This window comes from Paenibacillus shunpengii (genome assembly GCF_042684905.1).
GTDB lineage: Bacteria > Bacillota > Bacilli > Paenibacillales > Paenibacillaceae > Paenibacillus > Paenibacillus shunpengii.
The window spans coordinates 230,686-346,028 of record NZ_JBHUMJ010000002.1 but is presented as its reverse complement, the minus strand read 5'-3'; the positions used below and the strand labels follow the sequence as shown (position 1 = coordinate 346,028).

Genomic DNA, 115,343 nt, shown 5'->3' with positions numbered 1-115,343 from the left:
AAATTATTATTACATAGGGTTTACGAATCATCCATTATGGGGCTCAAAATTAATTAAGATTGAACCTTCTCTCTAACCTAATAGGCGATGACATCGTTTCCTATCTATTAATTTAAAAAGTCAGCTGATCGGTATGATCAGCTGACTTCTTTTTATAATGACAATTAGAGCTCCAATACGGTAACCTGTTCCCCTTCCACGACTTCACCGTTATCGCGGAAGCCGGCCCTTTCGTAGAGCTTTTTCGCTGCCGTGTTCTCCGCCTTATAAGAGATCCAGCAATATCGTGCAGGTCCTGCCGGGCGGGTACGGATAAATGCAAGAATTCGACTCATCGCTTCACGGCCATAACCTTGGTTCTGATATCGCGTGTCCATCATCAATCTCAGGATACAGTAGCTGTCATCTGCAATACTCGGGAGCTCGTACCCCGTTATCTGATAAGTGATCAATACAAAACCAACCGGCAGTTCATCCGCGTAAATGGCAAAAGGAAATGGATGCCCTCCATTCGTAGCCAGCACATAACACGAAGCCACACTAGACAGGTTGGAGGCTACATAGCGGCGCTGATCCTCTGTTACCTCCAGATTGAAGATTTCACGTCGGTTTTCCAGTGTAATTTTTCTGAGCGTAATCATGTAATAACTCTTCCTTCCATTCGGTAAATTTGCTGCGCCGCGGTCGCATGAATAAATATACAAAATCTTCAAAAAAAGTAATAGACTTATATATTATTTTTTTGTATCCTATTATGTATCCGTGTCATTTTTGGAGTAGAAAAAAGCAGCCGATGCAATTGAACTGAAGTTCATTGCATCGGCTGCTTATTTTTTCATGTAACCCATCGTTACCGATTATTCGTTTGTTGTTGCTCCTGTATCTTCAGTGGAATCCGTAGCCGCATCTGCATCTGTACTTTCCTCTGCTGGCGTAAGTGTATTTGAAATTTCGGCATTGGAACGCAGGTCAGTCATCCAAGTGGAGCTAAGCTCACCAATTTGTTGATCCACCAATATTTTGCGAATTTCTTCTTTCTTGTCCTCCAGTGTTGGATTCGTCGCTTCTTTATGATCTGTCTTCATGATGATGTGGTAACCATAATCCGACTTCACCGGATCACTGATTTCATCAATCTCCATGGAAAAAGCTGCTTTCGAGAATGGCTCTACCATATCTGCTTCACCAAAGAACCCGAGATCGCCGCCATTTGCTGCGGAAGCCGTATCTGTGGATTTCTCCTTTGCCAGTGTTGCAAAGTCTGCTCCACCATCCAGCTCTTTCTTGATCGCATCTGCTTCTTCTTTAGTTTTAACGAGAATATGAGAAGCTTTCACTTGCTCTGGTGTAGCAAAGGACGCCTTGTTCTCCTCATAGTAAGTGCTGATCTGCTCATCGGTTACTTCGGTTTGCGGCTCTAGAATTTTACGCATTTTCACTTGAAGATCCATATTTTTCTTAAGAGCGTCAAGTGTCATTCCAGATTGAGCAAGTGCCGAGTTAAATGCTTCTTCACCGCCATATTGCGTCTTCAACGTTTCAAGCTCGGCATTCACGTCCTCTTCTGTTACCGTCACGTTAGCCTCAGACGCTGCCTGATCCACAAGCTCCATCGTAATCATATTCTCCAACGTGGATTGTCCGCCAAGTGTCACAAGTTCGTTATACAGCTCGTCCTTGGAAATGTCTGTCCCATTCACAGATGCAACAGCTTCCTTACCGCCTCCAAACGGAGGATATATAAGGACGATAATGAGCGCAGCTGCAAGAACTCCAGATATCACCATCCAGACTACACTATTCTTCCCTTTGGCTGCTGGCTGCTCTTCGTTCTCTGCCTGATCCTTTTGCATCTCTGGGGCTGTAGCTGCTTCCGGCTGTCCTTCCACCTCTGTTACCGGCTGTGCCTCAGACGATTCCAGCTGTGATTCGGATTCCCCAGCAGGCTCACTTCCTTGCTGTATTTCTTTCTCTTCTTGCAAAGAATTCTGTTTCTCTTCCTCGTTGTCGAAACGCGATGGTTTGTTGTTATCCATTAAACTAAAACTCCCTTCGTGTCTTTCCATATCATGACCTTTTATTAAATATAAAGGATTTCAAAAATAAAACATTAAAATAACATAAAAAATCTATAGATTCGACTCTGATACCATAATATGTACTATTTTCACGCCAAAATTTCCTTTAGTCTCAATCTGTTTTTCTCATTTAAAGCATAGTCAACTAATTGTTCGTTATAACCCTCCGTTTGAAATATACTAATAATTTTGTTGATTCTTTCCTCTATATTTCGGCTCATATTGGTTTCTAGCTGGATCTCCAATGGAATGACGGGCAGCATCATATCCTTATAAGGGAGTGAAACGATGTGTTCCCATACATGCGGTCCATTTTCCCAGAAGCCTGAGCCATGGATGTACTCAATATGTTCTGGTGGCTGAATGCATGCAGCTTCAAACACAATTCCATGCACGACAAGGCGGGCAAAGGTCCAATGGTTTTTCGAAAAATCGGTAAACGTCCTAGTAGGAGTAGAAGCCGATGAGTACCAGTCCTCCATTGATGTGTTTAATTCATCTAAGCTCTCATCCTTAGTAAGAAACTCTTCAAAAATCTTTCCAATGTTATGGACATCTTCTGGCTTGGATACAAGAATATCAATATCTCCAGGCGTAATTTTGCATCCTTGGATAAAAGAGCTGAGTGAACCCGCAAATACATATCGGACACCCTCCTCATTTAATGCTCTAGCGATCAATTCAATAACGTTCATAAGCTGTGCTGGCGCAGTCATCGAATATACACCTTCCCTTTCTTGAGTTAAGAATCATGAGCATTCTATATAGAACTTGGTACAAGCTTATACATTTTATGCAATAAACATATCAGAAGGTTCAGTAAATTTGTAGTTCCATATATCATGATAAGGAAATTTTGCACTGACGAAAAAGCAAATCTCTATAGTAATACTCAGTAGCGCCTGTACTCCATTAATGCTCTCTTGTTAGAAAAACCGATATATCCCTTCTTGAAAATACGCGTATTCTTCCTCCGTTATCCTTAACCTGCCATAGGACTCCAAAAAGATTTCCTTATCCCTCGCTTGATCAAATACTCCCTGCTTCGGACGAATCGCGAGTGCCATATCAAATCGTGGATCACCATAGCCTGCTCTGGGCCAATCGATAATGCCGCATACCTTATTGTTTTTAATTAATACATTATTCGTATGGAAGTCACCATGAATCAGCGTATTCTTTATCGGTAGTGGTCTGTTCCTATCTAGTCGCATGAGCAGTTCTTCTGTTCCATCTATATTATAATTAGCTAGATTGTATCTGGCTTTCATAAGCATCGAATCGATCCAGGGCGGATCATTCTTATGTAATGGTCCAGGACATGGACATTCATGAATTCTCCTTAGGCATGCACCATATTGAGACACCACTTCTTCTCGATCCCTGTGGTTAGGTTGATCGCTCAAGAAATGTCTCAAGCTTATTCCATCTATGTAATCCATGAGCAGCCATCTTGAATTGCCTTCCACATGGAAAGCATACGTGCTTGGAACAAGCAGACCCGTAGTCGAAAGATATTGCATCGCTGCATATTCATCTGATAACCATTCGTTAAATAAGTCATGCTCTGTCTTCTTAATCACGAACTGGTGATCACGCGTTTCGATCTTCACGACAAGTGAAGTATGACCCTGCTTTGGATATGAGATGCTGCGAATCTCACCGATTAGATCTACAAGCTGAGCAGGAATATCCTCTATATTCATGGGTTATCTCCTTTTGCTTATTTGACATGGCTTCGGACTTGTTCAGCTAATTATACAATATTATAATTTGATATGTATCTAATTTATTACCGAAATATAATACTGTAAAGCTCTTTGTAGAATTATAAGTCCTCTTTTCAATCTACAATGTAATGAAAAAGGAGCAGCTGCCCATCGGCTAGCTACTCCATGCTAAGTTGAATTTACGTTCCCATTAGCCATTCAATTTCTCTCACGTAATCGGAAGAATATATACAGCACTAAATTTTTACCCTCAAGCCTTCTTTTTGTTTCGCGAAAGACCCAGGATACAAAAGCTAATGATAATGAATAAAATATTGGCATACATTTCGAGGTTATCCTGCAAATTTGTATAAAGTAAAAATGAATCTGCTGCACCGTGAACAAGACCCGTAATAATTCCACGAACTCCTAAACCGAAAAAAACAACAGCAAGGATTAATTGAAATGTTTTCAAGAGATCAACTCCATAATTTTATACTTTTTTTACCTAGGAATGAGTCTGACGTGTTGTGGATTCAAATAATTGGATCAGCTCTTTAGAATATTCAGTGATATCAAAATCAGGGTTCGTTACGAGCTGCTGACTTGCGAGATCAATTGCACTTCTAATCGTCATAGCTAACACTCTAGTGCCTGTAGACGTAAAAGTCCGGAAACTTCCGTCCTCTTGGCCCCATTGTAGAATTTCAATAAGTGGCTCATATATCGCATTATCTCCTGGTTTATGAAAAAACAGCTTCCCTTCTTCATCTCTAACATTCATCACAATTTCAGCGACAGCAGCCACCTGTTCCTTATGCGCATGAATAAATTCTAGATTTGTTTCGATATAGCACTTCAGCATAGAAGACGGAGTGGATTCATTTTCGATTTTTGACAAAAACGAGGCTCCCTTCATGTATAAATCCACTACAATATTTTGCATTAGTTCATCCTTGCTGGAAAAATGATACGTAACGACCCCCTTACTAATCCCAGCCCGTTTAGCAATTTGTCCGATCGAAGCCTGTGCATACCCTAGATCCCATATCGTCTCAATAGCGATATCCATGATTTGCGCTCTTCGCGCTTTTTCAATAAACGTCTTTTCATTAGATTTAGTACTCATGATCAAATATTAGCACGATCGTACTAATTGATCAATAGCTATTTGCTTCAGCCCTGTTACAGCTGTTTTCAATTGGCAGGTACGTATTTTGAAAGAGTCGTAATCAATCCACTTGTCCAATTCAACATTTCGTCCGTAAACTGTTCAAACTGATCTTCGCTGAAGCTGCCGGATTTAAACTGTTCTGAAATCTGAAGGATACGACGATCCTGATCGACAAGCACGTCATACATCTCTGTTCTCTGCTTAATGTAACTCCCTGTTTCATAATAATGCTTTGCCTGTAGTGTAAAAACAGCTGCTTTGTAAAGCCCGGCAAGTGCCTGCATATCTGCGCTATGCAAATAATTGTGGCTGCACATATGATAGAGATTGCAGGCACCGTTTAAAACCGCATGCCGGATATCAGTATGCTCAATTGGAGGAATCATTTTATTCAAGTTGCCGTGATAAGAGATCGTATCGTGATAGAACTGAAACAAATCGTATTTTGCCCATCCAGCAATTTCATTTACACCGGATACGAAGCCGCAAATTTTCTCTCGATTAGACAAACTCTGGATAGCTGAATTGTACTGTTTCAAATCCTCCAGCTTTACCCTATCCAAAATCAGAACCACGTCTATATCGCTGTTCTCATTGGCTTCTCCTCGTCCATAGCTGCCTTGCAGACCAATAAATATTACTCTATCACGAAACACCCTCCTAACCGTATTCGAATATAACTCCATCCAGTTTTCAATATGAATCATCGTTATTATATCCCCTTTCAAGTTGTTTACTGTGTAAAACCATTCGCTGCGTCGGATAACCGAATTCGGTCAACAATTCAGCTTCTGCAAATCCTAGCTCTTTCAATGCTTTCCGATAACCGGTATCTGCTTTATCTCCTTCTCGGAATGTAGTTATGCTAATACTATTGATCTTTAACCATTCACTAATAACCACTTCCATAAATAATTTGGCAATCCCCTGCTTGCGGTATAAAGGATGAACTCCCAAGAAATCGATGCTTTCCCTCGCGTAAGAAATCATCATATTTCCAATAACAGTATCGCCCTCTGTCATGATAAAGGCTCGTCCTTCTGCAATGCACTTACGCAACACCTTCATATGCTCTTCCTCATAAAGGTAAGGGTAACCATCAATAACAAGGCGGACCAAGTTCATCCAAGCATCAACATCTTTCTCAGATGCAAATCTAATTTTCTTTCCGAATTCCGCTTCTTTTTTGCTTTCTTCCCGAAAATATTCATCATCGAATCTGAATCTTAACTGTAGCGCATAATATTGTTCGTCTTCTCTAAATTGAAGCGGCGTTTTCTTATACATCGCTTTAAAAATAGTAGTGAAAGCCTGCTGACTATCGTAGCCCGCTAGTATTGCAATATCCAGAATGGGTTTATTCGAAAAGGCAAGTAACTTTGCCGCTTCCGTTAATTGTCGTCGCTGCACATATTCATGGATAGTCATACCAACCCTCTTTGAAAATATCCGATGCAAATAGTATTTCGAATAATGCAAGGCGTTTGCAATTACATCCAAATTCAATTTTTCAGTCAAGTGATCTTCTATATAATTAATCGTAGTTATAATAAGATTCGATGTGTTCAAAGCCTCACTCTCCCTCCTAAAATAGTAGCAAGCATCCGTTCCGCAGTTTTAATTATTCTTGCGCTATGTTCACCAAAAAGAGCTGTTAAATCTAGTTAGCATCTATCAGGAGGTTTTAGTCTAGTATATTAATTAGTATTTCCCGTTAGAGTGACGTTATAACGTCATTTCACTTGCTCATTCCATAAGTAAATGCAATATTCTTTATTTGTACTAAGCGATTGTTTATTACGGATCTCAGAATAGATGATCTTTACTTCTCTTTGTATAAGAGAACCATATGTACAGCTGTATGCCTTTCCTACTACATTAAAAAAGGGAACAGCTGCCGCGGCAGTCTGCTCCCAGATCATCTTTTCTCTGTTACATGTATATATAAAAAGGGTAACCTGATACCACCCCAAAATTCAAAGTTAAAAATTTTACTGTTAGCCTTCCTCATCATCAATACATGCTCTTGATATATCAAGAATGCTGTTGCCATTTGTCTGACTTCCACAAGTTTCCCTCCACAGATGTTTTTAATTGGAGCTCATTTTGTGCCTGATGATGAGTTACAACTAACTGATTCTCAATAAATTTGATGCATGACTAATGTTTGGAACAATACTTTTCACCAGAATCAACTCAATTCCTCTATAAAAACGATCGTGCAAATCTGTAATGCATTCATATTTCACTTTATTGTGGATTTGAAGACCTTTCCCAAAAAGAATTGTCCATTCATTATCAGCAAAGTTTATAAATCCATTATGTATTTCGATGTGATCCTTGATCATATTTTCGCTTTCTAGTGATATACCTATCCAGTCGTTAACTTCATCTAACAATAAGTAGCACTCTTTATATGACTCTCCTCCATTATTAAGCATGTATCCTTCTTGCTCATAGAAATAGATATAAACGAGTAACAGTTCTTCCGCTTCTTGCATTCTAATTTTCAAGAGATATTCCTCCTAGTGATTACAACATTAGCAAAAAGAAAAGAGAAAAAATAAAGCTTAGGACTGCGATGAAAATATGAAGCCAAATCAATATCGTTTTTTTTAGAAGATTTCTTTGCTTTTTTTGAATAAAATAGGAGTATACGAACACAGCAATCACAAGGGGCAAATATTGATGAAGATCAGGTCCAGCTTGACTCGGTAATGCTTGGTTTATATATCCACGTGTAGTCTCATCATTTATCATAAAACCGTATATAACTCCGATGATCACTGGGATCAAAACTGATAATGATGACTGAACGAGACTCTTCTTAAAAAAAGAAGGAGCAGATTTTTGGTATATGTCATTGACCATGATATATTTGCCTCCTTATTCATAGTTAAAAGTTTCCTCTTATAGAAGTTCACTTGTTAACATGGATATGCTGACGTTCTTTCCACTCGAACTCATTCCCCAAATGAAATGTGGATAGATCGATCACGAGATCGAGTTCTTTTTTTGGAGCATCCGCAAACCTCTTCTGTCCGTGCGCCCAGCAGCAATACAGCTCTACGTCCTCACCAATTTCCATATTGGAGCTTAAATATTTGAAAAGCTCTACCACGCACTTTTTGTTTACATGATATAACATGGGGGAGCATGTTTAATTTCGTCATTGATCTCAAAGGAACCTTCTTCTGGATACACTTGATAAACAAATGGATGTCGGAAAGGATGCGATGATTCTTCTCTGGTTATGGGACCCGTTATATATAATCCTGCTGCATCCTCTTCTGTATCATAGATATCCATAAGTTTATCTCCTCTTGGGTATTTCTCCAGCAGTAATTGCATACCGCGTTGCTCCTTAGCGGCAGGGTTTCACATTCGTTATGTAATCATGAATCGTCATCACTGTTTTTTCTGTCCGAACGAGCCTATAGGAAGCTCATGGCTTGCTGCAACATAATAGAATAGGGTCACCGTGTCAATCTCATCTCCTATCTGAAACTTTAGTTTGAAATATCAAATTTATGCCTTAGGATTCTCCATCTGCAAATGACCAATGAGCAGGGTGTTTTAAATAACGAGGTAATTGGGTATGTTGATTACCTTTGGCTGAATTGACCTGTGCTTGAGCAAGAAAAATACATCCCGTAAGATCCGCTCCTGATAAGTCAGGGTGAAAAATATATCGATGATTGAACAACACTGGATCGCACCTATACATCCGAATTCTAGATAAATCCGTTACCGTAATGGTTTATATCTTGTCCAATCTGGTACAATAGCGACTAAGAGGTGAAACCATGCTAGATTCAATTGATAACCATATCTTGCAGCGCCTAGCCCAGAACAGCAGGATCTCTTACACCGATTTGGCCAAGGAGGTTGGACTGTCAGGGGTTGCGGTGAAGGAACGAATTGACAAGCTTGTTAACCAAGGCATCATTGAACAGTTCTCAATCGTCGTAAACGCTGAAAAATTGGGCAAGAAAATATCTGCCTATCTGGAGCTAGAAGTGGAGCCCGCCCATTTGAATACGATTGTCGAAGAACTGAAAGCGAATGAACAAGTTGCTGTATTATATGAAATGACAGGCGCCTGTTTGCTTCATGTTCATATTTTGGTCGAGGATATGGAGCAGATGGAGCGGTTTATGCATAAATCGATTTATGCGCTGACAGGGATTCTACGAGTAGAGAACCAAATACTGCTGAAGCGCCACAAAAATCAGGACGGCTTAAATATATAAGATATCGTCCAATGGACAAGAGAGAGAACCTAGAGACCTAGCAAGGTCCTGAGATTCTCTCTTTTCTGCTAGCAGGCTATGATTTAATGATTGGTCTTGGATAACTTAGACTTGTAGAACTCGGCAAAATATTCGCTAACCACCGCTGTATGGCTATCTGACAGCTCTACCTTCGCCGTTAATTTAAGCTTCTTGCCATTGTACGTTCCGGTTGGCTCCCCCACTCTCAAGGATAGCGTGTTGCCATGATATTGAATCGTGATCGTTTCTGTCCCTGGCTCCCAGCCTACCTTTGCGCCGAAGCTCTCGAAGCTGTTTCTTAGCCCCACTGTCTTTTGCTCCGCATCACCGAACTGTCCTTTGTTAATGACTGCGTGCACGCCCCAATTGCCGTCAACCACTTGAGTGATTCCAAAATCGGAGGAAATGGACATTAGGGAATAGGCTTCATCCTCCGTTAGATTCATGCCCTTCATTAAGAAGGATTTTGTCTTGAATGCGGCATCTTTCATCGCTTTATCAAGGGACGATTGGTTATAAATATCCTCCTGGGCATTTGCTCCAAGCTCTTCTAAATAGTTTGCATAGCTGAAGCCATGAACAACCCATTCGTTTTCATTTTCGAGAAGTGGGTAGTTAAGCTCGCTGAGCTTAGGACTAAGCTGATCTTTCTTATGAAGGATAAGCTGAATATCCCCTGTCACCGATGTCTCAATTGCCGTGCCGTTAAGCTCTGAATCGCCCTGACCCGCATGCGGATCGCCTACCGTTAACAGTGCGCCTTCAACGGAAACCGGATAATACATCGTTGCCCCTTCGGTTACACGCCAGTCATCAATGTTACCACCATAGTAGGAAGGCGGAACCGAGTCCACGATATCTGCTTCCTTCGGAGCAACAGCCATGGTACCAAAATGCAGCCTAACCGGAACCTGTACGCCTTCAAGTACATTGAAGTTCTTCTCGATGGTATCATGATCCACAACGATTCCTGGATACTTAATGATTGGATGCACTTTACCATCCGGATCCGTCTGAGGCGTCCACATATAGTTGTATAAAGCAGTAGCGTAATCCGTTACACCGTCCGAACTCATCTCATAAATCGTTACAACCTCTCGTTTCTTCGGCTCTTCTATCATCTCCCCATACAGATAACCCCAGTTCGCAGCCACATTAACACCATAGGTTTGACCTGCATATTTCTCATTCCCGTTAGGGCGCAGCTGCATATCTAGTATACGAACCTCCAGCACATCTCCGGGCTCTGCGCCCTTTACTTCAATAGGTCCAGTCATGATATGTACGCCAGGGCCTCGATCTGCCATGTGTTTATGTTCGCTGTCCCAGTGAAAAATGTCCTCCACTCCCGCATCGCCCTCGATCATCCGCTCATAATCATCACCGGAGTGATGAGTAATGGCTTCGACCGTGACGATATCTCCAGAGTTCACTGTAAGAACGGGGTCGCCTTTCCCGATATTCCCCCACCGAACGTTATCCGCATTTGCTGCTAAATAGTGTGTTTCCGATTTAGATGAAGCTTCTGAAATGTTAGAATACCCTACATAATTGACTGAACTCAGCACAAGAAAAGCTGAAACAGCCAGACAAACCTTACGTGAAGTACGTTCCCCCATGATAAACTCCCCTTAATATTCGATTTAGCGTTAGTTTTACTAACATGTTAGTGAGATTGAGTTTAGCATAAGGATTAAAGATTAACAATATAAACTTTACAGAAAAAAAACTTAATTTAATTAACCGATGTACAACGAAATCTTAAAAAAGTAAGAAGGCATGAGTATCTTTCGCCGTTTTAACCCTCTTCAAATTGATGACTTTACGATGCTTAATGCAAAAAAGCAGCTGCCTTTTCAGCAGCTGCTTCATGTTAATTTATATTCAATTTCATACTATTTACTAAGTAAGAGTTTCAAACCTTCGTGGCTCGCAACAAATCCGAGTCGTTCGTAGAATCTAAGAGCCCCTTTACGTTCTTTGTCCGTTGTCAGTTGAACCATGTCACAACCCATTGCTTCAGCCTCATGAATCGCATACCGAATGAAAGACTCTCCGAAGCCTTTCCCCCGATAATTACGGTCGATACGAACTCCCTCGATCTGACCACGTGTCATCCCTAGTCTTGCAATTCCAGGAATAATGATCAGCTGAAGACAACCGATCACTTGGTTGTCTTCCAGAGCAACGATAATGAAATTGCCTGTCTGCTGCTCCATTCTTGTAAATGCTTGGACGTAGGCTTCTGGCAATGGATCTTCAGCTCTTTCTCGAGTCGCTCCCAACTCATCATCTGCTAACAAACGAACGATGGCAGGAAGGTGCTCCACAGCTGCTCTTGTAAATTCCATAGAACCTCCTATTGGATAAAAATATGTTGTGTTCCGATCTATAATAACGTATTTCCGTTCATGACCTCTCTAAGTACCATTTCATCGCATTCTTGTATAGCACCTTATCTGCCTGCTCTTCATCCAGTGTATGATATATCAGTTCGATATCAGCATGATTATAGGGCCTCTTCGTTCTCGTTGATGGTAAATCTGTCCCGAACATAAGCGCATCGGGGTAGTCCCTGACTTTTTACTTTAACTAAAGCTAGTTTCACCTGTCGAAACCGAGTTTCGTTTATATAATTAATATAATTCATAACCATCACAATGAACAGCATCAATCATCTCTCCTGGATTTTTTACATTCCGATACGATGAATTTACACATCCCTGCAGTCGATTTTACAAAAGTACGATTTTCTCTATTTTTCGAGTCATAAAACATCCAAATCGTACGATTTTGATATAATGCGGAAATTGTTCTATAGCTGTCGGAGTCCCCAAAATGCTAAAGTTACGGCGTAACAGGCATCTGAAATGGAGACTTTCTCATCATTTGCTGGTGCATGTAGAACAATTTCAACGATCAAGAATAGGGGCGTGTAGTTGCAGGCTATGAAAAAACAATCAAAAAAATCACTCGCATTTCTTCTCATGTTATCTATGGCAAGCTCGTCGTTAGCAGGTCAAAGTTTCGCAGCGAGCCCGGAGGTTCAGCTCTCCGATATTAAAGGACACTGGGCAGAAGCCAAAATTCAAGCTTGGATCGATCAAGGATTGGTTCGAGGATATTTGGACCGCACCTTTAAACCGAACAAATCCATCACTAGAGCCGAGTTTATAAATTTAGTCAATGCTGCTTTTGGATATTCTGGACAAACCAAGATTAACTTCAAAGATGTTTCTGTGGATGCCTGGTACTATGACGCCGTGGCTGCAGCCAGCGCCGCTGGATATATAAGCGGGTACTCGAATCAAACGATGAAGCCGCAGAATTCCTTATCCCGTCAAGAAGCAGCAGTGATCATCGCGGGAATTCTGAATTTGGAGGATAACGAGGATGCCGCGGATGCCTTTAGCGATTCATCCACCATTGCAGCTTGGAGCAAAGGAGCTGTAGGTGCAGCGGCAGCGGCGGGAATGATATCCGGTTACGAAGATGGCAGCTTTAAACCTCTTCATTCGATCACGCGTGCCGAAGCCGTCGAAATACTGGTTAACGCTGTAGATACGAATACCCAAGTGGGTGCCAAACCATCTAAACCCGTTGGAACGACAAACCAGCTGAATGTTGCCCCTCCTGCGGATGAAGCCTCTTTATCTGCCGTGCGACATGGTGAAAATGCAGCCGACGACACACTCAAAAACACGGCTGCAACAAATCCTTTTATTCAGATTCTGGATGGTTTTGATGCAGTATGGTCCTTGAACCAACCGGCCTGGAGAAATGGAACAGCCTTAACTGTCCCTGGGGTCAACGGCAAGGTTGCGAATTATGGTGACGGGCCGACTATTTATTTTGACGGCTATAAAAATGATGCAGCCGCTGTCGTTGCAGATAAGAAAACATATGCAAATGCCGAAATAAGAAACAAGGCAACCTGGGTTGCCAATATTAAATATGTAGAAGAAGTCACGCAAAATCGTACCAAAGAAGAAGCGCTCGCAGCCTACTATGATGACCAAAGAGATAAGATCTATAGTATGATCGATGGTTTCGGACCGCTGGCTAACACTTATGTGGATATCATCAAGCCAACGACAAGCGTTGAACGAAGCATCGATGAAATGGATGTCGTCTTGACAGAAACCACGGTAGAAGACGAGAGCCAGGGAATCGGAAGCTGGGAAAATAACGAGCTTGAAGATATGATCGCTTTAGTAGACGCCGTTCGTTTCAAAATCCCTGCTTCATCTAATCCTTCTAAATACTTCTTCTCTTCACCAAGACCGTGGAGAATGAATTCAAACGGAGAGGTTAAAGAAATCGTCGATCAGAATGGTCTTCCTGTTTGGGAAACCCTCGGCGAAGGTGAACCAACAGATGAACCCTTACCTTCAGGAGGTACAAAATCAACCGGAGAAAGACATTTCCAAACGTATGAATCCGATGTTGAGGTTATCCCTGCATTGAGCTATGTCAGAAGAGAAGCAGAGGATGGACAAGGCAAAGATGGTGCTTTCCCAAGCGGACATACAAGCGCGTCGTACCTATCCGTTCTGCCTTTTGCCTACGCTACACCAGAACGATACGCTGAATTTTTGACCCGAGCGGCTCAAATGGGGGAGAATCGGATCGTAACCGGAATGCACTCACCGCTTGATGTAATCGGTGCAAGAATTCAAGCTACAGCCATGGCTGCCTATGCATTCAATAAAGAAGAGTATAAAGAATTATTAGAGAAGGGCTATGAAAATGCAGGAGAAGTATTTGGAGCGAAAGCAGCAGCAAAAGGCATGAGTCTGTATGACTATGCACATACGGTGACAGAGGACTATAACTTCAAGAGTGCATACGATGAGACAAAATGGACAGATCATGACGCCAACAAAGCCTTCTACAGAGAGAAGCTTACTTATGGCCTGCCTCAAACCGGAATCAAAGGCCTCGCTCCTGAAGTACCAGAAGGTGCAGAAGCTTTACTCGAAACGCGTCAGCCTTATTTAACCGATGAACAGCGCAGAGAAGTATTGTATACGACGTCCATTGACTCCGGTTATCCTGTACTGGACGAATCAAACGGCTGGGGCAGACTGGATCTCGTCACAGCTGCGGATGGGTACGGCGCGTTCCTGGAGAATGTAACCGTGAATATGGACGCTTCCAAAGGACGCTTTAACGCACAAGACTGGTGGAGAAATAATATCAGTGGCGCGGGCATGCTTACGAAGAAGGGATCGGGAACCCTTACTATGACGGGAAACAATACCTACACCGGCGGAACATTACTGCAAGCAGGAACACTCGAAGCTGAATCGGCAACTGCCTTTGGTAAAGGCGATCTGTACGTGGAGAATGGAACGGTCAAGGTTAACGCCGATGGATCATTGAAAGTGAACGGAAACCTCACGATGGACAACGGAACCTTAGAAATGGTGATGGATGATGACAGCAGTCAGATCCATGTCAACAAAATGCTGTATCTGGCTGGCGGAAGTCTGAATCTGGATCTATCTAGCTATAAGATTGAGGGTTCTAAAGATATTACATTAATTACTGCAGGTGGAGTTAAAGGTCAATTTGATCGTGTAACTGCGGATGGTTATGACGTGACTGTCACTTACACTGAGGATCGTGTCATTGCTCATGTTGCAGCAAAATAATAAATAGAAAGGTTAAGGGCTGAACTAGTTTCTAGTTTCAGCCCTTTTCGTATTCGCCTTTATTCGATGCTTACGGAAAACACCTTCCTTGATCGCTCCGATTCGTAAAATTGACCGTTGTGATCAGATATTTTGTCCACTCACGTAGAACTGGACGCGCATTAGATGCAGCTCCTCAAAGCAGTGTCGCAGCAGAAGAAATTTGCACTCCGTATTGACACCCGTCCTCCAATAGTCAGGCGATAGCCATGTCCATCCAATCTCAGCATTTCTATTCGCCATATCCAGATCCCCTGCTCGGGTGGTTCCGATGATCTTCCCTGACGCTTGATCCAATATGGTGAAGGGAATCTGGGATCCATTATTTTTATTTGCCAATGCATCAGTCAGTACCTGATCCAGTTCTTCCGTTGTATGGATCGTTCTCCAGGTGTATTCCCATACCTTTGGAGACAACAAGACGCTGATTAATTCTGCCTTGTGGCAATCTTCCATCGGAACAAGAGTTACTATTTTTCCTTCTAGAATGCAATTCATCTGATCTTGTTTAATAATTACTCTCCTCCGTCCATGTGGGCCAATTCAAATACTCGATTCCATTGTCTCGTTAAATAAGGTGACACGGCGCCAATGTTAGAAGTTTCGACTAACAAAGAAAAGGTATGTCCTCCCCAAGGGCCCTGTGGATCAAAGATTTGTCTACCGATTCGCACGCCTTCTGCTGTTAATGATGTACTCAAGCGTTTCATACCTTCGTTTAAAACTTCAAGAGGCAGCGGTTTATTTCTACGCTCGGACCATTCTGCCAAGAAGAACATACCCCGTAAAATATCATATTCAAAAAACCTCGGAAAGCAAGGCTTCAGCCACTCCACATCGATAATGTCCCCTTTTTGCTTAGAACACACAAGACGATGCTCGATTAAATACCGTGCACCTTCGTCTAAGAAAACAGCCTCCTGCACCGTAAATTCGCGGTTGGTATGTAATAATATAGCTTCCAGGGGAGGTAACGTAGAGACGATAGAACTTTTCCTAGAATGCGTATAAGCTTCAGGATCACAGTTCAGTCCGCCATCAGGTAATTGATGTTTTAACAGCCATTCCCGGATCCAAGGCAGTTCCTTGTCCAAATCACAGCCATAAGCGGTCAGAATCATATAAAAAACAGCGAGTTCACAGTGACAGCAATCCATCTTCAGCTTATCCCTTTCACTTGATGGACCGTCGTCCTCAGATATAATAAAAGTTGGCCAGACCTGAGTTTTGAGGAGATATTTAGCTCTTTCAATAGAGGATTGTGGGATTCTCCTCACCTCTCCCATTTCATAGAGAGCAGCCATATGCCACCAAGCCCCATCCCATTTTCGACGAGTGCATTCACCGTGATCCATCGTAAAATGGGGGGCATATTCAAGAAACTGTATAGATTTTTCGATTTCCAAACGCAGAGTTTGAGTCGTCTCCATTTGTTATCTCCTCTGTTATGTCTAAAACTGATTTGATTACTGTCATATTTTCCTAATTATATCACCAGATAGCTGTTACCTTCTAAACTAATCTACCCTAAATGAAAAAAAAGAGCAGCTGCCAACTGGCAACAGCTCCATACAATCTCAATCTTACGTATTACTAATGAAATATTTGATAATTTTAGGTCTGCTTCTTATTCCAACTTTTATTCATCTTGAATACTTGTACCAATTTATTTGCGATGGTTATAACGATTAAGATGGTAACGAGGATTAAGGTAATGGTTGCTCCCGGTGGAGTACCATACTCATAAGAAGTTACTAATCCGCTTAACATACCCGTTAATGTAATAGGAATCCCTATCAATATTGTGCTTGAAAAGCTTCTGCTCAATCGCATAGATATCGCTGCAGGTAATATTAAAATCGCAGATACTAAGAGTGCGCCTACGATTGGCATGATGATAGCAATGGTTATTCCCGTTAAAGCATTGAATAGGATAGACATCGTCTTTATGGGTAAGCCAGCAGTAAAAGCCGTTTCTTCATCAAAAACCATTACGTACATCGCCTTCCGAAACACTAGGTATAAGCACAAAATTATACCCGCCAATATATAAAGTATCCACACCTGCTCCATACTAATGGTTACGATTGATCCAAATAAAAATTTTTCGATATTTAGTGTGGAACCACCCTGACTCAAACTAATTAGAAACAAGGCTAAAGCCATCCCAGCTGACATTAAAATGGCGATAGACACTTCAGAATACGTTCGATATAGCATACGCATGTACTCCAGTAAAACAGCAATAACTACGACCATCAAGATATTGGTCCAGGTTGGGTTAACGCTGACTAATAGTCCTAATGCGACTCCAGCTAATGAAACGTGGGATAAAGTATCTGCCATAAGGGATTGCCTGCGTAATATGAGAAACAATCCTAGCATGGGTGCAATTAATGAGATGACAAGGGAGGCCTGGAAAGCTCTTTGCATGAATCCATAGAGAAACATCTCCAAGGTAAGCCCACCTTTCGTATAAGTTCAATATGTTTGTTACAGTATTTTCGAAGCTCATCATGATCGTGTGTGACCATCAAAATTCCCTTGCCATGTGCCTCACTGTAATGCTTTAACAATTTGTAAAATTCCTCGCGTGATTTTGTATCCATTCCTGTGGTAGGTTCATCCAATACAAACAGATCAGGGTCTGTAGCAAAAACACGTGCGATAGAGATCCTCTGTTTTTGTCCTCCGGACAGTTCTCCAATCTTTTTATAGCGCATATCCCACATTCCAACGGATTCAAGGGCACGCTTGACCTGTTCTTTGTCCTCTTTATTTAATTTCTTAAACCATTTGCCTCTCTGATAACGACCAGACTGAACTAATTCCAATACTGTACTGGGAAAACCGACATTAAACGAAGCAACTTGTTGAGGGACATATCCAACCACTAGCTTCTCTCCGAGACGATTATTGGGGGATAAGCTAACTTTACCGGTTGTAGGCTTAAGTAAACCTAATATATTCCGAATTAAAGTGGTTTTCGCCGCTCCATTCTCCCCTGTCAGCATGATAAAGTCCCCTGGATTTAATTCAAAGGATATATTCGTAAGAACAGGCTCCTGTTCATAATGAAATGCCAGTTCATCGACTTTAATATAGTACATGAGATTATATACCTCTCTATTTACTCTGTTCCTCTTAATTACTTATTTAATGCTGGCTTGCAACGCTTTGAGGTTGTGACGCATCGCTTCCAAGTACCCTAAATCATTCTCTATTAATTCCTCTGAAAGCACCTCTAAATCATATAAGACAGCTGTCTCTGTCCCTGTTTCTGCAGCAACCGTTTGAGCGATAGAGGAGCTGGCCCCTTGTTGATAATAAATAACGGGAACATTGTATTCTTGAACTAAATCAGCAATTTCTGCAATTCGAGAAGGGCTTGGTTCTACTTCAGTAGATAGTCCACCAATCGCAATTTGTTCTAAATCATAACGATCTGCAAGGTAGCCGAAAGCTTGATGCTGTACGACAAAGGCTCTATGTGCTGCATCTTTTAATGTAGTCTGGTATTCTTTATCCAGCGCCTTAAGCTCTTCTATAAATGCTTCCGCATTGTCCTCATAAACTGCTTCTCCATCGGGGTCTGCCTCGATTAAGGCATTGCGAATAGCCAGGACCTGATCTTGTGCCAATACCGGATCAAGCCAGATATGAGGGTCTTGATTCTCATGATCATCAATGATTACAGAGATTATTTGTGATTCTGCATGAACATTCTTGTCATGATCATACAGTACAGCCTTCGCTTCGAAGCTTTCTCCTGTTGTTTTATATTCAAAACGCTCCGTCTCTTGATCAGGTACTGCTTCCCATTCATGATCTGCGTTTTCTCTTATGAACCAATTCCAGCTTTTAAATTCTGTCTCTTCATTCATTTCGGCAGCAAGTGTAACCACATCGCCTGTGTGATAATGATCTGCTAAGCCCACAATCGATATTTCTTCTCGTGCTTGTGCACCGCTGTGTTCTTCATGTTCATGTCCTGCGTGGTCTTCATCTTCGTGAGCATGGGAATCATGATTATCAATCACAAGCTCTACCGGCTCGGATTCCGCATAAACATTATGATTATGATCATATATAACGGCTCTAACTTCAAAGCTATCTTCCGGGGCTTCTATGGTGAATGCTGCTGTCCCTTGTCCAGAGACAACTGCCCATTCTTCATCTGCACTTGCTCGTTGATACCAATGCCAGTGATCATAATCGACATCGCCTGTTAATTTCGCCGTTAGCTTAATCTCACCACCCGTATGATAGTGATCGGCCACACCTTCAACTTGAACACTTACTGTGTCCGATTTCTCAGGTCCATCGGCTGCTCGTACAATGATAAGGTTGTCATTTTCTACGGTATTCAATAAACTCTTTGTCCAATACTCCATCTCATCGCTACTATAGACAAATACATCCGCTTCGTTTACAGCCGCGACATCTTGTGCACTAGGTTCAAATTGATGGGCATCCTGTCCTTCAGAGACCATAAGCTGGACATCCGCCCGATCTCCAGCAATATATTTAGTGAATTCATACATAGGTAAAAAAGAAGCTATCACAGAAATCTTGGATCCATCGTTGTTAGTCGTATTTTCTGTGTTTTGTGACTCACATCCAAAAAGAACTAAGGTTACAGTTAAAAAAACGAAAAGGGTTTGAAGCATTTTTCGATTCATGTATTATAAATCTCCTTTGCTAGATATAGTTAAAACAAGTAAAACGAAAGCAGGAAGAAGAGAAGCGGTATGCTTCTCTTCTCCTCTGTGGATTTAATGCGCTAATTGGTCACGAACGATATCCTCTGCATCTAAATCAGAAGGGTAATAAGTTGGCCAATTGGTAACCTCTTCTAATAAAGCTTCACGATCATCTCCCCAATATAAATGGTAGTGATGTGAGTCCGTTGGGAATATGAGGTGATCACTGAATTGAATATATTGCGGCATATCTGCATTTTCATCTACGAGCTTATAAATAAATCGCACGCCTCGATTACCTGCTTCGTAAGTAAGAATCTCGTAACCATCGTATTCGTAGTCACCTGAAGATTCTTTTCCATCACGGAAGAACGTTACATTGCCATTCTCAATAATGATGCGTTCTACATCTGTTTCATACCCAGTTGTGTAGTATTCTTTATATTCTTCAGCAGTCATATCGCCCTCTTCTGCTTTGTGTTCAAACACTTCGTCTAAATCACCAGCTAAAAGGTAGGGGTATACAGACTGCCAATCACCTTCCCAGTCCGATAATTCACGATCTTTGACTTGTTCATCTTCAAAGATTCCTGCATTAATGTTTTTGCTCTCTTCATCATGACCATGGTGGTCGTCGATAACGATGGTAACCGGCTCGGACTCTGAGTACACTTCATGATTACCATCGTACAGTGTAGCTTTAATTTCTAAACCATCCGTCGTTGCCTCCCCTGTAAAGGTGTCCCCCTCTTGACCAGAAGCCGCTTCCCATTCCGTTTGATCGCTTTCTTTTATGTACCAATGCCAGTGATCATAATCGACATTCTCACTGAGTACAGCAGATAATTCGATGGTATCTCCGGTATGATAATGGTCACCTAAGCCTTCTATTGTAATTGTTCCTGACTCTTGTACATCGGTCTCTTGTACATCAGTTTCTTGTACTCCTGTCTCTTCTGTTTCTGCTGCGTTATGATTAGCAGTTTCCCCTTCTTTTGCATCTTGGCAAGCGGCTAACATTACGCTTAATGCCAATAAACTAATAAGTAAAGATAATTTCTTCAAGTGTGTCTTCCCCTCTCGTCGCGCTTAATCGTAATCGTAATTATTACGTTTTAAAGGTTACACGGCTCTATACTAATTGTCAAGCTTAAATAATTGTTTTTATTTAATATTTCTAAATTGAACAGCGGTGGGGAGTCCTGCATTGGGAGGAGCTGTAATAGGGAATTCACTTAGGCTAAAAGAAAAGGAGCAGCTGGCCAAAAGGCAAACTACTCCTTGCTATTTTGAATTAATTTAAGTCGTTTCTCTCAAGTATATACACTCAGGATATTCTCCTGACTGCAAACCATAGCTCTACAAAATTAAGACCATCATCCTTACTTCCTGTAATCTCAAATTCCATCCCGTCGATCTGTTCATATCCGGCCGTAGGCAGCCACTCAGAAAAGAACCGCCTATATAGCGTTTCAATCGTTTCATTAAATTTATCCCATGTAAAAGGATCGGATGAGAAGATCGCCCACATGTGTGCGGGTATCGTTATACTTGTGTACCCATCGGTTTTACTGGCTTCATCCTTAAATGCGCACAGCATGTAGGGGAAGGTATCCTCTTCCGTTTTTTTATAGCTACAAACAGCATGTACTTTATGATAGTCCTGATTGATAGAGGCAGGCAGGTCACCCGCATTCGCAGCAAGCCTTTCTACCTCGCCATTAGCATGGCTTTGTTTCCATAAGTCTGCTGGCGTATCCACTCCGTTTAATCGAAACACTTTTTCAATTCCGAATACTTGAAAGGATTCTTTTGTCTCCATACGGTAATTCATAGCCTCTTCCCCTTTGATTGAAATAAGGAAGGAGATCCGTGGATAGGCTTTGAGGGCAGTCCCTTCTTCCCGGGCCATTGCTGGATTTACGCCATGTAATAATTGAAAAGCCCTTGCGAATGAAACTGGAGATTCATAACCATACTTTATGGCGATATCAACAACTCTCATGTCACTATTCTGCAATTCAATAGCAGCGAGAGTAAGCCGTCTTCTCCTGATATATTCTGCCAAAGGCACATTTGTAATGAATGAAAACATTCTCTGGAACTGATGTGATGAACAACAAGCGCATTGAGCTACTTCCTTTAAGTCAATCTCGCCGGTTAGATTCAATTCGATATGATCTAATGCCCGGTTCATTCTCATAAGCCAATCCATCTGATCCCTCCCTCTTATCCAAAGTATAGTTATGCCATGGCTTCGTATCGCAACTATTTGTGCTCAATTAAGTTTCATATCCGGGGGGAGTGGGTGCTTTTCTTCATTCAGATAATATGAGGTCAAGCCAGGACTTAGCCTCATGGTACAGAACAGGATTGTTGTCCGGCGTGTAGTATGCAAGAGCTGATACCGCTTGGGATACGACCCATCCCTTTGCTCTTGCCCACGTAGCATCATCTGTCGGGAGATGTTCGCGGAATGCATCACGGGCTGCTGCGGAATGCAGCTTCCATGCAACCATGATGTCGCACGCTGGATCTCCAATACCCATTGTATCCCAATCGATCACACCCGTAATGCGTCCGTTTCGCACAAGCCAGTTACGCACATCGAGGTCGCCGTGATGCCAAACGGGTGGGCCGTTCCAGGGAGGCGCAGCAAGCGCAGATTCCCACACTGCGGACACGGCAGGATCGCCATCGAACCGTGCCAGCCAGTATTGAAACTCTTCATTCCGCTGAGCCAGAGGAATACCGCGTCCTGACGGTCCCCCCGATGGATTGATTTGTTGCAGTGCTCCAACGAAATCTGCAAGATCACGTGCTGCCTGAATTACGTCCATCTCTTCTATTGGCACCGTCTTCCCCTCAACCCATGTATGTATTTCCCAAAACCACGGATATTCGTTATTCGGTTGCCCTTGTGCAATAGGAAGAGGCGTCTCCAGCGGAAGTAAGGGTGCGAGCTTGGGCAGCCAGATCCATTCACGACTTTCTGGTATCGCAGGTCCCTCGCGCCGTGCAAGACGAACAGAATATTCGTCGCCGAGCCGAAAGATGGCGTTCACTGTGCCCGCCGGCTCGATCCGCTCCAGGGTTAGCTCTGCCCACTGGGGGAACTGCTCCAGAATGAGACGGCGTACAAGCGCTTCGTCAATTTCCATTTCGTCAGCATGCATCTTTCCTGCTCCCATGTTAACACCTCTTCGTTAGATTTATTAAGTCAGCACAATATGACTCTTCTTATCTAACAGCGTATCAATATAATAAGGAGCTGTGCTGGTAATATTCAATTATAGGTGAAAACACGCCTCCCCATCTACTTATAGCATCAAGTTAATCGGTGTGGGCGACGGCTCGGATCTCAATTAGTTGATGTGGAAACGCTAGACTCGATACACCGACGGAAGTAACAGCCGGTCTATGGTCTCCTATGTACGCTTTGTACAATTGGACGCACTGCTCAAAATGCTCTTCCGGTTGGGTCATATAAATTTCTAACTCAGCAAGATTAGACCTTGTGACACCAAACCCTGTAAGCACACGATCGAGGTTCTCGAACGTCTGCAGTGTCTGTACTTCGAAATTGTCTTCACCAACGAACTCGCCTTGCATGTTGTGGGAAAATTGCCCAGAAATATAGATTGTGCCATTCACACTATATCCTTGGGTAACACCAAAGGCTTCTTCCCAAGCAACACCATGATTGTAAGTTTTAATATTCTTCATTTTATTCTCTCCTTCAATTCAAAGTAAGGTTAGTATAAAATGAGCAATGATAAAAATGTAGTACGCACTTCTTTGATAGCTACTACCCGAAAGGATAGTGTAATGATGAGTATGGCTGAATATAAAGGCAAAGTTCGTAATATTCAAGATACCCCATTTGGTTATACGATGTCAGTGATCGGCGGCAAATGGAAGATGGTTATCATCTATCTGTTAGCAGAGAATCAACCTGTCAGGTTTAATGATCTTAAGAGACAAATAGGAGCAATTACTTATAAAATATTGAGTTCACAGCTCAAAGAATTGGAAGCAGATGGTCTTGTCGTGCGGAAGGAATATCCACAAGTCCCTCCTAAGGTAGAGTACAGTCTCACAGACAAAGCGGAGACGCTCTTACCTTTATTAGAAGAATTATGTGAGTGGGGAGTAAAAAATCGAGGCGTGTAAACTGGGTTTTTGGAACCGTTGGCAACTATAGTAAAGCAGCTGTATCACATTGACGCAGCTGCTAATTGTGCATAATGGAGTTTCGTATTCACTTATGAATAGCCTAAAGCAGTCTTTAAAGAGCTTACCATTATATTATAGAGCACCTGGGTTTCGTCATCAATTCATCCTTTATCAATACATTTCAATACTAGATCCCCGAATTTTCGAATGTCTTGGATATAATCATATCCTGGGGGATTGGGTCCGAGCTGATTTAACATTCTGACGACCACGACGTGATACTCAGGAATAACTAGAACCGCATTTCCAAAGAAACCGAATAATTGATAAGAGCCCCGAGGAAGGTCATACCCTAGCTCAGATACAGGCCGGTTCATATCTTTTACCCACCAAAAGAACCCATTTCGAGGTAAAGCTTCATCGAGCTGACTTGGAGTCACGATGGAAACGGCTTGTTCGAAGACTAAACGAGGCAGTATTTGTTCCCCCTTATACTTTCCCTTATTCAGAAACAAGTTTCCCCATTTAGCTATATCTCGTGTATTTACAAATAGATTCGCCTCACTGCCGTCATTGCTTGAGTATTCTTCATTAACCCATACCAATTTGTCATTTTTCTTATGTTTCCAGTCTGTGTTCATGAATCCATAAGAGGCAAACACTCGATCCCTTAACACTTGTGCAAGAGATTGGTTAAATACATTCTGTACCATCCTAATAAGCAAATTAACCCCCGCATTATTGTATTTCCAGTCTGTCCCTGGTGGGAATAGCCTTTCGTTTGGTCCTTGCAGGCCATGAGTATGTGTCAGGATATGCCGTATGGTTGTATTGTGTATAACCTTCACGTTTGTATCTTCTAAATAGTCTACGATGTAATCGTCAATACTTCTTATTTTCCCTTCATAGAGCGCAAGGCTGATTGCCAGACCAAGATAGGTTTTGCGAATGGATGCTACATTGAACTGTGAATCTTCATCTATTGATCGACTGTTAGGGGACTTATCATGGTAGCCAGAATAACATTCATTTACGATCCGATTATTTTGCATGACCAGGACTGATGATCCGGATGCAGAAATTTGATTCCTGATCTCCTCCACATGATCATTAAGCTCATCAAAAGTGTGAATTGATTGATTAAGATTCATGGTACCCTCCGTTAATGGAACTTCTAAATCAAATATTCGACAGTTCACTACATTAACCTGCCCGTTCATTAGGTTGATAACTGTTCGTTCTCTCCATTGTTTCAAGCAGGCATCTGAACTTTATATTGATTATTTTTCCAATAAAGGATATTTTATATTTAGCTTAGTGATAAGCAAGTTCCTGACACGAAGGGAGATGGTTTTAATGGCTGCGACTTATATGGTGGTTCTGTCTTAGAAACTGAATAGCAGGCATACGCAATTAGAAACGGAAAATGCCCGTATTATTTGGTATGCCATCCAAAGTAACCTTTCGTGAATATTGCTGTTTGCAGATACGATGGAGGTCGTATCTTTTTTGCGTCTAACAAACAATATTAAAGGAGCTAAAAATAAATATTAAAATTGATGCACTGATCCATGCCTTAAGCCAGCAGTTCAAGACCCATATTATCTCCACTGACTTTCAAACGATATCGCTACAAGGCGGCACTGTGGGTAATGTGTACCTCGTTACTGGAAACGCCGATAGCATGGATGGTGACCAATTGCCATACCATATCGTGCTTAAAATCCAGAAGAAATGGGACCGATACGGCGATCCGGGTTCTTGGCGCCGGGAATATGATCTCTATGCATCTGATCTGGGAGCGACGTTCTCGGATGCCTTACGCTGGCCGACATGTTATTACGCGGAGATGAATGCCGAAGAAGATGAATTCCAGTTATGGCTGGAATATATCGATGGCGTATCAGGTTTAGACTTGACTGGTGATATGTATGAGCACGCCGCGCTGGAGTTAGGCCGCTATCAAGGCAAGCTGTACGCAGAGCAGCCCGCTGTACTGCAGAGTCTGACCAACCTGAGCCCTGCGGATCTCATGAAGAATACGTATCTCCACTACCGATCATGGCCGGTAGTGTATGACTATATACGCTCGGAGGACTGTGCTTTCCCGCAGCATGCGCGGCAAATGCTTATCGATATCGATGAGCACTCAGATGAGATATTTGCCCGCATCGAGAAATTGCCCCTCGTGCTGTGCCACCGGGACTTCTGGGTCACCAACCTGATCTATTCCGAGGATAAAATCGCGCTCATCGACTGGGATACATCCGGATGGGGCTACCTGGGCGAGGATCTCGCAAGCCTGATTGCGGATGAAGCGGATATTCATCACATGATCGAATATTACCAGCGATGTGTCCCTGCGTATTACAAAGGATTTTCGGAATATGCGAATGTACCCCCTATCGCCGAGCATTGTGTACACGAGATGATCCTTCTCGCATTCGGGTACAGGCTCGTGGAGTGGTATCTCCACACTGAGGATGATGAAGAGAAGACCATGCATGTCGATACACTCCAAAAAATCTATGAAATGAAGAGCATTCCTGTATAGGATTAACTCTTAAAAAAAGAGCTCCGAAAACCCTTGATTGCAGTGGGTTTTCGGAGCTTTTACTTTTTAGATACTAAATTAAGGATTATCAATCTGGGAATTTCTACTTAAGAGATTTCAGGGTATACGGTCAAATTTGATCCTTACGACTTACTTCCACCATTCATCCTGCGGAGTAACCGGAAGCTCTCTTTTATGCTGTGAAGCCTTGTAACGCGCTTCGATCTTCGCCGCAGATGTCGAATCAACCTCATGTCCAGTAAGATAGCTGTCCAGTGTCTCATATGTGATTCCTAGCTCGGTCTCGTCTGCTTGCTGAGGCTTATTGTCCAATAGATCCGCTGTCGGAGTCTTCAAATACAGACGTTCCGAGGCACCAAGCTCCTTCAGCAGCTCCCGGCCCTGGCTCTTCGATAGTCCAGAGAGAGGAATGAGGTCTGCACCGCCGTCTCCAAACTTGGTGAAAAATCCCGTAATCGCTTCTGCAGCGTGATCTGTACCGATGACGAGGGCTCCGCGTTCGCCTGCAACCGCATATTGCACGATCATACGCATTCTGGCTTTGACGTTCCCTTTGTGATAATCCGCCAATGCTTGCCCTGCGGCTGAATTATACTCACTTGTGAAGGCATTTACCGAGTCTTCGATATTAAATACGACCGTATCGTCTGGTTGAATGAACTCAAGGGCTGCCATCGCATCCGCCTCATCGAGCTGAGTTCCGTAAGGCAGGCGAATCGCAGTAAAGCGAGCTTCATATCCTTCCTCACGCAGCGATTCCACGGCCAGCTGAGCCAGTCTCCCGGCTAATGTGGAATCCTGTCCGCCGCTGATGCCGAGCACGTATCCTTTGGCTCCTGTCTTTTTGCAATAATCCTTCAGGAAATTCACTCTTGCGCTGATCTCTTCACTTGCGACAATACTAGGCTTTACATTCAGTTCTTCTATGATTTGTTTTTGAGTATTCATTTCTTGGTTCCTCCCTATTTTTGATGTAAAAATCATTTATATAATTGATGCTTTTTAATATAGTCATAGCATGGATCAGGGACTAAATAGCGGGGTTCGCCTCCCATTCTCAACTCATCCCTGATATAGCTTGAGCTGATCTCCATGGCCAGACCCTTATCAATCAAGTGAAACGTGTATCCATCATCCGAGTTCCTTAGAATCGGCGATTTGCTGATTGCAGACAACATATTAATTCCGTCCCGTGCCATAACGATAAATTTGTTCTCGCGAATAAGCTCCTCTGCCCGGCTCCATTTGCCCTCTCCGATATCCACAAGCAGATCGGCACCCATGATAAAGTAGATTTCATCATCCGGGAACTTCTCTCTGTAATGTCTAAGGGTGAGGTAGGTCGCGATTTCCCAGCCAAGCTGCTGCATTTCGTAAGGGTCTGCTTCAAACTTGGGATTGTTCTGAATCGCCATGTTAATCATGTTCATTCGATGCTCGTCGCTGACATTCATCGTTTTGTCCTGGCGCTTGCTTGAGCAAGGCAGGAAGATCACTTTATCCAGCTTGGCACGGTGAGCCACTGTACTGGCCGTCCATAAATGTACGTTCGTAATAGGATCGAAGGACGATCCGTAGATACCTATTTTCGCCACCGACGCTCCCTCCTTACTCTTTCATGGCTGCGGCCACTCTCTGCCTCACTTCATCAATCCGCTTCATTTTATTGTCCCAGCACGCTTTACTCAGATTAACCGGGTATTCTGCCGGATTCAGTGTCCGCTTATATTCATCCCATAATAGACTAAGATTACGGTTAAGAAAATCTCGACTTTCTTGGAGTGTCGGAAGCTTATACACCAATTCTCCGTCTGCAAAAATCGTATGATAAAGCGCTCTGGCTTCAAACTCAGTAACGAATTTACCTATATACGTATGCACTGGATGGAACATATGGAGACGTTCCTCCTTGGACGGCTCCTCATGATCGAGTGCAATATAGTCGCCTTCCGACTTGCCATTCGTTTTATTGATAATGCGGTACACCTTTTTCCGGCCAGGGGTCGATATTTTTTCCGGATTAGAGCTAATCTTGATCGTATCAGCCATCTGTCCATTCTCATCCTCAATCGCAATCAGCTTATATACCGCGCCAAGCGCAGGCTGATCGTAGGCCGTGATAAGCTTGGTTCCTACACCCCAGACATCAATCCGTGCACCTTGCGACTTCAGATTCATGATCGTTTGTTCATCCAGATCGTTGGATGCGTAAATCTGAGCTTCGGTATATCCCGCTTCATCCAGCATCCTGCGAGCTTCCTTGGACAGATAAGCCAGGTCCCCGCTGTCTAAACGAATTCCCTTGAAGTTAATCCGGTCACCCAGTTCCTTCGCAACCTGAATCGCCGTAGGAACACCTGACCTCAGTGTGTCATAAGTATCAACCAAAAATACACAGTCCTGATGAGTCTCTCCATATTTTCGGAAGGCGATATATTCATCTCGATACGCTTGAACCATGGAATGGGCATGTGTTCCTGCGACAGGTATGCCGAACAGCTTCCCTGCTCTCACATTGGAGGTGGCATCGAATCCTGCAAGATAAGCGGCCCGGGTTCCCCATATGGCTGCATCCATCTCCTGTGCTCTTCGTGTCCCGAATTCAACACATGAATCGGTGCCAGCGGTCTGCTTGATGCGAGATGCCTTCGTTGCAATCAGGGTTTGGAAGTTAACAATGTTCAGAATCGCCGTCTCCACGAGCTGTGCTTCTGCCAGTGGTGCCTCAATGCGCATTAACGGTTCATTTGCAAATACGAGCTCCCCTTCCTGCATCGAATATACCGTACCCGTGAATCTTAGCCCATGCAAATATTGAAGATATGCCTCTTCGTAACCTTCCTCACGCAGATACGCAAGATCGCTCTCTGTAAAGGAAAAACCCTTCAAATAACGTATTACCCGTTCTAAGCCGGCAAAAACAGCATATCCGTTCTGAAAAGGAAGCTTGCGAAAATATACCTCAAAGACGGCTTTGCGCTCATGCATGTTATCCCGCCAATAAGCCTCTGCCATATTAATCTGATATTTATCCGTATGCAGTGCCATACTGTCATCCTGATGCTGTAACTGTGTAAGCTCGATTTTGTTCATCGTATAATTCCTCCATTTCTATAGATCGCTGCGCCGAGAGTTCCTGCAAAATGTCCGATGGCCCAGCGATGCCCCTCTGTGTTGAAGCTGGCTACTGCATCCTCATGAACAACGATTTGATAACCTTTATTGTAAGCATCTACTGCGGTATGCAGAACGCATATATCGGTACAGACGCCTACAAGGTGCAGCTCCTCTACTCTGCGTTCCCGGAGTCTCAGTTCCAGATCTGTTCCTTGAAATGCACTATATCTTGTCTTGTCGATCCAAAATACATTCTCGCTCTTCTTATTATGCTGATAGATGTTCTCGAGTTCACCATAGAGCATACGACCGCTTGTGCCCTTGATGTTGTGTGGTGGATAGAGCTTTGTTTCAGGATGATAAGGGTCACTAGCTTGATGCACATCTACTGTAAAAAAGACAAGCTCTCCTTGCTGAATGAATTCTTCGGTTAGATCTGCAATTCTGCGTTCAATTCGCTGTCCGGGTTCACCACAGGTCAGTGCACCATCACTAGCTACAAAATCTTGCGTATAGTCAATATGAATTAACGCTTTCTTATTGTTCATCATTAACCAATAACAGCTCCTTTAATTTAATCTAACTATTACATAATTGTTAATTAATAAGACACAAGAGAATGATGCTTGTGTGGATTCATTTCATATTTTGTTATCTCGAATTTATTCTGACAGCACTTCATCATCGTTATTGCAAAGTGCTGTCAGACAAAGGATTACAGCTTCGCATGATAGATCGACTTATTCAAGGACACATCAACAAATCGGTATAGCTGTGTCGGCCTTTTTGACGTTCTCGTCGTCTTCTGCCCCGTTACTTCCTGAATAAAAGGCAGTGTTTTGATCTTTCTTGCGAAGGCAGCCTCTAACGTTATCGCTGAATCATCTGTAACAGTAAGCAGAACGGCCTGGAGCTCAGAGTACGTGAATTCTGCCGGTAAGAATTGTTTGGCAATGGTTGTTTCGAGCAGCTTCTGCTTAATGACCTGAATAGCGTCCTTGATAATGACTGCATGGTCAAACGCCAGATCAAGCTCAAGCACCTCGCTGACCGAGAACAGCTGCACATCCGCTGCATCGTCGTTGGCTTCTCTTGCGGATAGCTCATGCTCTGGAACAATCGCAAAATGGGCATTCGTGATAATCCAGCCTCTCGGATCACGCCCCGGCTTATCATATACTCCAAAGTGCTCCAAATGAATATTCTGTACCCCTGTTTCCTCGTGAAGCTCGCGCTCCGCGCTCTGGAATGCTGTTTCCTTCGGATCTACAAACCCGCCAGGAAGCGCCCATTTACCCGCCTCGATATTTGGCTTACCTTCACTATTTACCATGCTTCTCTGGATCAGCATAATTCTCAAATCCATCACGGGAGGCCTGAATTCTTCATTTCGAACGGGAACAATCGTGAACACAGCAATGTCTGAGGTATAACCATCCGGTGTTCTATACTTTTTGATATCGTAGTGTTCCATTGCTTCTGTGTTAGACATTGCCATGATCTCCTCAAGTAACTTATTAACAATTATCAATTTGTTAATTATATTATATGCAAGACAGCATTCTTTGTCAACCAAATATTTGAAATAAATAAATCCCCCGGCTAGGATCACAACAGCCGGGGGATTTACTAATACAACTTTATTGTCACTGAGAAACAACTTATGGATTCATGATATTTGCTAAGTTGAACATCATTTTTGCACTTTCGGCACGAGTACCGACGCCAAATGGTCTGAACTCATCTGCCGAGAATCCGTTAACCACGCCTAACTTATGAGCGACCTTAATTGCTTGTACTGCCCAATGAGGAGAATCCGCCAGATCCGTATATTCAGCATCGCCTGCTTCTGGCTTCTCACCTGTTTTGAAGGTATATGCACGAACGATCATAGCAGCCATCTCCTGACGAGTGATCCTCTGTGCAGGAGCAAATGAACCATCTGTGTAGCCCTGTACGATTCCTGCATCCGCTGCCAACCCTACCTCATTTGCAAACCACTGTTCTGAGGAGACATCTGTAAAATCTGCTTGCGCTTCTCCTTCAAGATCTAGCAGTCTTGCCAGCATGGCGGCAAATTCCGCTCTCGTAACGGTACGATTCGGCTCGAAGCGTTCCGTGGTCGTGCCTTCAACAATCTGCCTTGCCGCAAGCTGTTTCACAGCCGATTCTGCCCAATGGCCCACAGACAAGTCAGTAAACGATTTATTATATTCCATCGCTGCGTAGAAGCTAAAATGATTCAGCTCTGCTGTAACCCAGCCATTCCGAACCGTTCCGCTCATATAGGTTACAGAGCCATCACTTTCGCCGTAGTATATTCCAGTTAAAGCGGGATTAGCTCCTTCCGGAATAGGAAGTGAAATAACGATAGGTTCTTCAAATTCATTGAGTGTTATTACTTTACCGTTACTTGGCTCTAGAGACAGCGTGAGGTCATATACTCCTCCCATTTGAAGATTTGCTCCGTACCGGTCTTCTGCCTGACTTAGCCAGGAGGAGACTTCCGCCTCATCAGCAGCCTTGGCTCTCAGTACAATCGTGCTGTCTGCCAGCTGCTCATCTGATGCCAGATCAGCAAATTTCCGCAATACCTCCGATGGAATTACAAGCCTAATATTATTGGCCTGAACCGTGATGGTCTTTCCTTCGGCAAGTTCGGCTGCCTTGCCCGGCATCACAAGCTCGGTGAATGAATTACTGCCCATTGAGAATTGAATCTGTTCCTCTGAGCCAAGTGCATTCAGGTCTTCCTCTGAAACAATCAGCTGACCCGGTGTATTACTTGCTTCTTCTTCACCATTGCCATTATTGCTTCCGTTATCTTCGTTGCTTCCATTGCCGCTCTCGCTGTTATCCTCATCAGGGCCTGTAGTGTCGGAAGACGGTTCTACACGTAAAGCTTGAGACGCAGACTCTTCTCCGTATACCGCTGTAATCACAGTCTCGCCCTTGCGATGTGTACGGATCAGACCATTCGTATCAATTGAAGCCACATTATCGTTGCTGCTGCTGAATCTCACGCCTTCGGTGATCTCCGATACAGTAGCATCACTGTAATAACCATTGACGAGTGCCTTTGCTGTGTCATTCACTTCAAGCTTCGATGGAATGCCTGTGAGCTCAATTCGTTCTAATTGAACTGCGGGCTGTTCCTCGTCAAGAACCGTAAGGGTGAATGCATTGCTAAACTCCCCATATACAGCTGAAATAACGGCTACTCCTTCACGGAGTGCAGTAATAGTGCCTTCGGAATCGATGGCTGCCACCGTTTCCTCGCTGCTCGTATATTGCACGCCTTCAGTCAGAGGATGCAAGCTGTTATCCGTATACACAGCCTGCGTCACTGTCGCCGAAGCTTCGCCAACTTGGAGCTGTTCCGGTCCGGAGATTTGGATGTAGGCAAGCTCAGGCTCCAGATGCTCTTCTATGACCTGCAGATCATAATCATCAGTCAGCCCGGCATACTTAGCCGTAATCTTGACCGTGCCTTCGGTAAGTGCTGTTACCACTCCGAGCTCGTCCACCTCCGCAATGGCTGGATCCGCGCTTTGGTACTGAATGCCTTCCGTTATCGGCATGCGCTCACCCGAAGCGTAGACAGCTTCCACTACCGTCGTATCTGTTTCTCCCGGCTTCAGCCATGGTTTCCCTTTAAGCTCGATAGCCACCGGCGCTTCCGCATCGGTAATATGAAGTTTAATATCTCCGAATCGGTTTGGCGAGGACTTGCTTGTGGCACGAATCACAACATCCCCGCTCTTTATTGCTTTTACTACGCCGCTTTCGGAGACCTCGACTAATCCTTCCAAACCTTCTTCCGACTGTTCTTCAGATGGTTTTGTTACGGACCATTCCATATCTTCAGGCAGCATGCCGCTGACACTGAGCTGTAATTCTTCGCCTACTTGAATTTCGCTTGTTGGAGCTACTACGGTATACGTAGGATTCTCAAGTACGGCTACATCCACTAATTCGCCATCAACCGTTTTGGTCGTTACCGTCAGCGTATCTCCATCCACTTCGACGGAGGAGTACATTTGTATATCCTCATCTTCGACAACATCTTGGAAATACCGTTCGGTTCGCTCATAAAACTTCGGACCGGTGGAACCCGGAATGATATACGTCGTGCCCTCACGCTCACCTACAATCTCATGGTTATAGAGCGGATAAGTACGCAAGTAAATATGATCATGGCCATTCATGACCAGGTCTACATTATATTCGTCAAACACCGGAGTCCATGCGGTACGCACATTCTCTGTATCGTAAATGCTCGCATACGGCCCGCGGTGGAAGAAGACCAGCTTCCATTGCTTATCCGTATTCTCCAGATCGGTCTCAAGCCATGCCTTCTGCTCTTCAATATCGTATTCACTGTTCAGAACAGAGATATGCATATTTTTATAGTCGAAGGAGTAGTTCGTTCCTTTCTGATTCTCGGTACCATTCTGCGGATGGTTGAAATGTGCCAGGAAATACCCGTTCTCCTTCGTCCCTGTCACTTCATGGTTACCTACCAACGTAACTGCGGTCAGATTCATCAGCTCTTCCTGGACTTCAGAGAACCACCAATTCCATTCCTGCTCCTTGAAGCCATTATCGACCATATCCCCTACATGAACCATAAATTCGGCATCCGGGTGCTCCGCAATTGCGGCATCCATCGTGCGGCCCCACAGCTCAAAGCCTGCAAGATTAGCAGCCTGGGAATCCCCGAACACAAGGAACTTTGAATAATCGCCTGTCTCCGGTGCTGTTGTAAAGGAGCCTTGCTCGCTGTAATGCTCTGTACCATCGCCTACACGATATACGTAAGCCGTTCCCGGCTTAAGCACGTCCGCGTTTGCTTTGTGAACACGAATGGTCCCAGTGTCCGGTGTATTAAACAGATGGCTGTCACCGCTTAAGCGGATAACATCCGGCTGATCAAAGCCTGCAAAGCCTTCCTCTTCCACAATTTCTACAACGGTCCCGATTGCATTCGGATGTGTGTGCCAGTTAAAGCTGCGCGAGGTGACCGGGTCCTCGCCCATGCCGACCGTAATATTGTAAGGCGTTTCTGTACCTGCAAGCACAGAAGTCGTAAATTCCGAAACCAGGCTGTGCTGCTGATCTTTAATCGCCTGCACATCATAGCTCTTTATTACTTCCGTAAGCTGACCTGTACGAAGCTGACCTGATGCATCCGTAACCAGCGTCCCGTCGCCAATCTCAGCTCCATCTGCAAACAGCTTAGCGCCTTCTACCGGTTGGCCATTCTCATCGGTCACTGTAAAAGTGGTAACATAATTTTGCGCTATATTTTCGTCCCACTGGAGCAGAAGCTCATGCTTGATCTCGGACTTCAGGGATGCACCTCGATAAGATTTCGGTTCATTCGAACCTACCATATCAAGCTCCGATGAACGGAAAGCAATAGCATTCGATCCGGAAGCTGTGCCATTCACTGTATACGAAATTTGAGCGATGATATCTTCATCCGTAAGAGACGCCGACTCCAAACCGCTGAACTGCATACGAGTGACGCCTGTCTCAGCGTCAACGGACCCCGTAAACTGTGATTCCGTCAGCTTATCTCCTTTTATTACAGAGATGTCTTTAACGAAGGCTGTATTGAATCCCAGCTCTAGGTGACCGCCGGTAAGCATATCCATCTGGTCGGCCGAAATATCAACCATGTAAGTATGTCCCGCATATACCTGCTCTGGCGTAGTATAACGGAACTTTGGAGTTCCTGTATCTACAGTGAAGCTCCATTCCTTGATCGTCTGATTGCCGGACAGATCGCGGACCGCAAGCTTCACCGTATGATATCCGTCCTCCAGCGGAAGCCCAGGCGTGTAGCTGATACGACCTTCCGGCGGATACAGCGTATGCGCTACTTGTTCCCCGTCGATATACATCCGGATTTTGGCAGGATCAATAAGGGTCGTTCCCGGATGAACCTCAGCATTCCAGCCGGCGTCAGCCGCATGCGCGTGAATGACCGGTGTGCCTGTCGTTACTGCTGTATCTTCAGAAGGCGTCACATCCGTAATGACTGGAGGCTCGTGATCCTCGTCAAGCGGCCCATAGACGGCCCGGATTTGGTCGATATAGATCGCACCTGCCGTCTTTTTGTTATTGTTGGTCTCCATGTAGCGAACCGGCAAGTCCATGGTGAGAGGTGTTGCTTTCCCTGCCGGTATATTGGCCTCAACATACTTCCAGCCTGTCCAATCCACACCAGGATCGGCACCTGTAAAATCGATCGCAAAGGCTGCATTGTTGCCGTCACGTACTTGTGCCCGCAGCCAGTGCTTTTGCCCGTCGCCGTATACCCACATTCCAATCTTCTGCGGATACCCGGGAATTTGGATATTCTCTGCACTGCTGTTCGAGGATACATAGGCTCCCGATGTACCTATCTTACCGATAAAATCATAGGAGAGCTTAATCGAACCGTCCCCCGAACGGACATAATCCGGATCGGTATTCAAGTCAACCTTGACCGTATTGTATGCCGCACCACTGGATTTATAGTTCTCAATACTCTCGAACTCTTCCAGCACAACCGGGGGTACCCCTACATTAACCTCCATTGAGGTCTCGATGCCTTTGTAGCTGACAAAAATAGTACCTGATTGGCCGCCCTCATTCGTCGAATGAAACACGCCATTATCATCAATTGTGCCAATATCACCTTCTACCCGCCATTCAAATACATCATTGCTCGATTGAATGACTTGACCATCCCGCAATGCCTTCACCGTCAGGGTCTCATTAACGCCGGTATTATAGGTCTTAATATCATCCGGGAACTCAAGCTCCGTAATTTGATCCACAACCTCAACTTCAGCCGTGCCTTCAAGACCTCCTGCAGATGCTGCAACTTGACCGGTCGCGGCATTTTGTCCGGCGGTGAGTACCCCATCCTCCGAAATAGTTCCCAAGTCAGGAGATACCGACCAAGTCACAGCACCTTCATATTCAGCAGGATGACCTGTCTGATCAATCGCTGCTGCTTGATATTGATAAGAAGAGCCTGTCAGGATACGCTCTTCGCTTGGTGATACAGCAAGCCTTGATGCAGCCCCCTCCTGCGCAGTGTTCACAAGCAGCAGGCCGTTGCCCGTTGCACGCTCACCGCCGTCAGAACCCCGGTTCAGCATCTGCACATCCGATGTGCCCGGCATCCGGGCTACGAATGTGGAAGAACCGCCTCCGTCCAGATTCATGGCGTCCACAACGCCGATATCGGCCATAATTTTGGCAAGCTCCTCTGTTGTCACACCTTCGCTGAAGCCCGGTGCACGTCCGTCAATCTCAAACAGCACGATGGAGCCGTCAGCCTTTGTCCCAATGGCCGTACGCGGGTGTACACCCTCTGGACCCACGCCGGTTTGTACTACACCGTCTTCCACCAGAGGTCCCTGACCGCTGATTACCATGCTTGCGTCCTGCCATTCACCATCCAGCTGGAAGCTGGCCGTCAGTTCATCCCCTGCTGCCAGGGAGCTGACAACCGGCAGCTTCGTTCCGGATGCAGACAAGACAACGGTGCCTTCGGCAAGTGGTGCGTCACCTTGATTCGCCCGAACCTCCAGCACCTTCAGCTTCATTGTTTCTCCGCTCTTCACATCACCTTCCAGCACTTGCAGCACAACCTCGGTGCCGGATGCGTTTGTCTTCGTAGATGCATAAAAGTCCGGCGTATATAACGTCAGATGATTGTTCTCTCTGTAACGATTTATGCTCGTCAGATTGGTCTGAGTGCCGTCAATGGTCACCGACATCGTCAGCTTGGGCTTACCATAAACCGACGTCCCGTCTTCCATAAGCCCAAAAGCAAAAGAACTGGAACCGCTGTTCAAGATGCGGCCCTGATCAACAAATAGGCCATTCGGTACACCTGTTCCGTAGCCTGACAGGTCATAGAAGTCACCGTTAATGCCCGCGATTACGCGGTTTCCTGGAGCATCTGTATGCTCCGCCATTTCCGACACGCCTTCCATGCCATATACGTATCCGCCTTTTGTGCCTGCACGCAGGTCCAAATGAGGTGAATCCGGATTAAACTCGACGAAATGCATTTTTTCGAGCCCACGCTCGATCTCCATGTCATACCAAGTATAATCTGCGCCTGGAGCGAGCTCTGTTTTTCTTACATCCAAAACACGGCCAAATGCCGTATCCGGTGCTTCTGACATGGCCGCATAAACGCTGCCCAGCGGCTGCAGCATGAAGAGTAATGCCAGCAGAAAGGCAAGGAAAGCTTGTCCTGATCTGCGATACCAACGAATCATCATTTCTTTATCCTCTCCCGGGTGTTGTATATTATTTTTACGCTCTACCAAATTGTAGTAATGAATTGTTAACTTAACTAAAGGGTTTTGTAACCAAAGCCCCTTAGAAATATAAAAGGTATTCAGAAAGTCGCCTTAGACGACAATCAGAATACCTAGTCTGCTAAACAGATAACGAATGATTCTCGGCAATCAGTGAGCTCTCGTTGACATTCTTAGAATTGGGCAGGCCCCGGGTCGTTCTATCATAGAACCAATAGATCCCGACCAAGAGCACAATAATCCCGCTTATCATAATCACTTGTGCTGGACTGATGAATTGGCCCAGAATTCCTCCTGCCAATGACCCAAGCGGCATGGCTACTCCACTTAAACTATAAGAGGCAGAGAACACACGACCCAGCAGATGCTGCGGGATTCCTTTTTGAAGATACGTATTGATTAGAATATTCGTTATGCCCCCAGGAAACCAGGCCAGCCCATAGACAGCGATCGCCAACCCTAGATTCGTAGTGAACATGGACAGCGACCACAGCACTCCACTGACTACAAATGCGGCAGCATAAATTTTGCCCATGCCGTATTGTTCAAGCTTTAGATAAGGAGCAAGAAGAGCACCGAGCATACTGCCGACAGCCTGCGCCATAAGCAGGAATCCATAAACCTCAGCTCCACCATGCATCCTGCCGAACTCCGGCAGTACAACGAACGTAGCTCCGCCGACACAATTGATTACGATCACGCCCATCAGCAGACGAGAAACGGATTTACTTAACAATATTCTGACACCTTCAACAAGCTCAACTTTGTAATTACTGAAGAACGTGCGCAGATGGAAAGTGTCTTCAGATTCCTTCTTAGGAATCTTCGGCAGGCGAATCATGGAGAAGATAATAGTTCCCATGACGAACATGACAGAATCCAGCAAGTAGATGGATACTGCACCGAAAGCGACAATGATAACACCAGAAACGGCGTTACATGCTGTATCAATACCTTGATTGGCAAAGGTGAATAAAGAGTTGGCTTTGGATAAGTCTTTGGATTCAACAAATTTGGGTAGTGCGGATACTTGTGCAGGATATACGAACATATTCAGGGAGGATAGAATTGGGAAGATCATCAAGACAAGACCTACGGTCAGAAAGCCCATATAATCCGCTAAGGGAATGAGCAGCAGGATCACCGCCTGTGAGAGCTGTGTCACTATTAATAATCTGCGAATCGATATTCGATCAATGATCGGACCGGAGATGAATTGGATAAACCTTGGAAATATGGATAGAAAGCCCGCGAGCCCTGTATATAAAGTAGATCCTCCGAGCTCCGATACAAGCCACATGGCTGCCACAGCGTACAGAGAGTCACCGATGTTCGTGATGACCCTTCCCAGAAACATAAACCAGAAGTTCCTATTCGTCCACAGACTCATTCCTTTGTCTCCTTCTCCACAGGCTGATCATCCTGTGACTCAACAGATTTGATCATCACACCGATACTGAACTCTTCATATTCGCCATTCTCTTGTTTACCCGATGTTTTCTGAACCCATTGCTCAAGAAAGACCTTAAATTCCTCTGTCAGCTCTGCTTCCTGCTCTTTAGTCAACATGAGCCGAAGATTGATCGTCGTTGATTTTTTGGATGAATAGCCTGCACTGATTACGGGATCGAGGGCCTCTGGAGATGACGAATTAAACCATTTTGATCTGGATTGGTAGTACTTCTCTGTAACACCGCCGATCTTCTTCTCCTCCACGAGGTCGAGTAATCCCCCTTCGTACAGCTTCGTGATGTGATAATGCACGTTCCCGCCCGACTCACCCAACAGGTCTGCTACTTGCTTTGCCGTTCTGGGGGTCGTGGTCAATTGCCCTATAATCTTCACTCGGAGTGCATTGCCAAGCAGCTTAGACTGTTCTATAGAGACATTCAGCATATTGTTATCACTCATTAGGTCTACCTCCTATTTATAACGATCTAATTATTTAGATTATCAATCTGTAAAGTTAGATTATCAGAACAGGAAAAGTTTGTAAATAGGCATTTTAGAAAATATAGACTTATCCCCCATTAATCAGTTTATCCCCCTCTTTTATTATAAGAGAATTCAAACTATTATAGAGGTTAGGGCTTAATAGAATATAGAGAATCTATGCAAAAGTACTCGATTAGGAGGAATCAGGCAGTCATGTTAAAAACAGAGTACATTGATGTTCTCTCAGTGATCTCACATAAGCTGTATGATTCTGCTGCGAATGTGATGAATACAGCCAGTAAGCTCATACCCGCTAACACGTTTTGTATAGCGAACCTGGATCACCTATCTACGAAAGTGCTCAAATCTTTTAATCGAGACAAGCTTATTCTTGAAGAAGGGCTGGTCGTCGATAATGCAGAGTCGTATTGTGCTCTCGTTACCGAACATGCTCAGGGACCGCTCATCATTGATAATAATCTGACCCATCCTTTAACCAAGGATATGGATGCCACTCGATTCGTTGGGGGCTGCTCGTTCATCGGGGTGCCTATAAGGAATGAGAAGGGGGAATTTTATGGGTCCCTCTGTTCCTTTGATCCTGGATTCTACCGCTATCAGCAGCGAGATGTTGATCTTCTTCTCTCCCTGTCTTCCTTCTATACAGATCTTCTTGAGCTTGAGTCCACCCTTGACCGGTTACAGACCGCCGAGCAAGCTGCCGAGCAGGTTCTCGATAATAAAAAAAATCTGCTGGCCGTGCTTAGTCATGAAATCCGTACACCGATGAATGGGGTGCTGGGTATGGCCGACTTGCTCAAATCAACCGATTTGAATGAGGATCAAGCTCTATACGTCAATGTTATAGAAGAGAGCGGCAATCATCTGCTGAACATGATGGACCAGATATTGGAGTATTCCAAGATGGAAGCCGGCGCCATTTCAATTGAAAATCATCCTTTTCAATTAACTGAAGTCATTGAGCATGTTATACAGCTGTTCACTCCCGAAGCGCAGAAAAAGGGAATTCGATTATATGCTGAATACCATGTAAGTCAGGATTTAGTACTGCATGGAGACAGTCAGAAGACACGTCAAATCTTGATTAACCTGCTTGGAAACGCCATCAAGTTCACCGAGCAGGGTGAAGTCGGTATCTCTGTCCGATTTGAGGATGGGGCAGAGAATGCCTCGAATATTTGTTTTGAAGTAAGAGATACAGGGGTTGGTATCCCTGCGGATCGGATCGATCTTCTCTTCAAATCCTTCTCCCAAATTCATACCAACCAAGGTAAATTTGGAGGAGCAGGACTTGGGCTGTCCATTTGCAAGCACCTGGCTGAATTAATGGGCGGATCGGTGTGGCTTGAAGAAACGAGCGAGCGCGGAAGCCGGTTTATATTTAAATTTTGCAGCTGCGCAGCCTCATAAGTTATTCAATAAATAAGGAGCAGCCGTCTTAGCGAGCTGCTCCTTTGACATTCGTATGAGTTTATATACCGCCGGATCGGTTCAACCCTTGTTCTTTCTTTAGAATAGTTTCCTCATATTTTAATATTTACCTTAGCGGGAGAGCGCACCGACCACCGGATGTGGAACATACGGCTCTTCCAGTGCAGTAATCTCTTCAGGAGTCAATTTAATCGACAATGCGGCAGCCGCATTCTCAAGGTGAGATATTTTTGTTGCACCAATGATCGGTGCGGTGACAGGTTCTTTTTGCAGCAGCCAGGCAAGTGCTATTTGCGCACGAGGGACCCCGCGTTTCTCTGCGATCGCCGCAAGCTGATCCACAATCAAGCGATCTTTGTCCGCCATCGGATCATATTTGGACTTCGCCGTTTGATCCGTCTCGGAACGATGGGTTGTCTCCTCCCAATCTCGTGTCAATCTGCCACCGGCAAGCGGACTGTACGGGATCACGCCGATCTTCTCTTCCCGGCACAGCGGCAGCATCTCACGCTCCTCTTCCCGATAGATCAAGTTCAAATGATTCTGCATGGACACAAAACGAGTCCAGCCATTACGCTCTGCTACATTCAGCGCTTTCAAGAACTGCCATGCATACATCGCCGAAGCACCAATGTACCTTGCTTTGCCGGCCTTCACCACGTCATGCAGTGCCTCCATGGTTTCCTCGATTGGCGTTTCATAGTCCCAGCGGTGAATTTGGTACAGATCTACATAATCGGTCCCCAGCCTTTTTAAGCTTTTATCAATTTCACTCATAATGGCCTTACGAGAAAGACCTGCGCCATTGGGACCCTGGTGCATGCGAAAATGCACCTTTGTCGCCAAGACAATTTCGTCGCGATTGGCGTAATCCTTCAGCGCTCTGCCTACGATCTCCTCGCTTGTCCCATCCGAGTATACATTCGCTGTATCAAAGAAATTGATACCCAGCTCAAGCGCTTTTTTAATTACCGGACGGCTGTTCTCTTCATTAAGTACCCAGGGGTGAATCCAGCGGTCTGCTTCTCCAAAGCCCATGCAGCCAAGACAAAGCCGGGATACATCCAAACCGGTATTTCCAAGCTTTACGTATTCCATTTCCATTCTGTAAGCACCTCAGTTTCCATTAATGTCATCAGCTCGGCTGATCCCCGTTATTATCACACTTGGAGTTAACTCCAAGTCAATACCTATTTAGAAGATTAGCTCATTAATGAGGGTACTCTTTGAGGGTAATCTTATATAATCATGTGCTTATGCGCCTGTACCGAATCTTTTGCGATAACCGCATTTACGACACAGCTCCTCCACCGCTTCCCGCCGCGAGAAGCCATAGAACAGGTTATTTGCCCGCTCACCCTCCACAATCTCGGAGAACGGAGTGCTGTTTATATTTCCTAGATTAATAACACCCTCGCCGTCCAGACAGCACGGAATGACAGTGCCATCCACCAATACCCCGGCTTGTGTTCTAAGCCCATGACAGAAGCCTTTGCCATCATCCTCCTGAGCTGCTAAAGACGGCCATTCAAACTCATGATCCTGATTCAAGTAAATGTTCTTCGCGATCTTAACTCCGCTGCCGGGTGTCACCTTCTCCTCAATCTTGAAGTCCAGTTGAAATTCTCTCTCCAGCACTTCAAGCGTTTCCCGATTACGCTGCTTCTCCAGATTGGTCATGTTGTCCTGTGTCAAATTCCACAATCGGAAGGATACAATGATATCTTGTTTGACCGCTTCACGGACAAACGAAATAATACTCGTAAGATATCCTTCCCGATTCGTCGAACCCTCATGACCGTCAAAGCTGTGCAGCGAAAAATTCATCTGTCTTACTGCAGGCTTACCAAGAATCCGATGCTTCGCCTTCTCGATCAGCGTTCCGTTCGTCGTCATGTTCACTTTGAACCCCTTGGTATATGCAGCATCCAGCAGCTGATCCAGCTTCGGGTGCAGCAGCGGCTCGCCTTTGACATGCAAATAGATGTGGTTCGTATGCGGTTTGATCTGATCCAGAATATGGTCAAAAGTATCCAACTGCATAAATTTAGCCTGACGGCTGGTCTGCGGACAGAAGCTGCAGGCAAGATTACAGATGCTCGTAATTTCAACGTATACCTTCTTGAATGTCTTCAACTCGAACGTTCTCCATTCTTTGTAAGATCTGTTCTACCAGTTTACAACATTGCCTTGATCTCTGCTACAACAGCCTCGTGCTTATCATTGAATGCCTTCGTCGCCTCATTAAACTCATTCTTTATCTCGCTCAGTGATTGAGAGAAGGATGTGCTGTTCTTCGATCTCTTCTCAAACGGTGTCACTTCTTTCAAGATGTGGTTTTATAAACATTGATTCGTCTTTCTATTACTTAGGTTAAAATAAATAGCCTCGAGTCGAATGACAACCAGGTAACAATCGAATAAAATAATCTTAATAAAACAATATTCCTAATATATCCAAAGGAGCGATGCTCCACTTGAGTCCCTTTCTATCACTAACTATTCAAAATTTCATAGACTCTTGTCTGGAAAGCTACTATGCCAAGCACAAAGAGGCCGTGCTCGTGATCGGCACTGTCTATCGTAATGAAAGACGCGTATATGGAATCGGTGATTTAAGTCCCTATCCAACGTCTGAATATAGCAGACTGATCTACGAGATCGGCTCGATTACCAAGCTGTTCACGGTGTCTTTACTGGCCCAGCTGCATTATGACGGCTTCCTGACGATCGACGAATCACTTGGACAATATGTCCCCCTGCTCCCGCCCGACTCGCCGGTCACATTTAAGCATCTGGCGACCCACACCTCGGGTCTGCCGTCACGAAGCCTTTTACGGGAAACCAGAAATTTATTCGATACCAGGAACAGCCGTGATCCTTATTCTGCATTCAGCTTATCCGAAGCCGCGTTCTATTTGCGCAAAATTTCAGCTAAGGAGGCTGGGATTAAATATCAATATTCCAACGCAGGGATGGGACTGCTGGGACATGTTCTGGCCACAGAGCTTCAGACGACATATGAGCTGGCCGTACAGGATGGAATTACCATTCCCCTGCAAATGCAGGACACCGCAATCCACCTCTCCTCCGAAGCACGTGAGAGACTTGTACCCGGGTATACCGGCCGACGGAGAGCCGCTAAGCTTGTACTTCAGGATTTTCCTGGCACCGGTGCATTCCGCTCCAGCATCAGCGATCTGTTAACGTTTCTATCCGTACATATGGGCCTACACCCGGACAAGGAAATGACCAGCATCTATTCTATTACCCAGCAATTACACTTTCAAAAAAATGACACGTTTGGCGTTGGGCTCGGCTGGTTTCACCAGCTTAAAGATAACCTCATTTGGCATAATGGCGGTACTCATGGCTATATGAGCTTTATGGGCTTCCTTCCTGAACAGGAGATCGGGGTTGTCGTGCTGTCTAACAAGCGCACCTCCTCCTTCGCAATGAATCCAACCCACATCGGAATGGAGCTGCTAAGGAGGGTAAAATAATTAAGCGAGTGCCTCTCTGCAAAAATGGAGAGAGGACACGTCTGAAACAATGATGCAGTACACATTTTTCCAGTATACTCTAATCCGTTCCATGATGAAGAGGACAGCACGAATCGCGCTGTCCTCTCCTTTATTATAATGGATAGGTATTAATTTTGATTATAGACCAGAAGATCGAGCATCCGGTCAATTACAGCCGCACTTTCCGCTCTGGTTGCTGATCTGGATGGGTCAAAGCGACCTGTTCGATCACCGTATAATACACCGAGTCTGCTCAGTTCATCAACGGCTTCCTTGGCCCAGTCATCAATTCTCGTGTCGTCCAAATAGGTTATTGTACGATTAGAGCTAGTCGGTTCATAGGCTGCGAACTGCATTGCACGATAAGTCATTACGGCGATCTCTTCACGGGTAATACGCTGATTCGGCTTATAGCTGCCATCCGAGTAGCCGGTTATAAGCCCTGCACTCCCTGCTGCCTGTATGCTATGTGCATACCATGCACTGTTCGGTACATCACTGTAGACCACCGCTTCCGGTGTAGCAGTTAACCCGAGTACCCGAACCAGCATTGCCGCGTATTCTGCTCGAGTAATGGCTGTATTCGGGTCGAAGATGCCTTCCGCTGTACCGGTAACAATCATCCTGCCGGCCAGCTCCTCCACATTCGAACGTGCCCAGTGACCGTTCATATCTCCGAAGGTCACCGGATGCTCCAGCAGCAGATAGGTACTATTCGAACGGCTGAATATTTCTACTTCATTCCCATTCAATTGGAACGGCACAGGCTGCAGCCGATCTGCATTGACTTCGTCCTCTGCACGTACAGCTGCCATATGCTGTAATCTATCAAGCTCATAAGGGGTTAGGTTTATCGTTCTTTTTATATAGCGATCAAACTCGATCAATTCATAGACCTGCCCCTCTGCTGAGAATGCAGCTACCGAATAATTGACAGCCGCCAGTGGGGAATATCCCTTCAAGCTTGCCAGCTGGATTGCAGCCCGATCCTTCGTTAAGGCGAACTTCAGCTCAAACTCACCGGCTCCGGCACCAAGCTCAGCTCTGATCTGTGACAGATCGATCTCTTCCATCGGAAGCTCATAGCTTCCAAAAGACACGCCGATCTGAATCGTCAGCTTCGCTCTGTGCTGCAGCAACAAGTCCATGGCTTCCGGTAATAACGAGATTTGTGCAGAATCATAGTCCTTGTCATCCATATCAAGCTTTATACGCAGCACTCCATCCTGCACACTGGATAGTGTTGCTGCAATTTGCTCTCCGGTAACTTCACTTTCAGCAATGTTCATCTCACTATTCGTATTCATCACGCCTTCTACCGTTATCGTTCCTGTTTCTGTCTCAGGCGGATCGACGGGCTCAGGATTCCCAGCAGGCGGTTTCGTGCCAGTGCTAGGCGGAGTCACTGGATCCGTGTCTGGATTCGTACCCGGATTCGGATTTGGATTTGGATTCTCCGGCGCTTCTTCACTTCCTGCTCCCACAATATCAATCTGAGCCAAGACAGGATCATGATCAGACACTCTTCCGCTTGCTTCTGTAAAATCAGCATTCAAATGAACCACATCAGTCTGTGTGTACTCCGTTAAATTTTTGCTAACAAGTATATGATCAAGCACCTGTGAATTCCCATCATATGTGTAGGTGTATCGTTCTCCGGCAGGCAGGGTATCGATCAGATTATCCAGCTCATCTCCTCTTAGGATCTCTGCCGTCTCCGTGAACTGAAAATCATTCAAGTCCCCTAGCACAATGACGTTCGCTTCTTTATTTAATGCTTCATTCCCCTGTATGATGTTCTTTACAAAACCGTTCACGACCGCTGCAATTTCGTGCCGCTGTGTTTCACTAGTCAGAACCGGGGGCTGAACATTACCGAAAGGACCGTTGTCACCTGATTTAGAGTTGAAATGATTAGCAATCACGATGACCTTCTCCCCATGAAATTCAAACTGGGCCGCAAGCGGCTTCCGTGATTCCAGAAAAGCAGCATGCTGAGGCTCGATTCGGCCGGGATTTACACTAAGCTGATCCTGATTCGCATCATAAGTTACTGCCTCAGTGGAGCCTCCCTTTCGCTCTTCTATACTCTCCGCCAAGGTCACTCGCTCCGGATTATAGAGAAAGCCTACCCGAATATTTCCACCTGGAGCTCCACCGTCCTCATTGTTCACCGGAGCAATGTCGGTAAATGCATATTCCGGTCCACCATTTGCGATAATGGCGTCAATCAGTGCCCGATAGCTGTCGTCCGCTTCAACGATGCCGTTGTCTGTCTGACCGTTAGCATCCTGCACTTCTACCAGTCCAATAATATCTGGCTGCTTCATGTTCGAAGTGATGGATGCTGCAAGCTTCGTCATCTTGCTGCTGCCGACACCCGGATAGAAGTTCTCAATATTATAACTGGCTACGATCAGCTGCTCCGGATCAGGCTCAATATCCGTTATCTCTTGCTCATAAGTTGATGGCAGGAGCGCAGGTAATGCATCCTTCGCAGGAATCACCTTGAAGTTGCCTGCATTATATCCGATGACACCCGTTACATCTCCCGCAAACTGACTCCCCGTTCGGATATCTTGATTCGCAGCCATTGAAGCAATCAGAATCCGCTGCGGATTCAGGTTACCCTCCTGCTTCAGAACAAGACCGCCAGCCGGCGTAAGCACTTCCTCTTCTCCATTATCAATACGAGTTGGAATGTTCAAGATCTGGCTGCTTGTCCATGCTGGGCTGATAACCGCCGGGGACTCTAATCGAACTCTCATGCCTTCCAGCGATTCGTAGAAGTCAATTCCATCCTCTTCCGGATCAAAGACAGTGAACCCGTCATTATCAATCACCTCGGAAGGTATGATTCGGCCATTCTTGCCAAGTAGGATTGGAGCAGGCAGTTCCTCAGCCTCTCCCATTTTTATAATGGAGGTCGGTACAATTTGTGTCGTTGTTAGATTACTACTGCTTCCTTCGTTGTACTCTGCGACTGTACCGCTGATCTTTACCATATCCCCAGTAGCTGGCTTCAAGTCGAGATTAGTACTATAAATATAAATACTCTCCGAAGTATTCGGATCTTCATCCGGCTCCAAGTCCTGGATGTAGAACCCTTGATAGCTTCCATCACTGAATCGGTATCCTAATTGAGTGACAACGCCCTCAATATGACTTACCTGCTGATCAAGATAAGGAGAGCTATGCCCTGCTCCCTGGATATCATGAATGCGCGGCTGTTCGGTTGCTTCATAGGAGAAGGTATACACTTCACTGGTGTCACTGCCTGATACAGCCATAGCTTTAATTACCGTATTCACATTAATTGTAATTGGGTCTTCATAGAGCGTGCTTGATGTCGTCGGATCACTACCGTCCAGCGTGTAATACAGGTCCGCACCAGCTGTAGGTGAAGTCAGTACAACCTGCTGCCCCCTAACGATCTTGCCCGCTGCCGGACTGGCATTCACCGACAAGAGATCCTCAATCAAGGACTCCTCATTCAGTGGTATAAGCTGATAAACGTCTCTGTACTGCTCGATGACACCAACGATCTTATCAAAGGACTTGCCCGCTGCAATCCCTGGCAGATTCGAATAAATAGTAAATTCGCTTCCGCCCTGTTCAGCAATCCAGCTGCTGCCTGACTTCTCGCGTATATTCACGTTATCCATGTATACAAGCTTCGCCTCATGCTGCTCACCTGAATCTGCAGCGAGATCTGCCCCTGTCAGCTGAACTGGGGAAGGCACTCCTGCATTGTTCTCTATCAAAGTATAAGGGAGTCCGTCTGAAGTAGTTATCTCCTGCAGGTTGTTATAGATATCCATGACTCCGCTGACACGAACCCGATCTCCTGCTTGTGCAAAGCTGGGGAAGCCATACAAGACAATGGCAGCTGTTTCATCCTGCACGTACATCTTGCTGCCGCTCACATGAGTAACGATTCCGGATACCATGACCTGCTCACCTTGAGCGGCAAGTCTTGCTTCTGCTATGGTCATATGCGGAAGCAGATCATAAGTATAAATAGAAGTTTCACTACGTTCCAGTCCATCCTTCTCTGCGTAAGTATGGATCGTCACAGGTTCGTTAAGCACAATCGGTCCATTAACCAGCTCGTAACCGCTGCTGACTCCACCCAGACCGTATACATCTGCGTATACAGAAGCCCCTGCCGTTGCAGAGCTCAAGTGAATCTCCGTTCCCTGTGGATAAGCGCCCTGTTCAGGACTCACGGTCACCGCTGCGGTCTTCGTTTCAGGCTGTCCATAGGAGGAGTTTCGTGGATCCGGGGATACAGCAGCAAAGTCCATCGCATTGTTGTTCGTATCCAGCCCCCTGCTGCCGGGATCTGCTCCAGGTGCTGTCAGACGAACAGCTGCGGTTGAATTGCCCAAGCCTGGGGCAGCGGCACTTCCCTCATATTCATTGGCACTTCCATAACCGATGAGGTCTATGACTTGTTCACCATGAAACAAACCTGCCTTGCCATTCGTACCGCTCAGGTTGATGCTTCCTGTCTGATCAGGTGCTGGAAGAGCAGCTGTCCCGCCGCTTCCTTTGGCCTGCTGGATCAGATAATACGAGTTGGGAGGAATAGCTCCATTCAGCTCGGTCGTATTACTTGTCCCAAAAACGCCTGTTGCACTGGCATACTTTACGGTATACCCTGTAAGATCTACAGCTTCTTCAGTCGGATTATAGAGCTCAATGAAGTCATGTATGTAGGCTGCACCCGCGTTGCCTCCCCCTCCATAGACCTGACTGATGACGATCTGATCCCCCTCTGGGGATGCATACGCCGTACGGCTAGACATGGATGGAGTCCAAAGACCCGCTAAGATCGTTATAACGAGTACCAAGCTCCATCGTTGCAGCGGACAACTTGTCCGTTTGCTCATTGGCCATCTCTCCTATCTTGTTAAAATATGTAGTATATATGAATAGCTATGGATCAAGTGTCAGGGATCATTCTAAATGTAGAATGTGTGGAGAAATGTGGAGATATTGCGGAATCTTGTAAAATGGTACAAAAAAGGCGGGATCTCATACGTAACGTACGTTCCCACCTTGATGTGAATCGATCCTATTCGTTTTGCTGCAGCTCCATAACTTCCCCAAGCCGCTTCGCTGCTTCCATCATATACCTCACCAATTCCGGCAGATCACGCATATGATTTTCATTGATTTTACGGTTGAAATTAATCTCTACGGTATTTGTCATCATTGATTCCGAGCCATATATATAGCTGATCTGCTGCACGGTTTTTTGCTCAGGCCACATCTCTGCCATAATCCGCTCTACCTCACTGCACAAGACCGTATCCTTCATCTGCATGATATACCGCAGACACAGCACACAGCCAGGATTCTCACCGGACAACTCCAAAATTTCAGCAGCCAGCTCCTGCATAGATGCCGTAAGCTCAATCTCGGCAGATATCCGCTTCTCACCTGTCAGCTCAAACCGAAGCATGAACACACGCGACATCGTCGACATCTCCAGCCGATCGATTCGATTCGTAATGTGAATGGCTTGATCCAGATTGTCCAGATCATACAGCTCATTCTCGAGCGCTACTTTTAAATTATCAAATATAGTGGGATCGAACATATCCTATTTACCCTTTCATTCGCTGGTCAGCGTTATATATCTTAGATTCTCTTCAGTAAAATACAAATTAAACTTAAGATCATCATTTATAGTATAGCTCCACTTGTTACCCTGCGAAAGATTAGGGCTGCCCAGCATGCTGAGCACCTCCTTCTCACTCATCCCTATGCTGATGCCATCTGGGGACGAGACGTTGTTCTTCGTAAAAAGAATCGTTGATGGCGTTGACAAGATACCCTCTTCCTCATGAATACGAACGGTCTTCATGTTATCATCACTGACAGAATAGTAACGGTAAGCTTCTTTATAATCGGAGTTGCTGCTGATATAACGGCTCCATTCTGCGAAATTTTTCTCCTGGATCTTGAACCGTTCCGGGTCATAAACCCGTGTCATATCTTCCTGAGGTGCAGGAGCATCCTCGGCATTTACATCGATCCCTCTCATTTCACCGAACATACCGAGCAGCGTGCCCGGTCTGCAAAATAAATGAAGATAGCTCATCAGATTACGAGAAGCATAGAAATGCTGACCATTCAGTTCTACTGTATTGGAATCCAGATTGTACTTGATAAAATACATCTCATTATCGAGATGGAAGCGAATATACACGTCGGAAGCGAGAGCCGAGGAATTCATCTCTGTCTTCGTTGTCGATAAATTGAGGCTTGTCAGCCCCTGCACCAGAACGCGATAGCTCTGCGGCGAAACGGTGTATCCTCTAACCCCGTTATCCAAGCTGACCATAATACTGATTCTCTTCACTGACATCTTGTCCAGCGGGAATTGATCCCCGAGATTACCTTCTGTCTTCTCAATGGGGAAAGGCAGGTCTTCAGGAAAATGGGGATTCACGGATTGAAGATGAGCTTCACTCTTAGAAGCATCAGCACTTTCCTCTTGCTTCGTCAGTTCTTCTACTGGCTCCAGAACCATACCTGAGTCTTCTTCGCTCTGTGCTGCAGGCAGACTCTGATCTTCAGCAGCATTCTGCTGCTCGGAGCCCCATATATTAATCAGTATCATCATCAAGGCTATGATCAGCATCAGGATGATGGAGATAAACCATATTTCTTTTTTCTCCAAACGCATTAACGTTTGAGCCCCTCTCTCTTGAATCTTCAAGATACATGTAGATACATATAGATGAACACAGATGCGCAATTCTGCAAAAATTAACTTTCATACCAATATAACAGATGATCAGGCAAATGATTGTCGAAAATTGTTCTATCCTCCTGCATATTCACATTGTAATTTTTTACAGTTTGATCATGTATCCTTAATCATAATAAAAAACCTCCTTCGCCACTACAGCGAAAGAGGTTTTGCGTATAGTTTCTCCTAAAAAAAGAGGATGCTGCCGTATTACAATTTAATAATCTGTGCCGAGTACAGGAATACGAACAACACCAGAATTGGTGCGATATAGCGAAGCATGAACAGCCATATACGGAACCATTTCTGCGTGAGCCCTGCTTCTTCGGCAACGTTCTTCCAGAAGTAACCTGCGAACAGAGTTACAACAAGTCCACTCAGCGGCAGGAACCAGTTAGAGGCTACAAAATCAACAAAGTCAAACACTGGCATATTGTTTATCATAAGATCTGGCATAAGCCCCATGGATACAGCGGACGGAATACTCAGCAGAAACACCAGTCCAGATATGATCCATACCGCTGTACTGCGGCGCAAGTTCCATTTCTCCATTGCATATGAAACGGGAACTTGAAGCAGGGATACTAATGAAGTCAGCGCTGCAATTCCGAGAAGGATGAAGAACAACCCCCCAAAGAACCAGCCAAGCGGCATCGCGGAGAATGCAGCGGGAAGAGCAACAAAGACAAGACCTGGTCCCGAATCCGCAGGAATATTAAAGGCAAATGTCGTTGGGAAGATGATCAAACCGGCAATGAGTGCATACAGCATATCCCCTGCGCCGACAGCCATTGTTGCTGATCCAAGCGACTGTTGACGGTTAACAAAGGCACCGTAGGTAATCATCGTCCCCATCCCGAGCGAGAGGGAGAAGAAGGCATGTCCAAGCGCAACAAGCGCTGATTCCGGTGTCAGCTTCGAGAAATCCGGTGACAGGAAGAAGGATACACCCTCCATACCACCCGGCAGCGTAATGGAACGAATCATTAGGATGACGAGCAGAACCAGCATACCTGGAATGAGGATCTTGTTAAATTTCTCAATCCCGCCGGAGATTCCTTTGACGACTACGAAGCCCGTAATTACAGCAACGATTGCTCCCCATACGATAGGCATATAACCACCGGTAAATGAACCAAATTGTGCACCAAAGTCCGTATTGTTAAACAGTTGTCCACTAAAGGACAGCACTGCGTAGTGAAGTGTCCAGCCTGCTACGAGGGAATAGAATGTCATAATAACGAATGGCGCAATGACGGATAACAATCCGAATACGCCCCAAATTTTTCCTCCTCCAGCTTTGACAAAGGAAGAGGATGCGCTGCCGCGTCCTGCACGTCCAATCGCAAGCTCTGCCAGCAATACAGGCAAGCCTACAATGAGCAAGCAAACAATAAAGAGCAGGAAGAAGGCTCCCCCTCCATACTGACCTGTAATATAAGGAAACTTCCACATATTACCCAGCCCTACTGCACTGCCGATTGCGGCCAAAATAAAGCCTGTTGAAGAAAATCGTTCTTTTGTACCCGGTGTATCCAATTGATTCGTTTGTTTTGGTACCATGATGTCCTCCATCTCTGTTGAAGAAAGCCTTACATATTAAGACTCTTTTTTTCTAAATTTTTTTGATATTATACAAGATAGATGAACATCCGTATACATAAAAATGTTTGTAATAGCAAGTTATAATTCTATAGACCTATGTTAATATCTAATGAAAATTCACAAATATCCATTAAAATCATGCATTACTATCAAAAAGATGGCCAAAGCCACCTTTTATTTGTTTTATATTTATTAATGCACAAGTTCCCTGACCTATATTCAAGCATCGTTAACAAAACCATCTATTGCTGCTTCCTTCTGGAAGCTTGAATGATTTGTTCTACTTCTTTCAGAATACTGTCCAAAGAAGCCGGATCATGCACATCGTATTCGTCAATGTTCAGCTTAAGTACCGGACAAGCGGTAAAGCCGCCAATCCATTTGGCATAGCGCTCATGCATCTCTTCCCAATATGCCGGATCGGTCTGAATTTCCATCTCCCGACCACGCTCTTGAATACGATTCAATATGGAAGGCAGACTGCCCTCCAGATAGATGAGAATGTCCGGATGAGGGAAATAAGGTGTCATGACCATCGCCTCAAACAGGCTGGAATACGTCTCAAAATCCGTCTCGCTCATTGTGCCTTTGTCCGCATGCATCTGCGCAAATATTCCGGTGTCCTCATAAATGGAACGGTCCTGAACATACCCGCCTCCTGCTTCAAATATACTTTTCTGCTCTTTGAAACGTTCAGCCAGAAAATAAATCTGAAGATGGAAGCTCCATCTCTCAAAGTCATGGTAGAACTTCTCCAGATAGGGATTGTGGTCCACCTTCTCCAGGGATGTCTTAAATGCTAGCCGCTCAGCAAGCGCAGCGGTAAGCGTCGATTTGCCTACACCTACTGTTCCTGCAACCGTAATTAAGGCGTTAGCCGGAATTTGTAATTCACTCATTTCATATACTCCTTTACTTCGGACACAATCAGGTCAAATTGCTCGCGATGCGTTACAAAATCAATCTGATTCCCGTCGATCGTAATAATTTTGGTATCAGGCTCACTCTCAGCAAGGGATGCCATTGCATGATCATAGTCGATAATCAGCTGCTCTAAATAGGCCGTATCCATATTTTGCTCAAACGACCGTCCCCGCATTTTAATACGCTTCAAGAGGGTCTGAAGATCAGCCCTAATATATATAATCAAATCCGGTTTCGGAAGATCACCTGTAAGAATGTGATAAATTTGACGATACTTTTCCCATTTCACGCCGGAGAGCGTACGCTGGGCAAAGATCAGATTTTTGTAGATATGGTAGTCGGAAATGACCTGCCGACCATGCTGAATATATTTCGTTGTTGTATCTTCCAGCTGCTTATAACGATTGCATAAGAAGAACATTTCCAGCTGAAAGCTCCACTCTTCAATGTTGTCATAGAACTTGCCGAGAAACGGATTCTCCTCCACAATCTCCTTCAGCAGCGGAATATTCAGCTTCTGTGACAGCATTGTGGACAGCGTCGTTTTACCAGCCCCGATCGGGCCCTCAACAGCGATAAAGGAACCTGTGCTCATGTGAATCCTCCTGTAGTTATCATGCCGATTAATCATTTATAGACAGTTTATTGTATCACAAGTTGAGGTCCGCGTGAGAGCACTAAAATCAGGAACAATTCACGAAGCAAAAATATCTCTCTTCGGTCATGAAGTTCATGAACCAAAGAGAGATACGATCATTCAAACGGCAGATTTATTTTTATTCAGCTTCACTCTTACCTTCGTAACGACTGCTCCACTCGGCAAGCACTTCATCCCGCTGACTCGCGGCTTCTTCAAGGTTATATTCGATCAATTGATTCATCGGATCTTGTGTATATCCTTCCGGAATGGCTCCGGATTCGTTCTTAACCGCCGTAATGGGATAATTCTTTGCATATTCCGTCATAGCTTCATCCGCAATAGCCCAGTCCAGGAAGTCCTTGGCTGTCTGCTTCACATGCTCCTTCTGTATAAGTGCATTCGCTTCGACATCCCAGCCAGAGCCCTCGCTTGGGAATACCACTTCAACTGGAGACCCTTCATTCTTCTCTACAATACCGCGGTATCCAAAGGAAATTCCGATCGGATATTCTCCCGTACCTGCCATCTTGGCCGGCTTGGATCCAGAGTGAGTGTAGACTCCAACATTGTCATGCAGCTTGTCCATATAGCTCCATGCCTCTTCCTCCCCGAGCAGCTGAGTGAGACCGGATACCGTTAGGAAGCCTGTCCCAGAGGAGGCCGGGTTCGGCATTGTGATCATTCCCTTGTATTCTGGCTTCAAGAGGTCCTCGTAAGTTTGCGGTACGGCGAGTCCACGGTTCTCCATCTCAATTGTATTTACAATAAATGCCGTCTCCCAAGCATCAATACCTACCCAACGCGCCGGTTCAGCCTCATCCTTGAATTCAGGCTGGATTCGCTCGATTCCTGCCGGAGAATAAGGAGCAAGCATGCCTTGCTCATCAAGGACAAGCAGACTTGTAGCTGCTACACCCCACACCACGTCGGCTTGAGGATTGTCCTTCTCAGCCAGCAGCTTGGCTGTAATGACGCCTGTAGAGTCGCGTACGATATTCAGCTTCACATTTGGATATTTCTCTCGGTAGGATGCTAAATATGCCTCTATTAAATCATCCTCCAGCGCAGTGTATACCGTGAGTTCTTCCTCTCCCGAGCCAGATCCGGCTTGCGCACTAGAGCCTTCACCGGCGCCGCTGCCGTTGGTTCCGCAGGCAGCCAGAAGTGCAGATATTAATAACAGGCATATGAGCAGCATTGCATCTTTTTTCATAAGTTGTCCCTCTCCCTATTCAGGTTGTGTTACTCAGTACTCCTCTACTATAGAGTACATACGTTAACGGCCTGTTAAACACAAGTAAAACATGTGTTTTTACACCATTTTCTATTGTTTTGTTGTGTGTTATAGATAATAAAATAACCATGACATGCACATTTTTCACACATCATGGTTATATGAAATGCAAGTCTGCGATTCGGGCATTTAATCGGCTACGACCCAATGCACATCCTCATCGGTTAATTTGCTCTCCCAGGCCGCAGGAGGCGGAACATCGCTCACGATCATGTCCACTTCTCTGAAGTCAGCAAATTTATAGAAGTGAGAGGTTCCGATCTTGGTGTGATCCGCCAGCACAATGGTCTGTTTCGCCTGCTTCATGAAGGTTCGTGCCAACAATCCTCTGTCATCCTCATAGCTCGTGATTCCGGTATCCAGCTGAAGGCCGTCCGCAACCACAAACGCTTTGTCGACATGGAAACCGGACATGAACTCTACAGCAAGTGTGCCTGATGCACGATAATGCTTGGAATTGATTCTTCCGCCGATAAGTACAATCTCTCCGTCGAACGCGCCTTTATTCTTATAATTGATTAACAAGTTCAAGGTATAGATTGAAGACACCAATATTGTCAGATGCTTTTTAAGAACGAGTGAATCGATCATCTGCAGTGTTGTCGTCCCTTCATCAATAACAACGATGTCGTGGTCCTGTACGAGAGAAGCTGCCGTCCTGCCGATTCGCTTTTTCTCCTCTGCCTGAAGCACTTCACGTTTGCCGTAGGCAGGCTCTTCCCGCTCCACGTTGAGTTTTACAGCACCTCCGTACACTCTCTTCAGCTTGTTCTCATTCTCTAGTTCCTCAAGGTATCTGCGAATGGTTTCCGAAGAGACATCCAATGCCCTTACCAGCTCAGGCGTTCTGATCTTACCCTGCATCTGGAGCATATCTAATATGGTCTGCTTTCGTTCCTCTCCAGCGAGTGACATCTATTCATTCTCCTTTGTAACCAGCTGTATTGTATAAATCTCAGTAAGACATTGATCACATCATAGTGATTATTTTGAGCTTATTCTAAGATATAGGACATTGAAAAACTATAGCTCGCTCTTTATTCCCGGCTCTCATCGCAGTTTACTTCTCTCCATTTGCAGCCTTTAGTCGCTTCACAATGCCGATCAGCTCCTCCATATCCGAAGCATGCACATCTCCAATCGTTCCAATCCGGAACGTAGGCACACTTGTCAGCTTACCTGGGTATAGAACGAAGCCTTCCGCCTTCAACCGGCTGTAAAATTCGGAGAAAGAGAAGTCATCCTCCGGATACCGGAACGAGGTAATGATCGGAGAATGCCATTCTTCCGGCAGTAATGTAGAGAAGCCCGCTTCCTTCATTCCCTGAACCAGCTGCTGCTGATTTCCACGGTATCTATGGTAGCGTGAATTCACACCACCCTCTTCCTCAAGCTCTATTAATGCCTGATCAAATGCTCGAACGACATGGGTTGGAGATGTGTAACGCCATTTTCCATTCATTCGTTCCATGATATCCCATTGATCATAGAGGTCCAGTGACAGTGAGCGTGCGTTGCCTTTACAAGCGGCGAGACAGCTGATTCGAGCAAGTACAAATCCGAAGCCGGGAACGCCCTGAATGCATTTGTTGCTGCTACTGATCAAATAGTCAATTCCTAGCTCATGCATATCCAGCGGAACCCCGCCGAAGCTGCTCATGGCATCCACGATTAGTGTTTTGCCCTGGTGTCTTACCGCATCACTCAGTCCCTGGAGTGGATTCAGTATCCCTGTTGTCGTCTCGCAGTGAACGATTGCCGCGTGAGTAATGGAAGGATCCTTCATCAGTGCCTCCTCAAAAACAGCCGGGCAAACCGCTTCTCTCTCATCAAAACGGACAGCGGTCACCGGGATGCCAAGCACCTTCGCCATTTCAACCATGCGTTCACCATATGCTCCGTTTACCGCTACTGCAAGCTTCCCCCCCTGCCTCGGCAGAGCTGTGCCAAGCACCGCTTCAACACTGAAGCTGCCACTTCCCTGCATAAGCACGGCGGTATATTCTTCTGTGTGCTCAGGTGCAGCCAGTCGAACCAGCCTGTGCCTAATAGAATTCACCAGTGCATTGTATTCATCGTCCCATGTACACCAATCCTTTAGCATGGCCTGCTTCACAGTGTCCGTCGTGGTTAACGGTCCGGGGGTCAACAGCAGATACGGATTATTGCTTGTCTTTTTTACAGTCAGCATGGAAGCTCTCCCTTCACCATACGAAGATTAATATCTTCAATGATTCGATCCAGCTCGCCAATCTCGGATATGATGTAGTGTGCACCTGCCTTTTTCAATCGTTCAGCAATCACGTCAAATCTCTTCTGCTTCTCTCCCTCAGGCAGCTTTCGTACCTCCTCCTCAGTAAGCCCCAGCTCATTGCCGCCAAATACAACACCCACAGCCCATACTCCAGCGTTACGTCCTTCTCTCATATCTGCTTCTGTATCCCCGCACTTGACGATATCCTTCATCTGAATCGTGCCCAGAGCTTCCGCATTGCGGAAGATCATCCAAGGATAAGGTCTGCCCGCGGCCGTCTCATCCGGTGCAATTACACTGTCCGGCTTATAGCCGTGCTTGGCCGCTTCAGGTACGATGACATCAAGCATCGCACGTGTATATCCCGTCGTTGTACCGATCGTAATACCTTTTGCATGCAGTCTGTCTGCCATCGCTACAGCACCCGGTACTGGAACTGCGAATTGATCGAGCAACGAGAACAGCATCGGTTCAAAGGCTTCATACATCGTAAGGACATCCTGTACATTCGGAAGACGGCCATATCGTTCCTGCCATGCTGCGGAAACTCCAGGATCTTCACAAATATCGCGCAGGTGATCGATCTTCATTCGTCCCATCGGCTTACGAATGACCTCAGAGCTGACCGCGATGCCGTGCTCTGCAAACAATCTCCGAAATGCCTCTACTGGAGCGAAGCTCCCGTAATCTACCATCGTACCTGCCCAATCCAAAATTACTGTTCTAATCATGTGATTACCTCCGATATCGTTATTTTGTTTAATTCCGCTACAGAATTTATCTCTTTTGCCACGCAGCGGTTTTGCGGCGAAGCCTAGCGGTAAGTGCCTCATATCCTCCGCGCACAGCTATATTCAGCAGGACGATAAGCACGGACATGGCTGCCGCCTGCGCTGTGTCCCCTGCATCATCCATATTTACAATCATGATGGACGCCAGCTTGAGGTCAGCACCATACAGGAACACGACGGCCGAGATCGTTACCATGCTGTTAACGAACAGGTAGACGAACATCTCGAGTATGGCCGACATGGACAATGGAACCGTAACCCGGAAGAAAGTTCGTCCTCTCCCTACGTTCATGGATTCCGACACCTGATCAAACTCCTTATCCATCATCTTGAGAGTCGTTGTGGCCGTCATGAAAGGAACCGAGTAAAAGTGCAGAATATTGGCCAGAACAAGAATCGCCATCGTACCATACATAAATCCAAGTGGATTGCCCGGGTGATTAAAGAAATAGATAAAGGCTAGGCCAATAACCAGGCCAGGCAGCGCCATCGGCAAAATAGATAAGAAGTAAGCCGCTTGTCTCAAGCCCCGGAATCCCTTCGTATTCTCAATGAGATAGGCAATAGCAAAGATCAGCACCGTACCGAGCACCGCCGTCATGATGGACATTTGCACACTGTTCCAAAATGGATCAAAGCCCCCTGCTGCCGCCTTGCTGAAATTAAAGTTATCCATTGTAAGCGACAGATTGTATGGCCACTTCTTAACAAATGCAGCGAATACGACAGCTCCCATCACCGTTACAATGACGAGTGAAAATATACCGGCATAGAGATAAGCAAACGTGTTGCGCAGCCTATTTCTTTTTATAGCGTATGGCACAGATTTAGATGTAACGTAAGCCTGCTGTTTGCGTGTAACGATGCGATCCAGAATAAAAGCGAGCACAGCGGGAACGGTCAGCATGATTCCGACGACAGCGCCCATGGACATGTTCTGCTGTCCGACTACCTGCTTATAGACATCTGTGGCCAGCACGCTGTATTGTCCGCCCACAACCTTGGGTGCTCCATAATCCGTAAAGCTGAGCGTAAAGCATACGGTAGCCGCGCTTAGTAACGCGTACTTAACCGAAGGCAGTGTGATGGACCACAGCTTTTTGAAATGTGATGCCCCCATGGAATCAGCAGCTTCGTACAAGCGGTAATCACTAATCATCAGCCCTGCCATCATGATCAAGAACGCCTGCGGAAAGGTGTAGATCACTTCAGCAATCAGAATGCCGACGGGCCCATAGAGCGGAATTCTCCATTCAAAGGGAAGTGCGCCAAAGAATCCGGTTGTGAACAGTCCCTGATTGCCAAAAAGATAAGTCAATGCCAATCCATGCATCATCGTTGGCGCGAACAAAGGAAGCATTGCCAGCCCTTTGATGATGCCCTTACCTTTGATATCCGTTCTCGTCAGCACATAAGCAAGTCCGAATGCGAGCGGTATGACGATCACTGTCGTCAGCACGGATACCGTAAGTGAATGCTGCAGGGATTGCAATAAAGCGGGAGACTCTCCATACTTCGCAAAGTTGGCCAGACCGACAAACACTCCATTCTGATCCATAAAAGCTTGTCTGAACAGAAAGATAAGCGGGAGGATAACCACAGTTACCAGTCCAAGCAGCACGATTAGAAGTGTCCACAAGGAGGAGCCTCTGCCACGGATTCTTAGCTGCTTCCATTTCCCTAATGTGATATGGCTTGAGGTTTGCTTCATCATTACTATCGTTCACCTCCTTATCTAGCCCCTTCAGCTTCAAATTCCAGAATATGCTCAGGATTCAGCCGGAAGCTCATCAGCGAAGGAGAAGTCCAGTCCTTACGCCGTGCAGCTTCCGATGCAATATCAATCGCAATTCGGTAGTCTGTCGGCCTGCCCTGAACATCAGCCAGCTGCAGGTCAATGCGGTAGGAGGTCCCCCTGAACTCGACATGCTGTACATAACCGCTAATTAATCCTTCCTCCGGCACCGCAGCTGTTGTATCCAGCGAGATATGCTCAGGACGGATAGCCAACTGTTTATTGTCTTTGTTCTGCTTTATAACCTCAGCCGGAATAAAATTGATAGCCCCGATAAAATCTGCCACAAAAGGAGACGATGGCTGATCATACACGTTCTGCGGCGTTCCGCACTGCATGATACGGCCATGATCCATCACGACAATCTGGTCTGCCATCGTTAGTGCCTCCTCCTGATCATGGGTAACCATGATCATCGTAATTCCCAGCTTCTGCTGCAGCTCACGCAGCTGATGTCTGAGCTTGTCGCGTACCTTCGCATCCAGTGCCGACAACGGCTCGTCCAGCAGAAGCACATCAGGCGACAGTGCAATAGCCCTTGCCAGTGCCACTCGCTGCTGCTGCCCGCCGGATAGCTGTGCCGGATATCTGGCTTCCGTTCCTGCAAGTCCAACCAGCTCCAGCATTTCTCTTACTCGTTCCTGAATCTGCTTTCTTGGCATTTTCCCTTTCAACCCGTAAGCGATGTTGTCTTTGACGGTCAGGTTGGGAAATAACGCATAAGATTGAAACACAATACCAAAGTTCCGTTTAGCTGGTCGCAGCCCGGTTATATCCTGTCCTTCATGGATAATCCTTCCTTGATCCGATTGCTCGAGCCCTGCCACAATCCGCAGCAATGTCGTCTTGCCGCAGCCGCTGGGACCCAATAGACATGTGAACTTTCCCTTGGGTATCGTTACATTGATATGTTGTAGTGCTGTATAGGTTCCAAACGACTTGCTAATGCTCTCAATCACCAAGCCCCCACTGTTCATTTGCATTCTCCTAACTTACTTTCTTTGAATTACCTGCTAGCGTAACAGCCAGTTTGTCTTAATTGCCTTAGCTGTACCTACAGTCTACGGAACCATTGTTAACAGAGTGTCAATCACACGTTAATTTTGTGTTTTTACTTGTTTTTAGTTTGTTTTGGCTATACAAACACAAAAAAAGCTGTTTCTGACCCCTTTATAGGAGTCAGAGCAGCTTTTTACTTCTTTTTATATTTGTTTCATTAGACCATCCATTTTATTTACGTTTTGGTATTTGGTTAACGATAGAAGCGGTCTATTCTCAATTCAAGCGATCGCAGTAAATGATCATCGCTTCTCTAAGGAATGCAGCGTATCCTGGAGTTCTCCCTTTTTCTATATTTTTCGTAAATCTTGAATCCTCCACATACAGGTCGGCCAGGCCACGAAAAATCTCGGGTGTACAGTCGTAGTAGTTGTTTGTAATCTCCTGACGAAGCTCAGCAACCCCCTCCTGTACCAGCGCATTTGCCGGCCCCAGATCCATCGCGCCTTCAATCTTGTCGTTAATCTCTTTATTTCTGGCGTGAATTCTCGCCCAGTCCTGCTCCGTGTAGGCATCTGTTCTGCGCTCAGTCTGCGTGACCATCTCAGCTCCGTACTTCTCCTTCGCTTCCTGTGAATACTTCGCCTTATGCTCTTCAATAGATTTCATATCAAAGCCGTTAAACATCTCTTCCTTTGACATTGTCATTCCCCCATTCTCCTCTTCTAACGTTCGATCGACGGTATCAATCAATTCCTCAAGCCGTCTCTTTTGTTCCAAGAGCAGCTCTTTATGCGCGGCAAGCGCTCCCCTTCGGTCGAAATCCGGCCTATCCAGAATCGGTCCGATCTCCTGCAGCGAGAACCCGATCTCGCGAAAAAACAGCACCTGCTGCAGACGTTTCAAATTGTCGTCTGAATACAGCCGGTGACCGGACTCGGTAACTTCATCCGGCTTAACCAGTCCAATCTCGTCGTAGTGATGCAGCGTTCTTATCGTGACTCCCGTGAATTTTGCCACTTCTTTCACTTTGTACAGCATTTCTTCACCTCCCTGAACTGATCATAATCCATCACGTTGCGTTAGGTTCAAGCGTTTCAGTCGTTCCATTTTTGGCTGCCTCTCTCCGGTTGCTATCACAAAAGTCATTCGTCATCCAAAAATTCCACTTGGGTGGTTTTGTAGGTATCTCGAGGATGCATCAAAGCGGACGTTCCATTTTTGACTGCCTCTCTCTCCGGTTGCTATCGCAAAAGTCGTTCGTCATTCAAAAATTCCACTGGAGTTTATGTAAGTATCTCAATGGAGAAGATCTGTTCTGAATTCACGCGTTCCATTTTTCGCTGCCTCTCTACGGTTGCTGTCGCAAAAGTCGTTCGTCATCCAAAAATTCCACTTGGAGGTTTTGTAGGTATCTCAAGGAAGCAGATTTGATCTGAATTCATACGTTCCATTTTGGGCTGTCTCTCTCCGGTTGCTCCGCAAAAGTCGTTCGTCATTCAAAAATTCCACTCAGGGAGTAAAAAACCGAAATAATGTGACAAAATCCAAAAAATGCGACCTGTCCTTCCCCGAATGTTATTAGATAAAATAAAGTCGCCCCCATTTGGAAGCGTTTACCAAATCTATTTTTTGCTGGGGAGCATCTACTCTTTTGAGGGAGGTTATTTATGAAGCATCGTCACGCTACAGGAAAAAGTATTTTGCACGCCGCATTCAGCTTATTCTTAACCGCAATTCTGATCACCACCTTCAGCCTGCTGCCCGCAACGAATGTTCATGCAGCTGAAGAAGCAGCCCCATCCATTACCTCTATGACCTACTTCTCAGCTGCCGACGGGCCTGTTATTACAAACTCGGGTGTTGGGCAGGCCAGCTATGGTTTTGTCATGCCGGTATTTAACGGAGGCGCTGTTACATGGAATGAAGTTGCTCAAGATTTGGGAGTTAAGGTAAAGCTCAATGGCAGCTGGGTTGATATTGATAGTATCGACAGCTTTACTTACAACCAAAACTGGGGGCACTGGAGCGATGGCGGCTTCAATGGCTATTGGTTTACCCTTTCCTCTACAACGGAGCTTCAGCTGTACTCCAAAACAACAGGAGCTACGCTGGAGTATACGCTCGTATTCAATAACATCAACAAAACAACCATCACCGCGATGACCCCGACTCAAGGACCGCAGATTACAGCAGGATATACAGGCGGTGCAGGCTTTACCTATCCTACTTTTAATAATGATCCAGCTGTAACGTATCAAGCCGTAGCAGATGATCTGAAGGTTTACGTCAAGCCAGTCAATGACACAAATTGGATTGATATTGACAACAATGCAGCCAGCGGCTGGATCTATGATCAGAACTTTGGTCAATTTACCGATGGCGGCGGCGGATTCTGGTTCAATTTAACCGAGTCAATCAACGTCAAATTAGAATCTAAAACGTCGGGTGCTAACGTTATTTACACGATTACTTTTAATGAACCGGTAAGAAACTCTTATGTAATAACACCGTATGAGGGGACAACATTTACAGCAGATGAGAGCGGCGCCATTGGCATTCCTCTTCCCAAGATCGATGGGGGAGCTGCTATAGGTAATGAGCTCGGTAATTTTGTATACCAGATCAACGTTGGCGGAGTATGGATAGACCTGGATCAATCTAACCAGAGCGGATTTACTTACGCCTCGAACGGATATAACAACATGTCGGATGCCAATCAGTGGGGTTATTGGGCGGATCACATCTATGGTCTCTGGTTTCAACCCATCCAAGAAGATATGCAGATTCGAATCGGCTATCCGCTGAATGGTCAGAAAGGCGGCAATATCGGCAATAATTACGTGGTCTATACCTTTATTGGCAATCCAGATGCCCCGCGTCCAGATGTAACTGATCAAGAAGATATTGCAATTGGCACGCCAAGTAATCCTGACATTCAAGGCATGAATCTCATCTGGCGGGATGAATTTAATGGATCCGCACTTGATACAAGCAAGTGGAGCTATGAAACAGGATATTATCTTAATGATGACCCGAACACCTGGGGCTGGGGTAACTCCGAGCTGCAGCATTACACGAATAGTACACAGAATGTCTTTGTACAAGATGGGAATCTAAACATCAAAGCCTTGAACGAGCCCAAATCCTTCCCGCAAGACCCAAGTCGGTATGCACAATACTCGTCCGGTAAGATTAATACAAAGAATAAGTTCTCTCTCGAATATGGCAGAGTGGATTTCCGTGCGAAGCTGCCGACGGGCAACGGAATCTGGCCAGCCTTGTGGATGCTCCCAGAGAACAGTCCTTATGGGGTATGGGCATCATCCGGTGAGATTGATGTTATGGAAGCCAGAGGACGCCTGCCGGGCTCAACCAGCGGCGCTGTGCATTTTGGCGGACAATGGCCAGCTAACCGGCATCTCTCAGGAGAGTATCACTTCCCGGCAGGACAGACCTTCGCAAATGATTATCACGTGTATTCTGTCGTATGGGAAGAAGATAATATTAAATGGTATGTGGACGGCAAATTCTTCTTCAAAGTGACCAGAGAGCAGTGGTACTCCACTGCAGCACCGAACAATCCGAATGCCCCATTCGATGAGCCTTTCTATCTCATTATGAATCTTGCGGTTGGAGGAAGCTTTGACGGTGGACAGACACCGAATCCCGGCGATATTCCTGCCTCCATGCAGGTAGACTATGTCCGTGTCTACAAGGAAGGCAGCTCGAATCCTGACCCTACGGACCCTACCGATCCTACAGATCCTACCGACCCTACTGAACCCGAACCGATCTCTGTCGTTGGAGATGAGGTTAAGGGGCTAAAAATCCTAGGAGATGATTTGCAGTTCTATGTGAATGGTGCAACTTTTGCGGATTTACACTATAAGGTGAATAACGGTGGTCAATTGAACGTCGCCATGAACACCACAGGGAATGGCAATTACACCTACAGCGTCAATAACCTTCAGCAAGGCGATACTATTGAGTACTTCTTCACCTATAATCCCGGTGGAGGGGCGTTAGATACTCCTTGGCTCACTTACACCCATGGCGTTACCCAAGGTGTGCCAGAATAACATATCGATTCTAAGCAGGTACAGCATCCGTCATCATCATTTCAGGTCAAAGCACCTCTATAAGCTCAAAAGAAAGAAGCAGGCTCAATTCACACTGGCCTGCTTCTTTCTGTATAGTCGATCTCCGTAATCAACCGTTCTTAATTCAATGTGCTCGGCTCATCTAAGGAAACGCCGTAAACTTCCTTGTACAGCTGTACCTTATACGAATGGAACTCCGTTTCTGTCAATCGCTGAGGATAGCTCATGATACACAGGGGCAGATCCGGCTGGCCTTCACGCAGTGGCGGCTGCATATATTTGTGATCCCCTAGCTGAAAACCGAGCCGTTCGTAGAATCCGATTCTTCTTCGCTTCAGCTCATCTTCGGGAGGCTCGACTTCTAGAATTACCGGCAGAGCCGATTCCTTCATGAATTGTTCCATTAACAGCCGTCCTCTTCCTCCCCCTCGAATGACCGGTGTTACGGCGATATGCTCCACAAATCGAAAGCTCTCGAATTCCCACCCTGCGAGAAAAGCAATGACCTTCCCTTGCTCATCCTGTTGTGTCAGCAGGCGATAATACGGATTAGACAATAGCCTCTTCTGCCCTTCATAGCTCCGAAACTCAATAATTGGAAAAGAATCCTCCATAATGCTATATATTTGATCAAACTTTTCTGGGTGAATCATTCTCTCACTTCCTCATGCCTCAATCTGCTTGATTTTGTAAGCTGCAGCCAATGTGCTGCCTTGTTCAGTCTAGCACTGATCTTCAAATAAACTCAAACATACAGCTCACCCTTGATGCAATGATCAATGATGCCCCGTTACGTACAATCTATCTTATCCAACTCTTCCCATAATGATGTGGACACAACAGAAAAGCCCAGGCCTTCTGGCCTGGACTTTTCCCTTCATATGAAGTATTGAATAAATGACAGCTGAGTGACTGTCAAGCAGGTATGCCTGCTGATAAGTGAGTGGGTAGGCTGTAGCCTATTTCAAATCCACACGCGGTACTTTTTTGCCTCCATGTGATGATCGCGAGCTTCTCATCATACTGGAAACGGATGTAAACAGCTTATCCCTCGCTTTTTTATTCCTCATCAAGTAAGTGACTCCAGCGCCAATCGCTGTCATAATAATTCCTCTTTTTTTAGACATGGTAACTTCCTCCTTATAGGATAGATTTCATCGTGTCTTGCTTGAAATTTACCCTCTGCGGCGAAAACGAAACGCTAACGCTGACGATTAACTGTAATTTGCATCGTTAACCTGCTCTAATTCATATCTGCCGAGGATACCGATGTCTGTGTTTTCCAAATTATAAATTTCTGGTCATCCTTGGACTGTTCCCAGGCCGTATCATACACCACTTGCACATCGGGATGCGCTGTGAAATACTCCTCTTTCACTTCAAACCTCACTTCATAAGTGCTTGTCTCTTCATTGCTGGTGGCCATACTAACCTCAGGTTCAGTGAAGACCTTCTCTGCCTCGTCAGGTAATACGAACTGGACTTGATAATCCGGATTATTCGTAATTTCTGCAGTAATCCGAACTTCGCGTCCTGCGTCATTGTAGTGGGAATATTCCATATGCATCTGATCTGGTTCTGGTATCTCTTCGTATTGGGGAGTGTCTGCTCCGTCCAGAAGATAATAAACTTTCTCTAATTTCGGCGCAGCTTCTTCGACCACGGCTGGTTCTGAGCAGCCTGCTGCCAGCAAGCCTGTTAAAACGGTAAATAGCATAAGTTTTGTTAGACGATTCATAGATAAAAATACTCCATTTCTTAAATGATATTTTTTTCTTATGCGAAGGAATTACATATCGATTCAGCAATAGTAACTGCTCTTAACTACCCCCATCAAAAGGAGGAGTGAAATTACCCGCCCTCTTTGTCCCGATCTGTCTTGATTGCTTGACTGTTCGTCGCTGCTTTGGCTTCGGCATCCAAATCCCGAACCGTCTTTGTCAGCCGGGTTATGGAATTGTCCAGCTTATCTAAACGCGTCCCAATCGTGCTCAGAATATACCGGAGCAAAATGACACAAACCGCCATAGGAAAGCCGATATTCGTCACTAGATAAATGATCTCTTCCAAATTAATTAACTCCATTGTAAATCCCTCCCTTATATATGGAAAGGTAATGGAATCGGACATTTTACAACCACGATCCGTATTTTCGTGAAAAACGGTTCTTAACCGAACTCATCGCAACGCAAAGAACCGCCCGGAATTCCTGCCGGACGGTCTAAGTTCACTTCACTGAAAAGTGAATTCTCTATATCCTGTTACATTGATGTCGCTTTATTTCTGACCTTCGGAAGCCGTATCCGAAGACTTCTTAGTGCCTTTACTCTTATAAGGCTTGGGTGCACTCTTGGCGCGTCGCTCACTGGCTTGCCAGCGATTCCAGCCTTTTTTGCCTGTCCCTCTGCCTGTTCCGCCTTTACCTTTTGCCATGCTATCCTTCACCACTTTATATTCATTTCCATACTTATGGGTTAGCCTATCACTATACAGGAATGAGAGCTCAATGTACAGTATCCGCGGCTTAGGAAGAAGCTTTAAGATGCTCCTCCATGTACCTGTTTATCGAATTTTGGATAGAATCCGCATTCGTCGTAAACAAAATATATGCCGCATCCTGGGTACGAATAACGATTCGATCCGTGGTTCCCTGCGGTGTGCCGATCCGAATTGCATCCTTGATCTCACCTGCATAGGTTTCATCATGTGTAACGGAGACTATGGTATCCATAGAAATTGCAATCCTTGTTAACTGCCAGCGAATGACGAGCTGATCCCCTTTTCTTGCAACGGATATACCCAGCATAATGATCTCCCCTTAAATATAGTGGCATTCACCGATGTTAAATCAGTAGCTTGCTTAAGAGAGCAACTGCTCCATGACATGTGCTGCTGTCTTCTCCCCGTTCAGCATACAATCAGGAATCCCTACTCCATAGTAGGAGCAGCCCGCCAGCCAAATTCCCGGGAAATAAAGTGCCATATTATGCTCCAGCGACTGAACCAGCTCATGATGCTTCATATGGTAATTCGGCATTTGCTCATGCCATTTGCGGACGTGATGTGTGATCGGCTTCGCCGAAATTCCCATTGCCTCGCGAATGTCCGTCAGCGCAACTTCGATGAGCTCCTCCTCGGATAACGGAAGAAGAGAGTCATATACCGGCTTCGTGCTTTTATAAAAAAGTCTGACCAGCAGACGGCTATGATCCGAGGTATGCTTCCACTTTCGGCTTGTCCATGTGCAAGCATTGCACTTCAGGTCACTCGCATCCGTCGTGATGAACCCCGTCCCGTTAGCCGGCAGCTCACTGTCCGGCACATCAAAGCCCAAATAGACGCTGATCAAGGAGCTGCTCTTCAGCTGGTCAAAATCCTCCGTAAGCTCAGGCTTAGCCAGCATGCTTCCCGCTGCGGTATGAGGAACGCTGAGCACGACATAATCGGCTTCTAATACATCATCGGTCGACAGACTCAGCGCATACTTTCCATTCACAGGCTCAATGCGGGTAACGGATGTAGCTGTGCGAATATCCACCTCCGAGAGCTCCCTCTCAAACGCCTCAATGAGATCCGACATCCCTCCGGCAAAGGAGAGGAATTTCTTCTCTCCAGAGGACTTCAGCTTGGCTCGCTGCTCAGACAGTCCACGAATCAGACTTCCATATTCGTTTTTGTAGTCCAAGAGATAGGACAGTGTCGATGCCAGCGTAAGGTCATATATATTCCCCGAATATACTCCGGATATAACAGGTGCAATCTGCTTCTCTACAAATTCCTTGCCGAGAAAGGCCTCCAGAAATTCACCCAGGGAATCATTTTGGGTAAACCGGTCATTCGGTGTATAAAAATCCTTAAGTGCCTCGACCTTTCCTTCAGCTGACACAAGCGTCGTGCTGGCCAGAGATTCGATACTCATCGGTATCCCGAACATGGAATCATCCGGTATCTGCTTCAGCGCCCCATCACTGTGGACAAAAGAAGTCCCTGTCTCGTTGTAAACGACTCGATCGGTCAGCCCAAGCTGCTCAATGTATTGGAACGTATTCTTCTTGCGCGTCACAATGGAATCGGCTCCCGTCTCCATCGTAAACTCTCCATCATGCATGGTGCTGATCTTCCCGCCCAGCACAGACTCCGCCTCTAACAGGACAATCCGCACCTCTTGACCGCTTGTTCTTATTTCTTTTTGCAAATGATAGGCACAGGACAGACCTGTAATGCCTCCGCCGACGATGGCCACTGTCTTCAATGGAATCACACCTTCTATATCTTTAAGTTGTTATTCTTCTTTGTGCCATACAAAATATGATACTCAAAAGTAATATTCTGCTGCCTGATAACTTCCTTCAGCTTATGTTCTGCAATCCCCCAGGTCAGGGGTGTCATATGAACCAAATGAGCCATTTCCTCCGCGTCAAGCTGAAGTGTGTAGCTCACCTTCTCCTCACGAATGATGTGGTAATGATGGGAAAAATGCTCGATTGTGTGCTTATTATCGTACGACTGCTGCGCCGTATGCTCATAGAATCGGCTTCTCAGCTCCTGCAAATACCCGCTGCCCGGAATAACCTTAATGATGATGCCATCATCTGTAAGCAGTCTGTGAAACTCTTCATAATTGGAGGGGGACAGGATATTCAGAATATAAGGAAAGCTGCTGCTCCTAAACGGCATTCTGGCCAAATCTCCGACGCACCAGAGGTTATCTGCTTCTTGCTTGGCCGCAAGCAGAATTCCTTCCTTGGAAATATCGAGCCCAGCACCGAACCATTCATGTCTCGTCAGGGAGACAAGCTTCTGCTGAATCTGAATTAATAATGATCCTTCGCCGCATCCGGCATCCAGCAGCATATTCGGTGTGGAGGTATTATTGTACCGAAATTGATCCGGTAAATGCTTCATTATTCCTACCGCGATTGCCTCAATCAGTGGTTCAAGCTTACCAGCGGAGATCAGCTGCTTGCGTGCACGGAATAATGTGCGACCATATGGGGTTTTAACCGCACGCAGCAGCAAATTAATGTAACCAAATTTCGATATATCAAAAGTATGTCCTTGTGGACAAAACAGGCTTTTTCCAGACCTTGAATCCATTACTCCGTGACACATGGGACAACGAAGCAAATGCAACATATGAGAATTCAACACGTAGTACACCCCGTTCATTCATTTATCGTAAGAATGAAAAAGGCACAGAAAAATAAACCCCTGGCTTGTAGTTTTAAAAAAAACGCCTGGGCTTACTTATAATCTGTACCTCTCATTAACGATAGCGAATGAACTGAATTATCATACGTCGTTCTCCTTAAAATAGAAAAGTGAGAACAGAAACCTCTGTTCTCACTTTATTTTACCGTGGCATGAAGCTGTAGTAAACCTTACGCCATGATTTTGCAAATATCATTCGTGAACGCGACGGGATCTTCCACCTGAAGTCCTTCAATCAGCAGCGCCTGGTTGTATAGAACACTGGTGTACACCGCGAATTTATCTTGATCGTTCTCAAACGCCTGCTTCAATGCACTGAACACATCATGATTCGCATTAATCTCCAGCACTTTGTCGGCTTTGACCTGCTGGCCGTCTGCATTCGGCATCGCATTCAGCACTTTCTCCATCTCGATGGTGATTTCACCGTCGGCGGATAGGCAGACCGGATGGGATTTGAGACGCTTGGAAGCCTTGACACTCTTCACTTTACCGCCCAAGAGCTCCTGCATTTTCTCAAACAATTCCTTGTTCTCGGATTCCTTCGCTTCCGCTTCCTCTTCGCTGCTATCTGCTTCAAATCCAAGATCACCGCTCGATACAGAACGGAATTCTTTCTCCTGGTAGCTCATCAGCATCTTGATGGCGAACTCATCCACATCGTCAGTGAAATAGAGAATTTCATAGCCTTTATCCGCCACGAGCTCGGTTTGCGGCAGACGTTCAATACGCTGCACGGACTCACCTGTTGCATAGTAAATATATTTCTGATCTTCCGGCATACGGGAGACGTATTCAGCCAGGCTGACCAGCTTCTGCTCCTTGGAGGAATAGAACAGCAGGAGATCCTGAAGATCGCCCTTGTTCATGCCATAATCGTTGTATACTCCAAATTTAAGCTGTCTGCCAAACGATTCGTAGAATTTCTCATAATTCTCACGCTCATCCTTCATCATGGATTGCAGCGCAGATTTGATCTTGTTCTTGATGTTCTTCGCGATCAGCTTCAATTGACGATCATGCTGCAGCAGCTCGCGGGAAATGTTCAAGGACAGATCCTCGGAATCGACCATCCCTTTGACAAAGCTGAAGTAATCCGGCAGCAGGTCTCCGCATTTATCCATGATCAATACGCCGTTAGAGTAGAGCTCAAGGCCTTTCTCATATTCCTTGGTGTAATAGTCGAACGGCGTTTTCTCCGGAATAAACAGAATGGCATTGTACACAACAGCACCGTCAGCACTGATATGTACGTGCTTCAGCGGCTTGTCGAAGCCGTAGCGTTTCTCGAAATAGAAGTTCTCATAGTCTTCATCTGTCAGCTCACTCTTGTTCTTGCGCCAGATCGGAACCATGCTGTTTACGGTCTGCTCTTCGGTAACTTCCTCAAACTCGTTCTCCGCATCTTCCTTCGGCTTCTGCGTCTTCACGTCCATCTTGATCGGATAACGAATGAAATCGGAATATTTCTTAATAATCGTTCTAAGACGATACTCCTCCAGGAATTCATCGTAAGAATCTTCTTCTGTATTCTCTCTAATGTGAAGAATGATATCAGTTCCTACGCTGTCTTTGTCAGCTGGATCAATCGTGTATCCATCTGCGCCATGAGACTGCCATTTATAGGCCTGCTCGCTGCCCCAAGCCTTCGTAATCACCGTAATCTCATCTGCAACCATGAACGCAGAATAGAAGCCCACCCCGAATTGTCCAATAATGTTATGGCCGTCCTTCAGCTCATTCTCGTTCTTGAACGCAAAAGATCCGCTGTTCGCGATGATCCCCAGGTTGTTCTCCAGCTCCTCCTGCGTCATCCCGATCCCTGTGTCTGAAATGGTGAGTGTGCGGTTTTCTTTATCTGCGGTAATCTTAATGAAATAATCTTCGTTATTAAAAGTCAGCTGATCCTCAACCAATGCCTTATAGTACATCTTGTCAATCGCATCGCTGGCGTTGGAGATAAGCTCTCTTAGAAAAATTTCCTTTTGCGTGTAAATAGAGTTAACCATCATCTCCAGCAAGCGCTTGGATTCGGCCTTAAACTGCTTTGTTGCCATGATTAGTCTCCCTTCTATTCTATGAGCGTCCTTGCTCAAAATTTTAGCACTCTAAACCTTAGAGTGCTAACTCTTCTACTTATATATCATATTGGAAAAATTGATGTCAAGTTTGGATTTGAAATCAACCCAATTCGCTATAACTTCGATTAAAATAGGCTCGATCCTTCATGTAGGAGGTAAATTCATGAGAGCAATATTGAACTTGTCCTCTTATATATTTCAGAAAGTGGGTGCTGTATCCTCTAGGAACGAGTCGACTGCCGAAGGTAACAAGCCAGCTGCAAGTGAAGAAGATGCTCCTGATTATTAAAAGACATGCCTAAGATCTCTTCAATCTTATGAATGCGCTGATACAGTGTATTGATATGAATATGAAGCTCGCTCGCTGCTTGTGCCGCAGATCCGCCGCAGGCCATATAAGTAATCAGTGTCTCCTCAAGCCCACCGGCTTGTCCTTTGGCTGTTCTAAGCGGCTCAAACACCTCTGCTATAAAAGCATTCAGATCCTCAGCAGGCTGCCGGATAAACAATCGATTTACTCCGATATCCATGTAACGTATCGTCTCTTGCACACCACGAGCCTTCTGATAGGCCAGCGCCTTATCTGCCTCCTGATAGCTCGTATTAATGGCATCCAGCCCTAGGCGCATTGAACCTAAGCCCCCGAACAGCTTTGTATTATTTTTGCTCTCCCATTTCGGCAAGGAGGCAATAAACTTCTCTTCAATTTCTCCAGGCCTATGGGCTTCCGATGGAACAAGCATGACGGTGATACGTCTTTCACTGCCAAATGCGATGGGCAGGTTCCCCGAGGGCAGCTTCTCCCGCAAATAGGACACAAGCTGAAGTGAAAGAGTGCTGAGCATAACCGGACTTACCATGTCCGTGAATTCAAGCAAGGCAACAATAATTTGTGTATTGGGAGTAATACCAATCTCTGCGGATTTCACCCAGTATTCCTCCGAATCTTTGCTGAGCCTGAGATCATTAAAAAACTGCTGTGTTCTTTTGAAATAAAATTCAGCGAGAGACTGCTTTCTCATCAGCTCCAGCGCGAGTACAGAGCTCCCCTGCTCAAGTGCAACCAGCTGCAAAGGTGAGAGTCTTTCATTCATACGGATAATCAGATAGCCAAGGCATTGATTTGCGGAAGCGATGGGATATAGATACTGATTCATCTCCCCTTCTGCTCCTGCAACAAAGGTCAAGTAATCAGAAGGATTCAATGATCGATATCGCTCTCTCAGACTCTCAATGCTCCATTTACTTATCGTCTTTCCCCGTTTAGGAAACCATTCATTATCAATAAAGTCCACAAAGGTCAGCGGTATGCCGATAATACGTGTCAGCTCACTGACGATGGACACCGCACCTTTATTTTGCAGCGATAAACGCATCAAAGAAGAATGGATCTCATCCCGTCTGACAAGTGTTTCGTTCTGTCTGCTTAAGTTGTCATATAACCTCGCATTCGTCAGTGCGATAGACACCTGATCCGCGAAGCTCTGCAGAAGCCTCACATCTGAGTCCGTAAACAGCGGCACATTTCCCCTTTGATAGACAATGAGCACACATTCCGTTTGACCTTCAACCTTGATGGGAACGGAAATAATACCGCAAATATCTTCAAAATCATAAGCCGTATTCAAATGACGCCTATTTTCGAGCGTCATATTGCCGAAATCATCCTCCAGCATCAGCATATTGCTATACAATTTAGGTGTGCCTCTGCTGAATGTATGCCCAATGATTCCTTCTCCTGGCTTCAGCTTCATTTGAAGCATCCCCTCGCCAAGCCCCCCTGCTCTTGCCTTAACCGTCAAGGCATCGATTTCAGGATCATATTGCCACAGAACACCAATGCATTCATAAGGAATAACAGACAGCGCACTTACAAGAATTCGGCTGAGCAGTTCATTCAGATCGAGCAGCTGAGTCACGTCCCGAATGCTGTTCATGACTTCATTCAACGCACGCTCATGCTTTGCAGCTACCGCTTCTGCATAATACGGATACAAGAGAGATGAAATCTCCACCAGTTCTTCTGCAGAAAAATCACATTTTGAAAACAGTCGGACAGATATACACACGTTGTTGTTATATGGAAGAAAAGCTAACGTAATATTTTCTTCTTCCAGCCGATACTCCGGATGATGAAGAGGGGAATTGCATCGGAATTCAGGAGCAGCTGTCTTCCTATCCCCAATCGAAGTAATTAGCCGCCAATCCGACCAATTCTCACTCATCCAGATCTCATAATCCCAATTACCTAAACGTTCATGTAAGATTTCATGCAGCACTCCGTTCAATAGCTCCGCCCCCATGTCAATGTAGGTTTTCACATAATAATAGAGCTAATTATACAAAGATATACATTGTATTAAAACCCCTTCATCCTGTAACTTTAATATAACAAACGCATAAATATAACAATTGATAAGAAAGAAGGTAACACAATGTCGAAGGTCGTACAAAGCAAAAACTTTAAGTACATTGTACTCGCTCTTTTATTTCTCGGCTGGTGTCTAGGCAATCTCGATCGGTTTGTGATGAACTATGCCATTGTAGGGATCACACAAGATCTGGGTCTCAGCGCGTCCGCCCAAGGAATCATTCTGAGCAGTTTTTTCCTCGGCTACGCTATTATGCAAATTCCGGGCGGGGCACTCGCTGACCGTTTCGGCTATCGGAAAGTCATTCTCGTCTCTGTCTTCGCCTGGTCCATCTTCACCATCTTGACCGGCTCAGCCTGGTCTCTGTTCTCACTCATCTTCGTCCGCTTCCTGTTCGGGATTGGAGAAGGCAGCTTTTTTCCATCTGGATCAAAGGCCATTGCTACCACTTTCCCGATAAATCAAAGAAGCAGTGCGATGTCAATTATGCTCGCCTCCGGTGCAATTATGGGTGTTGTAACTCCGATCCTTACGAGTCAGGCGCTTGAAACCATCGGCTGGCGGCCCCTGTTCTATATCATCGGTGCTGTAGGAATTCTCGTTACAATCCTTATGTTCTTCCTATTAAGAGAACCGGCTCAGCCTCTGCAATCCGCGGCAGTTCCTGCGCCTAAAGAAAAGGTGCCATTTAAGGTTGTTCTTAAAACCCCTATGATCTGGAACCTGTTTATCGGTTACTTCAGCATTTATGCCGTGAACTGGGGGCTGCAGTCCTGGATGCCTACTTATATGGTCAATGTGAGAGGGCTGGATATGACGCAAATGGGTCTACTTTCTGCTATTCCGGCTGTCATCAGCATTTTCACCATGCTGCTCAGCGGCTATATACTTGACCGCATTCCCGCAGGTAAAGATCGGATTATTGCTTCCGTATTCGGCATATGCGTTGCCCTTTTCCTGTACTTGATGAGCACTGCCGGCAGTATCGCCATGTTCATTACCCATCAAACTATTGTTACAGCACTCGCTGGTTTCATTTCAACACTCATTATTTCAAAGTCCCTTAAAACGATGCCGGAAACGGTAGTAGCAACTGCAAATGGATTCATCAATACCGGTGCTCAGCTTGCCGGCTTCCTTACGCCAATGCTTATAGGCTTCCTGGTTGAAGCTTCAGGCGGATCGTATACTGCAGCCTTCGTGATGCTGATCGCATTTGCTGTAATCTGCTCCGCTTCACTTATGCTGTCACGCCGTTCTGACAAGATCAAACCAACCGATATTCAGCCAACCACTGTGTAAGTTGAATCAAGCGGTTATGATTCAATAACCTGCTTACAATAATCAATTACTGCCAATAGAGAGGTGTATTCCTATGACAACAACGATCGATTTAAGCAAGTATGTATCTGACGCCATCGAAGGAAAAAGCGAGCTGTTCACTAATGCAAGCGACCAGGTATGGTCTTTTGCAGAAACCAGATTCGATGAATTCCAATCAGCCAAGCTTCTCATCGATGTTCTAGAAGCTGAAGATTTCTCTGTGGAGAAAGAAGTCGCTGGACTTGAAACCGGATTTATCGCCTCCTATGGGACAGGCAGCCCGGTCATCGCCTTGTTAGGTGAATATGATGCACTGGCTGATTTGAGCCAAAAGGCAGGGACTGCTGCGTATAGTCCTGTCACTGCTCGCGGAAATGGTCATGGATGCGGGCACAATCTGCTTGGCGTCGGGGCACTTGCAGCAGCTGTCGCTGTGAAAGATTACCTTAAGGATCATCCCGGTACAAGCGGAACGATCCGCTTCTACGGCTGTCCCGCCGAGGAAAGCGGCTATGGCAAAACCTATCTTGCCCGTGAAGGTTACTTCAAGGATGTGGATGCCGCACTCTCCTGGCATCCCCACTCCATGAACGCGGTTATGCATGGCAGCTCGAATGCTGTTATTCATGGCACTTTTACTTTCAAGGGGATCAGTGCCCATGCAGCTGCAGCCCCTCATCAAGGACGAAGCGCCTTGGATGCTGTTGAGCTCATGAACATCGGGGCGAACTATATGCGCGAGCATATGATTGACCAGGCGAGACTGCACTACGCAATAACAAATTCAGGCGGATTTTCACCAAATGTGGTACAGGCAGAGGCCGAGGTGACCTACCTGGTCCGCGCTCCTAAGACACATCAAGTACGCAGCCTGTTCGAACGACTTATTAAGATTGCTGAAGGTGCTTCTCTCATGACCGAAACACAAATGGAATTTAAATATGAAGGTGCCTGTGCCAACCTCATTCCGAATAGTACACTCGAAAAAGTATTGTATAAGAATTTGACTCAGTTTGGAGTCCCTCAATATGAAGAGGAAGAATATGCCTACGCCAAGGCTATATATGAAACCTTGCCCCTTCAAAATAAACAGGAAGCAGAAGCTATGGTTGGGCCCCAGCTTGCAGGTGTGCTAACCGAGCGGCCGCTCCCCGGCTTTATCGCACCATTCTCTGACGATAAAGAAACGTTTATGAGCGGGTCAACGGATGTGGCTGATGTCAGCTGGAACGTACCGACCGCACAGTGTGTAACAACAACAATGGCGTTCGGAACCCCCCTTCATGCATGGCAGACCGTAGCGCAGGGCAAGAGCACTTATGCTCACAAAGGAATGCTGCTCGCGGCTAAAGCGATGGCGGCAACAGCGATTGAATCCATACTTGATCCAAGTATCGTCGCCGAAGCAAATAAGGAATTTAAAGAAAGATTGGGCGGCGAAGTGTACGACTGTCTTGTTCCACAAGATGTGCAGCCCCCAAAACGAGGAGCTTGATCGAATTGAGATTTAAAGACGTTTTTTCCATCATAGGTCCGGCCATGGTCGGACCGTCCAGCTCCCATACTGCGGGTGCGGCACGTATCGGACGTACAGCAAGACTACTGTTCGGAGAATGCCCGGCACATGCTGAGATCAAGATGTTCGGCTCGTTTGCGGCAACATACCGCGGGCACGGGACGGATACAGCTATCGTTGGAGGACTACTGGACATGAATACGGATGATCCAAGACTTCCTGATGCCTTTGTTCATGCAGAAGCGGCTGGAATGGACACTACCATTGGCCCCGGAACCGGACTCTATCCTCATCCCAATACAGCTGAGATTATCCTGACAAATAAAGGGGGAGACCGCCTGCTTAACTTGGTGGGCACTTCGATCGGAGGCGGGAATATCGAAATCGTTCGGATCAACGGCTATCACCTAAAGATGACGGGGCTGTATCCAACACTGATCCTTCGCCATATTGACGAGCCAGGCGTTATCGCCGTAGTTACCAGAATGCTGGTTGATGCCGGCATTAATATTGGTCATATGTCTGTCGATCGAAAAAACCGCCGCGGTGAAGCCATGATGGTCATGGAATGCGACGGTAAGATCCATTCACCCTTGGTTGAACGAATAAAGACTTTACCTGAGATTCAGGAAGTTAATCTTCTCATCTTGTAAGCAAGCCCCATTTTTCTGTATCTCATGTATAAAGGAGTCTTACGCTTATGAACTTTCGAACATTAAAACAACTGGCAGAGCTGGCGGAATCCAGAGAGCTCTCCCTTGGCAGACTCATGCTGGAGGAACAATGTCTGGAATCAGGCGAGGACCAGGATGCCGTATTTGCTCAAATGAAGGAATACTACGAAATTATGAAAAAAGCGGTCCATCAGGGACTGCATACCGATACAACCTCCAAGAGCGGGCTAACCGGAGGAGACGCTAGAAAAATGCTAAGTTATCGTGAGAACGGACAATCCATGCTCGGAGATCATGCAAGCTTGTCGATGACTTACGCTCTTGCGGTATCCGAGGTCAACGCTTCCATGGGACGGATCATTGCGACACCGACGGCCGGCTCCTGCGGCATTATTCCCGGCGTGTTCATCAGCAGCCAGGAAAGGTTCGGGTGGACGGATGAACAAATGGTTTACGGCTTGTTCGCTTCCGGAGCCATAGGTTATGTGATCGCAAATAACTCCTTTATCTCTGGAGCAGAAGGCGGTTGCCAGGCGGAAGTGGGATCCGCCATCGGTATGGCAGCAGGTGCCCTCGTCGATATTCGAGGAGGATCACCTGCTCAGGCGATTCATGCTGTAGGACTTGCCTTGAAAAATACGCTTGGCTTGATCTGCGATCCAGTGGCAGGCCTGGTCGAGATCCCATGCATCGTTCGCAACGGATTCGGCGCCATTACGGCACTCGGAGCAGCCGACATGGCACTGGCCGGGGTTCGAAGTATCATCCCTTCGGACGAAGTGGTTCAGGTCATGCTCGAAGTGGGATCGGCCATGCCTGAATCGCTGCGGGAAACAGCTGGCGGCGGCTTGGCTCAGACCCCGACAGGTCGTAAGATAACAAGAGATTTGCAGCATAACCCATATTAATTCTCACAGCTCAAGTATTAGTTTCTTGAATAATGAAATGAATAATCAACAAGTAAATGAAATTCCTTTGCATAAAAGAGGCATCTTTCCCAAGGTCTATAGACCTGAGAAGGATGCCTTTTGTTCATGATCTTTTGTTATAATCTTCCTGCGGCCTTCACCTTAACCAGCAGTGCATTCCCTGGCAGGTAAGCGAGTGGAATATCCTCGGTAAAGACGATTTGGACAGTCTCCCGGTCTGCTCCTGCCCGAACCGCCTGCTCTACCGCATAACTGCGGGCATCTTCCTTTACTTCATCATAGGTCAGTTCATCGAGTGAATAGATGCGTTCCGTTTCCCCGCTCACTTCGCCAAGAGCTGCACCAATTGCATTCGCCGCACCATAATATTCTGGGCGAATAATGCGGGCCACACCCTCAAGCTCCTCCGGCACCAATATACTTCCACCGCCAACCAGAATGACATCGACTGGCGCACTACTCGACTTCATTCGGTCAATAGCATCCTCAATATCGGTCTTCATGATTTCATCTGCTTGGATACAGATTGCCTCGTCAATCCCCTCGATTTGAGCGCCTTCCCACTGTGTCCTGCCGAGCTTCACCACGACATCCGTCGCCGTCAGCGTATCTCCACCGAAGAGGGTACCCCGCTTCGTCAGCTCATAACCGACACTGTCAGGCCCTACGGTAACAATGAGCCCACTCTCGCTATCGCTTGATTTCTCCGTACGGACAATCGTTCCTCCCCCAATACCAATGGATAGAATATCCGGCATTCGGAAGTTCGTTCTTACACCACCCAGTGTTACAGCAGCAGAGGACTGCCGTGGGAAGCCTTGGCTGAGAACGCCAATGTCCGTTGTCGTACCGCCGATATCCACGACCAGTGCGTCACTCAGTCCAGATAAATGTGCAGCTCCACGGATCGAGTTGGTCGGTCCGCACGCAATCGTCAATATGGGATAACGAAGTGCATAATCACTGCGCATCAGCGTTCCGTCATTTTGACAGATATAGACACCGGCTTGAATGCCGAAGCTCTCAAGCGCTGCTTCGAATCCCTGGACTACACCCGAAATGACACCAAGAAGAGCGCCGTTCAATATAGAGGCATTCTCCCGTTCCAGGAGACCGATGCTGCCAATTTCGTGGGAGAGGGTTACTACCATGTCCTCACCGAGCACTTCTCGAACAATCTCCGCGGCCCGCTTCTCCTGTGAAGTGTTCACTGGAGAGAAGATACCGCAAATAGCAACGGATGCTACCTCACCCTTCATTCGCTCACACAGATTTCGAATTTCCTCCTCATCCATATCAACAATGGTGCGCCCGTCATATTCATAACCACCTCTGGCCATATAGGCATGATTGCCGATCACAGAGGCAAGAGTTTCATCCCAGCCCGTTAGTGGAGGAATGGTCGTTGCCGCAGGTGCTCCGATCCGGATGAGTCCGACTTTGCCCAGATTCTTTCTTTCCACGATCGCATTCGTACAGTGTGTCGTTCCCAGCATGGCATACTTGATGAATGCAGGGTTCACCGTGCTTTCTTCCAGCAGCTTGCGAACGGCTTCAACTATACCCTCATTCACATCCTTCGTGGTATGCACCTTCACCGTATGAATCGTATTCAGCCTGGAATCAAGCAGTGCCGCATCGGTATTCGTACCGCCTACATCAATACCTATGCGATATAATTCCGCACCAGTCAGCTGCACTTCTCTCTTTAAATTCATAGCTGATCCGCTCCTTTCTTCGCTGCCAGCTCTTCAATTGGCACATAAGGAACGTCATAGCCGAAATACTTCGGTCCAACGGTATCAAGGCCCTTTGGCGTTCGCCACTTCGGATCGCAAGGGAAACCGACAGCCGTGATCCGGGCACCATACTTCAGGTTCTCTGTCGTAATTGGCATACCCGTATCTTGGTCTAATAGAGATATCAAATCTGGGGTTACAGCAAGAGATTGCTCTCCTTCTACCGCCAGCAGGAATTCATTCTGGAAAAACAGCTTCATCGTCCGGCCTTTATGCTCGCCAGTACCTTCAAAGGTCGCTTCACCACGCGTGAAGCCTCCCTCCATCCGGCGGCGGATATCTGACGCCTTGCCATGGAACAAGGCATACCCGTTCAACTGCTTAAGCAGTGCTTCGATGGGATGCTGCTTCTGCTCCTTCGATTCAAACAACGTTTTGCCAATCTCATATGCAAGAGATAACGTATGTGGAATCACACTTTTCTTCATCTGTGCACCGGTTGCCGGGTAATCGCAGATCGATGCGGAGCCGCCCATCTGGATCGTGACCGCCCGGGCCATCCGTTCCTCCCATATGCCGTCAATTGCATGCATCAGCACCGCATTTCCCCGTTCATCCGCCATCGTAATCGGACTCGGGTCCATACCATCGAGATAAAAGGTAACCATTTGTGATTCCGGGAAAGCCCGGCCCATCGCATCCGCATCGAGCACAGGAATGCCCCGCTCTGCTGCCGCAATGACCGGAATAAGTGAATTGCCTCCTCCAACCTCAATCGGCATAAGAGCGGTAATCTTTCTGCCAAGCTCTTTTTCAATCAGATCTAATGGCTTACTCATCTGCTCGTGCGCCGGAATTTTCTCATTCATCACCGTTGGCGCACCAATCATAGAGAACGGCACTACTAGATCATCATCTCCGAGATCCTCAGGAGAGACCACTGTTACCGGCCCGTATTTCTTAATGGCTCCTATAGCCATCAGTTTGCCGATATGCGGATCGCCGCCGCCCCCTGTACCGAGGACAGCTGCACCTACTGCAATATATTCAATCGCTTCTTCTGTAAGCTCTGTAAGTCTATTCATACGATTTATGCTTGTCATGTTGTCATCCTTTCTTGCTGAACACCTTAGCGACCAGCCACTGCACTACAAAAGCGAAGAGGAAGCCGTCAAGTGCAGGAACCTGCGTAAGCTGGAATAGGCCGAGCCCGTCCGGCGCTGCTGTCGTCATGTATGCAAACAGGCTGGATACGGCCCATACAATGAGTGATCGCACCATCCAATTCTTGTTCTTATCCAGACCCTCAAACGTAAATTTTGATCTGTCCACGAGTAAATATTCCGCTGTGTAAATACCGCCGATCGGGGCGATCAGCATCGTAATCAAAGTGAGAAACGAGAGAAAGCTGTCATAAATGCCGAACACCCCGAGCAGGGTTGCAACCAGACCTGCCACAATGGTAATAACGAATTTGGGTACTTTGGAGAACACAACCGAGAATCCAAGCGAAGCCGAATACAGGTTGTTCGTGTTCGTCGTCCACTGGGCCAGTGTCAGCACAATAATGGCGGGAAGTCCAAGACCGATCGTAAGGAATATCCCTGTAAGATCACTTGAATCCATCACTCGGGAGAGGAAGATTGCAATGACGGTCATGAAGCTGTTCCCTACAAAAAAACCGACAAATGCGGCCATTATCGCATGCTTTGGCGTTCTTGCCCAGCGCGCAATATCCGGTGAGAGCACCGTTCCCAGCATAAATATACCGATAACGAGTGAGATCGCTGTACCCATAGGTATTGGCTGTGCGCTGATCGGCGCCCAGATGGCAGTTGTTCCATTCATATGAAACGCCATATACAAGGCAATTAAAATAAAAATCACCAGCAGTGGCACGGACCACACGCTGAGCTTCTCAATCGCACGGTAGCCCCAGATCGCCGTAGACATCATCAGCATGCCGCCGATGAAGGACAACAGGCCAAGTGACAGGTTGACTCCCCATATTTCATGAAGTGCTGTTTGCATATTGCTGGCAAAAAATCCGGTCTGAACACCAAACCAGCCGAGCGAGGAAATACCAAGCACTACAGATATAATCCGTGCTCCCCTATTTCCAAACAAGAACCGGCTTATCATGGCTGTGGAGAGCCCCGTCTTTGCCCCTACATAAGCACACAGCGCGCCGATGAGACCCAAAATTAAGGACCCTATAAAGGTTGCGGTCAGCGAGCTGGACAATTTCATCCCTGCTCCGAGCTCTGCACCTAGAAACATAGCAGACAGGTCGATTCCAATCGCAATCCATACGAAGGCCATGGTCAGCCATTTCTTACGCAGATGCTGCGGCACCGGCTCCCGTTCAAAGTCTTCTAATATTTTTGCTTCGTTGCTGTTCTCAATTACGCTTTTTGCCTCATTCATGTCAAGATCCCCCTTGGTTGAACCGGCTCTTAAGTTGTCGTCACGTACTCTGCACTTCTCCAGAACACGTCAAAGGCATGTTCCAGCTTACGTTCAAAAACTTCCTTGGAGCCGTAATAGAAATACTGCATAGCAAGTCCGTCCATCAAAGTTAAGAAAGCATCCACCAGCGGCTGTATCTTCTGATCCGGAATGAGATTCTCCTCCATACCCTGTACCATAATGCTCTCCAGTACCTGAGATAGCAGCTGATCTGAGTCCGCAAATGCCGCCTCCACTTCCTGTTTGAGAAATAAAGGAGGAAACAGGAGTGTCCGAATGACGAATAGATTGGTTTCCGTGCTCTCCACGTAGAACTCATACTGTCTTGCAAGTACGTTACGAAGGGTGGTCTTGGCATCCGCCCGTACCTTCGAAGTATGCAGTTCCTGAATAAACTGGTTATATGCCTGCATAGCCTCCTTAAAGGCCGTGATGAACAGATCCTCTTTATTGGCATAAAAAGCATAAATGGCCGGTGTTTTCACTCCGACTGCCTTTGCGATTTCAGATAGTGCTGTTCCGTCGTAGCCCTTCTCTCCGAACAGCCTGATGGCGGTATCTCTCAACTTATTTCTGGTCGTCAACAATGTCACATCCTAGTTTTAATTAACGTTAATTAAGTGAATTATACGTCTACGTGTATAAAAATACAACAGGTATTATTTTTATTGTATTCTCTATACCCCTTTGCGCATTTTACGTCCCAATCCTTATATTGAAGTGTTAAATCTCGAAGAAATTTGAATTTCATTTGAAAATAACGGTAATATTAGCCCTAGCAAGACATGATACTTAATATGAAATGAATGGAGAAAGAAGGAGATAACATGAAGGGTTGGGAATTTACGACGACAAATGTGCCGCTAAAATTGGTTGAGAAGCCAGATCCCGTAGCAACTGAGGGCCGTGTTGTTATTGAAGTTAAGGCAGCAGGTCTATGTCACTCCGATGTGGGTGCATTACGTGATGAGAAGTGGCTTAATATCATTGAAAAGAAACCCATCATTATGGGCCATGAAGTGGCAGGCATTATCACTGAGGTTGGTGAAGGGGTTACGGATTTCAAGGTGGGTGATCGCGTCGGCGTCTGTCCAGTGAGTCTTGTAGGCATGGGTCCTGGATACGGATATGACGGCGGTTATGCAGATAAAGTATCCGCACCGGCAATTGACCTTGTTCCTATTCCTGACGGAGTAACCTTTGCACAAGCAGCGGCAGGAACCGACGCTGGCATGACATCCTATCATGCGATGTTTAAACGTGGCGGAGCGAAGCCAGGCATGAAAGTAGCTGTGATCGGGATCGGCGGACTTGGACAGATTGCAGCACGTGCAGCTGTTGTAGCCGGCATTGAGGTACATGCCGTAGATGTAAGTCCTAAAGCACGTGAATTGGCTGAATCCATCGGCGTGAAGGCCGTTTATCAGGATATTAAAGAGCTGGCTGACATTGCTCCTGATTTAATCGTAGACTACGCTGGTTTCGGCACAACTACAGCTGGAGCCATTGATGTGGTAGCCCCTGGTGGCACCGTTGTTCTTGTCGGTATGGGCAAACTGGAATCCACGATTAACACGGACCCATTGATTCTGAAAGCAGCGAGCCTATTAGGCAGCGTGGGCGGCGATAAGTATGATATTGCTGAAGTGTATAAGCTGATGGCATCTGGAGACATCTCTCCTGCAATTACCGAAATTACCTTTGATGAGATTGGCGAAGGACTCGGCCGTCTGGAACGTCATGAAGTAACAGGGCGTCTCGTTGCCATTATGTAATAGTCAATATATAAATAGGCCTCCAAGCGTAAGGCTGAGAGGTCTATTTATATTTATATTGATATCTCATTTTCATCGGCTGGCCATAAGCCTATCCCCCTTTAAGTGAAGCACTCCGATATTCGGAAGGTGACATGCCAACCATCTTCTTGAAGACACGGCTAAAGTAATTCGGGTCCCTGTATCCGATCCTCTGACTAATATCCTTCAAAATATGGCGGGGATCACTGAGCAGCTCCCGAGCTCTTTCGATTCGAATTCCTGTCAAATAATCAATGAAGGTTATACCGCATCTCTCATGAAAAATCTTACTGAAATAATGAGGATTCAGTCCCGCATAATCAGCAACTTCCTCCAGTGACAGCTCCGTTCCGTAGTGTTCAGCAATATATACCTTTGCTTTTTCGATACTGCCTCTGTATTCATCCGCATACCATGTGTCCAGTGCATCCAGCACAAGATCCAATTGAAATAGAGCATGCCTGCGTATATCTTCGGCGTCATTCAGATCGTGAAATCCACCAAGCTTAGGAAGAGATATCCCCTTCTCCTTCAACTTGCTCAGCATTTGAGCAAACAGCTTGTTCAGATCATGCTGAACCCTTGCCGCCTGATATCTTGTCATCTCAAGCAGCTCGTTCATGTACTGGGAAAACACGACCCTTGCCTCCTCCACGTTCCCGCGTCCCACCATAAGCAGCAGCCGCTGCTCACAAGCATGAGGATAAGGGTATGATTCCTCCGTCCCAGCGGGCAGATCCTCATAGAAACAGCTGCAGAAGGCACGCGGTTCACCAGATGCGAGCACAGCCTCTTGATAAGATCTCATCCAGCCTGCCCTGCTGAGCCTCAGCATTCCGATTCCTGCCGTCATCCCGCTGGAAGGAAACATACGCTGCGCTTCCTGCAGCAGGCTTCTCGTTAGATGAGCTGCTCTTGCACGAACAGAGAGGCCGCTTCCATTATTCATCCGATCAGGAAACATCAGCAGCGGAAGATGCTGTCCGATGAACGGTCCTGCAAGACAGAAGCCATATGCCGACGTGCGTTTACGTATCCAATCCTGAATTTGAAATAAACCTTCCTGCCCCTGCTCCTGATTCAAAACAACCCTCAGTACACAGGCATATCCGGCTGAATCTGCTGAAATACCTGCTTCTTGCTGCCAACTCATAAGTTCTGCACCGAGCGTTCGTGATTGACAGATGGAGGATACCCAATCGGTTTCGAGCAGTGCCTTTGTCTGTTCCGCCTGATGTCTTAGCGCATTGATGTGTGAAAGCTCTCGTCTGTCTTCATCAATATCCTTCATCACCGCTTGAATTGCGCTCACAATTTGATCTTTCTTACAAGGCTTTAGCAGGTATTCCTTCACCCCGTACTTCATCACGCTCCGCGCATACTCAAATTCATCAAATGCCGAAACCATGATCACCTTCGTGTTAGGCAGACTGCTGTACAGAACGGATACAGCTTCAATACCATCTGTCCCTGGCATTTTAATGTCCATCGTAACCAGATCAGGCAGCAGCCTTTCCGCCATCTCGATGGCCATTCTCCCATTCTCCGCTTCGCCCACGACCTCAACATCGGGCAGATTTCTCTCTACTATCATTCGGAGAGCACTGCGTTCAATCAGTTCGTCATCCACGATAAGCATCTTAAACATAGGCGGCTTTCTCCTCCTTCGTGCAGGGCAGCTTCAATCGAATAATCGTCCCCTGTCCCGGGGACGATTCAATATCCATGATGTCTTCACGCTGGTAGTACAGCCTGAGACGCTTCAGCACATTTGTAAGTCCAATACCGTTTGCAGAAGGCGGCGAGGGTACGTTCTCCGTCCACCGCTGCTCTTCCCTTCCTGCACTATATCCTTCAGTCGTTTCATGCCCAAGGGTTACTGCGGTTGTTCCATCAGGGGGCACAGATTGTCTGAGCAGCTTCGATATTTGTTCTTCTTTCATACCTATACCATTATCACGAATTTCAACAATGACAAGGTCATCCTGTCTATAGATATGCAGTGACAGCTCACCACCATCCTCATAAGACTCAATTCCATGCACAAAGCTGTTTTCGATGAGCGGCTGAATGGTCAGTGAAGGTACTACATAGCTAAGACAGGACTCATCAATCGTCTCGGAGAAGTGAATCCGCTCACCGAATCGCATTTGTTGAATGTAAAAATACTCCCTTACAATGGCGATCTCGTCCCGCAGCACAACGTCGTTATGCATTTTCTTCAAGTTATACCTCAGCAGCGCCGAAATAGAGTCCACCAGATCACTTGTCTTCTCTGCCCCTTCTACATAGGCCATCTTGGATACCATATTGAGCGTATTAAACAGAAAGTGAGGGTTGATCTGATTTTGCAGACTCCGAATCTCCATTTTCTTGACAAGGGCATCCAGCTCTGATTTCTGCTTCATTTCTGCCACGAGCTGGCGGATATTCGCACACATTCCATTAAACGTCTCCGCCAGAAACTGCAGCTCATCCCGGCTGTTCACCTTCACTTCGCTTACCGCCAGATTCCCGCGCGAGATTTGCCTTGCTGCCGCCGATAACCGGCGAATGGGATTCGTTATCCCTTCCGAGAACCAGAACGTAAACAGGGTGCATAATAGGGCAGCAGCCAAAAAAGCATACACGGCCATATTTTGCAGATGCTCATTCTTCGCGTTCATCAGGTCATAAAAGGTCTGGTAATTGGACAGCTCGCTGTTAATCAGCTTCAGCGTCGTATCCTGGATGAACCCGGCAGTCCGATCTGTTTGTGTCATTCGTTCATAGTAAGCCGCCAGATCAGTACCTCTTGCCTGATCGATGGTCTGTCTGCCCTGTTCTAAAAAGCTCGAGATCATATTGCTGTAATTCTTAACGAGCACGTAATTCATGTCATTTTCAATTTCGGGCAGTATTGTGGAGTTCAGCTGCCCCAGCTCATCTGCCTGGCGTTCATAATTCTCAAGCAGCTCAGGGTCAGAAGCAGAGCTTTGAACAAAAGCCTGAATGGAGCCGCTGACCTGCACCGTACGCTGATTGATTTCGTTGAGCAGAAAAAAGCGTTTCAATATCTGGTCATACTGAGTGAGAGAGTTGCTGTTATTTTGATACAAATACAAGGCAAGGGCGGAAATAAGAACGATCAGCACGGTGAAGAACAGCATCAGCTTTGTTTTGATGTGGATCATAGACCTCCGTCCCCTCCCTTGTACATCGGCAGATCGTCCTTTCGAATAATGCGGGCATCCGTGTTATACACACTGACAATCCGCTTGCCGCCAAGATAATCCAGCATCAGCTCCACGCCCTCCGCTCCCATTTGATAGGGCTTCTGTACAATGGATGCAGTAACAATGCCCTGGTTAATGAGCTCTATCGTTTCCGGAAGGTCATCAAATCCGAATACTCGAATATTCATTTGCTCGCTGGCTTGGGAATCCTGACTCCTGTCACTGAGCATTTGAGCGATCCCCATCGCATCCAGGGCACTGGTACCAAAAAAAGTATCCAGCGCTTCATGCTCCCTGGACATCGTATAAGCGGCGGACGCGGAACCGATCCGGTCGATATTCGATTCTTTCATGTCGAGGATACGAATGCCATCCTCCCGCTTCACCGCATCCAGAAATCCACGGACACGATCTTTTAGATTAGCCGCATGGAAGCTTCCGGTTACGATGCCGACGTTCGCATTACCGCCAGTATCCTGAATCAGTGCTTTTCCAGCCATGAACCCTGCTGCGTAATTATCAGTCCCCACATAAGCAAGACGACGGCTGTCCGGGGCATCGGAATCAATGGTGATCACCGGAATCCCCATATCCATGGCCTGACTTACAATGGAAATAAACTGCTCATCATCAAGCCCTTGGGTCAGGATGCCGTCGATTTTGGAGGCTACCGCCATTTCAATCAGTCGGATCTGCTCACTGACGCTGGCTTCCACAGGACCAATATATTCAAGTGTGGCGTTGTTTTGCTCTGCTGCGCTTCTTGCTCCATGCTCAATCAGGCGCCAATAGGGATTATCGAGCTCCTGCGAAATCAGAACCAGATGGACCTCAGGATCATGTGAATGAGTGATGGAAGACATGCCGGACTCATAATGAAGCGCTTTCAATAGATGAAACAAAGATATCGACACCGTCAATAGAAGCAGCAAGACAATCAGTATATAATGCGGCCGTATCCGTGGCTTGAACAAGCGGGAGCCTCCCTCTTAACCTGGCTAGGTATGGAATGATAAATGTAAAAAAGCCCTTATAGAGAGCCGGTTTGAGGCGGCTCCCTATGCTGAGCTTAATCATTTCCATCACAAATCGCAATCCTTGTTTTATATGAGCAAACTAACCTTTGACAGAACCAGCAAGCAGTCCCCTGATAAAATATCTTCCGAGCAAAATATAGACGATCAGCGTCGGCAATGCCGCCAGAACCGCTCCTGCCATCTGTACATTCCAGTGGACAACCTGACTACCGGACAGATTCTGCAGTGCCACCATGATCGGCTGCTGGCTCTGCGTCGTCAGCGTAACGGCAAACAGGAATTCATTCCAGATGTTCGTGAACTGCCAGATGCCGACGACGACAAAGCTCGTCACTGACAGAGGAAGAATAATATGCCTGTAAATGCCTAGGAACCCGGTTCCGTCAATCTGTGCCGATTCCATAATTTCATTCGGAATGCTTACATAGAAGTTGCGGAAGATCAGCGTGGAGATCGGCAAGCCATAAATGACATGCACCAGAATCAGTCCCGGAAGAGTGTTGTACAAATGGATCTGCTGCATGAATTGAATCAGTGGAATCAGAATGCTCTGGTAAGGAATAAACATACCGAACAGAATCAGCGTAAAGATCATTTCCGAGCCTTTGAACCGCCATTTGGCGAATACATAACCGTTTAGCGACCCAAGAAGAGCGGACAGTATCGTTGCCGGAATGACGAGCAGCATACTGTTCCACAAATGCGGAGCCAGTCTTTCAAAAGCTTGGCTGTAGCCGGACAAGTCGATTCTTTTGGGAAAAGACCACATTTGATTCAGTGTGATCGCATCAATGGATTTGAAGCTCGTGATAAGTACGACATAAACCGGAACCAGAAACAGGACGGCAAACACAGCGAGCAGCGCATATACGAAAAAGCGGGAAAGTCTTCTCTGTGCCACGCTCTAATCCCCCTTTCGGCTGGAAATGAGGTAAGGTACGATGAGGAACGAGACGAACAGCAGCAGCAGAATGGCAATCGCGGACCCATTTCCGTAGAAGTTGCCGCGGAATGTCGTTTCAAACATATAAACGCCTGGCATATCGGTGACAAACATCGCTCCAGGGCCCGTCATCGAATAGACAAGGTCAAAGATTTTCAAGGAAATATGTCCAAGAATGATAACAGCACTGACGATAACAGGCTTCAACAGCGGCAAAATAATGGAGGTGAAAATCTTGCGCTCTGTAGCTCCATCTACGCGTGCAGCTTCGAATAAATCCTCCCCGATTGCCCGAAGACCGGCGAGCAGCATCGCCATGGTATAACCCGCCATCTGCCATACAGCTGCAATAATGACTGCAACCAATGCGACAGGAAAACCGAATTCAATCTGTCCCATTTTGAAAAAAGATATAATCTCTGTACTGACATACCATTTGGGAGGACTGGCTACACCAAGATTTTGCAGCAAAATATTGATTCCCGAGGAAGGATTCAGCAGCCACTGCCAGACCACCCCGGTTACGATAAAGGAAACGGCCATTGGAAAAATGAAAATGTTGCGAAAAAAGCCTTCACCTTTAATTTTCGAATTCACCAGCATCGCGAGCAGCAGCCCGATCGCCAAGCACGCGAAGATGAAGAGCACGGTAAACATGATCGTATTGCGGATGTCGGATTGAAACCGGAAATCCTGGAATAGAAAAGCGAAGTTCTTGAGTCCGGCAAAGGATAAATCCTTCACAAGACTGTTCCAGTTACTAAGTGATACATATCCCGTCCAGCTGATGAAACCGTATACAAAGATGCCGATTGCAATCAGAGAGGGCATGAGCAGCAAGATCGCCCATACGGTATCAGGTATTCTTTTTTTGCGAAGAGTCGATGGTGTTCCCATTGTATTCGCTCCTTTCTATCCTGATTATAGAATCAGGGAGCTGACTGCAAAGCTGGACTATCTTCAGATGATCTGGACATTTATGAGCTTACGCGATTGGCCAGATGATACAGATGGGTAGCTCCATTTGAAAAAAACAGCCTCCCCGGATCATATGGCCGGGAGGCTGCCTGGTAGTCAATTACAATCCTTGGGAGGCTGCTGACTTCAATCCCTGCACTGCCTGCTCTACGTCTCCGCCGGTAACGAAAATATTGATGACCTGATTCGCCTGTGTCAGGAATCCTTCAGAAGCTGCAGATCCGTGCGCAAGACTTGGTGTAAGCGCACTGTTCTTGAAATCCTCTATCGTTTCCTTGCCGTACACGTCGTACTTCTCTACATCAGCATCAATACGGGCAGGAATGGATCCTTTCTCCGGATTAAATGCATCCTGTCCTTCCACAGAGCCCAGCACTTTCAGAAATTCCTTCACCGACTCGGGATCCTTCACTCCAGTTGGTAATCCGAACGTATCCGTGATTACCATGAAGCTGCCGTCTGTACCCGGTGTAGGCGCGTATCCAAAATCAACACCTACCTCAAGCTTCAGGTCCCCCGTGAAATAACCCTTTGCCCAGTCTCCCATCACGTTCATGGCAGCCTCTCCGCTGGATACGAGCTGAGAAGCGTCCTGCCAGTTGCGGGCAGCATGGTCTTCGTTGACATATGTCAGCATTCTCTTGAAGGTTTCGAGCGCTTCCTTCACCTTCGGATCGTCAAAGCTGAGGTCTCCTGTCCACAGCTGTCTGTAACCGTCGGCACCGAGTGTACCGAGAAGCACCGTCTCAAATAAATGCGTTGCCGCCCAAGGCTCCTTGTCTCCAAGTGCCAGCGGTGTAATGCCTTTTGCCTTCAATGCATCCGCTGCCGCAAAGAACTCATCGAACGTTGTCGGCACGGTTAGTCCGTTATCATCGAACACTTTCTTGTTATACCACAGCACATTGCCCCGATGGATATTAACCGGTACAGACCAGATGCTGCCATCACTGCTGACGAGATCGATCAAATCCTGAGGGAACTTATCGTTCCACCCTTCCGCTTCATACAGCTCATTCAGCGGCTCCATCTTGCCAGCCGCCACCCAGCCCGAATTGAGCTCCGAACCGCCGTGAACCTGGAATGTCCCCGGAGGATCTCCCCCTTGCATCCGGCTGGCCAGCACGGCCTTCGCATTCGTTCCTGCCCCGCCGGCAACAGCAGCATTAATAACCTCAATGCTCGGTTGTTTATCCTTAAATACTTGAATCAGTGCTTTGAGGCCTGCTTCTTCTCCGGCACCCGTCCACCAGCTGAATATTTCAACCTGCTTACTGTCCGTCGAAGCAGGCGGTGCCGTTCCTTCTCCTCCGGTGGCTTCGTCCCCGGCAGGCGCCGAGGTTGAACCCGAACTGCATGCGGATAAAGCCAGTGAACCTAGTAGTGTCAGCGTTAGCCATACTGGTGATTTCTTCACATCAACACTTCCTTTTCATTTCGTTAGGATAGATGGTTATACTTACACTCACTTGCTTGCACCTCAGATTATAAGCCTCAAAATGTAAGCGCTATACTGGATTATGTTCAGGTCATCTGGACTTTATTTAGGGGGATATCCTTGATTGCTCAATAGCTGCCACAGAAGGCAGGCCTACGATCTGCAGCCCAGTTAATCGCTAATAATAAAAAAAAGAAGCTCCAGGCATGGGTGATCATGCATGAAGCTTCTCTAATTACGAACGACCTCTTATTCATTTAGAGAGACAGAGAGACTATTATGTTACTCAAGCTGCAAAGAACCTCACAATCTCTGGACAAGTCCCTCCAGCTTGACGGTCCAGCTGCCATCCTGCGGGAAGCCGGGAGCATCACCGTAAGGTCCGTCAATCCAGCCTGCCGCCATCAGGGCGACGGCTGCAAGGAGTCCTCCATTGCCCGGTAAATAGGCCAGCAGATCATCCCGCTGATAATTGTGCCCATTTTTCAAATACGTATTTTTCACCTGATCCATGAGCAGCATGTCTACGGCGAGGTCACCTTCGCCCAGTCTCGCCGCTGTCATCGCGGCCGTTGGGAAATCCCATCCCCATGTAGTTTCCCACCGCCACGCTTCTCTAACTCGGTGCAGAGTAGAGAGCATAACCGACCGGTCGATCAGCTTGCCGGGCAGCACACCAAGCGCTGCCAGCATGGACGGGTGATCTATATTCGCCCTTGTATACGTATCGGTGCATAACTCATGCGCCTCATATACTCCATTCACCGGCTCAGGTACCGATAAATGCTCCAAGACATGACGCCACTTGGGCTCGTCTGGCAGCCCAAGTCTCTCCCGCCACAAGAGTGCAATCTCAAGACCATGCCGCCAATATTCTAGTTCATATACGGGATTCATCGTCTCGCTGCCCCTGTGGTTCTCTTGTGCCGGGATAACGGGCGGACCGAGCACGTAACGCTGCCCCGGCTCATCCCATACCGCGAAGGAAGCCATAAATTCTGCAGTTTCCATTACCATTTCCTTGTACCGTTCGAGCACCGTTTCACTCGGATCTGCCTGATAGCAGAGATAAGCGAGATCAATCGGATGCGGCTGCTGCCAGATCAGCAGCGTAGCGACGCTGGACGGGCTCTGATTCCCTTCCGGTCCCACCATCTTCGGCCATCGGGCACCGGTATATCCTTGTGACCCTGCCAGTTCTCGTGCCTTAGGCAGAATCCTCTGGTACCAGGACAGGCTGCGCTCCAGCAGATGAATTCTTCCCCACTGGGCAAAGTGTGCGGCATGCCACCAGTGCATTTCGAGGTGGGGCTTACCAAACCAGCTGTTGTACATCAGTCCGGTCTCCTGTGGGGGAATTGTGCCTGCGGAATGCAGCGCAGTCTGATATTGGGACAAGATGATTCTGCGCTCCAGCTCGGCAGCCCGCGGATCACGGCTGTCCGCGAGCTCAATGGCCCCGCCGCTCTTCCAGAATTGCTCCCAATGTACGGTAGAGGAAGAACGGATAGCTTCGGCGTTAGCCAGTTCCTTGACCTCGTCTGCTGAAAGTGCATAACAGAACGTCAAATCGAGCTTCGATAAGGAGCTGTTCGGAACCAGGCGATAGGCATGCCGGCCAAGCTGAACAAGTTCGCCGTCAGTCCATGCGAGCTTCACTACATACTTGTCTTCGTCCATGATTCTCCGGATCTCAGCTCCATGCTGATCTGCATGATGCAGCTCGCTCTTATGCCCTTCTTCGATCTCCCAGTTCAGGCCTATACTGCTGCCCCAGCCGCGGGACTGCGGGTGGGGAGCAGGAAACCGGACGGATACAAACAACCTGCCTTGCTCGATGAGCTCTGACTCTACGGTCAACCCGATCTGATCCAGCCGGTCATGGCAGCTGGTGAGAACGGTAACAGGTACTCCCTCTACACGGAACCGGCTCGTGATGATTCCGGTCCACAAATCAAGCTCTTGTTCAATGTCGCCAATGTCCTGGAGCCGGATTCGGCTCCCTTCCGAGGATAGCAGTTCAAGCCCGATGACACCGAGCTGGACTCGGTGCGGATTCTGTCTCAGCCAGTGGAACACCTCCTCCTGACCGGCAGCATCGGTTGCATATCCCACTTGACGTCCGTGCGTTTCAAATGAAGTGAGCAACACGTCCTCGTACCGATACAGATCATGCCCGCCCGTACTGTGCCATCCCCAGTTGGACTGGGTTCCTAACGGAAACTTATACTCTTCAGGGAAGCTTTGCATACCGGTAACATCTACAGTGTAGGCAAACTCTCCATTCCCTACAGACAGGGGTGATAGGGTCTCGGCCTGCCGCAGCACCGGATTATGCCGGGTGACAAGCGATTTGCGATCAATTTTTTGCATAGGGCTAAAAGTCCTCCTGCTATTTTTTTGATGCCCAGCATGTTTTGCGAACCAATCAATGAGGCGGTACCTTCTCGAATCATATTAAGCGGTAAGTACTGTGCTTATGGCGGACGGCCTCATTGAATGTGAACCTGGTTGCTCCGTTATTGCTGGTAGCTCTGTACCTTCTCATACCATTCCTGTGCCCGCTTCGTGACCTCTGCTCCGCCGGAGCTGTTCCAGCGCTCCACGAACTCATCGAATTTCTCCAGCGGCCATTCACCGATTACGATCTTGGACAAATATTCCTGGAACAGCTTATGAGACTGAATATCCGGATATCCTTGGTATACAGACGAAGGCAATCCGTCTCCCGCAATACGGCGGGCATCGGCTGTTGCCACTTCGAAGATGTCCTTGACCATCTGAACCTGATCCTCCGGGAAGGTCTGTTCAATACGAACATCCATGGTCTCCTTCGTATTGTAATTCAGCATACCCAGCCCAATCGGCGTATTGTCATCCGCAGGGAGCAGCTGTTTCTTGCCGTCTACCACTTCATGGTGCACGCCTTCAATACCGAAGCGAATAAAATCCTCGTTCGCCGGATCGTAGAAGAAGTCAAGCAGCTTCAGTGATGCCTCTGCCTTGTCCTCGGATACCTTCGGAATCATCCACTCCGGCTCGCCTACACTTTTTTGGGTGACATAGCCTTCGTATCCTTCCACGGTCGGGATCGGCATTCCTTTGACGACGGCTTCTGGGGCAAGCGTCTGGATCGCGGCCAGCCGCTCCTTCAAGTTCCCGGGCAGATGATACCAGCTGCCGACCAGATTGTTGTTAATCTTCGCTGTCCAGATTTCACCTTTGTTCAGGAAGGTCTCATTATCGAGCAGCTTCTGTTCGTACAGATCACGTACAAAGACAATGGCATCCTTCATGTTCTGTGTAACACCTGCATACTGCAGCTTGCCGTCGTAAATATCCCATTCCGGCTTCCCTTCCCACATTGCCACGCCGTACATGGCGAACAGATGATCCATCCAGGTTCCGAACTCCCGGCCTGTCGTTGGAATCTCATCAGCCTGACCATTGCCGTTAGGATCCTCGTTCAGAAAAGCCTTCAATACTTCGACGTATTCTTCCTGTGTTGTCGGCATTTCGAGCCCTACAGCGTCCAGCCAGTCCTGCCGAATCATCGGTGCACGCTCTGGAATCATATAGATCTTGGGAACATAATAAATCTTACCGTCCGGTGAAGCTGAACGTACAATATCCCAAGCTTCCTGAGGAATGCGCTTCCATAAGTTCGGAGCATGCTTCGGCAGCAAATCGTCGAGCGCAAGAGCTCCATTCTGCGAGATCAGCGTCTGCTCTACGCCACCCACCGGTCTCATAATATCCGGCAGATCACCGGAAGCGATCATCACGTTCATGCTTTCCACCGGATCACCGCCTGACGAGGTTGTCTGCAGATTATACTGCACTCCCGTCCTCTCTGCGATATACTGCACATGCGCATCATCCGGCGTTGGCAGCTTGCCCTTGCTCAGGTGTGTCTTATAGACATCCACTACTACATAATCCGGATTGGTCGGCGCAGCCGAGCTGCCTGTGTCCGTATTGCCGCTGCAGCCAGCCAGCACCGTCGTCATCCCTAGCGTCAATGCCAGAACAGACCGAGTCCATCCTTTATGAGTCCACTGATTACGATTCCACAAGTGAGATCTCCCCTTTATTAATAGGTTATATGACCCGCCATTTACACCATTCGCGTAGTTCCAAATCATAAATTCATCACATGCAGTGATTCGGCCGGATGGGCTAGCCCTTTAATGAACCCAGCATCGCTCCTTTGACAAAATATTTTTGCAGGAAGGGATATACCAGAATGATCGGTGTCGCCGCAAATATAATGGTGGCTGCCTTCAGCGTTGTAATGTTGTAATCGAAGCTGCCGAGCATATCTGTCACACTCAGCATTTCCGGCGATACAATATATTCCCTCAGCTTCACCTGAAGCGGATGGAGATTCGGATCTCGGATGAACAGAATGGCCCGCTGGAATGTGTTCCAATACCCTACGGCATAGAATAAGCTGACCGTCGCAAGTACGGGCTTCGATAACGGCAGGAAGATCTGGAACAATACTCTGAAATCATGGCAGCCGTCGATCTGTGCCGAGTCAGACAATTCAGCAGGTATACCCATGAAGAAGGTACGAATAATGACCATGTTGAACGTGCCGATCAGTCCCGGAATAATCAGCGCCCAGATGGAATCCAGCATTCCGAGCGATTTGACTGTCAGATAGAACGGGATGAGCGGTGCATTGAATATCATCGTGATTACAATCCCGAACATGACATGTCTCTTGATCATGAACTTCGGATGCGCCAGCGGATAGGCGGTGAGCACGGAGAATAGGACACTAAGCAGCGTACCCACCACGGTAATGAAGATCGTGACGGCAAACGAATTCCATAAATCCTGCCGGTTCAGAATGTACTCCCACGCTCCGAATGTAAATTCGACCGGGAACAAGAATACTTTCTTAGAATCCGCCGCAATCGGCGAACTGAAGGACATGGCCAGCATTTGCACGAGCGGTGCGAGCATCGTAAAAGCAGCCAACGTCAAGAAGGTGTAATTGACGACCTTGAACACTTTTTCTCCAAATGTACTTTTCATCACCACAACCCCTGCTCTGTTTTTCTCGCAAGCCGATTAAAGATATAGAGCAAAACAAACCCAATGACGGACTGGAACAGACCAATGGCTGTTGTCATGCTGTACTGCCCCTGAAGCACCCCTGCCCTATACACATAAGTCTCGATAATATCTCCCACCGAATACGTCATGGGTGTCAGCAGGTTAAATATTTGATCAAATCCAAGCTCCAGGAAGTTACCGATATTCAGCAGGAACAGTACTGTAATGGTCGGCAGCAGAGACGGCAGCGTAATATAGATGGCCTGCTTCCATTTGCCGGCACCGTCGACGACGGCTGCTTCGTATAGATTAGGATTAATCGCCGTGAGTGCTGCAAGATAAATAATCGTTCCCCAGCCCACTTCTTTCCAAATCCCCGACAGGATGACGATTGTGCGGAAAGCTCCTTCCTGCTGCATAAACAGAACAGGCTCATACCCGAACCAGCCACGGATTACGTTCACAAGTCCGCCAGTAGCCAGCAGCTCGAATACAATACCGCCCACAACAACCCAGGACAAGAAATGCGGAAGATAAAAAATACTCTGATACGTGCGCTTCATGATTCTCCCAGCAACCTCATTGAATAACAGGGCGAGAATAATGGGCGCCGGGAAGCTGAACACAAGCTGGTAGAGCGCAATGAGCGCCGTATTACGGAGCACGTTCCAGAAATCCGGATACGTAAAGATGAACTTGAAATTATCGAAGCCGACCCAGGGACTGCCCCAGATCCCATTCATAATCTGATAATCCTGAAAGGTAATGATGCTGCCAGCCAACGGAACATATTTAAATAAGATGTAATACACAATTCCCGGCAGGATCATGAGGTAGAGCATCCAGTACTTGCGGACATTATGCAGGTAAGGACGAATGGATCCTCGTTTTGGTGTGGAATGAGACACCTCCGGTTTCGCTGTGATGTCAGTCATGTGTGTGTTCGCCCGCCTTTCCTCTTCTATAGTCGTAATGCCACGAGGGACACCCTCAATTTACGACTGAAGGGACAGATCGGCAATCGACCATTCCGCCAAAATATGGACATAAAGAGAAAAAGCCACCCTTCTGCAGTATTTGCTCATAGGGTGGAGCTTCGGTTCATCATGTTTTGATCAAACAGAATATTTTTTGTATTTCATATGCTCTCTGTATTTACCGGGCGTAATATCCTTCAGCTTGCGGAATACACGGATGAAGCTGTTCTCATGCTGATAGCCGACCATTCTTGCAATCTCCGCCAGCTTGTAGTCGGTCTCGATTAGCAGCTCGCCGGCTTTTTCCACACGCAGCTTGGTAAAATAATCGTGAATCGTCTCTCCCGTCTCTTGCTTAAACAGCTGGCTCGCCAGACTGACACTGATATGCACAGAGGAAGCAATCTCCTGTACCCCTACATTCCCGTCCAAATGCCGTGTCATAAAATCAATCATCTGCTGCACCATCACAGCTTCCCTGCTGACAGCGAGCGATGCAAAATGATCAGCCAGCCTGCTCGTATATTCATAGAGAAGCTCCATCATATCCGGCAGATCAAGCGTATTCAGCTGGCGGATCTGAATGACTTCCTCCGGATCGGCCCCTTCCTTGGACACCTCCAGCTTCATCAATCGCTGACGAATATGAGTGAACAGGCCCATCACCTCCGAAGGATACCATCCTTCTGTCCTCATCTGTTCCTCAAGCTTACTTAACATTCGAGTGGCCTGCTCCTTCGAGCCGGACTCTACCGCCTGGAGTAATCCCGAAATGATGGATTCATCCTCTACGGAATCGGTCCGCTCATGGGAGGCTACTTCTTCAAAGGTAATGACCGTCCCATACCCTTTATATAAACGGTAGCTTAGTGCATTCTCTGCTTCATAATACGCACGCTGCAGCTTCATGACGTTTTCTGCCTGATGGCTGATCCCGATCGACACTTTGGTCTGCAGAATATCCTGCAGTATCGGAAGAATCTGGCCGAGCTCTGATTCGATCGGCTCCTCCTTATCCACACTGGACTGGAGCACGAGGGCCAGCTTATCCTTGCCTAGATCCACACTGACACTGCGGTAGGATGGAGCAAGCAGCTCCTCTGCGATATTATTCATTGCATATTTATATAGAAACTGATCATTGTCACTCCATTTATCCGCCCATTCCGAATATCGATCAATGGATATCAGCACGACACGAAGCGGTCTGTTCGTCCATTCCTTAAAATATTGACTCCACCTTGCTTCCATCTCTCTCCGCCCGGACAAATTACCCATGAAAATATCCTGTACGAACTTCGATGAGGCTTCTGCCTTCGTATGACGGATCTGCTGAGACAGGTCTTCATGTGCCCGCAGCAGTCGGACGGTAATATTCTCAAGCTTGCCTAGATCGAGACTGTTCTCTTCACGTTCATAATTTTTGAGAAGGGAATGCAGCCGGCGAATGGGCTTGAAGGTCACCGCATGAAGCTGAATGATCAGCCAGGCTCCAAGCACCAGCATAATGAGGGAGACCAGCAGCACGACGCTGCGGATCTTCTTGGAATTTGCCAATATATCGTCCTGAGAAGCAACGGAAACATATCTCCAGTCGGTCAGAGGAGAAGGATTGTAGGTCAGCAGCAATGACTCCCCGTTCAGCTCAACATCATCGTATCTTTGATCTCCCAGCTGCTGTGTGTGCACATAGATATCGGAGGGCTCAGCATGGGCATCCCCGATCTGGTACACCAAATTCCCTTCGCTGTCTAGAATATATTGGGCACTCTCAATCTTCGAAACGGCACTTGGTCTCATCTGCGCGAACAGCTCTGACTTGTTAAAATTCAGAGCAAGTATGCCCTTCATCTCACCTTGGACGACAATTTTTCGAAAATAGGTAATTTCGTTCGTTCCGTTCTTGCCGCTCCCGCCTGCTGCCGTTCTCGATTTGACAAGCATGGTCTTCTCCTCAAGCTCGCTCCCTACGCTCACCCAGTCCGAATCTGGAAATGTGCTGAACCGGGAGCTGTAGCCCATAGGATAAGATACAAAGCTTTCTTCATCTGCATTAAAAATGTATGCGCTTTCTATTATAGGCGAATTAATGACCACGTATTTCAAATACTCAATGAGCTGCCGGATTTCCGTTTGTGTGATCTGCTCCCCCTTGGAGAGGTAGCCATATACGCCCGAATGGAGCGCCATCTTGATGGCCGTGCTGTCCGTATCCTTGATATAATCCTCGATAAAATTCATCTTATCGCTGAGCAGCTGGTGATGCATCTCGCTCAGCTCACTTTGGAGCACCGACTTGGATGTGTAATAGGAAGTCAGACTGACCGCCAGTATAATGACGAACACCGCAATGGTCAGCGCAAAAACAAGCCTTGTCTGAGTCGTTGAGAGCAATGCGCGGAGTGAGTTTGACACTTTGGACATGATTCGCCTTCCCCCATCCTTTATTCGCTTCGGATATACATATCGTTCTAATTCACATTTTCTTTCCATATGTTATCACAACTTGTATGGATGTCGTTCACAAAAATTTAAATTTTTACCTATTTGAATCCATTTCATCATACCTTTAGCTGCTTCAATTGAATCCATCTTTTAATGATTTATGAAATGGATTCGTGTGAAAAAGAAATAACCGGACTTCATAGCCCGGTTATTTAGCGAATTCGTATAGGCGGCTCCAGCATACCTCCCGTTATTGGCTGTGGACCACCGATGATTTTGCCCAATCTGTACGACGCCCCTTCAAATATTCGCGCAGCCTTAAGGACTCGATCCCCGCTAACAGCACAATACCGATGCCGTGGGTGTCATTCAGCAGCCAAGACAAACGCTCCTTGTAGTAATTCGGAGAGAAGGAGTACCCCGAGCCTCGGCAGACCCCATATACATTCCCGTCCCGATCAATACAATGGCGTATAATGCCCTCGTAGCCACGGAAGACCGCATCGGCATATAGGTGATGGGTTTCCTCTGGAAGCCAGCCATACCTTATCCCGCGGGAAAAAGCATAAATAAACATGGAGGAGCAGGACGTCTCGCTGTAGGATTCGTGATCGGTCAGCACCTGATGCCACAAGCCCTGCTCATCCTGAACCGCAAGATAGCCCTTACACAGCTCCCTGTAGAAATGCAGCAGCTCGTCATAATTCGAATGCGACTTCGGAAGAACAGCCAGCAGCTCCGTTAGAGAAAATAATACCCAGCCATTCCCCCGTCCCCAGGGCACGGTACAGCCTTTATCAAAATTCACATTGTACACATGATGCATCATTTTCTGCTCAGGCATATACAATCTTTTCTTATACAGCAGAAACTGGGCAGCGGCATCGTCCAAATACCGGGTCTCTCCGGTAAGCTTGTAATACTGGCTAAGAAACGGGGTGCTCATGTACAGGTCGTCGCACCATATCGTATTGACCATCAGCTCGCTGAAGCTGCGGTAGCGGTATAACGTTCCATCGGGCAGACGATCCTGCTCACGTGTAATATAGTCCGCAATACGATGCGCAGCCGCCTCGGCTCCTCTCAGTTCTCTCAGCTCATGAGCTCTAAGCATGGTCGCGCCGAAAGAACCGCAGTCATCCAGACTATCAATCAGCGCAAGCTGATGATTTATCCCTGGGGCACCATGCCGCTTGCTATCCCACATGACCAGCTCATCCAGAGACGTACACTGTTCAATATGATCCGCAGCATATTCAATATAATCCGGGCGGGACAGCTCTCTTCCCGTCTCCAGAATGCCATACAGCGTCACACCTAGAGGATAATTCCATTTGCCAAATAAACGCGATTCCAGATAAGGACGAATCCGGGCGGCCGGCTGGTCAGCTCTATAATAAGTCCGTTCTTCTCCTTCTCCAAACAGGCGGTCCATATGAGGGACGTCTTGAGGCGGAGGCACATGATCCTTAGAAAAAGGACCCAGATACAGCCAGTGTCCTGTTAAACCTTCAACCGGGTATGGCCTGGCCCAGGTTAGAGCTTCACCTGTTTCATCTTCGGTCAGTACTTCCAGATCAAAGCCCCAGGCTTTACGGGTACGCGCTGACACAATGACAATATCATGTACACCGTAGTCCAGCTCCGTCTCCACCTCGAAATAGCCCTGCTCCTGATCACTGGTGTACAGCAAATTCCCGTCCACATATAGCTTGAATGTTCCTTCGTGAAGCCCTTTCCATGTCACTTTCCGTTCGCTTGCGGTGCTCCGGTGATCCAGCTTGGACCATGCCAGCGCAACGGCCCCAAAGGGACATCGTACTCCATATCCATCGGATGTGACGACTGTTTCGGCACTTGCATTGGTGCGGGCATTGGCTCTGTCATTTTCATCTTCAATCACGTTCGCATCCACACTTACGCTGGCATCGGCATCGTCACTTCTCTTGGCATTGGCGTTAACCGTCGCTTTCTCTCCAATCCCTGTCCCTGGATCAAACACTCGCGCGAAGGCACCAAGCTGCTGCTCCTCCTCGCTCCATTCCCTTCGGGGATACCAAGTCATATCTGTAGCTTCCTCTGATGCCGATATTTCCGTCACAAAAACACGTGCCAGCTTGGAGCCGATCTCATGAGAGACCACCTCCTTGGCATTGCCTGGTATCCAGCGTGTATGCTGAGGTTCGCTGTACACCCAGCCTTCCTGCCCATCACGCTCCATGGTTGGAGCAAGAAAATGGACGGGCGCGCCTTTAACAGAACCTGTGCCGAATTTGGCACCGCAGCCAGTGGGTGTTTTTTCAAACTCCAGAACAAAGAAGTTCCAGCCCTGACGCAGCTTGCCACGCAGTCCAGCCTTGCTCTCCGGCATGACGTCATCCCGATGATTCGACTCAAAGGCCAGCTGCCCGTTAATAAACACCCGTGTATGACTGTAGCAGCTGATCCGGTAGGCCTGTGTCGTTTCTTCATCAGCCCAAATTTTGGCCCAGGCATAGACGAACTGTCCATCCTGCAGCTGAGGAAGCTTCTCCACAAGGTTCATATCGTAACGGTATTCGTGATCTCTAATAAAGCCTTCCACATTAAGCACCCGGTACGTCGGCAAGGTCTTCGGGTTCGCACCGATATATCGGTTTACTACAGCCCTGAGCACATCCTCTGTTCTGTCCAGTGAAGCTCCAAAAGAACGTTCTTTGGTTACATATGGCATCGCCTGCAGCGCCTCCTAACGACGAAATGATAGGGTTAGAATAAATTCCAGTCCATGGGCAGAACAATGGCGCAAATCTCCAAACCGTATCCCAAAGCATCACATTCCTGCAAAAACGATTCGGTTTGTTCCGTGTACATTTGGTTGATTGAACCCTTATACAGCTTGTGGGCCGCCTACGGGTCTTTGAGAAAAAGAGAATTACACTGAAATAAACTGCAGCTCATTAGCTTAGTTAGTGTGTAACAAATGGGATGCAGCTCAGTGCGGATGTTTTTTTATTCATGGCAAATGTGTACAATAAAAGAGATAAAGCCGAAAGAATGGGCAGGTGCTATATATGGAAGAATTAATACATAAACTTCAGCATAGGGTTGTTGAATTAACTCAGGCACAGAGAAGAATTGCAGATTATATTGTACAAAATCCGATGGAGGTCGCTTTTTTAACCGTTGATAAATTGGCTTCAAAAGTAGGTACAAGTACGGCTACCATTATGAGATTCTCGGCTGCTGTTGGATATTCAGGTTTCTCTGAGCTTCAAAAAGAGCTTCAATTAAATATGAAGCATAAGGCTGCACCACAAACCAGACTGGAAGCGAACTTGAAGCATTCAAATAAGAGTAAGCTCCTGCATAATCATGTAGAGCTACAATTCAATAATATCCAGTATTCACTGGACAATATCACAGAGGAAACCTTTCAGCACATTGTTGAGAAAATAGCGAATTCCAGGCAGGTTCTCTGTACAAGTGTCCGAAGCGGGAGGGCTGTTGGAGAGTATCTATCACTAGGAATCAATCGGCTACTCGGGAACTGTCAATATATTGATGCGGATCAGAGTGATTGGGTGGATGAATTGGTTCACTTGAACTCATCTGACCTCATTATAGCGGTCAGCTATCCACGCTATGCAAAACGTATTAAAGACATGCTGGAGGTAGCTAAGTCCTATGATGTTGAGGTTCTCTTGATTACGGATAGCTACAGCTCTCCATTAACCAAATATGCAAATTATGTATTGCCATGTTCCTCAGCGAGTATCGGCTCTCATAACTCCATCGTAGCAGCTATCTTTATTGTAGATTTCATTTTAAGTGCTTTAGCGATTAATGATCCTGAAAGGACCAAACCACGTTTAGATAAAATAAATAATATCCTAACTAAAATGAGTTATCACACGACACATTAGTGGTGTGGTCACTCATTTTTTTATTTTATATTTCATGAAAGCGATTTACTAAGTATTGGTGAGGTGATATGATCGTATAAAAGTAATAAATGTTACTTTTATATATTTAAATGTAACAAACATAACCTAAAGGGATGGTGGAGACGATGAATGCAGTTCATATATTGCCAAATGATCTAATGGATCGGGCGAAAAAATTAAACTCTTCATTATTGGCAGACGTGATGGGTGGGACTGGTGCTATGGATCATCAGATCAAACCTGTTGCAAAGGACATGAATGTGGTAGGCACTGCTTATACCGTTAGCTTACGTCCAGGGGATAATTTATTCCTTCATCAAGCCATTTATTCTGCTAAAGAAGGAGATGTCCTCATCGTTGATGGGAAAGATTATAAGAGTCATGCCTATTTAGGGATATTGATGGCTAGCGCAGCTAAGGCTGCTGGAATAGCAGGTATCGTTATTGACGGGCTTGTTCGAGATAAGGTCGATTTAGAGGAGTTAGGCTTTCCGGTATATAGTAAGGGCTTTACCCCAAATGGACCTTTTAAGGATGGACCTGGTGATTTGAATCAGATCATTTCATGCGGGGGCGTCACAGTCACACCTGGAGATCTCGTCATTGCGGATGAGGACGGAGTGGTGATCGTTCCAAAGGAGAAGGCAAATACCATGCTGACACTAGCTGAAGAGAAATTAGAGTATGAAAAACAAAGACTACAAACCATTCAAGATTACATGAGAGAAGGAAAAAAAGACATTAGTCTGATCGCACCTGCTTGGTTGGAGAGCAAAATCAAAAAATTTCAAGGATAGGAGAATGTAATATGAAGCTAGGTTTTATCGGATATGGAGAAGCGGCATATGAGTTGTCGACAGGCTTGAAAATGGAAGGTTTAGATCATTTTTATGCGTATGATGTGCTCTTGCAGAATGAGAAATTTGCTGGAATTATTAGAGACAAAGCAGCCAATACAGGAGTGGAATTGACAGGTAGTGCCAATGAAGTCATTGAGAAATCTGATATTGTGATTGCAGCTGTACCCGCCAGTAGAACGCTAGAAGTGGCCCAATCATTGCTCGGAAGTTTGCGAAAGAATCAAGTGTACGTTGATGTATCTGCATCAACCCCAGAGATCAAAAAACAAGTAGCACAAGAAATTGCTAAGCAAGATGCTCTTTTTGTGGATGCAGCCATGCTAGGATCTCTACCCGTAAACAAACATAAGGTACCGATTACGGCAAGCGGTAGTGGAACAGATCGGTTCATTGAAGATATGAAAAAGTATGGGATGAATATCACAAAAATTAGTGACCAGCCAGGAGATGCATCCGCCTTAAAACTGATCAGAAGCATTTATATGAAAGGAATCGTTGGTTTACTGATTGAATTTTTGGAAGCTTCCAAAATATATGGAGTCGAGGATCAGGCAATATCTTCTCTAAGCGCAACATTGGATAGCAAGAGCTTTGAAGAAACCATGAATCGTCTTGTAACAGGTAGTGCACTCCATGCCAAAAGACGAGCGAACGAGCTTCTTGGCTCTATTGAGATGCTTGATTCAGCTCATATTGATGCCAGTATGTCTCGGGCAGCACAACAGAAGCTAGAGAAGCTGGCTGATCTCAATTTCTTCGAACGATTTGACGGAACAAAACCAGCCAGTTGGAAAGAGGTTATTGAAGTGATGCATCAAGGTTGAGTTATTTGTAAGCGTTTTACTTCATCATGAGGAGGCCAAGATATCCATGGGTTTTATTGCGTTGATTGTATTCATTGCTGTCATCATTATATGGAATGTCGTAGTGAAACGTAATATGGGAGAAGCCATGCTATTAGGTTTTATTGCAACCACATTGTTTGGCGGAGCGGAAGCATTAACACTGTTCTGGGATGGTTTATTATTTGCTTTCAATTACGAGGTGCTCTACGCAGCGGTTGCATTTGTTTTTATGGCCTATCTAATCGAGAAGCTTGAATTGATTCATGCACTCTTGCGAATCTTGAACTCCCTTGTAGGAAAGCTTCCTGGTGGAGCTGCTTATATGAGTACGTTAGGTTCCACCGTTTTAGGTGCCCTTTCAGGTTCGAACTCTGCAAATACAGCCGCTACTGGTTCCATTACTGCCTCTTGGATGATTAAATCAGGCTGGAGTCCAACACATACAGCGACAATTCTGGCAGGTAATGGCGGGCTTGGAGCCGCAATGCCTCCAAACGCTTCGATGTTTATCATGCTGGGATTTGCACCCGTTGCAGCGCTTGTGTCTGAGGGTGATTTATATATTGCACTTTTAATAGGGGGACTTTATCAGGTGGTCTATCGCTTTATTCTTATTTTTCTTCTCGTGAAGAAAAATAAGATTCAAGCTATGCCGCCAGATGATATTATCTCCTTTAAACAAGCTGTAAAAGAAGGATGGAAATCGATTTTCATTTTCTTCGGTGCCTTAATCCCTATCCTTGTTACGATCGGTCCACTCGCCAACTACTTACAGAGCAATCCAAACATTGGACCAGAAGCAATGGATCAAATTTCATTAATAACATGGATTCCGATTCTCATGATCTTAATTAGTTTAGCCATTGGAAGAAAGAAGGCGTCTGCCTTAGATTGGTCCAAGTTTTTCAAATCAGCTATTCCTAAGTTTACGACAATCGGCGCATTGATGCTGTTTGCTGTTGCTTCTAGTCAGGTGCTGGCTGATTTAGGCTTAGCAGAAGATTTAACACAAATAACATCAGCGCTTACAATTCCCAAGTGGCTCATGGTCCTCATTGTCGGGGTGCTAGTAACATTGGTTGCTGGACCATTATCTTCAACAGCTACGTTAACAGCTGTTGGACTTGTCTCCTTTTCCGCCTTAATTTCAGTCGGAGTTGATCCCGTTGTGGCTGTTGTCGCCATTCTTGCATTCTCCTCCACAGAAGGCGCTTCTCCACCGGCATCAGGTTCTATCTTTATTGCTTCTGGTCTTGCAGGGGCCAAACCGGAACAGACATTTATACCGCTGATCATTTATTATATGATTCCAATTGTAATGATTGGCTGGCTAATAGGGATGGAGCTACTTCCCGTATAGAAAGGAGAAACTTATGAGAACATTCTTGGAATTTCTATTTAAAGTGCTACTTGTCCTATTCTTAACGGCAGGAACCTTGTTGGTATTTGGTCAGATCTTAGGTATCCTTCTTCAAAAGTGGGACATCATCATTGCAAGTACGAACCTGTTCAAAACACCGACACTCGTGCTCAGCGCTTTGTTTAGTCTTGTCGGTTTCTCCCTATATTATATACCTGAGAAGAAAGACACCTCATTTGTCGATCATAATATCAGCACCAGTGGCTGATTCGCTAAAATAAGCTTTTGAAGCTAGTTTCAGTATACGGATCCAGCCGGTCCTCCTCGTCACAGAATATCCGGCAGATCATCGGAGGCGATTATCAGGTCGCTTCTATTTTCTATGCTAAATAGACCTGTTCATCCTTAATGAACCACTGATTATGATTCGAGTGCAATTTATAAAACATATCTACAAAAAAGGTATATTGCAAAAAATAATTTTGTGATACAATGCGGAGAAGCTTTAATACATTAAACTCATTTTACGAGAGAAAAAGGAGAAATCACCGTGTCCATTACTGATGTTATTGATGCACAGCTAGCCGCGTACAATGCGCGAAATATTGAAGATCTGCTCGCTACCTATCACGAGGACTGCGTCATTGAAGATGCTGTCGGCAACATTCAGAACTCTGGCAAAGAAGAAATCCGCGAGCGCTATACGGCTTTGTTCGAGATCAGCCCTGAGCTGAACGCAACCATTACGAACCGCATTGTGCACAATAACTATGTCATTGACCATGAATCCGTCACAGGACATCGCGGCAGAACAGACATACTGCTGGCTGTGCCAGTGTATCGTGTCGAGAATGGTCTGATTACACACGTAAGATTCATTGGATAATGAGGCAATATCCAAGGATTACAATTCGGAGTTATCCTATACAATAGAAGGTCTGTACCTCATAACTAGAGGGCAGGCCTTTTTTCATATTTTCGATCGATTTAGAGCTTTGACTTATCGTAAGCTTTTTTTGCGCTGTGCTTGAGAGAAAATCCATTATATACTAATATTCAGCTCGGAAAAGTAACATGCAGTGGCAGAAACATATCGTGGCAAAGCCATATTGCCCCTGTCTTGATGGAATGAGGAAGGAGAAAATTAAATGTCTATCCGCTTTCGGCTGCTGCTCTCCTTTACATCTGTTGTTGTCGTCTCCGTCATTCTGTTTGTTTCGGCCGCCTATTTATTGTCTGTAGCGGTTACGGGCGATTTTCGGAGCATCAGCAGCTTCTATAATATCCATTACTCACTCCATCCCTTGTCTGAGGAAGAAGAGAACTTGTTTCTGGATATGAAATATTTAGCTAAGCACGATCCCAAGCTGCTACTGGATAAAGAAAGACTTGAGGAATACGATCTGCAGCTGAAGATGGTCCAGGCACAGCTTGCAGTTCGACATAACGATGCCATCATCTATTCAACGCCTACCTTGAATTCCAGAGAACTCAATCAGGTACTGCCGGATTACGAGATGGGCAATTACGCCATTCGCAGCACGCTCAATTCAGGGAACCAATTTTTCTCTTATGCCAAATTTGATTTCTACTTCGATGAAGCGAAGCAGGACATGGGAAGCATCTTTGTTCTCCGTGAGCGCAGCCCATTCGCCGAAATCGTTCGGACCCTGCTGCCGATTCTCATCATCGTATTCGTCTGTGTCCTGCTTCTGACCGGCTTTCTGCTGTACAGATACGTGACGCGCAAGATCATCTTTCCGCTGGATCGGCTTAGACAATCGGCAGAACAGATCAAGGGCGGTGATTTGAGCCAGGAGCTGAGTACGAATGCCGGCGATGAGGTGGGTCAGCTGGTTATGGCCTTTGAGGATATGCGAAGGAAACTTCACGACTCCATTCAGCTTCAGCTTCATTATGAGGACAATCGCAAGCAGCTGCTCTCGAACATATCTCATGATCTGAGGACACCCATCACGACCATCAAGGGCTATGCCGAAGGGATTCGGGACGGTGTAACGAATACGCCGGAGAAGCTTGAGCGCTATGTAGATGCTATTCATACCCGGGCTGCAGATATGGAGCATCTCGTTGACGAGCTCCTCTTCTACTCCAAGCTGGATATGAACAAAGAGCCTTTTTCATTTGAACAGGTAGACCTGAACGGCTGTGTTCGGCAGGTTGTAAACGAGCTCACTCTTGAATTCGATAACCACGGAGTTGAGATTGTCTGGAATAACACCTTATCTGAGGAACAGCTGTATGTGCTTGCCGACCGCGAAAAGCTGAAGCGCGTCCTGCTCAATTTGTTCGACAATTGCTTGAAATATATGGTGCAATCCCCGAAACAAATCACCCTTCGCATAGACAAGCAGAATGAATTCGCTGTTGTGCGAATTTCCGATAACGGGCCGGGAATTCATCCGGACTCGCTGCCCCATATTTTTGAACGCTTTTATCGGGAAGAGCCTTCACGCAGTCAAGCGATTAGAGGCAGCGGCCTCGGCCTTGCCATTGCTAAGCAAATCATAGAAGGACATGGCGGACAGATTGGAGCAGACAGCGAGCCGGGTCAAGGACTCGCCTTACATTTCACACTTAAATTATTTGAGGATCGCAGGTGAAGCAGATGAAACGGATATTGATCGTAGAGGATGACCCATACATCGCCGAGCTGCAGCGCGATTATTTCCAGCTCCACGACTATGAAGCCGATTTGTCGCTTGACGGATCGGAAGGACTGAATAAAGCACTGCACGGTGGTTATGATCTTGTCATTCTGGATTTGCAGCTGCCGGGAATCGATGGCTTCGAGATATGCAGGCAGATTCGGGAGAAGCTCGATGTTCCCATCCTGATCGTATCTGCCAAAAAAGAAGAAATCGATAAAATTCGTGGATTTGGCCTCGGTGCCGATGACTTTATAACGAAGCCATTCAGCCCTAACGAACTGGTCGCAAGAGCAAAAGCTCATATGGCAAGATACGAGCGCTTTACCCGCATGAAGCAGGAAGTTCCTCAGGCCACCATTGATATTCGTGAGCTCTCCATCAATAAAGCCTCGCACCGCGTCTTCCTTCGGGGCAAGGAAATTATGCTAACCGTTAAGGAATTCGAAGTGCTGGTGTTTCTGGCAGAGCATCCAAACCGGGTATTTAAGAAGGAGGAGCTGTTTGAACGGATTTGGGGATTCAAATCAAACGGAGAAATTGCGACCGTTACCGTACATATTTCGCGTATTCGCGAGAAGATTGAAGCTGACCCGTCCAATCCCCAGTTTATTGAAACGGTATGGGGAGCAGGCTACCGCTTCGCCGTATAGCTATAACTATAGACGCCGGCCAATTTGCGAATTGTTATGACTCTGTTTAGAAATTGTTTATATTTCCTTATCAGCCGATTTAGAGTGGTCGTTTACCATAGAATTATCGCATAGGCGAACACCACATTAGATCGAGAGGAAGAGGAAATATGAGAAAAGCAAATCAAAAGGCGGTCATTCTAGGATTATCCACTATTATAGCCGGAGGAGCGCTGCTTCCCTATCAAGTAAGTGCAGCCTCTCTTCCTTCTGCGGTTAGACAGCAGGACGTAATCGCAAACTCGACCCAGCAGGCGATTCAGCATCTAATCGACAAAGCCGTGCTTCATGGGTATGGAAACGGTCAAATGATGGCCGATCAGCTCGTAACCAATGCAGAACTGGTAAAATTGATCGTGCTCACCTTGGAGCTGACTCCAAGCAGCCAGCCCGTTCAGCCGGGAGATAAGTGGTATGACCGATATTTGAACACGGCTTCTGAGCATGGATTGATTGATAGTGGTTCGGAATTCTTGCCTAACAAGCCTGCAGATGGCACGCAGATGGCGAGTATGATCGCCAAGGCACTGCAGCGCGACATCAAATCGGTTCAGTACTGGATGGAACAGCTTCAGCTCGATACGTCCCATGTTACCCGCGGTGATGCAGCAAGTCTGCTCGTACAAGCAGAAAAAGCGATTCGCTCTGCATCAGCTCAGATCGTCTCGATCAAAGCACTGAATCAAATTACGTTTGAGGTTACATTCAATCAGCCGATGACCCTTGAAGATGAAGCAACAGCAGCAGCACAAGCGAATTTCAACTTTAACGAGGGCAATCTCAAGCTGGTCAACCAGCCAAGACTCAAGACCGGCTCGGTTGCTACCTATATCGTGCCCGTTCAAACGATGGAGCCTGGAGCAACCTATACGCTTAAATATAAAGGCGAGCAAACATTTGAGGTTCCAGCAAGCGATGAGAAGATCAGAATGAGCGGTACACGCCAAGTCGCGCAGGATACATTTGAAGTGGATTCGTTCCGTGAGAATGGTGTAATCGACTATGGCTACCTGATCTCCGCTTATTCAGGCGGACGGGGTGCGAACGCGATCGTGCTGGATGAGAATAACAGATGGGACGGAAATCCGATTCAGGTCATCTCTTCTCTCGCCACTCGTCAAGCAACGCTGACGCCAGAAGGCGGAGAGCCGATTACGGTAAGCTATGTAGGATTCACACAGTCGACAGACGGCAAACAGGAGCCGAAATTCCGTCTGCCGCAAGGGACTTTGCTTGAGCCAGGAGTGACATACACCGTCTCTTCCGACTGGTTCACACTGGAGAACGATTCATTTGTAGCGGATACGATTGCTCCGCTGGAGATCGCCTCCGTATCTCAAACAGATGAGATCACCTTAAAGGTGGAGCTTACTGCCGACCCGGGAGACGAGCTGTTCGCTTACCGCTCTATTCAGCTTGAAGGCTCTGACGGTACAACACTGACAGCACAATACAAGGTACAGACCCGTTCAGGAGCAGCCGGCGTATTCGAGCTGCAAAATGGAGCCAAGCTTGTACCTGGAGTCAGCTATGAAGTGTCTCCATTAGGCAATTGGGCGACTGCAGAAGCAGTACAGTTTGAAGCAAAATAAAGCGCTGGTCTGCCAATCTCTTGATCAGAATTCACCTTCAAGCCTGATATCATCTCAGGTTTGGAGGTTTTTTTGAATTGGAAATTCGGATTACGAATTCAAATCCCTCCTTCTATGTTCTTCCCCCACTTCTCTTATGTCATATTTTCTAACGCTTATTAATTATTTTTTACCTAAAATGGATCGTCATTTTCTCAATGCACTCACTCCAATAAAACCGTATGAAAACTACGTTATGTAAGATTTTATTCATATTTTTACTCTCGATCTCAGCTTAATTGTAACTATTTCACAATAATAAATAATATTTATTATGAAATATTTACAATGACTTCTGATTATTCATGTAATATAATATAACAAATCAGGTGATTATAATAACACGCTATGTAAGGTTTCGACTTTTTTCATTTATCTTTAAAACATAAGAGGAGTGGGACAGCATGCATATTGAATCTAGGCCTTATCTTTTTCCGTTTGATGGTGATTTTAGAGCTGACAATACAGCACTCGTTATTATCGATATGCAGATCGATTTCTGTGGACCCGGCGGCTATGTTGACCAAATGGGCTACGATCTTTCCCTTACACGTCGTGCCATAGAACCTATACGGCAGCTCCTAGCAGAGGTCCGTGAGATCGCTGGGCTTACAGTTATCCATACAAGAGAAGGACACCGCGAGGATTTATCCGATCTCCCTGCGAACAAAAGATGGCGCAGTAAGCAGATCGGAGCAGAGATCGGCTCCGAAGGACCTGCCGGCAGAATCCTGGTACGAAATCAGCCTGGTTGGAACATCATTGAAGAGCTCGCTCCGCTTCCAGAAGAAGTTGTGCTGGACAAGCCAGGCAAAGGCTGCTTCTATGCAACGGACTTGGATATGATTCTGCGGACCAAGGGGATCCGGAACCTGATTTTAACGGGGATTACAACAGATGTCTGTGTACATACGACGATGCGGGAAGCTAACGACCGTGGATATGAATGCGTCATTCTCGAAGACTGCACGGGAGCAACGGACCCTAACAACCATTTGGCGGCACTGCACATGGTCACGATGCAAGGCGGGGTATTCGGTGCCGTGTCTGATTCCAAATCTGTAATTGCTGCCCTTCAGCAACTTCGTAAATAAAGCTTACCGCAAGTGCTCTATTCATTGTGAAATCTACATTTCGAGGGGATGAAACCATATGAGTCAACATGAACATCAAATCTTAGAGGAAGAATACGAGAATTCAGCCGTCCCTGCAAAGGCTCGTAAGAGTCTGCTCT

General features: G+C 46.3%; 96 protein-coding genes and 2 pseudogenes (2 of these 98 only partly in view). 24 read left to right on the top strand and 74 right to left on the bottom strand.

Annotation, left to right across the window (positions count from 1 at the left end; all coding sequences use genetic code 11):
- Positions 1-76: the 3' end of a hypothetical protein gene (locus ACFSVM_RS01485; RefSeq protein ID WP_076312238.1), read on the top strand. 218 nt of this gene lie to the left of the window's left edge; only the last 76 of its 294 coding nucleotides appear in the window; its start codon lies beyond the left edge, outside the window; its stop codon occupies positions 74-76.
- Between the two features lie 88 nt (positions 77-164).
- Here the strand turns inward: ACFSVM_RS01485 and ACFSVM_RS01480 are convergent, their stop codons facing one another.
- The 12 genes and pseudogenes from ACFSVM_RS01480 to ACFSVM_RS01425 form a co-directional block, all read right to left on the bottom strand.
- Positions 165-641, bottom strand: coding sequence for a GNAT family N-acetyltransferase (locus tag ACFSVM_RS01480; RefSeq protein WP_076312239.1), 477 nt, complete (start codon positions 639-641; stop codon positions 165-167).
- Between the two features lie 216 nt (positions 642-857).
- A complete protein-coding gene (locus ACFSVM_RS01475; RefSeq protein WP_090726731.1) occupies positions 858-2,036 on the bottom strand; it encodes a peptidylprolyl isomerase in 1,179 nt (392 codons plus the stop codon).
- 131 nt (positions 2,037-2,167) lie between these two features.
- Positions 2,168-2,794: a hypothetical protein gene (locus ACFSVM_RS01470; RefSeq protein WP_090726730.1), complete on the bottom strand. Its 627-nt coding sequence runs from the start codon at positions 2,792-2,794 to the stop codon at positions 2,168-2,170.
- A 210-nt stretch (positions 2,795-3,004) separates the two neighbouring features.
- Complete coding sequence (locus tag ACFSVM_RS01465) at positions 3,005-3,784, bottom strand: phosphotransferase family protein (protein ID WP_090726728.1); 780 nt, start codon at positions 3,782-3,784, stop codon at positions 3,005-3,007.
- Positions 3,785-4,058: 274 nt separating this feature from the next.
- A complete protein-coding gene (locus ACFSVM_RS01460) occupies positions 4,059-4,262 on the bottom strand; it encodes a hypothetical protein (protein WP_090726726.1) in 204 nt (67 codons plus the stop codon).
- A 33-nt stretch (positions 4,263-4,295) separates the two neighbouring features.
- Positions 4,296-4,859 (bottom strand): TetR/AcrR family transcriptional regulator, encoded by a 564-nt coding sequence (locus ACFSVM_RS01455; protein ID WP_256209878.1) that lies wholly within the window; start codon positions 4,857-4,859, stop codon positions 4,296-4,298.
- A 125-nt stretch (positions 4,860-4,984) separates the two neighbouring features.
- Positions 4,985-5,668, bottom strand: a complete 684-nt coding sequence (locus ACFSVM_RS01450; RefSeq protein ID WP_218145900.1) for a nucleotidyltransferase domain-containing protein — start codon at positions 5,666-5,668, stop codon at positions 4,985-4,987.
- Positions 5,655-6,530 carry a GNAT family N-acetyltransferase gene (locus tag ACFSVM_RS01445; protein WP_379260013.1) on the bottom strand — a complete coding sequence of 292 codons (876 nt, stop codon included), beginning with the start codon at positions 6,528-6,530 and terminating at the stop codon, positions 5,655-5,657. Before ACFSVM_RS01445 ends, ACFSVM_RS01450 begins: the two co-directional genes overlap by 14 nt.
- A gap of 560 nt (positions 6,531-7,090) precedes the next feature.
- On the bottom strand, positions 7,091-7,474 hold the full coding sequence (locus ACFSVM_RS01440; protein ID WP_090726723.1) for a hypothetical protein: 384 nt from the start codon (positions 7,472-7,474) through the stop codon (positions 7,091-7,093).
- A gap of 19 nt (positions 7,475-7,493) precedes the next feature.
- On the bottom strand, positions 7,494-7,832 hold the full coding sequence (locus tag ACFSVM_RS01435; RefSeq protein WP_090726721.1) for a hypothetical protein: 339 nt from the start codon (positions 7,830-7,832) through the stop codon (positions 7,494-7,496).
- A gap of 261 nt (positions 7,833-8,093) precedes the next feature.
- Complete coding sequence (locus ACFSVM_RS01430) at positions 8,094-8,312, bottom strand: hypothetical protein (protein ID WP_090726718.1); 219 nt, start codon at positions 8,310-8,312, stop codon at positions 8,094-8,096.
- Positions 8,313-8,496: 184 nt separating this feature from the next.
- Positions 8,497-8,637, bottom strand: a pseudogene (locus ACFSVM_RS01425) (pentapeptide repeat-containing protein); the annotation flags it as partial.
- A 130-nt stretch (positions 8,638-8,767) separates the two neighbouring features.
- Here ACFSVM_RS01425 and ACFSVM_RS01420 point away from each other — a divergent pair.
- Positions 8,768-9,214, top strand: a complete 447-nt coding sequence (locus tag ACFSVM_RS01420; protein ID WP_090726716.1) for an Lrp/AsnC family transcriptional regulator — start codon at positions 8,768-8,770, stop codon at positions 9,212-9,214.
- Between the two features lie 83 nt (positions 9,215-9,297).
- Here the strand turns inward: ACFSVM_RS01420 and ACFSVM_RS01415 are convergent, their stop codons facing one another.
- The 3 genes and pseudogenes from ACFSVM_RS01415 to ACFSVM_RS01405 form a co-directional block, all read right to left on the bottom strand.
- Positions 9,298-10,854 (bottom strand): acetamidase/formamidase family protein, encoded by a 1,557-nt coding sequence (locus tag ACFSVM_RS01415; RefSeq protein ID WP_090726715.1) that lies wholly within the window; start codon positions 10,852-10,854, stop codon positions 9,298-9,300.
- A 276-nt stretch (positions 10,855-11,130) separates the two neighbouring features.
- Positions 11,131-11,586, bottom strand: coding sequence for a GNAT family N-acetyltransferase (locus ACFSVM_RS01410; protein ID WP_090726713.1), 456 nt, complete (start codon positions 11,584-11,586; stop codon positions 11,131-11,133).
- A gap of 58 nt (positions 11,587-11,644) precedes the next feature.
- Positions 11,645-11,803: pseudogene (locus ACFSVM_RS01405) on the bottom strand (amidohydrolase family protein); the annotation flags it as partial.
- Positions 11,804-12,183: 380 nt separating this feature from the next.
- On the opposite strand from ACFSVM_RS01405, the gene ACFSVM_RS01400 reads away from it, so the two are divergent.
- Positions 12,184-14,892 carry an S-layer homology domain-containing protein gene (locus ACFSVM_RS01400; RefSeq protein WP_090726767.1) on the top strand — a complete coding sequence of 903 codons (2,709 nt, stop codon included), beginning with the start codon at positions 12,184-12,186 and terminating at the stop codon, positions 14,890-14,892.
- A gap of 123 nt (positions 14,893-15,015) precedes the next feature.
- On the opposite strand, the gene ACFSVM_RS01395 is transcribed toward ACFSVM_RS01400, so the two are convergent.
- From ACFSVM_RS01395 to ACFSVM_RS01355, 9 genes are all read right to left on the bottom strand, one after another.
- Positions 15,016-15,429, bottom strand: a complete 414-nt coding sequence (locus tag ACFSVM_RS01395) for a GNAT family N-acetyltransferase (protein ID WP_090726711.1) — start codon at positions 15,427-15,429, stop codon at positions 15,016-15,018.
- Between the two features lie 17 nt (positions 15,430-15,446).
- Positions 15,447-16,361 (bottom strand): prenyltransferase/squalene oxidase repeat-containing protein, encoded by a 915-nt coding sequence (locus tag ACFSVM_RS01390; RefSeq protein ID WP_076312253.1) that lies wholly within the window; start codon positions 16,359-16,361, stop codon positions 15,447-15,449.
- A 184-nt stretch (positions 16,362-16,545) separates the two neighbouring features.
- Complete coding sequence (locus ACFSVM_RS01385) at positions 16,546-17,388, bottom strand: metal ABC transporter permease (protein ID WP_218145899.1); 843 nt, start codon at positions 17,386-17,388, stop codon at positions 16,546-16,548.
- On the bottom strand, positions 17,325-18,041 hold the full coding sequence (locus ACFSVM_RS01380) for a metal ABC transporter ATP-binding protein (protein WP_076312254.1): 717 nt from the start codon (positions 18,039-18,041) through the stop codon (positions 17,325-17,327). The genes ACFSVM_RS01385 and ACFSVM_RS01380 overlap by 64 nt, the downstream gene beginning before the upstream one ends.
- 42 nt (positions 18,042-18,083) lie before the next feature.
- A complete protein-coding gene (locus tag ACFSVM_RS01375; protein WP_090726706.1) occupies positions 18,084-19,613 on the bottom strand; it encodes a metal ABC transporter solute-binding protein, Zn/Mn family in 1,530 nt (509 codons plus the stop codon).
- 93 nt (positions 19,614-19,706) lie between these two features.
- Positions 19,707-20,699, bottom strand: coding sequence for a ZinT family metal-binding protein (locus ACFSVM_RS01370; protein WP_256209877.1), 993 nt, complete (start codon positions 20,697-20,699; stop codon positions 19,707-19,709).
- A gap of 262 nt (positions 20,700-20,961) precedes the next feature.
- Positions 20,962-21,849: an AraC family transcriptional regulator gene (locus tag ACFSVM_RS01365; protein WP_090726705.1), complete on the bottom strand. Its 888-nt coding sequence runs from the start codon at positions 21,847-21,849 to the stop codon at positions 20,962-20,964.
- Positions 21,850-21,952: 103 nt separating this feature from the next.
- Positions 21,953-22,825, bottom strand: coding sequence for an aminoglycoside phosphotransferase family protein (locus ACFSVM_RS01360; RefSeq protein WP_090726703.1), 873 nt, complete (start codon positions 22,823-22,825; stop codon positions 21,953-21,955).
- Positions 22,826-22,967: 142 nt separating this feature from the next.
- Entirely contained in the window at positions 22,968-23,360 is a 393-nt protein-coding gene (locus ACFSVM_RS01355) for a RidA family protein (RefSeq protein WP_076312260.1), read from the bottom strand.
- Positions 23,361-23,465: 105 nt separating this feature from the next.
- Between ACFSVM_RS01355 and ACFSVM_RS01350 the strand changes: the two genes are divergently transcribed.
- Positions 23,466-23,807, top strand: a complete 342-nt coding sequence (locus tag ACFSVM_RS01350) for a winged helix-turn-helix transcriptional regulator (RefSeq protein ID WP_047914374.1) — start codon at positions 23,466-23,468, stop codon at positions 23,805-23,807.
- A 164-nt stretch (positions 23,808-23,971) separates the two neighbouring features.
- Here the strand turns inward: ACFSVM_RS01350 and ACFSVM_RS01345 are convergent, their stop codons facing one another.
- Positions 23,972-24,961 carry a serine hydrolase domain-containing protein gene (locus ACFSVM_RS01345; RefSeq protein WP_090726701.1) on the bottom strand — a complete coding sequence of 330 codons (990 nt, stop codon included), beginning with the start codon at positions 24,959-24,961 and terminating at the stop codon, positions 23,972-23,974.
- A gap of 392 nt (positions 24,962-25,353) precedes the next feature.
- On the opposite strand from ACFSVM_RS01345, the gene ACFSVM_RS01340 reads away from it, so the two are divergent.
- The gene (locus ACFSVM_RS01340; RefSeq protein WP_379262833.1) at positions 25,354-26,364 is read left to right on the top strand and encodes a phosphotransferase; all 1,011 of its coding nucleotides are present in this window, start codon (positions 25,354-25,356) and stop codon (positions 26,362-26,364) included.
- 150 nt (positions 26,365-26,514) lie between these two features.
- On the opposite strand, the gene nadE is transcribed toward ACFSVM_RS01340, so the two are convergent.
- The 8 genes from nadE to ACFSVM_RS01300 all read right to left on the bottom strand — a co-directional run bounded on the left by nadE (position 26,515) and on the right by ACFSVM_RS01300 (position 39,746).
- Complete coding sequence (nadE, locus tag ACFSVM_RS01335; protein ID WP_076312263.1) at positions 26,515-27,333, bottom strand: ammonia-dependent NAD(+) synthetase; 819 nt, start codon at positions 27,331-27,333, stop codon at positions 26,515-26,517.
- Positions 27,334-27,365: 32 nt separating this feature from the next.
- Positions 27,366-27,980, bottom strand: coding sequence for a nicotinate (nicotinamide) nucleotide adenylyltransferase (gene nadD, locus ACFSVM_RS01330; protein ID WP_379260004.1), 615 nt, complete (start codon positions 27,978-27,980; stop codon positions 27,366-27,368).
- 13 nt (positions 27,981-27,993) lie between these two features.
- Positions 27,994-29,478: a nicotinate phosphoribosyltransferase gene (locus ACFSVM_RS01325; RefSeq protein ID WP_379260003.1), complete on the bottom strand. Its 1,485-nt coding sequence runs from the start codon at positions 29,476-29,478 to the stop codon at positions 27,994-27,996.
- Positions 29,475-30,050, bottom strand: a complete 576-nt coding sequence (locus ACFSVM_RS01320) for a cysteine hydrolase family protein (RefSeq protein WP_379262831.1) — start codon at positions 30,048-30,050, stop codon at positions 29,475-29,477. Before ACFSVM_RS01320 ends, ACFSVM_RS01325 begins: the two co-directional genes overlap by 4 nt.
- 167 nt (positions 30,051-30,217) lie before the next feature.
- Complete coding sequence (locus ACFSVM_RS01315) at positions 30,218-30,994, bottom strand: NUDIX hydrolase (protein ID WP_076312266.1); 777 nt, start codon at positions 30,992-30,994, stop codon at positions 30,218-30,220.
- A 169-nt stretch (positions 30,995-31,163) separates the two neighbouring features.
- Complete coding sequence (locus tag ACFSVM_RS01310; RefSeq protein WP_379260001.1) at positions 31,164-37,796, bottom strand: S-layer homology domain-containing protein; 6,633 nt, start codon at positions 37,794-37,796, stop codon at positions 31,164-31,166.
- A gap of 160 nt (positions 37,797-37,956) precedes the next feature.
- Positions 37,957-39,225 (bottom strand): MFS transporter, encoded by a 1,269-nt coding sequence (locus ACFSVM_RS01305; protein ID WP_090726692.1) that lies wholly within the window; start codon positions 39,223-39,225, stop codon positions 37,957-37,959.
- Positions 39,222-39,746 (bottom strand): ArsR/SmtB family transcription factor, encoded by a 525-nt coding sequence (locus tag ACFSVM_RS01300; protein ID WP_076312268.1) that lies wholly within the window; start codon positions 39,744-39,746, stop codon positions 39,222-39,224. The genes ACFSVM_RS01305 and ACFSVM_RS01300 overlap by 4 nt, the downstream gene beginning before the upstream one ends.
- Before the next feature lie 237 nt (positions 39,747-39,983).
- Here ACFSVM_RS01300 and ACFSVM_RS01295 point away from each other — a divergent pair, with 237 nt between their 5' ends.
- A complete protein-coding gene (locus ACFSVM_RS01295; RefSeq protein ID WP_090726691.1) occupies positions 39,984-41,201 on the top strand; it encodes a GAF domain-containing sensor histidine kinase in 1,218 nt (405 codons plus the stop codon).
- Between the two features lie 132 nt (positions 41,202-41,333).
- Here the strand turns inward: ACFSVM_RS01295 and ACFSVM_RS01290 are convergent, their stop codons facing one another.
- A complete protein-coding gene (locus tag ACFSVM_RS01290; RefSeq protein WP_076312635.1) occupies positions 41,334-42,320 on the bottom strand; it encodes an aldo/keto reductase in 987 nt (328 codons plus the stop codon).
- A gap of 156 nt (positions 42,321-42,476) precedes the next feature.
- Complete coding sequence (locus ACFSVM_RS01285; protein WP_076312270.1) at positions 42,477-43,358, bottom strand: radical SAM/SPASM domain-containing protein; 882 nt, start codon at positions 43,356-43,358, stop codon at positions 42,477-42,479.
- Positions 43,359-43,698: 340 nt separating this feature from the next.
- Between ACFSVM_RS01285 and ACFSVM_RS01280 the strand changes: the two genes are divergently transcribed.
- The gene (locus ACFSVM_RS01280; protein WP_177178815.1) at positions 43,699-44,724 is read left to right on the top strand and encodes a serine hydrolase domain-containing protein; all 1,026 of its coding nucleotides are present in this window, start codon (positions 43,699-43,701) and stop codon (positions 44,722-44,724) included.
- A 149-nt stretch (positions 44,725-44,873) separates the two neighbouring features.
- Here ACFSVM_RS01280 and ACFSVM_RS01275 read toward each other — a convergent pair whose 3' ends face one another.
- The 13 genes from ACFSVM_RS01275 to ACFSVM_RS01215 all read right to left on the bottom strand — a co-directional run bounded on the left by ACFSVM_RS01275 (position 44,874) and on the right by ACFSVM_RS01215 (position 62,854).
- Complete coding sequence (locus ACFSVM_RS01275; protein WP_090726688.1) at positions 44,874-49,640, bottom strand: S-layer homology domain-containing protein; 4,767 nt, start codon at positions 49,638-49,640, stop codon at positions 44,874-44,876.
- Between the two features lie 185 nt (positions 49,641-49,825).
- A complete protein-coding gene (locus ACFSVM_RS01270; protein WP_090726687.1) occupies positions 49,826-50,353 on the bottom strand; it encodes a hypothetical protein in 528 nt (175 codons plus the stop codon).
- 15 nt (positions 50,354-50,368) lie between these two features.
- Entirely contained in the window at positions 50,369-51,445 is a 1,077-nt protein-coding gene (locus ACFSVM_RS01265; RefSeq protein ID WP_090726685.1) for a hypothetical protein, read from the bottom strand.
- A gap of 276 nt (positions 51,446-51,721) precedes the next feature.
- Positions 51,722-53,074 (bottom strand): sodium-dependent transporter, encoded by a 1,353-nt coding sequence (locus ACFSVM_RS01260; RefSeq protein ID WP_090726683.1) that lies wholly within the window; start codon positions 53,072-53,074, stop codon positions 51,722-51,724.
- A 284-nt stretch (positions 53,075-53,358) separates the two neighbouring features.
- On the bottom strand, positions 53,359-54,015 hold the full coding sequence (locus tag ACFSVM_RS01255; protein WP_090726681.1) for a deoxynucleoside kinase: 657 nt from the start codon (positions 54,013-54,015) through the stop codon (positions 53,359-53,361).
- Positions 54,012-54,635 carry a deoxynucleoside kinase gene (locus ACFSVM_RS01250; RefSeq protein WP_090726680.1) on the bottom strand — a complete coding sequence of 208 codons (624 nt, stop codon included), beginning with the start codon at positions 54,633-54,635 and terminating at the stop codon, positions 54,012-54,014. Before ACFSVM_RS01250 ends, ACFSVM_RS01255 begins: the two co-directional genes overlap by 4 nt.
- 181 nt (positions 54,636-54,816) lie before the next feature.
- Positions 54,817-55,893, bottom strand: a complete 1,077-nt coding sequence (locus ACFSVM_RS01245; RefSeq protein WP_090726677.1) for a putative 2-aminoethylphosphonate ABC transporter substrate-binding protein — start codon at positions 55,891-55,893, stop codon at positions 54,817-54,819.
- A gap of 210 nt (positions 55,894-56,103) precedes the next feature.
- Positions 56,104-56,889, bottom strand: coding sequence for a DeoR/GlpR family DNA-binding transcription regulator (locus ACFSVM_RS01240; protein WP_090726675.1), 786 nt, complete (start codon positions 56,887-56,889; stop codon positions 56,104-56,106).
- A gap of 145 nt (positions 56,890-57,034) precedes the next feature.
- Positions 57,035-58,165: a 2-aminoethylphosphonate--pyruvate transaminase gene (phnW, locus tag ACFSVM_RS01235; RefSeq protein WP_090726673.1), complete on the bottom strand. Its 1,131-nt coding sequence runs from the start codon at positions 58,163-58,165 to the stop codon at positions 57,035-57,037.
- Entirely contained in the window at positions 58,159-58,959 is an 801-nt protein-coding gene (phnX, locus tag ACFSVM_RS01230) for a phosphonoacetaldehyde hydrolase (RefSeq protein ID WP_090726671.1), read from the bottom strand. The genes phnW and phnX overlap by 7 nt, the downstream gene beginning before the upstream one ends.
- Before the next feature lie 46 nt (positions 58,960-59,005).
- On the bottom strand, positions 59,006-60,733 hold the full coding sequence (locus tag ACFSVM_RS01225) for a putative 2-aminoethylphosphonate ABC transporter permease subunit (RefSeq protein ID WP_090726669.1): 1,728 nt from the start codon (positions 60,731-60,733) through the stop codon (positions 59,006-59,008).
- Positions 60,734-60,750: 17 nt separating this feature from the next.
- The gene (locus ACFSVM_RS01220; RefSeq protein WP_379259993.1) at positions 60,751-61,791 is read right to left on the bottom strand and encodes an ABC transporter ATP-binding protein; all 1,041 of its coding nucleotides are present in this window, start codon (positions 61,789-61,791) and stop codon (positions 60,751-60,753) included.
- Between the two features lie 298 nt (positions 61,792-62,089).
- Complete coding sequence (locus ACFSVM_RS01215) at positions 62,090-62,854, bottom strand: MerR family transcriptional regulator (protein ID WP_379259991.1); 765 nt, start codon at positions 62,852-62,854, stop codon at positions 62,090-62,092.
- 629 nt (positions 62,855-63,483) lie between these two features.
- Here ACFSVM_RS01215 and ACFSVM_RS01210 point away from each other — a divergent pair.
- Positions 63,484-65,895 (top strand): glycoside hydrolase family 16 protein, encoded by a 2,412-nt coding sequence (locus ACFSVM_RS01210; RefSeq protein WP_379259989.1) that lies wholly within the window; start codon positions 63,484-63,486, stop codon positions 65,893-65,895.
- A 140-nt stretch (positions 65,896-66,035) separates the two neighbouring features.
- Here ACFSVM_RS01210 and ACFSVM_RS01205 read toward each other — a convergent pair whose 3' ends face one another.
- The 10 genes from ACFSVM_RS01205 to ACFSVM_RS01160 form a co-directional block, all read right to left on the bottom strand.
- On the bottom strand, positions 66,036-66,569 hold the full coding sequence (locus ACFSVM_RS01205; RefSeq protein ID WP_076312286.1) for a GNAT family N-acetyltransferase: 534 nt from the start codon (positions 66,567-66,569) through the stop codon (positions 66,036-66,038).
- Between the two features lie 306 nt (positions 66,570-66,875).
- Positions 66,876-67,043, bottom strand: a complete 168-nt coding sequence (locus ACFSVM_RS01200) for a hypothetical protein (RefSeq protein WP_177178814.1) — start codon at positions 67,041-67,043, stop codon at positions 66,876-66,878.
- Positions 67,044-67,159: 116 nt separating this feature from the next.
- Positions 67,160-67,654: a hypothetical protein gene (locus ACFSVM_RS01195; protein ID WP_379259987.1), complete on the bottom strand. Its 495-nt coding sequence runs from the start codon at positions 67,652-67,654 to the stop codon at positions 67,160-67,162.
- A 113-nt stretch (positions 67,655-67,767) separates the two neighbouring features.
- On the bottom strand, positions 67,768-68,001 hold the full coding sequence (locus tag ACFSVM_RS01190; RefSeq protein ID WP_076312288.1) for a YvrJ family protein: 234 nt from the start codon (positions 67,999-68,001) through the stop codon (positions 67,768-67,770).
- A 192-nt stretch (positions 68,002-68,193) separates the two neighbouring features.
- Positions 68,194-68,349: a DUF3934 family protein gene (locus ACFSVM_RS01185; protein WP_076312289.1), complete on the bottom strand. Its 156-nt coding sequence runs from the start codon at positions 68,347-68,349 to the stop codon at positions 68,194-68,196.
- A 91-nt stretch (positions 68,350-68,440) separates the two neighbouring features.
- Positions 68,441-68,722: a SunI/YnzG family protein gene (locus ACFSVM_RS01180; protein WP_379259984.1), complete on the bottom strand. Its 282-nt coding sequence runs from the start codon at positions 68,720-68,722 to the stop codon at positions 68,441-68,443.
- 54 nt (positions 68,723-68,776) lie between these two features.
- Positions 68,777-70,168 carry a protoporphyrinogen oxidase gene (hemG, locus tag ACFSVM_RS01175; protein ID WP_379259982.1) on the bottom strand — a complete coding sequence of 464 codons (1,392 nt, stop codon included), beginning with the start codon at positions 70,166-70,168 and terminating at the stop codon, positions 68,777-68,779.
- Positions 70,169-70,182: 14 nt separating this feature from the next.
- Positions 70,183-71,028 carry a putative RNA methyltransferase gene (locus ACFSVM_RS01170; protein ID WP_379262828.1) on the bottom strand — a complete coding sequence of 282 codons (846 nt, stop codon included), beginning with the start codon at positions 71,026-71,028 and terminating at the stop codon, positions 70,183-70,185.
- Positions 71,029-71,297: 269 nt separating this feature from the next.
- Complete coding sequence (htpG, locus tag ACFSVM_RS01165; protein ID WP_379259980.1) at positions 71,298-73,184, bottom strand: molecular chaperone HtpG; 1,887 nt, start codon at positions 73,182-73,184, stop codon at positions 71,298-71,300.
- 245 nt (positions 73,185-73,429) lie between these two features.
- Positions 73,430-75,487 (bottom strand): helix-turn-helix domain-containing protein, encoded by a 2,058-nt coding sequence (locus tag ACFSVM_RS01160; protein WP_379262826.1) that lies wholly within the window; start codon positions 75,485-75,487, stop codon positions 73,430-73,432.
- 156 nt (positions 75,488-75,643) lie between these two features.
- On the opposite strand from ACFSVM_RS01160, the gene ACFSVM_RS01155 reads away from it, so the two are divergent.
- The 4 genes from ACFSVM_RS01155 (at position 75,644) to sdaAA (ending at position 80,001) form a co-directional block, all read left to right on the top strand.
- Positions 75,644-76,882 carry an MFS transporter gene (locus ACFSVM_RS01155; RefSeq protein ID WP_379259978.1) on the top strand — a complete coding sequence of 413 codons (1,239 nt, stop codon included), beginning with the start codon at positions 75,644-75,646 and terminating at the stop codon, positions 76,880-76,882.
- A 73-nt stretch (positions 76,883-76,955) separates the two neighbouring features.
- The gene (locus ACFSVM_RS01150; RefSeq protein ID WP_379259976.1) at positions 76,956-78,398 is read left to right on the top strand and encodes a M20 family metallopeptidase; all 1,443 of its coding nucleotides are present in this window, start codon (positions 76,956-76,958) and stop codon (positions 78,396-78,398) included.
- Positions 78,399-78,403: 5 nt separating this feature from the next.
- Entirely contained in the window at positions 78,404-79,072 is a 669-nt protein-coding gene (gene sdaAB / locus ACFSVM_RS01145; RefSeq protein ID WP_379259974.1) for an L-serine ammonia-lyase, iron-sulfur-dependent subunit beta, read from the top strand.
- Positions 79,073-79,119: 47 nt separating this feature from the next.
- The gene (sdaAA, locus tag ACFSVM_RS01140; protein WP_076312296.1) at positions 79,120-80,001 is read left to right on the top strand and encodes an L-serine ammonia-lyase, iron-sulfur-dependent, subunit alpha; all 882 of its coding nucleotides are present in this window, start codon (positions 79,120-79,122) and stop codon (positions 79,999-80,001) included.
- 137 nt (positions 80,002-80,138) lie between these two features.
- Here sdaAA and ACFSVM_RS01135 read toward each other — a convergent pair whose 3' ends face one another.
- The 4 genes from ACFSVM_RS01135 to ACFSVM_RS01120 are packed head-to-tail and all read right to left on the bottom strand — an operon-like array spanning position 80,139 to position 84,814.
- Positions 80,139-81,740 carry an ROK family protein gene (locus tag ACFSVM_RS01135; protein WP_379259972.1) on the bottom strand — a complete coding sequence of 534 codons (1,602 nt, stop codon included), beginning with the start codon at positions 81,738-81,740 and terminating at the stop codon, positions 80,139-80,141.
- Entirely contained in the window at positions 81,737-82,864 is a 1,128-nt protein-coding gene (locus ACFSVM_RS01130) for a DUF917 domain-containing protein (RefSeq protein ID WP_379259970.1), read from the bottom strand. Before ACFSVM_RS01130 ends, ACFSVM_RS01135 begins: the two co-directional genes overlap by 4 nt.
- Positions 82,865-82,868: 4 nt before the next feature.
- Positions 82,869-84,188, bottom strand: a complete 1,320-nt coding sequence (locus tag ACFSVM_RS01125; protein ID WP_076312298.1) for a cytosine permease — start codon at positions 84,186-84,188, stop codon at positions 82,869-82,871.
- A gap of 29 nt (positions 84,189-84,217) precedes the next feature.
- Entirely contained in the window at positions 84,218-84,814 is a 597-nt protein-coding gene (locus ACFSVM_RS01120) for a TetR/AcrR family transcriptional regulator (protein WP_371264599.1), read from the bottom strand.
- 243 nt (positions 84,815-85,057) lie between these two features.
- Here ACFSVM_RS01120 and ACFSVM_RS01115 point away from each other — a divergent pair, with 243 nt between their 5' ends.
- The gene (locus ACFSVM_RS01115) at positions 85,058-86,005 is read left to right on the top strand and encodes a zinc-binding dehydrogenase (protein WP_076312300.1); all 948 of its coding nucleotides are present in this window, start codon (positions 85,058-85,060) and stop codon (positions 86,003-86,005) included.
- 91 nt (positions 86,006-86,096) lie between these two features.
- Here ACFSVM_RS01115 and ACFSVM_RS01110 read toward each other — a convergent pair whose 3' ends face one another.
- The 12 genes from ACFSVM_RS01110 to ACFSVM_RS01055 all read right to left on the bottom strand — a co-directional run bounded on the left by ACFSVM_RS01110 (position 86,097) and on the right by ACFSVM_RS01055 (position 104,839).
- Positions 86,097-87,674, bottom strand: a complete 1,578-nt coding sequence (locus ACFSVM_RS01110; protein ID WP_379259966.1) for a response regulator — start codon at positions 87,672-87,674, stop codon at positions 86,097-86,099.
- Entirely contained in the window at positions 87,667-89,199 is a 1,533-nt protein-coding gene (locus tag ACFSVM_RS01105) for a sensor histidine kinase (RefSeq protein ID WP_379259964.1), read from the bottom strand. The genes ACFSVM_RS01110 and ACFSVM_RS01105 overlap by 8 nt, the downstream gene beginning before the upstream one ends.
- Positions 89,196-90,215, bottom strand: a complete 1,020-nt coding sequence (locus ACFSVM_RS01100; RefSeq protein WP_076312302.1) for a sugar-binding protein — start codon at positions 90,213-90,215, stop codon at positions 89,196-89,198. The genes ACFSVM_RS01105 and ACFSVM_RS01100 overlap by 4 nt, the downstream gene beginning before the upstream one ends.
- Before the next feature lie 142 nt (positions 90,216-90,357).
- Positions 90,358-91,179: a carbohydrate ABC transporter permease gene (locus tag ACFSVM_RS01095; protein WP_379259962.1), complete on the bottom strand. Its 822-nt coding sequence runs from the start codon at positions 91,177-91,179 to the stop codon at positions 90,358-90,360.
- A gap of 3 nt (positions 91,180-91,182) precedes the next feature.
- The gene (locus ACFSVM_RS01090) at positions 91,183-92,118 is read right to left on the bottom strand and encodes a carbohydrate ABC transporter permease (protein ID WP_379259960.1); all 936 of its coding nucleotides are present in this window, start codon (positions 92,116-92,118) and stop codon (positions 91,183-91,185) included.
- A 181-nt stretch (positions 92,119-92,299) separates the two neighbouring features.
- Positions 92,300-93,616 (bottom strand): ABC transporter substrate-binding protein, encoded by a 1,317-nt coding sequence (locus tag ACFSVM_RS01085; protein WP_090726640.1) that lies wholly within the window; start codon positions 93,614-93,616, stop codon positions 92,300-92,302.
- A gap of 324 nt (positions 93,617-93,940) precedes the next feature.
- The gene (locus tag ACFSVM_RS01080) at positions 93,941-96,010 is read right to left on the bottom strand and encodes a glycoside hydrolase family 65 (protein WP_379259958.1); all 2,070 of its coding nucleotides are present in this window, start codon (positions 96,008-96,010) and stop codon (positions 93,941-93,943) included.
- Between the two features lie 146 nt (positions 96,011-96,156).
- Complete coding sequence (locus tag ACFSVM_RS01075) at positions 96,157-97,647, bottom strand: extracellular solute-binding protein (protein ID WP_090726757.1); 1,491 nt, start codon at positions 97,645-97,647, stop codon at positions 96,157-96,159.
- A 169-nt stretch (positions 97,648-97,816) separates the two neighbouring features.
- Positions 97,817-98,683 (bottom strand): carbohydrate ABC transporter permease, encoded by an 867-nt coding sequence (locus ACFSVM_RS01070; protein ID WP_076312307.1) that lies wholly within the window; start codon positions 98,681-98,683, stop codon positions 97,817-97,819.
- Positions 98,683-99,546, bottom strand: a complete 864-nt coding sequence (locus ACFSVM_RS01065; RefSeq protein ID WP_256209881.1) for an ABC transporter permease — start codon at positions 99,544-99,546, stop codon at positions 98,683-98,685. The genes ACFSVM_RS01070 and ACFSVM_RS01065 overlap by 1 nt, the downstream gene beginning before the upstream one ends.
- Before the next feature lie 273 nt (positions 99,547-99,819).
- Positions 99,820-102,105: a helix-turn-helix domain-containing protein gene (locus tag ACFSVM_RS01060; RefSeq protein WP_379259955.1), complete on the bottom strand. Its 2,286-nt coding sequence runs from the start codon at positions 102,103-102,105 to the stop codon at positions 99,820-99,822.
- Between the two features lie 271 nt (positions 102,106-102,376).
- Complete coding sequence (locus ACFSVM_RS01055; protein WP_379259953.1) at positions 102,377-104,839, bottom strand: glycoside hydrolase family 88/105 protein; 2,463 nt, start codon at positions 104,837-104,839, stop codon at positions 102,377-102,379.
- Positions 104,840-105,179: 340 nt separating this feature from the next.
- Between ACFSVM_RS01055 and ACFSVM_RS01050 the strand changes: the two genes are divergently transcribed.
- The 11 genes from ACFSVM_RS01050 to ACFSVM_RS01000 form a co-directional block, all read left to right on the top strand.
- Positions 105,180-106,031 (top strand): MurR/RpiR family transcriptional regulator, encoded by an 852-nt coding sequence (locus ACFSVM_RS01050; RefSeq protein ID WP_379259951.1) that lies wholly within the window; start codon positions 105,180-105,182, stop codon positions 106,029-106,031.
- A 146-nt stretch (positions 106,032-106,177) separates the two neighbouring features.
- Positions 106,178-106,849: an RraA family protein gene (locus ACFSVM_RS01045; protein WP_379259950.1), complete on the top strand. Its 672-nt coding sequence runs from the start codon at positions 106,178-106,180 to the stop codon at positions 106,847-106,849.
- Positions 106,850-106,860: 11 nt separating this feature from the next.
- Positions 106,861-107,736 carry a DUF1932 domain-containing protein gene (locus ACFSVM_RS01040; RefSeq protein ID WP_379259948.1) on the top strand — a complete coding sequence of 292 codons (876 nt, stop codon included), beginning with the start codon at positions 106,861-106,863 and terminating at the stop codon, positions 107,734-107,736.
- 46 nt (positions 107,737-107,782) lie between these two features.
- Complete coding sequence (locus ACFSVM_RS01035; protein ID WP_379259946.1) at positions 107,783-109,117, top strand: TRAP transporter large permease subunit; 1,335 nt, start codon at positions 107,783-107,785, stop codon at positions 109,115-109,117.
- A gap of 13 nt (positions 109,118-109,130) precedes the next feature.
- Positions 109,131-109,385 carry a hypothetical protein gene (locus ACFSVM_RS01030; protein ID WP_379259944.1) on the top strand — a complete coding sequence of 85 codons (255 nt, stop codon included), beginning with the start codon at positions 109,131-109,133 and terminating at the stop codon, positions 109,383-109,385.
- Between the two features lie 282 nt (positions 109,386-109,667).
- The gene (locus tag ACFSVM_RS01025; protein ID WP_076312316.1) at positions 109,668-110,003 is read left to right on the top strand and encodes a nuclear transport factor 2 family protein; all 336 of its coding nucleotides are present in this window, start codon (positions 109,668-109,670) and stop codon (positions 110,001-110,003) included.
- A 262-nt stretch (positions 110,004-110,265) separates the two neighbouring features.
- Entirely contained in the window at positions 110,266-111,741 is a 1,476-nt protein-coding gene (locus ACFSVM_RS01020) for a sensor histidine kinase (protein WP_379259942.1), read from the top strand.
- Positions 111,742-111,746: 5 nt separating this feature from the next.
- On the top strand, positions 111,747-112,439 hold the full coding sequence (locus tag ACFSVM_RS01015; protein WP_379259940.1) for a response regulator transcription factor: 693 nt from the start codon (positions 111,747-111,749) through the stop codon (positions 112,437-112,439).
- Between the two features lie 149 nt (positions 112,440-112,588).
- The gene (locus ACFSVM_RS01010; protein ID WP_379259938.1) at positions 112,589-114,070 is read left to right on the top strand and encodes an S-layer homology domain-containing protein; all 1,482 of its coding nucleotides are present in this window, start codon (positions 112,589-112,591) and stop codon (positions 114,068-114,070) included.
- Positions 114,071-114,513: 443 nt separating this feature from the next.
- Positions 114,514-115,203: a biuret amidohydrolase gene (biuH, locus tag ACFSVM_RS01005; protein ID WP_379259936.1), complete on the top strand. Its 690-nt coding sequence runs from the start codon at positions 114,514-114,516 to the stop codon at positions 115,201-115,203.
- A 58-nt stretch (positions 115,204-115,261) separates the two neighbouring features.
- On the top strand, positions 115,262-115,343 hold the beginning of the coding sequence (locus tag ACFSVM_RS01000) for a cytosine permease (RefSeq protein ID WP_076312320.1). Its footprint extends 1,196 nt past the window's final position; only the first 82 of its 1,278 coding nucleotides appear in the window; the start codon lies at positions 115,262-115,264; its stop codon lies off the right edge, out of view.

Bases quoted from the DNA above. Each gene is read 5' to 3' on its own strand.
- ACFSVM_RS01480 (WP_076312239.1), bottom strand. From the start codon at position 641: ATGATTACGCTCAGAAAAATTACACTGGAAAACCGACGTGAAATCTTC.
- ACFSVM_RS01475 (WP_090726731.1), bottom strand. From the start codon at position 2,036: ATGGATAACAACAAACCATCGCGTTTCGACAACGAGGAAGAGAAACAG.
- ACFSVM_RS01470 (WP_090726730.1), bottom strand. From the start codon at position 2,794: ATGACTGCGCCAGCACAGCTTATGAACGTTATTGAATTGATCGCTAGA.
- ACFSVM_RS01465 (WP_090726728.1), bottom strand. From the start codon at position 3,784: ATGAATATAGAGGATATTCCTGCTCAGCTTGTAGATCTAATCGGTGAG.
- ACFSVM_RS01455 (WP_256209878.1), bottom strand. From the start codon at position 4,859: ATGGATATCGCTATTGAGACGATATGGGATCTAGGGTATGCACAGGCT.
- ACFSVM_RS01450 (WP_218145900.1), bottom strand. From the start codon at position 5,668: ATGATTCATATTGAAAACTGGATGGAGTTATATTCGAATACGGTTAGG.
- ACFSVM_RS01435 (WP_090726721.1), bottom strand. From the start codon at position 7,832: ATGGTCAATGACATATACCAAAAATCTGCTCCTTCTTTTTTTAAGAAG.
- ACFSVM_RS01430 (WP_090726718.1), bottom strand. From the start codon at position 8,312: ATGCAATTACTGCTGGAGAAATACCCAAGAGGAGATAAACTTATGGAT.
- ACFSVM_RS01420 (WP_090726716.1), top strand. From the start codon at position 8,768: ATGCTAGATTCAATTGATAACCATATCTTGCAGCGCCTAGCCCAGAAC.
- ACFSVM_RS01415 (WP_090726715.1), bottom strand. From the start codon at position 10,854: ATGGGGGAACGTACTTCACGTAAGGTTTGTCTGGCTGTTTCAGCTTTT.
- ACFSVM_RS01410 (WP_090726713.1), bottom strand. From the start codon at position 11,586: ATGGAATTTACAAGAGCAGCTGTGGAGCACCTTCCTGCCATCGTTCGT.
- ACFSVM_RS01400 (WP_090726767.1), top strand. From the start codon at position 12,184: ATGAAAAAACAATCAAAAAAATCACTCGCATTTCTTCTCATGTTATCT.
- ACFSVM_RS01395 (WP_090726711.1), bottom strand. From the start codon at position 15,429: ATGAATTGCATTCTAGAAGGAAAAATAGTAACTCTTGTTCCGATGGAA.
- ACFSVM_RS01390 (WP_076312253.1), bottom strand. From the start codon at position 16,361: ATGGAGACGACTCAAACTCTGCGTTTGGAAATCGAAAAATCTATACAG.
- ACFSVM_RS01380 (WP_076312254.1), bottom strand. From the start codon at position 18,041: ATGTACTATATTAAAGTCGATGAACTGGCATTTCATTATGAACAGGAG.
- ACFSVM_RS01375 (WP_090726706.1), bottom strand. From the start codon at position 19,613: ATGAATCGAAAAATGCTTCAAACCCTTTTCGTTTTTTTAACTGTAACC.
- ACFSVM_RS01365 (WP_090726705.1), bottom strand. From the start codon at position 21,849: ATGGATTGGCTTATGAGAATGAACCGGGCATTAGATCATATCGAATTG.
- ACFSVM_RS01360 (WP_090726703.1), bottom strand. From the start codon at position 22,825: ATGGGAGCAGGAAAGATGCATGCTGACGAAATGGAAATTGACGAAGCG.
- ACFSVM_RS01355 (WP_076312260.1), bottom strand. From the start codon at position 23,360: ATGAAGAATATTAAAACTTACAATCATGGTGTTGCTTGGGAAGAAGCC.
- ACFSVM_RS01350 (WP_047914374.1), top strand. From the start codon at position 23,466: ATGAGTATGGCTGAATATAAAGGCAAAGTTCGTAATATTCAAGATACC.
- ACFSVM_RS01345 (WP_090726701.1), bottom strand. From the start codon at position 24,961: ATGAATCTTAATCAATCAATTCACACTTTTGATGAGCTTAATGATCAT.
- nadE (WP_076312263.1), bottom strand. From the start codon at position 27,333: ATGAATACTCAAAAACAAATCATAGAAGAACTGAATGTAAAGCCTAGT.
- ACFSVM_RS01325 (WP_379260003.1), bottom strand. From the start codon at position 29,478: ATGAACAAAATCGAGCTTACACAGTTACAGCATCAGGATGACAGTATG.
- ACFSVM_RS01320 (WP_379262831.1), bottom strand. From the start codon at position 30,050: ATGAACAATAAGAAAGCGTTAATTCATATTGACTATACGCAAGATTTT.
- ACFSVM_RS01315 (WP_076312266.1), bottom strand. From the start codon at position 30,994: ATGTCTAACACAGAAGCAATGGAACACTACGATATCAAAAAGTATAGA.
- ACFSVM_RS01310 (WP_379260001.1), bottom strand. From the start codon at position 37,796: ATGATGATTCGTTGGTATCGCAGATCAGGACAAGCTTTCCTTGCCTTT.
- ACFSVM_RS01305 (WP_090726692.1), bottom strand. From the start codon at position 39,225: ATGAGTCTGTGGACGAATAGGAACTTCTGGTTTATGTTTCTGGGAAGG.
- ACFSVM_RS01300 (WP_076312268.1), bottom strand. From the start codon at position 39,746: ATGAGTGATAACAATATGCTGAATGTCTCTATAGAACAGTCTAAGCTG.
- ACFSVM_RS01295 (WP_090726691.1), top strand. From the start codon at position 39,984: ATGTTAAAAACAGAGTACATTGATGTTCTCTCAGTGATCTCACATAAG.
- ACFSVM_RS01290 (WP_076312635.1), bottom strand. From the start codon at position 42,320: ATGGAATACGTAAAGCTTGGAAATACCGGTTTGGATGTATCCCGGCTT.
- ACFSVM_RS01275 (WP_090726688.1), bottom strand. From the start codon at position 49,640: ATGAGCAAACGGACAAGTTGTCCGCTGCAACGATGGAGCTTGGTACTC.
- ACFSVM_RS01270 (WP_090726687.1), bottom strand. From the start codon at position 50,353: ATGTTCGATCCCACTATATTTGATAATTTAAAAGTAGCGCTCGAGAAT.
- ACFSVM_RS01265 (WP_090726685.1), bottom strand. From the start codon at position 51,445: ATGCGTTTGGAGAAAAAAGAAATATGGTTTATCTCCATCATCCTGATG.
- ACFSVM_RS01260 (WP_090726683.1), bottom strand. From the start codon at position 53,074: ATGGTACCAAAACAAACGAATCAATTGGATACACCGGGTACAAAAGAA.
- ACFSVM_RS01255 (WP_090726681.1), bottom strand. From the start codon at position 54,015: ATGAGTGAATTACAAATTCCGGCTAACGCCTTAATTACGGTTGCAGGA.
- ACFSVM_RS01250 (WP_090726680.1), bottom strand. From the start codon at position 54,635: ATGAGCACAGGTTCCTTTATCGCTGTTGAGGGCCCGATCGGGGCTGGT.
- ACFSVM_RS01245 (WP_090726677.1), bottom strand. From the start codon at position 55,893: ATGAAAAAAGATGCAATGCTGCTCATATGCCTGTTATTAATATCTGCA.
- ACFSVM_RS01240 (WP_090726675.1), bottom strand. From the start codon at position 56,889: ATGTCACTCGCTGGAGAGGAACGAAAGCAGACCATATTAGATATGCTC.
- phnW (WP_090726673.1), bottom strand. From the start codon at position 58,165: ATGCTGACTGTAAAAAAGACAAGCAATAATCCGTATCTGCTGTTGACC.
- phnX (WP_090726671.1), bottom strand. From the start codon at position 58,959: ATGATTAGAACAGTAATTTTGGATTGGGCAGGTACGATGGTAGATTAC.
- ACFSVM_RS01225 (WP_090726669.1), bottom strand. From the start codon at position 60,733: ATGATGAAGCAAACCTCAAGCCATATCACATTAGGGAAATGGAAGCAG.
- ACFSVM_RS01220 (WP_379259993.1), bottom strand. From the start codon at position 61,791: ATGAACAGTGGGGGCTTGGTGATTGAGAGCATTAGCAAGTCGTTTGGA.
- ACFSVM_RS01215 (WP_379259991.1), bottom strand. From the start codon at position 62,854: ATGCTGTACAAAGTGAAAGAAGTGGCAAAATTCACGGGAGTCACGATA.
- ACFSVM_RS01210 (WP_379259989.1), top strand. From the start codon at position 63,484: ATGAAGCATCGTCACGCTACAGGAAAAAGTATTTTGCACGCCGCATTC.
- ACFSVM_RS01205 (WP_076312286.1), bottom strand. From the start codon at position 66,569: ATGATTCACCCAGAAAAGTTTGATCAAATATATAGCATTATGGAGGAT.
- ACFSVM_RS01200 (WP_177178814.1), bottom strand. From the start codon at position 67,043: ATGTCTAAAAAAAGAGGAATTATTATGACAGCGATTGGCGCTGGAGTC.
- ACFSVM_RS01195 (WP_379259987.1), bottom strand. From the start codon at position 67,654: ATGAATCGTCTAACAAAACTTATGCTATTTACCGTTTTAACAGGCTTG.
- ACFSVM_RS01190 (WP_076312288.1), bottom strand. From the start codon at position 68,001: ATGGAGTTAATTAATTTGGAAGAGATCATTTATCTAGTGACGAATATC.
- ACFSVM_RS01185 (WP_076312289.1), bottom strand. From the start codon at position 68,349: ATGGCAAAAGGTAAAGGCGGAACAGGCAGAGGGACAGGCAAAAAAGGC.
- ACFSVM_RS01180 (WP_379259984.1), bottom strand. From the start codon at position 68,722: ATGCTGGGTATATCCGTTGCAAGAAAAGGGGATCAGCTCGTCATTCGC.
- ACFSVM_RS01170 (WP_379262828.1), bottom strand. From the start codon at position 71,028: ATGTGTCACGGAGTAATGGATTCAAGGTCTGGAAAAAGCCTGTTTTGT.
- htpG (WP_379259980.1), bottom strand. From the start codon at position 73,184: ATGGCAACAAAGCAGTTTAAGGCCGAATCCAAGCGCTTGCTGGAGATG.
- ACFSVM_RS01155 (WP_379259978.1), top strand. From the start codon at position 75,644: ATGTCGAAGGTCGTACAAAGCAAAAACTTTAAGTACATTGTACTCGCT.
- ACFSVM_RS01150 (WP_379259976.1), top strand. From the start codon at position 76,956: ATGACAACAACGATCGATTTAAGCAAGTATGTATCTGACGCCATCGAA.
- sdaAA (WP_076312296.1), top strand. From the start codon at position 79,120: ATGAACTTTCGAACATTAAAACAACTGGCAGAGCTGGCGGAATCCAGA.
- ACFSVM_RS01135 (WP_379259972.1), bottom strand. From the start codon at position 81,740: ATGAATTTAAAGAGAGAAGTGCAGCTGACTGGTGCGGAATTATATCGC.
- ACFSVM_RS01130 (WP_379259970.1), bottom strand. From the start codon at position 82,864: ATGACAAGCATAAATCGTATGAATAGACTTACAGAGCTTACAGAAGAA.
- ACFSVM_RS01125 (WP_076312298.1), bottom strand. From the start codon at position 84,188: ATGAATGAGGCAAAAAGCGTAATTGAGAACAGCAACGAAGCAAAAATA.
- ACFSVM_RS01115 (WP_076312300.1), top strand. From the start codon at position 85,058: ATGAAGGGTTGGGAATTTACGACGACAAATGTGCCGCTAAAATTGGTT.
- ACFSVM_RS01110 (WP_379259966.1), bottom strand. From the start codon at position 87,674: ATGTTTAAGATGCTTATCGTGGATGACGAACTGATTGAACGCAGTGCT.
- ACFSVM_RS01105 (WP_379259964.1), bottom strand. From the start codon at position 89,199: ATGATCCACATCAAAACAAAGCTGATGCTGTTCTTCACCGTGCTGATC.
- ACFSVM_RS01090 (WP_379259960.1), bottom strand. From the start codon at position 92,118: ATGGGAACACCATCGACTCTTCGCAAAAAAAGAATACCTGATACCGTA.
- ACFSVM_RS01080 (WP_379259958.1), bottom strand. From the start codon at position 96,010: ATGCAAAAAATTGATCGCAAATCGCTTGTCACCCGGCATAATCCGGTG.
- ACFSVM_RS01075 (WP_090726757.1), bottom strand. From the start codon at position 97,647: ATGACGACGGTGCTGGCTGGCTGCAGCGGCAATACGGACACAGGCAGC.
- ACFSVM_RS01070 (WP_076312307.1), bottom strand. From the start codon at position 98,683: ATGAAAAGTACATTTGGAGAAAAAGTGTTCAAGGTCGTCAATTACACC.
- ACFSVM_RS01065 (WP_256209881.1), bottom strand. From the start codon at position 99,546: ATGCTCTACCTCATGATCCTGCCGGGAATTGTGTATTACATCTTATTT.
- ACFSVM_RS01060 (WP_379259955.1), bottom strand. From the start codon at position 102,105: ATGTCCAAAGTGTCAAACTCACTCCGCGCATTGCTCTCAACGACTCAG.
- ACFSVM_RS01055 (WP_379259953.1), bottom strand. From the start codon at position 104,839: ATGCCATATGTAACCAAAGAACGTTCTTTTGGAGCTTCACTGGACAGA.
- ACFSVM_RS01050 (WP_379259951.1), top strand. From the start codon at position 105,180: ATGGAAGAATTAATACATAAACTTCAGCATAGGGTTGTTGAATTAACT.
- ACFSVM_RS01045 (WP_379259950.1), top strand. From the start codon at position 106,178: ATGAATGCAGTTCATATATTGCCAAATGATCTAATGGATCGGGCGAAA.
- ACFSVM_RS01040 (WP_379259948.1), top strand. From the start codon at position 106,861: ATGAAGCTAGGTTTTATCGGATATGGAGAAGCGGCATATGAGTTGTCG.
- ACFSVM_RS01035 (WP_379259946.1), top strand. From the start codon at position 107,783: ATGGGTTTTATTGCGTTGATTGTATTCATTGCTGTCATCATTATATGG.
- ACFSVM_RS01030 (WP_379259944.1), top strand. From the start codon at position 109,131: ATGAGAACATTCTTGGAATTTCTATTTAAAGTGCTACTTGTCCTATTC.
- ACFSVM_RS01020 (WP_379259942.1), top strand. From the start codon at position 110,266: ATGTCTATCCGCTTTCGGCTGCTGCTCTCCTTTACATCTGTTGTTGTC.
- ACFSVM_RS01015 (WP_379259940.1), top strand. From the start codon at position 111,747: ATGAAACGGATATTGATCGTAGAGGATGACCCATACATCGCCGAGCTG.
- ACFSVM_RS01010 (WP_379259938.1), top strand. From the start codon at position 112,589: ATGAGAAAAGCAAATCAAAAGGCGGTCATTCTAGGATTATCCACTATT.
- biuH (WP_379259936.1), top strand. From the start codon at position 114,514: ATGCATATTGAATCTAGGCCTTATCTTTTTCCGTTTGATGGTGATTTT.